Annotated in this window: 105 protein-coding genes, 4 tRNA genes, 1 pseudogene and 1 riboswitch (1 of these 111 running past the window's edge); of the genes and pseudogenes, 53 read left to right on the top strand and 57 right to left on the bottom strand. The window is 67.7% G+C overall.

What is annotated here, in order from left to right:
• The 5 genes in view from P3L18_RS13545 to P3L18_RS13565 are tightly spaced (at most 22 nt apart) and all read right to left on the bottom strand, a layout consistent with a single transcriptional unit that may run on beyond the window.
• Nucleotides 1-32, bottom strand: the 5' end (the start) of a protein-coding gene (locus P3L18_RS13545) for a LysR family transcriptional regulator (protein ID WP_276114413.1). The gene continues 859 nt to the left of window position 1, outside the view; 32 of the gene's 891 nt are visible here — the first part of the coding sequence; its start codon is at nt 30-32; its stop codon lies beyond the left edge, outside the window.
• 5 nt (nt 33-37) lie between these two features.
• Entirely contained in the window at nt 38-982 is a 945-nt protein-coding gene (locus P3L18_RS13550) for a LysR family transcriptional regulator (RefSeq protein WP_276114333.1), read from the bottom strand.
• A gap of 22 nt (nt 983-1,004) precedes the next feature.
• A complete protein-coding gene (locus P3L18_RS13555; RefSeq protein ID WP_276114335.1) occupies nt 1,005-2,423 on the bottom strand; it encodes a family 1 glycosylhydrolase in 1,419 nt (472 codons plus the stop codon).
• A gap of 8 nt (nt 2,424-2,431) precedes the next feature.
• Entirely contained in the window at nt 2,432-3,193 is a 762-nt protein-coding gene (locus P3L18_RS13560; protein WP_006368173.1) for a crotonase/enoyl-CoA hydratase family protein, read from the bottom strand.
• Complete coding sequence (locus P3L18_RS13565; protein WP_006368174.1) at nt 3,190-4,356, bottom strand: MBL fold metallo-hydrolase; 1,167 nt, start codon at nt 4,354-4,356, stop codon at nt 3,190-3,192. Before P3L18_RS13565 ends, P3L18_RS13560 begins: the two co-directional genes overlap by 4 nt.
• Nucleotides 4,357-4,478: 122 nt before the next feature.
• Here P3L18_RS13565 and P3L18_RS13570 point away from each other — a divergent pair, with 122 nt between their 5' ends.
• Nucleotides 4,479-5,690, top strand: a complete 1,212-nt coding sequence (locus P3L18_RS13570; RefSeq protein WP_079930750.1) for a CaiB/BaiF CoA-transferase family protein — start codon at nt 4,479-4,481, stop codon at nt 5,688-5,690.
• Nucleotides 5,691-5,699: 9 nt separating this feature from the next.
• Here the strand turns inward: P3L18_RS13570 and P3L18_RS13575 are convergent, their stop codons facing one another.
• Nucleotides 5,700-6,647 carry an alpha/beta hydrolase gene (locus P3L18_RS13575; protein WP_006368176.1) on the bottom strand — a complete coding sequence of 316 codons (948 nt, stop codon included), beginning with the start codon at nt 6,645-6,647 and terminating at the stop codon, nt 5,700-5,702.
• A gap of 65 nt (nt 6,648-6,712) precedes the next feature.
• Between P3L18_RS13575 and P3L18_RS13580 the strand changes: the two genes are divergently transcribed.
• Nucleotides 6,713-8,281, top strand: a complete 1,569-nt coding sequence (locus P3L18_RS13580; protein ID WP_276114414.1) for an MFS transporter — start codon at nt 6,713-6,715, stop codon at nt 8,279-8,281.
• 73 nt (nt 8,282-8,354) lie between these two features.
• Nucleotides 8,355-9,263, top strand: a complete 909-nt coding sequence (locus P3L18_RS13585) for an alpha/beta fold hydrolase (protein ID WP_276114336.1) — start codon at nt 8,355-8,357, stop codon at nt 9,261-9,263.
• 504 nt (nt 9,264-9,767) lie between these two features.
• Here the strand turns inward: P3L18_RS13585 and P3L18_RS13590 are convergent.
• The 3 genes from P3L18_RS13590 to ppk2 form a co-directional block, all read right to left on the bottom strand.
• Nucleotides 9,768-10,319, bottom strand: a complete 552-nt coding sequence (locus tag P3L18_RS13590; protein ID WP_079930747.1) for a YceI family protein — start codon at nt 10,317-10,319, stop codon at nt 9,768-9,770.
• A 148-nt stretch (nt 10,320-10,467) separates the two neighbouring features.
• Nucleotides 10,468-11,133 (bottom strand): CoA pyrophosphatase, encoded by a 666-nt coding sequence (locus P3L18_RS13595; RefSeq protein WP_276114337.1) that lies wholly within the window; start codon nt 11,131-11,133, stop codon nt 10,468-10,470.
• 57 nt (nt 11,134-11,190) lie between these two features.
• Nucleotides 11,191-12,042, bottom strand: a complete 852-nt coding sequence (gene ppk2, locus P3L18_RS13600) for a polyphosphate kinase 2 (protein WP_276114338.1) — start codon at nt 12,040-12,042, stop codon at nt 11,191-11,193.
• 122 nt (nt 12,043-12,164) lie between these two features.
• Here ppk2 and P3L18_RS13605 point away from each other — a divergent pair, with 122 nt between their 5' ends.
• Nucleotides 12,165-13,100: a cytochrome c oxidase assembly protein gene (locus P3L18_RS13605; protein ID WP_276114339.1), complete on the top strand. Its 936-nt coding sequence runs from the start codon at nt 12,165-12,167 to the stop codon at nt 13,098-13,100.
• 222 nt (nt 13,101-13,322) lie between these two features.
• Here the strand turns inward: P3L18_RS13605 and P3L18_RS13610 are convergent, their stop codons facing one another.
• From P3L18_RS13610 to P3L18_RS13630, 5 genes are all read right to left on the bottom strand, one after another.
• On the bottom strand, nt 13,323-14,996 hold the full coding sequence (locus P3L18_RS13610; RefSeq protein WP_276114415.1) for an HNH endonuclease signature motif containing protein: 1,674 nt from the start codon (nt 14,994-14,996) through the stop codon (nt 13,323-13,325).
• Between the two features lie 113 nt (nt 14,997-15,109).
• Nucleotides 15,110-15,916 (bottom strand): hypothetical protein, encoded by an 807-nt coding sequence (locus tag P3L18_RS13615; RefSeq protein ID WP_079929036.1) that lies wholly within the window; start codon nt 15,914-15,916, stop codon nt 15,110-15,112.
• Between the two features lie 200 nt (nt 15,917-16,116).
• A tRNA-Phe gene (locus P3L18_RS13620) sits at nt 16,117-16,190 on the bottom strand.
• A gap of 29 nt (nt 16,191-16,219) precedes the next feature.
• A tRNA-Asp gene (locus tag P3L18_RS13625) sits at nt 16,220-16,296 on the bottom strand.
• A 34-nt stretch (nt 16,297-16,330) separates the two neighbouring features.
• Nucleotides 16,331-16,403: transfer RNA gene (locus P3L18_RS13630), tRNA-Glu, on the bottom strand.
• Nucleotides 16,404-16,583: 180 nt separating this feature from the next.
• On the opposite strand from P3L18_RS13630, the gene P3L18_RS13635 reads away from it, so the two are divergent.
• Nucleotides 16,584-16,656, top strand: a tRNA-Lys gene (locus P3L18_RS13635).
• 15 nt (nt 16,657-16,671) lie between these two features.
• Here the strand turns inward: P3L18_RS13635 and P3L18_RS13640 are convergent.
• Complete coding sequence (locus tag P3L18_RS13640) at nt 16,672-17,664, bottom strand: oxidoreductase (RefSeq protein WP_276114341.1); 993 nt, start codon at nt 17,662-17,664, stop codon at nt 16,672-16,674.
• 51 nt (nt 17,665-17,715) lie between these two features.
• Between P3L18_RS13640 and P3L18_RS13645 the strand changes: the two genes are divergently transcribed.
• The 5 genes from P3L18_RS13645 (at nt 17,716) to P3L18_RS13665 (ending at nt 23,936) form a co-directional block, all read left to right on the top strand.
• Nucleotides 17,716-18,132 carry a MerR family transcriptional regulator gene (locus P3L18_RS13645; RefSeq protein ID WP_014361300.1) on the top strand — a complete coding sequence of 139 codons (417 nt, stop codon included), beginning with the start codon at nt 17,716-17,718 and terminating at the stop codon, nt 18,130-18,132.
• Between the two features lie 309 nt (nt 18,133-18,441).
• Nucleotides 18,442-19,770 carry a lipase family protein gene (locus P3L18_RS13650; protein ID WP_276114342.1) on the top strand — a complete coding sequence of 443 codons (1,329 nt, stop codon included), beginning with the start codon at nt 18,442-18,444 and terminating at the stop codon, nt 19,768-19,770.
• Nucleotides 19,767-21,095 carry a hypothetical protein gene (locus tag P3L18_RS13655; RefSeq protein WP_276114343.1) on the top strand — a complete coding sequence of 443 codons (1,329 nt, stop codon included), beginning with the start codon at nt 19,767-19,769 and terminating at the stop codon, nt 21,093-21,095. The genes P3L18_RS13650 and P3L18_RS13655 overlap by 4 nt, the downstream gene beginning before the upstream one ends.
• 205 nt (nt 21,096-21,300) lie before the next feature.
• Nucleotides 21,301-22,941: an adenylate/guanylate cyclase domain-containing protein gene (locus tag P3L18_RS13660; protein ID WP_006367741.1), complete on the top strand. Its 1,641-nt coding sequence runs from the start codon at nt 21,301-21,303 to the stop codon at nt 22,939-22,941.
• Nucleotides 22,942-23,060: 119 nt separating this feature from the next.
• Nucleotides 23,061-23,936 (top strand): oxidoreductase, encoded by an 876-nt coding sequence (locus P3L18_RS13665; protein WP_014361296.1) that lies wholly within the window; start codon nt 23,061-23,063, stop codon nt 23,934-23,936.
• A gap of 12 nt (nt 23,937-23,948) precedes the next feature.
• Here the strand turns inward: P3L18_RS13665 and P3L18_RS13670 are convergent, their stop codons facing one another.
• Nucleotides 23,949-24,587: an alpha-ketoglutarate-dependent dioxygenase AlkB gene (locus tag P3L18_RS13670; RefSeq protein WP_079929041.1), complete on the bottom strand. Its 639-nt coding sequence runs from the start codon at nt 24,585-24,587 to the stop codon at nt 23,949-23,951.
• Nucleotides 24,588-24,760: 173 nt separating this feature from the next.
• Here P3L18_RS13670 and P3L18_RS13675 point away from each other — a divergent pair, with 173 nt between their 5' ends.
• The 3 genes and pseudogenes from P3L18_RS13675 (at nt 24,761) to P3L18_RS13685 (ending at nt 28,454) form a co-directional block, all read left to right on the top strand.
• Nucleotides 24,761-26,989: an MMPL family transporter gene (locus P3L18_RS13675; protein ID WP_276114344.1), complete on the top strand. Its 2,229-nt coding sequence runs from the start codon at nt 24,761-24,763 to the stop codon at nt 26,987-26,989.
• Nucleotides 26,990-27,026: 37 nt separating this feature from the next.
• Entirely contained in the window at nt 27,027-27,617 is a 591-nt protein-coding gene (locus P3L18_RS13680) for a TetR family transcriptional regulator (RefSeq protein WP_014361293.1), read from the top strand.
• A gap of 25 nt (nt 27,618-27,642) precedes the next feature.
• Nucleotides 27,643-28,454, top strand: a pseudogene (locus tag P3L18_RS13685) (mycofactocin-coupled SDR family oxidoreductase).
• On the opposite strand, the gene P3L18_RS13690 reads toward P3L18_RS13685, so the two are convergent.
• Nucleotides 28,448-29,056 carry a helix-turn-helix domain-containing protein gene (locus P3L18_RS13690; protein WP_014361291.1) on the bottom strand — a complete coding sequence of 203 codons (609 nt, stop codon included), beginning with the start codon at nt 29,054-29,056 and terminating at the stop codon, nt 28,448-28,450. The pseudogene P3L18_RS13685 and the gene P3L18_RS13690 overlap by 7 nt on opposite strands.
• 93 nt (nt 29,057-29,149) lie before the next feature.
• Between P3L18_RS13690 and P3L18_RS13695 the strand changes: the two genes are divergently transcribed.
• Together P3L18_RS13695 and P3L18_RS13700 are read left to right on the top strand one after the other, a co-directional pair.
• On the top strand, nt 29,150-29,533 hold the full coding sequence (locus tag P3L18_RS13695) for a DUF1304 domain-containing protein (protein WP_079929043.1): 384 nt from the start codon (nt 29,150-29,152) through the stop codon (nt 29,531-29,533).
• Nucleotides 29,534-29,597: 64 nt separating this feature from the next.
• Nucleotides 29,598-30,611 carry an NADP-dependent oxidoreductase gene (locus tag P3L18_RS13700; RefSeq protein ID WP_276114345.1) on the top strand — a complete coding sequence of 338 codons (1,014 nt, stop codon included), beginning with the start codon at nt 29,598-29,600 and terminating at the stop codon, nt 30,609-30,611.
• Here P3L18_RS13700 and P3L18_RS13705 read toward each other — a convergent pair whose 3' ends face one another.
• Nucleotides 30,612-31,766 (bottom strand): pyridoxal phosphate-dependent aminotransferase, encoded by a 1,155-nt coding sequence (locus P3L18_RS13705; protein ID WP_276114346.1) that lies wholly within the window; start codon nt 31,764-31,766, stop codon nt 30,612-30,614. It abuts the gene before it with no gap.
• Nucleotides 31,767-31,913: 147 nt separating this feature from the next.
• Between P3L18_RS13705 and P3L18_RS13710 the strand changes: the two genes are divergently transcribed.
• On the top strand, nt 31,914-32,483 hold the full coding sequence (locus tag P3L18_RS13710; RefSeq protein ID WP_276114347.1) for a pyridine nucleotide-disulfide oxidoreductase: 570 nt from the start codon (nt 31,914-31,916) through the stop codon (nt 32,481-32,483).
• A 160-nt stretch (nt 32,484-32,643) separates the two neighbouring features.
• A complete protein-coding gene (locus P3L18_RS13715) occupies nt 32,644-34,425 on the top strand; it encodes a serine/threonine-protein kinase (protein WP_276114348.1) in 1,782 nt (593 codons plus the stop codon).
• A gap of 3 nt (nt 34,426-34,428) precedes the next feature.
• Here P3L18_RS13715 and P3L18_RS13720 read toward each other — a convergent pair whose 3' ends face one another.
• Nucleotides 34,429-36,096: a DNA repair helicase XPB gene (locus P3L18_RS13720; RefSeq protein ID WP_346348431.1), complete on the bottom strand. Its 1,668-nt coding sequence runs from the start codon at nt 36,094-36,096 to the stop codon at nt 34,429-34,431.
• Between the two features lie 386 nt (nt 36,097-36,482).
• Between P3L18_RS13720 and P3L18_RS13725 the strand changes: the two genes are divergently transcribed.
• Nucleotides 36,483-37,991 (top strand): MFS transporter, encoded by a 1,509-nt coding sequence (locus P3L18_RS13725; RefSeq protein WP_014361285.1) that lies wholly within the window; start codon nt 36,483-36,485, stop codon nt 37,989-37,991.
• Nucleotides 37,992-38,013: 22 nt separating this feature from the next.
• Here P3L18_RS13725 and P3L18_RS13730 read toward each other — a convergent pair whose 3' ends face one another.
• Together P3L18_RS13730 and P3L18_RS13735 are read right to left on the bottom strand one after the other, a co-directional pair.
• Entirely contained in the window at nt 38,014-40,341 is a 2,328-nt protein-coding gene (locus P3L18_RS13730) for a helicase-associated domain-containing protein (RefSeq protein ID WP_014361284.1), read from the bottom strand.
• A 37-nt stretch (nt 40,342-40,378) separates the two neighbouring features.
• Nucleotides 40,379-42,862 (bottom strand): protein kinase, encoded by a 2,484-nt coding sequence (locus P3L18_RS13735; RefSeq protein ID WP_276114350.1) that lies wholly within the window; start codon nt 42,860-42,862, stop codon nt 40,379-40,381.
• A gap of 181 nt (nt 42,863-43,043) precedes the next feature.
• Between P3L18_RS13735 and P3L18_RS13740 the strand changes: the two genes are divergently transcribed.
• The 4 genes from P3L18_RS13740 to P3L18_RS13755 are packed head-to-tail and all read left to right on the top strand — an operon-like array spanning nt 43,044 to nt 44,775.
• On the top strand, nt 43,044-43,247 hold the full coding sequence (locus P3L18_RS13740) for a hypothetical protein (RefSeq protein ID WP_014361282.1): 204 nt from the start codon (nt 43,044-43,046) through the stop codon (nt 43,245-43,247).
• A 13-nt stretch (nt 43,248-43,260) separates the two neighbouring features.
• Nucleotides 43,261-43,797, top strand: coding sequence for a cyclic pyranopterin monophosphate synthase MoaC (moaC, locus tag P3L18_RS13745; protein WP_276114351.1), 537 nt, complete (start codon nt 43,261-43,263; stop codon nt 43,795-43,797).
• Nucleotides 43,794-44,273 carry a molybdenum cofactor synthesis domain-containing protein gene (locus tag P3L18_RS13750; protein ID WP_006367761.1) on the top strand — a complete coding sequence of 160 codons (480 nt, stop codon included), beginning with the start codon at nt 43,794-43,796 and terminating at the stop codon, nt 44,271-44,273. The genes moaC and P3L18_RS13750 overlap by 4 nt, the downstream gene beginning before the upstream one ends.
• A 52-nt stretch (nt 44,274-44,325) precedes the next feature.
• Nucleotides 44,326-44,775: a molybdenum cofactor biosynthesis protein MoaE gene (locus tag P3L18_RS13755; protein ID WP_020170208.1), complete on the top strand. Its 450-nt coding sequence runs from the start codon at nt 44,326-44,328 to the stop codon at nt 44,773-44,775.
• Between the two features lie 133 nt (nt 44,776-44,908).
• Here the strand turns inward: P3L18_RS13755 and P3L18_RS13760 are convergent, their stop codons facing one another.
• The 5 genes from P3L18_RS13760 to P3L18_RS13780 form a co-directional block, all read right to left on the bottom strand.
• Nucleotides 44,909-45,520 (bottom strand): transglycosylase family protein, encoded by a 612-nt coding sequence (locus P3L18_RS13760; protein WP_014361278.1) that lies wholly within the window; start codon nt 45,518-45,520, stop codon nt 44,909-44,911.
• 7 nt (nt 45,521-45,527) lie between these two features.
• A riboswitch (cyclic di-AMP (ydaO/yuaA leader) is annotated at nt 45,528-45,702 on the bottom strand.
• A gap of 261 nt (nt 45,703-45,963) precedes the next feature.
• Nucleotides 45,964-46,212, bottom strand: a complete 249-nt coding sequence (locus tag P3L18_RS13765; protein WP_020170210.1) for a MoaD/ThiS family protein — start codon at nt 46,210-46,212, stop codon at nt 45,964-45,966.
• A gap of 4 nt (nt 46,213-46,216) precedes the next feature.
• On the bottom strand, nt 46,217-47,332 hold the full coding sequence (gene moaA / locus P3L18_RS13770) for a GTP 3',8-cyclase MoaA (protein ID WP_079929057.1): 1,116 nt from the start codon (nt 47,330-47,332) through the stop codon (nt 46,217-46,219).
• Nucleotides 47,329-47,907 carry a flavin reductase family protein gene (locus tag P3L18_RS13775; RefSeq protein ID WP_020170212.1) on the bottom strand — a complete coding sequence of 193 codons (579 nt, stop codon included), beginning with the start codon at nt 47,905-47,907 and terminating at the stop codon, nt 47,329-47,331. Before P3L18_RS13775 ends, moaA begins: the two co-directional genes overlap by 4 nt.
• 31 nt (nt 47,908-47,938) lie before the next feature.
• On the bottom strand, nt 47,939-48,160 hold the full coding sequence (locus tag P3L18_RS13780; protein ID WP_035726884.1) for a hypothetical protein: 222 nt from the start codon (nt 48,158-48,160) through the stop codon (nt 47,939-47,941).
• Nucleotides 48,161-48,470: 310 nt separating this feature from the next.
• Between P3L18_RS13780 and P3L18_RS13785 the strand changes: the two genes are divergently transcribed.
• The gene (locus P3L18_RS13785; protein WP_006367768.1) at nt 48,471-48,884 is read left to right on the top strand and encodes a cold-shock protein; all 414 of its coding nucleotides are present in this window, start codon (nt 48,471-48,473) and stop codon (nt 48,882-48,884) included.
• A gap of 22 nt (nt 48,885-48,906) precedes the next feature.
• Here the strand turns inward: P3L18_RS13785 and P3L18_RS13790 are convergent, their stop codons facing one another.
• Nucleotides 48,907-49,434 carry a DUF2771 family protein gene (locus P3L18_RS13790; protein WP_006367769.1) on the bottom strand — a complete coding sequence of 176 codons (528 nt, stop codon included), beginning with the start codon at nt 49,432-49,434 and terminating at the stop codon, nt 48,907-48,909.
• Between the two features lie 3 nt (nt 49,435-49,437).
• Nucleotides 49,438-51,432 (bottom strand): MFS transporter, encoded by a 1,995-nt coding sequence (locus P3L18_RS13795; protein ID WP_276114352.1) that lies wholly within the window; start codon nt 51,430-51,432, stop codon nt 49,438-49,440.
• A 119-nt stretch (nt 51,433-51,551) separates the two neighbouring features.
• Between P3L18_RS13795 and P3L18_RS13800 the strand changes: the two genes are divergently transcribed.
• Nucleotides 51,552-52,394, top strand: coding sequence for a DUF3027 domain-containing protein (locus tag P3L18_RS13800; RefSeq protein ID WP_079929060.1), 843 nt, complete (start codon nt 51,552-51,554; stop codon nt 52,392-52,394).
• A gap of 27 nt (nt 52,395-52,421) precedes the next feature.
• Nucleotides 52,422-55,235, top strand: coding sequence for a hypothetical protein (locus P3L18_RS13805; RefSeq protein ID WP_276114353.1), 2,814 nt, complete (start codon nt 52,422-52,424; stop codon nt 55,233-55,235).
• 21 nt (nt 55,236-55,256) lie between these two features.
• On the opposite strand, the gene P3L18_RS13810 is transcribed toward P3L18_RS13805, so the two are convergent.
• Nucleotides 55,257-55,865 (bottom strand): TetR/AcrR family transcriptional regulator, encoded by a 609-nt coding sequence (locus tag P3L18_RS13810; protein WP_006367773.1) that lies wholly within the window; start codon nt 55,863-55,865, stop codon nt 55,257-55,259.
• A 107-nt stretch (nt 55,866-55,972) separates the two neighbouring features.
• Here P3L18_RS13810 and P3L18_RS13815 point away from each other — a divergent pair, with 107 nt between their 5' ends.
• Complete coding sequence (locus P3L18_RS13815) at nt 55,973-57,115, top strand: acyl-CoA dehydrogenase family protein (protein WP_276114354.1); 1,143 nt, start codon at nt 55,973-55,975, stop codon at nt 57,113-57,115.
• Between the two features lie 368 nt (nt 57,116-57,483).
• Here the strand turns inward: P3L18_RS13815 and P3L18_RS13820 are convergent, their stop codons facing one another.
• A complete protein-coding gene (locus tag P3L18_RS13820) occupies nt 57,484-58,773 on the bottom strand; it encodes an HNH endonuclease signature motif containing protein (RefSeq protein WP_276114355.1) in 1,290 nt (429 codons plus the stop codon).
• 575 nt (nt 58,774-59,348) lie between these two features.
• Between P3L18_RS13820 and P3L18_RS13825 the strand changes: the two genes are divergently transcribed.
• From P3L18_RS13825 to P3L18_RS13845, 5 genes are all read left to right on the top strand, one after another.
• Nucleotides 59,349-59,927, top strand: a complete 579-nt coding sequence (locus P3L18_RS13825) for a phosphatase PAP2 family protein (RefSeq protein WP_079929063.1) — start codon at nt 59,349-59,351, stop codon at nt 59,925-59,927.
• 46 nt (nt 59,928-59,973) lie between these two features.
• Nucleotides 59,974-62,502: a PQQ-binding-like beta-propeller repeat protein gene (locus tag P3L18_RS13830; RefSeq protein WP_276114356.1), complete on the top strand. Its 2,529-nt coding sequence runs from the start codon at nt 59,974-59,976 to the stop codon at nt 62,500-62,502.
• A gap of 3 nt (nt 62,503-62,505) precedes the next feature.
• On the top strand, nt 62,506-63,639 hold the full coding sequence (locus P3L18_RS13835; protein WP_276114357.1) for an FAD-dependent monooxygenase: 1,134 nt from the start codon (nt 62,506-62,508) through the stop codon (nt 63,637-63,639).
• Nucleotides 63,640-63,720: 81 nt separating this feature from the next.
• Nucleotides 63,721-64,413: a hypothetical protein gene (locus tag P3L18_RS13840; RefSeq protein ID WP_276114358.1), complete on the top strand. Its 693-nt coding sequence runs from the start codon at nt 63,721-63,723 to the stop codon at nt 64,411-64,413.
• Nucleotides 64,414-64,487: 74 nt separating this feature from the next.
• On the top strand, nt 64,488-65,561 hold the full coding sequence (locus P3L18_RS13845; protein WP_276114359.1) for a phosphotransferase family protein: 1,074 nt from the start codon (nt 64,488-64,490) through the stop codon (nt 65,559-65,561).
• 8 nt (nt 65,562-65,569) lie between these two features.
• Here P3L18_RS13845 and P3L18_RS13850 read toward each other — a convergent pair whose 3' ends face one another.
• The 7 genes from P3L18_RS13850 to P3L18_RS13880 all read right to left on the bottom strand — a co-directional run bounded on the left by P3L18_RS13850 (nt 65,570) and on the right by P3L18_RS13880 (nt 73,074).
• A complete protein-coding gene (locus P3L18_RS13850) occupies nt 65,570-66,247 on the bottom strand; it encodes a TetR family transcriptional regulator (protein ID WP_079929066.1) in 678 nt (225 codons plus the stop codon).
• 68 nt (nt 66,248-66,315) lie between these two features.
• Nucleotides 66,316-67,461 carry an acyl-CoA dehydrogenase family protein gene (locus P3L18_RS13855; RefSeq protein WP_276114360.1) on the bottom strand — a complete coding sequence of 382 codons (1,146 nt, stop codon included), beginning with the start codon at nt 67,459-67,461 and terminating at the stop codon, nt 66,316-66,318.
• 11 nt (nt 67,462-67,472) lie between these two features.
• A complete protein-coding gene (locus tag P3L18_RS13860) occupies nt 67,473-68,681 on the bottom strand; it encodes an acyl-CoA dehydrogenase family protein (RefSeq protein ID WP_276114361.1) in 1,209 nt (402 codons plus the stop codon).
• A complete protein-coding gene (locus tag P3L18_RS13865; RefSeq protein ID WP_276114362.1) occupies nt 68,678-70,408 on the bottom strand; it encodes an AMP-binding protein in 1,731 nt (576 codons plus the stop codon). The genes P3L18_RS13860 and P3L18_RS13865 overlap by 4 nt, the downstream gene beginning before the upstream one ends.
• A gap of 29 nt (nt 70,409-70,437) precedes the next feature.
• Nucleotides 70,438-71,187, bottom strand: a complete 750-nt coding sequence (locus P3L18_RS13870) for an SDR family oxidoreductase (RefSeq protein WP_276114364.1) — start codon at nt 71,185-71,187, stop codon at nt 70,438-70,440.
• Nucleotides 71,188-71,238: 51 nt separating this feature from the next.
• Nucleotides 71,239-72,033 (bottom strand): enoyl-CoA hydratase-related protein, encoded by a 795-nt coding sequence (locus P3L18_RS13875; RefSeq protein ID WP_276114366.1) that lies wholly within the window; start codon nt 72,031-72,033, stop codon nt 71,239-71,241.
• Nucleotides 72,034-72,189: 156 nt separating this feature from the next.
• Entirely contained in the window at nt 72,190-73,074 is an 885-nt protein-coding gene (locus tag P3L18_RS13880; protein ID WP_020170227.1) for an alpha/beta hydrolase, read from the bottom strand.
• Nucleotides 73,075-73,120: 46 nt separating this feature from the next.
• On the opposite strand from P3L18_RS13880, the gene P3L18_RS13885 reads away from it, so the two are divergent.
• Nucleotides 73,121-73,696, top strand: a complete 576-nt coding sequence (locus P3L18_RS13885) for a TetR/AcrR family transcriptional regulator (RefSeq protein ID WP_253193889.1) — start codon at nt 73,121-73,123, stop codon at nt 73,694-73,696.
• Nucleotides 73,697-73,725: 29 nt separating this feature from the next.
• Here P3L18_RS13885 and P3L18_RS13890 read toward each other — a convergent pair whose 3' ends face one another.
• Nucleotides 73,726-73,974 (bottom strand): DUF2530 domain-containing protein, encoded by a 249-nt coding sequence (locus tag P3L18_RS13890; protein ID WP_006368207.1) that lies wholly within the window; start codon nt 73,972-73,974, stop codon nt 73,726-73,728.
• A gap of 23 nt (nt 73,975-73,997) precedes the next feature.
• On the opposite strand from P3L18_RS13890, the gene P3L18_RS13895 reads away from it, so the two are divergent.
• Together P3L18_RS13895 and P3L18_RS13900 are read left to right on the top strand one after the other, a co-directional pair.
• Nucleotides 73,998-75,545, top strand: a complete 1,548-nt coding sequence (locus P3L18_RS13895; RefSeq protein ID WP_006368208.1) for an NCS2 family permease — start codon at nt 73,998-74,000, stop codon at nt 75,543-75,545.
• A gap of 263 nt (nt 75,546-75,808) precedes the next feature.
• Entirely contained in the window at nt 75,809-76,249 is a 441-nt protein-coding gene (locus P3L18_RS13900) for a MarR family transcriptional regulator (RefSeq protein WP_006368209.1), read from the top strand.
• Nucleotides 76,250-76,300: 51 nt separating this feature from the next.
• Here P3L18_RS13900 and P3L18_RS13905 read toward each other — a convergent pair whose 3' ends face one another.
• Nucleotides 76,301-77,542, bottom strand: coding sequence for a GNAT family N-acetyltransferase (locus P3L18_RS13905; protein WP_006368210.1), 1,242 nt, complete (start codon nt 77,540-77,542; stop codon nt 76,301-76,303).
• A 182-nt stretch (nt 77,543-77,724) separates the two neighbouring features.
• Here P3L18_RS13905 and P3L18_RS13910 point away from each other — a divergent pair, with 182 nt between their 5' ends.
• Nucleotides 77,725-78,576 (top strand): RNA methyltransferase, encoded by an 852-nt coding sequence (locus tag P3L18_RS13910; RefSeq protein ID WP_079929082.1) that lies wholly within the window; start codon nt 77,725-77,727, stop codon nt 78,574-78,576.
• Complete coding sequence (locus P3L18_RS13915) at nt 78,573-78,959, top strand: DUF2537 domain-containing protein (RefSeq protein WP_020170231.1); 387 nt, start codon at nt 78,573-78,575, stop codon at nt 78,957-78,959. The genes P3L18_RS13910 and P3L18_RS13915 overlap by 4 nt, the downstream gene beginning before the upstream one ends.
• Before the next feature lie 32 nt (nt 78,960-78,991).
• On the opposite strand, the gene P3L18_RS13920 is transcribed toward P3L18_RS13915, so the two are convergent.
• From P3L18_RS13920 to serC, 5 genes are all read right to left on the bottom strand, one after another.
• Complete coding sequence (locus P3L18_RS13920) at nt 78,992-79,777, bottom strand: hypothetical protein (protein ID WP_006368214.1); 786 nt, start codon at nt 79,775-79,777, stop codon at nt 78,992-78,994.
• 8 nt (nt 79,778-79,785) lie between these two features.
• Nucleotides 79,786-80,841: a septation protein SepH gene (sepH, locus tag P3L18_RS13925; RefSeq protein WP_014361256.1), complete on the bottom strand. Its 1,056-nt coding sequence runs from the start codon at nt 80,839-80,841 to the stop codon at nt 79,786-79,788.
• 199 nt (nt 80,842-81,040) lie between these two features.
• Complete coding sequence (locus tag P3L18_RS13930) at nt 81,041-81,319, bottom strand: hypothetical protein (protein WP_276114368.1); 279 nt, start codon at nt 81,317-81,319, stop codon at nt 81,041-81,043.
• Nucleotides 81,265-81,807 carry a class I SAM-dependent methyltransferase gene (locus P3L18_RS13935; protein ID WP_276114369.1) on the bottom strand — a complete coding sequence of 181 codons (543 nt, stop codon included), beginning with the start codon at nt 81,805-81,807 and terminating at the stop codon, nt 81,265-81,267. Before P3L18_RS13935 ends, P3L18_RS13930 begins: the two co-directional genes overlap by 55 nt.
• Nucleotides 81,808-81,830: 23 nt before the next feature.
• Nucleotides 81,831-82,973: a phosphoserine transaminase gene (serC, locus tag P3L18_RS13940; RefSeq protein WP_006368219.1), complete on the bottom strand. Its 1,143-nt coding sequence runs from the start codon at nt 82,971-82,973 to the stop codon at nt 81,831-81,833.
• A gap of 114 nt (nt 82,974-83,087) precedes the next feature.
• On the opposite strand from serC, the gene P3L18_RS13945 reads away from it, so the two are divergent.
• The 3 genes from P3L18_RS13945 to P3L18_RS13955 are packed head-to-tail and all read left to right on the top strand — an operon-like array spanning nt 83,088 to nt 86,292.
• Entirely contained in the window at nt 83,088-83,774 is a 687-nt protein-coding gene (locus P3L18_RS13945; RefSeq protein ID WP_006368220.1) for a TetR family transcriptional regulator, read from the top strand.
• The gene (locus tag P3L18_RS13950) at nt 83,771-84,709 is read left to right on the top strand and encodes an ABC transporter ATP-binding protein (RefSeq protein ID WP_276114370.1); all 939 of its coding nucleotides are present in this window, start codon (nt 83,771-83,773) and stop codon (nt 84,707-84,709) included. The genes P3L18_RS13945 and P3L18_RS13950 overlap by 4 nt, the downstream gene beginning before the upstream one ends.
• Nucleotides 84,706-86,292 (top strand): ABC transporter permease, encoded by a 1,587-nt coding sequence (locus tag P3L18_RS13955; RefSeq protein WP_276114371.1) that lies wholly within the window; start codon nt 84,706-84,708, stop codon nt 86,290-86,292. Before P3L18_RS13950 ends, P3L18_RS13955 begins: the two co-directional genes overlap by 4 nt.
• 20 nt (nt 86,293-86,312) lie before the next feature.
• Here P3L18_RS13955 and P3L18_RS13960 read toward each other — a convergent pair whose 3' ends face one another.
• Nucleotides 86,313-86,558 (bottom strand): hypothetical protein, encoded by a 246-nt coding sequence (locus P3L18_RS13960; protein WP_006368223.1) that lies wholly within the window; start codon nt 86,556-86,558, stop codon nt 86,313-86,315.
• Nucleotides 86,559-86,719: 161 nt separating this feature from the next.
• Here P3L18_RS13960 and P3L18_RS13965 point away from each other — a divergent pair, with 161 nt between their 5' ends.
• Entirely contained in the window at nt 86,720-89,461 is a 2,742-nt protein-coding gene (locus P3L18_RS13965; RefSeq protein WP_276114372.1) for a LuxR C-terminal-related transcriptional regulator, read from the top strand.
• Here the strand turns inward: P3L18_RS13965 and P3L18_RS13970 are convergent.
• From P3L18_RS13970 to P3L18_RS13980, 3 genes are all read right to left on the bottom strand, one after another.
• Nucleotides 89,442-90,059, bottom strand: coding sequence for a hypothetical protein (locus P3L18_RS13970; protein ID WP_276114373.1), 618 nt, complete (start codon nt 90,057-90,059; stop codon nt 89,442-89,444). The genes P3L18_RS13965 and P3L18_RS13970 overlap by 20 nt on opposite strands.
• 33 nt (nt 90,060-90,092) lie before the next feature.
• A complete protein-coding gene (locus P3L18_RS13975; protein ID WP_276114374.1) occupies nt 90,093-91,553 on the bottom strand; it encodes a pentapeptide repeat-containing protein in 1,461 nt (486 codons plus the stop codon).
• 134 nt (nt 91,554-91,687) lie between these two features.
• Complete coding sequence (locus P3L18_RS13980) at nt 91,688-92,815, bottom strand: citrate synthase 2 (protein ID WP_006368225.1); 1,128 nt, start codon at nt 92,813-92,815, stop codon at nt 91,688-91,690.
• A 214-nt stretch (nt 92,816-93,029) separates the two neighbouring features.
• On the opposite strand from P3L18_RS13980, the gene pdxH reads away from it, so the two are divergent.
• The 5 genes from pdxH to P3L18_RS14005 all read left to right on the top strand — a co-directional run bounded on the left by pdxH (nt 93,030) and on the right by P3L18_RS14005 (nt 98,835).
• Nucleotides 93,030-93,725 (top strand): pyridoxamine 5'-phosphate oxidase, encoded by a 696-nt coding sequence (pdxH, locus tag P3L18_RS13985; RefSeq protein WP_172398756.1) that lies wholly within the window; start codon nt 93,030-93,032, stop codon nt 93,723-93,725.
• Nucleotides 93,722-94,351, top strand: a complete 630-nt coding sequence (locus P3L18_RS13990; protein WP_276114375.1) for a PadR family transcriptional regulator — start codon at nt 93,722-93,724, stop codon at nt 94,349-94,351. Before pdxH ends, P3L18_RS13990 begins: the two co-directional genes overlap by 4 nt.
• 9 nt (nt 94,352-94,360) lie before the next feature.
• Nucleotides 94,361-95,629: an MFS transporter gene (locus P3L18_RS13995; protein WP_020170243.1), complete on the top strand. Its 1,269-nt coding sequence runs from the start codon at nt 94,361-94,363 to the stop codon at nt 95,627-95,629.
• A 46-nt stretch (nt 95,630-95,675) separates the two neighbouring features.
• Nucleotides 95,676-96,761 carry a 2-oxoglutarate and iron-dependent oxygenase domain-containing protein gene (locus P3L18_RS14000; protein WP_020170244.1) on the top strand — a complete coding sequence of 362 codons (1,086 nt, stop codon included), beginning with the start codon at nt 95,676-95,678 and terminating at the stop codon, nt 96,759-96,761.
• 466 nt (nt 96,762-97,227) lie between these two features.
• The gene (locus P3L18_RS14005) at nt 97,228-98,835 is read left to right on the top strand and encodes an HNH endonuclease signature motif containing protein (RefSeq protein WP_276114376.1); all 1,608 of its coding nucleotides are present in this window, start codon (nt 97,228-97,230) and stop codon (nt 98,833-98,835) included.
• A gap of 143 nt (nt 98,836-98,978) precedes the next feature.
• Here P3L18_RS14005 and P3L18_RS14010 read toward each other — a convergent pair whose 3' ends face one another.
• Nucleotides 98,979-99,977 (bottom strand): oxygenase MpaB family protein, encoded by a 999-nt coding sequence (locus P3L18_RS14010; RefSeq protein WP_079929084.1) that lies wholly within the window; start codon nt 99,975-99,977, stop codon nt 98,979-98,981.
• A 190-nt stretch (nt 99,978-100,167) separates the two neighbouring features.
• On the opposite strand from P3L18_RS14010, the gene P3L18_RS14015 reads away from it, so the two are divergent.
• Nucleotides 100,168-100,644, top strand: a complete 477-nt coding sequence (locus P3L18_RS14015; RefSeq protein ID WP_276114377.1) for a hypothetical protein — start codon at nt 100,168-100,170, stop codon at nt 100,642-100,644.
• Nucleotides 100,645-100,668: 24 nt separating this feature from the next.
• Here P3L18_RS14015 and P3L18_RS14020 read toward each other — a convergent pair whose 3' ends face one another.
• Together P3L18_RS14020 and P3L18_RS14025 are read right to left on the bottom strand one after the other, a co-directional pair.
• Nucleotides 100,669-101,541: a biotin-dependent carboxyltransferase family protein gene (locus P3L18_RS14020; RefSeq protein WP_079929086.1), complete on the bottom strand. Its 873-nt coding sequence runs from the start codon at nt 101,539-101,541 to the stop codon at nt 100,669-100,671.
• A complete protein-coding gene (locus P3L18_RS14025; RefSeq protein ID WP_079929087.1) occupies nt 101,538-102,203 on the bottom strand; it encodes a carboxyltransferase domain-containing protein in 666 nt (221 codons plus the stop codon). Before P3L18_RS14025 ends, P3L18_RS14020 begins: the two co-directional genes overlap by 4 nt.
• Before the next feature lie 135 nt (nt 102,204-102,338).
• Here P3L18_RS14025 and P3L18_RS14030 point away from each other — a divergent pair, with 135 nt between their 5' ends.
• From P3L18_RS14030 to P3L18_RS14045, 4 genes are all read left to right on the top strand, one after another.
• A complete protein-coding gene (locus P3L18_RS14030; RefSeq protein ID WP_079929097.1) occupies nt 102,339-103,283 on the top strand; it encodes a carbohydrate kinase in 945 nt (314 codons plus the stop codon).
• Between the two features lie 67 nt (nt 103,284-103,350).
• Nucleotides 103,351-104,673, top strand: a complete 1,323-nt coding sequence (locus P3L18_RS14035) for a citrate synthase (RefSeq protein WP_079929088.1) — start codon at nt 103,351-103,353, stop codon at nt 104,671-104,673.
• 82 nt (nt 104,674-104,755) lie between these two features.
• On the top strand, nt 104,756-105,124 hold the full coding sequence (locus tag P3L18_RS14040; RefSeq protein ID WP_006368237.1) for an FKBP-type peptidyl-prolyl cis-trans isomerase: 369 nt from the start codon (nt 104,756-104,758) through the stop codon (nt 105,122-105,124).
• Between the two features lie 78 nt (nt 105,125-105,202).
• The gene (locus tag P3L18_RS14045; protein ID WP_276114378.1) at nt 105,203-106,492 is read left to right on the top strand and encodes a deoxyribodipyrimidine photo-lyase; all 1,290 of its coding nucleotides are present in this window, start codon (nt 105,203-105,205) and stop codon (nt 106,490-106,492) included.
• Here P3L18_RS14045 and P3L18_RS14050 read toward each other — a convergent pair.
• Entirely contained in the window at nt 106,444-107,502 is a 1,059-nt protein-coding gene (locus P3L18_RS14050; protein ID WP_276114379.1) for an AsnC family transcriptional regulator, read from the bottom strand. The genes P3L18_RS14045 and P3L18_RS14050 overlap by 49 nt on opposite strands.
• A 66-nt stretch (nt 107,503-107,568) precedes the next feature.
• Here P3L18_RS14050 and P3L18_RS14055 point away from each other — a divergent pair, with 66 nt between their 5' ends.
• Nucleotides 107,569-109,008, top strand: coding sequence for an MFS transporter (locus P3L18_RS14055; protein WP_276114380.1), 1,440 nt, complete (start codon nt 107,569-107,571; stop codon nt 109,006-109,008).
• A gap of 18 nt (nt 109,009-109,026) precedes the next feature.
• Here P3L18_RS14055 and P3L18_RS14060 read toward each other — a convergent pair whose 3' ends face one another.
• From P3L18_RS14060 to P3L18_RS14075, 4 genes are read right to left on the bottom strand one after another with little or no spacing between them, the layout of a single operon-like run.
• Complete coding sequence (locus tag P3L18_RS14060; RefSeq protein ID WP_276114381.1) at nt 109,027-110,253, bottom strand: ABC transporter permease; 1,227 nt, start codon at nt 110,251-110,253, stop codon at nt 109,027-109,029.
• A complete protein-coding gene (locus tag P3L18_RS14065) occupies nt 110,250-111,146 on the bottom strand; it encodes an ATP-binding cassette domain-containing protein (RefSeq protein WP_079929093.1) in 897 nt (298 codons plus the stop codon). Before P3L18_RS14065 ends, P3L18_RS14060 begins: the two co-directional genes overlap by 4 nt.
• Complete coding sequence (locus P3L18_RS14070) at nt 111,143-111,745, bottom strand: hypothetical protein (protein WP_014361231.1); 603 nt, start codon at nt 111,743-111,745, stop codon at nt 111,143-111,145. Before P3L18_RS14070 ends, P3L18_RS14065 begins: the two co-directional genes overlap by 4 nt.
• On the bottom strand, nt 111,745-112,029 hold the full coding sequence (locus P3L18_RS14075) for a helix-turn-helix transcriptional regulator (RefSeq protein ID WP_006368244.1): 285 nt from the start codon (nt 112,027-112,029) through the stop codon (nt 111,745-111,747). The genes P3L18_RS14070 and P3L18_RS14075 overlap by 1 nt, the downstream gene beginning before the upstream one ends.
• Before the next feature lie 206 nt (nt 112,030-112,235).
• Here P3L18_RS14075 and P3L18_RS14080 point away from each other — a divergent pair, with 206 nt between their 5' ends.
• A complete protein-coding gene (locus P3L18_RS14080; RefSeq protein WP_276114382.1) occupies nt 112,236-112,691 on the top strand; it encodes a hypothetical protein in 456 nt (151 codons plus the stop codon).
• Here the strand turns inward: P3L18_RS14080 and P3L18_RS14085 are convergent, their stop codons facing one another.
• On the bottom strand, nt 112,692-113,846 hold the full coding sequence (locus tag P3L18_RS14085) for an NAD(P)-binding domain-containing protein (RefSeq protein ID WP_276114383.1): 1,155 nt from the start codon (nt 113,844-113,846) through the stop codon (nt 112,692-112,694). It abuts the gene before it with no gap.
• A gap of 77 nt (nt 113,847-113,923) precedes the next feature.
• On the opposite strand from P3L18_RS14085, the gene P3L18_RS14090 reads away from it, so the two are divergent.
• Complete coding sequence (locus tag P3L18_RS14090) at nt 113,924-114,655, top strand: enoyl-CoA hydratase (protein WP_035727110.1); 732 nt, start codon at nt 113,924-113,926, stop codon at nt 114,653-114,655.
• Nucleotides 114,656-114,712: the final 57 nt, after the last annotated feature.

Consider the following 114,712-nt stretch of genomic DNA (forward strand, 5'->3'; position numbering starts at 1 on the left):
GCGAGGAAGTACTCGAGCTGGCGCAATTCCATCGAACTCACCGCGCTCCGTCGTGGGGAATGGTGGCATCCTCGGGCACGACGTCGGCCGGTGGCGCGGGCGTCCCGCTGATCCGGCGCGCCACCGCGACGAAGGCGACCGCGGCCGGCGAGGGCTGTCCCGACCGCATCACCAGTCCGTAATTGCGCAGCAGTGGGGGCGCCATGCCGACGATTTCGGCGCCGCTGAACTGCTCGGCGGCGACCGGACGCGGGACCACGCTCACGCCGACGCCGCGGTCGACGAGATCCCAGATGGCCGACGAATGGGCACAGTCGACGACCACATTGCGGGCGTCGTCGGCGATGACGTCGGCAAGCAGGGTCGCGGTCGCCTGATCGGACAGGTTGACCAGCAGCGGTAGATCGCGCACCGCCGCGCGGGGCACCGTGCCCGTCTCGGTGACCACACCGTCGCCGAGGAGTCCCGGTGGCGCGGCCAGCACGAGTTCCTGTGCGCCGAGGGGGATCGATACGAGAGACGCGTGGTCGGCATCGGAATCGATCACCCCGATCTCGGCGTCACCGCGCCGCAACGCGGCGAGCACCCCGGAGGGGCCGTCGGCGGCGTGGACGCGCACGACCACGGCGTCGTGTCGCTCCCGGAAGGCCCGCACCATCGTGACCAGCGGGTCGATGGCGAAGGCGGCATCGGTGACGATGTCGACGCGTCCGGAGCGCAGTTCACGGACGGCGGCCACCTTCAGTTTTGCGCGCTCGACGTCGGCGAGGATGCGGCGCGCGGCGACCTCGACGCGCCGGCCTGCGTCGGTGAGTTCGAGTCGTCGACCACCGCGGTCGAACAGGGTGACCCCGAGACGGCGTTCGAGCGTGCGGATGGCCTGAGAGAGCGAGGGCTGGGAGATGTAGAGGGCATGCGCCGCCTTGGTGATCCCGCCGTGGTCGATGACCGCGACGAAGTAGGTGGCGAGATGCAGGTCCACTGCCACAGCCTAGCCGCGGCGTTCAGAGCTGGGCCCGCGGCCCGTCGACGCGGGAGGGCATGGTCCACGATTGGGGGATGCGGGCGAACGAGCCGACCGCCGGGGCCATCACCGGTCGGTAGTTGGCCGCGGGCCCCGCACCCGCGGTCAGCTCACGGTAGGCGTCCACTCCGCTCGTCGGATGACGCGTGAGGCCCGGATCGCGCAGTACGTCGACCCGGTACAGACCGAATCTCGGTGTGTAGCTGCCCCATTCGTAATTGTCGGTGATCGACCAGTGGTTGTAGCCGACGATCGGCAGTCCGTCGCCGCGCGCACGTTGGAGCCAGAAGAGACTGTCGCGCAGGAAATCCGCCCGGGTGTACCCGTCGGCGCGGGGTGTTCCGTCGGACAGCGGCATGCCGTTCTCGACGATGTAGAGCGGTGTGCCGGGGAAGGCCTGCGCGTAGTGATGGCACGCCTGGTAGATGTCGTCGGGCTGCGGGCGGACCGCCGCGAAATCGCCACCCGCCGCAGCGATCGTGGTGAGATTGTTCAGCGCTGCACCGTAGTAGTAATCGATGCCGACGAAGTCGAGGGTGTCGAGGACCCGATTCATGAACAACGCATCGGTGACCGGCGTGACGGCGGGCAGGAAGGCCTCGTTGACCGCAACGCGCGCTTGCGGATTCGCATCATGTGCGGCCGCGTGGGCGATCCGGTGGGCCTGTGCGACGCGGTCGAGGAACCGCGGCATGTCGGCGTCGGTGAGGGCGCCGATCTCCTTCTCGTGGCCGTAGAAGACCAAGGGCTCGTTGATGCTGATCCACATCGAACACTGCTCGGCGTAGCGAGCGGTGATCATGCGCGCATACCGCTCGAAGTCGCCGAGTGTTCGGGGGCCGAGGAAGCCGCCCTGATCGGCCACCCACCCCGGATACACGTAGTGCACCAGCGTGATCATCGGGCTCATGCCCAGCGACCGTATCCCGGCGACGAGGTCGTCGTAGTAGGCCAGTGCCGCCGCGCTGAACCGGCCGCGTTGCGGTTCGACGCGCGCCCACTCGATGCCGAAGCGAAAGGTGTTGAGCCCCATGCCCGCGGCGAGGTGCAGATCGGACCGGTAGCGGTGCCGGAAGTCGACGGAGTTGCGTACCGGGTCGACCCGTCCGGTCCGCGCCGCACGGTCGGTGTAGCGCCGCCAATTGGAGTCCGGGCTGAAGCCCTCGGTCTGGAAACCCGAGGTGGCCGCCCCGAAATGGAAGCCGTCGGTCCAGCCGGGCACGCGTGGGGCGTGCACGAATGGTGCGGTACCCGGCGCGGCGGAGGCCGACGCAGCACGCAGGCCCGACGCACCCAGCCCGACTCCCGCTGCGACCGCGGTGGTGGCGCCGAGCAGACCGCGTCGGGAGATCGCCGACGGTTGCGCGGCGTGGGCCTCGGGGTGGGGAGGTCGGCTCATACCGAGGGTCAGCGGCCGGTCCAGAGGGGCGCCCGCTTCTCGGCGAACGCGCGAGCACCTTCTTGGGCGTCGTCGGAGGCGAAGATCGGGTCGAGCACCTCGCGTTGGGCGGTGATGAGATCGGGGTCGGTGTAGCGGATCGCCATGCCCACAACCTGTTTGGTGGCGCGGACCGCGAGCGGCCCGTTCGCGGCGATCCGGGCGCCGAGTTCCCGCGCACCGTCGAGTGCGCCGCCGGTCGGGGTGAGGACGTTGACGAGACCGAACTCGTGGGCACGCTGGGCGGTGATGGGGTCGCCGGTCAGCGCGATCTCCATCGCGAGTTGGTAGGGGAGGATCTTGGGCAGCCGCAGCAGTCCGCCGGCTGCGGCGGCGAGGCCCCGCTTCACCTCGGGCAGACCGAATTTCGCGTCCTCTGCGGCGACGATCAGATCGGCCGACAGGGCCAGTTCGCAGCCGCCGGCGAGCGCCCAGCCCTCGACCGCGGCGATCAGCGGCTTGCTCGGCGGCTTCTCGGTGACCCCACCGAATCCGCGACCGGGCACACTCGGTACCTCACCGCGGGTGAACGCCTTGAGATCCATTCCGGCGCAGAAAGTTCCGCCGGCACCGGTGAGGATGCCGACGGTGATGTCGTCCCGGGTCTCGAACTCGTCGATCGCCGCCGCGATGAGGGTCGCGACCTCGGCGTTGACCGCGTTACGGGCCTCCGGGCGGTCGATGGTGATGACGGCGACGCCGTCGGCGAATTCGGTGGTGACCGGGCTCATCTGCCGGTGTCCTCTCGATCGGTGGGGGTGGTGACATACCAGTGCACGGGTTCGGTGCCCGACCGGGCGATGATCCCGCGTTCTTCCAGAACCAGAAGGTGGGCGTTGGTCTCGCGCAGGGCCATTCGGCTCAGCGGCAGGGACAGCTGCTCGAACGGCCGGGACCAGGTGACCGATCGGGTGATGTCCCACGCGGTCGACCCGGGCACATCGGCGATGGCCTCGGTGATCTCGGTGAGTCGTTCCTCGTGGTGGGAGAGCAGATGCGTGACGCGGCCGGCGAGACCGCGGAACCGGTACTCGTGCGACGGCAGCGCCTCGAGGTCGCCGAGGTGCTCGGTGTTGGCCAGCGAGGTCAGGTAATCGGCGAGCGGACTGGCGTTCTGGAAGGAATTGGTGGACACGTTCGGACTGATCCGGGGCAGCAGATGATCACCGGTGAAGATGATCCCGGCGTCGTCGTCGGCGAAGCACAGGTGTCCCGCCGTGTGTCCCGGCGTCCAGATTGCGCGCAGATTCCATCCCGGGATGTCCAGGGGCGCATCGCCGACGAGTTCGACGTCCATCGTGCGGCCCTGTGGTAGCCGCACGATCTCACGGATTCCGGCGTCGATGACGTCGGTCGGGGCACCGAGCTCACGCAGATCGACCTGTGCGTCGGCGAGCTCCTGCGCGAGTTGCGCCTCGTCGCGGTGATACAGGAACCGGGCGTCGTTGCGGTGCATGCCCAATCGCGGGTCGGCGTGCTCGAGGACCCGGGGGACGAGACCGAAATGGTCGGGGTGCAGGTGGGTGATGAACACGTCGGTGATGTCGGACAGGTCATGGCCCGTGGCATGGATGCCGGCGACCAGCGTGTCCCACGATTCGTCGGTGTTCCAGCCGGTGTCGATCAGGGCGAGACCGCCGGCGGAGGTGACCAGTGCGTACACCAGGATGTAGCGCAACGGATTGCCGGGCATCGGTACCGGGATCGAGAACACGCCGGGCCGAACCTCTTCGACCGGCGGCAACACCTTCTCGGCCCACGCCTGCCGCTGCCGGTGTCCGGTGACCACGACGCCGGTGCTCGTGACGACCTCGTCGGTGGTGACGGCCCCCGGTCCGACCGCACCCGAGGCGGCCGTATCCGTGGTCGGTGGGCCCGCCGATCGAGTGCTCATCAGTCCATACGATCACGCGGGACGCGGCCGGGCAAACACCTCTCGGCTCACGCATCGTGAGGTAAACCCTATGTGTCCCAGATTCGCTCGCGGCATTGACACGGTGACCGCGGCGGGCAAGGGTGGCCGACGTGGCCTTTGCGCAGACCCCCGACGACTCCGTCGACCCCGTGCCCGACACACCAGACGACTCGCTTCCCCTGGCCGGCCTGACCGTGGTGGCCCTCGAGCAGGCCGTCGCCGCGCCGCTGGCCACGCGGCATCTCGCCGACCTCGGGGCGCGGGTGATCAAGATCGAGCGGGTCGGTGAGGGCGACTTCGCCCGACACTACGACGCCGAGGTCGAGGGACTCGCCTCGCATTTCGTGTGGCTCAACCGGGGCAAGGAGTCCTTCGCGGTCGACCTCAAGCAGGAGCGCGGCGCAGCGCAGGTGCGCGCGCTCATCGACCGCGCCGATGTGTTCCTGCAGAACCTCGCCCCCGGGGCCGCCGCCCGGCTGGGATTCGACGCGCAGCGCCTGCGTGCCGAGCACCGCGAGCTGATCGTGGTGAACATGAGCGGCTACGGCCCCGCCGGGCCGATGCGTGACCGCAAGGCCTACGACATGCTCGTGCAGGCCGAAGCCGGCCTGATCTCGGTCACCGGCACCGCCGAGCACCCCGCCAAGACCGGGGTCCCCACCTCCGACATCGCCGCGGGCATGTACGCACTCACCTCGATCCTGTCGGCCCTGGTGCGTCGCGGTATCACCGGTGCGGGCGCCACGATCGAGGTGTCGATGTTCGATGCGACCGTCGAATGGATGGGCCATCCGATGTACATCGCGATGCACGCGGGGCGGCAGATTCCGCGATGCGGCGTCGGACACGCGGCCATCGTCCCCTACGACGCGTATCCGACGCGTGACGGCGAGATCCTCATCGGCGTCCAGAACGACCGCGGGTGGCGTGCACTCGCCCAGGTGCTGGGCCGACCGGAACTCGGCGACGACCCGCGCTACGCCACCAACATCGAAAGAGTCGCTCGCCGTGCCGAAGTCGACGACCTCGTCGCGGCCCGGACCGCGACCTTCGACACCGCCGAACTCGACGAACGCCTTGCGGCGGCCGGGATTCCGGCTGCGCAGATCCGCGACGTCGCCGGCGTGGTGGACCATCCGCAGCTCTCGGCACGTGAGCGGTGGCGCATGGTCGACACCGAGATCGGCCCGATCCGGGCGTTGTTGCCGCCCTTCACCTTCGACGACGTCGAGATGCGGATGGGCCCGGTGCCCGCGCTCGGCGAGCACACCGAGGCGATCCTCGCGGAGTTGGGCGAGTCGACCACCGGGTGAGCCGGCGGATCAGGGCTCGATCAGTGGTCCGGCGGGCATCATCGGGGTGCGTTCGGCGTCGTCCCACACCGAGAGCAGCTCGGCGAGGATCTGCGTCGACATCCCCAGTGCGCTGAGGTGGCTTTCGCCGGGCAACTCGAAGAGCTTGGCGTCGGGTAGCAGCGAGACCATGTGTATGCCATGGGAATACGGGATGATGTGGTCGTGGTCGCCATGCCACCAGCGCACCGGCGTGGTGACGTCGCCGACGCGGAATCCCCAATCCTGGGCGAAGGCGACGACGTCGGCGAACGGTGCCTCCATGCGACGGCTGCCGCCGTGCAGCAGGTCGTCGAGGAACATCGCCCGGAACTCGGGGCGGGCGAGCAACTCTCGGTCGGCGCGAGGCGAGAACCGGCCGTAGAGGCGGATCGCCGGATTCGCGATGGGCGCAGCCACCCCGAGCGCCGAACTGAGGATCTTGCCCAGGGGTGCACCGGCGACCCGGACGGCCGGGGCCAGCAGCGAACCCAGGGCCATCGCGCCGCCGCCGATGGCGTCGGGGCCCACGGTGGGTGCGACTCCGCCGACGATCCCGGCCACCATGACGCGATCGGGCAGCGCGTGTGCGGTCGCCAATGCGTACGGTCCGCCGCCGGACATGCCGATCACCGCGAACCGGTCGATGCCGAGAGCCTCCAGAACCGGCTCGAGGTCGCCGGGGAATTCCGCCACACATCGGTACCGGTGGGCGGTGGAACTGCCGACGCCGGGGCGGTCGAGCCCGATGAGCCGGATGTCGTGCTCGGCGGCGTAGGCGCGGGCCTCGGTCGGAATCTGGCGGCGTGCGCCGGGCGTGCCGTGCAACCAGATGACGGCGCGGCCGGTCGCCGACCCGAACTCGGCGAACCCGATCCGGCGTCGTCCCCCCTCCACCGCCACCGAGCCCTCGATCTTCGGTCGGTCGATCCCCATCATGTGACCAGGATCGCACTGTGAGTCGGTACGGTGGGCGTCGGGTCGGCGACAGAGCGGGGGTGGCGATGGCCTCGGGTATGGCGCCGTTGCGGAATCGGGTGTTCCGCAATCTGTTCATCGCCCAGATGGTGTCCAACATCGGGCTGTGGATGCAGACTGTCGGTGCTCAGTGGTTCCTCGTCGACCAGCACGCCGGGCCGACGGTGATCTCGCTCGTCCAGACCGCGAGTCTCCTCCCGACCCTGCTGTTGTCGCTGGTCGCCGGAGTGCTCGCCGACGTGCTGAACCGCAAGTGGCTGCTGGTGGTGATGAGTGCGTACGCGACCGTCGTTGCCGGGGTCATGGCCGTCCTGGCGGTATTCGACCTGCTCGACCCGGGCATGCTGCTGGTCCTGACGTTCTTGCTGGGTGCGGGCTCGGCGTTGTCGGCGCCGGCGTTCCAGGCGGTCAATCCGGAGATCGTGCCGCGTGAGCAGATCGCCGACGCCGCATCCCTGGGCAGCATGTCGATCAATGTCGCGCGGTCCGTCGGACCGGCTCTGGCCGGCGTGCTGTTCACCGTCGGCGGCGCCGGCGTGGTCTTCGCGATCAACGCGGTCTCCTACCTGGCCGTCGTCGTCGCGCTGCTGAGATGGCGGCGGCCGGCCGATACCTCGGTGATGGAGCCCGAACATCTGGGTACGTCGATGGTGGTGGGGTTGCGTTACGTCGCCGCGGCACCGATCGTGCGTCGGATTCTGGTGCGCTCGGCGTTGTTCGCGTTCCTGGCGTCGGCGCTGTGGGCGTTGCTCCCGCTGGTCGTCAGCGACTCCTTCCATCTCGGGTCCACCGGCTACGGTGTGGTCCTCGGTGTCCTCGGGTGTGGCGCCATCCTCGGCGTACTGGGACTGCCCTGGATGCGTGATCATCTGTCGCCCAACGTGATCCTTGCCTCGTCGGCAGTTGTCTTCGCGGCCGGTACCGCTGCGGCCGCGCTCGGGTCCACGGCGGTCGCGTTGATCGTGTTGGTCCCGACCGGGGTCGCGTGGATCGCCACGCTGTCGACGCTGAACGCCGAGATCCAATTGACCCTGCCTGCGTGGGTGCGTGCCCGGGGGATGGCCGCCTATCTCCTGGTGTTCATGGGGTCACAGGGAATCGGATCGCTGGTGTGGGGTGCGCTGGGCGGACTGCTGACGGTGCGATGGGCGTTGCTCATCGCGGCGCTCGCGCTGATCCTGGCGGCGCTGGCCGTGGGGGTGCTGCCGATTCACGCCGAGACCGGCACCCCCGATCGGACGTTGTCGACCGCCTGGCCGGAGCCCATGCTGGTTTTCGAGCCGGCCCCCGACGACGGTCCGGTGCGGGTGGTCGCCACCTACCGGGTCGACGCCGAACACCACGACGAGTTCGTCGACGCGATGGCGGGTGTGGCACTGTCCCGGCGCCGCACGGGTGCACGAAACTGGCATCTGTATCGCAACGGCGAGGATTCCGACAACTACGTCGAGCAGTTCGTCGTCGGCTCGTGGTCGGAGTATCAGCGCCAGCGCACCGAGCGCTGGACCGAATACGACCACCAGCGGGTGTCGGACGCGCTGGCCCTGACCGTCGACGGACGCTCCCACCAGGAGCACCTGTTCACCCTGCGCTGAGTGTGTGGCGGGTACCCGGTTGCGGCCGTCGACGCACAGCCGAATCGGAGGAATCTCGCGTAACGTCGTAGCGGTGAGTGCTGCAGTTCTGGATCGGATCTCCCGAGGTCTGTCGCTTCCCGGCCCGTCCTATCTGCCGGTGCGTGACCTGCCGAGCGGGACGATGGTGGAATTGCCCGGGCGCGGTAGCACTTTCGTCACCGACTCCGGCCCGGCCGACGCGCCGGCGATCATCCTGCAGCATTCGGTGATGACCACCGGACTGCTGTGCTGGTATCCGGTGATCCCCGAACTCAATCAGCGCTATCGGGTCATCACCCTCGATCATCGTTGGCATGGCCGCGGCATCCGGTCGGGCACCTTCGACCTGCTCGACTGCGCCGATGACGTCGTCGCACTCGCCGACGTCCTCGGGGTCGGTCGGTTCGTGACCGCGGGTTTCTCGATGGGCGGTGGCATCTCGCAACTCGTGTGGCGTCGCCATCACGAGCGGGTCGCGGGGTTGGTCCTGTGCTCGACCGGGCCGTATTTCAGCACCCGTGATCCGCACCTGCGGGAGCAGGCCAACAAGACCGGGCGACTGCTCAAACCCGTCTATCGCATCATCCCCCGGCCGTCGGACGCGACGTTGGACAAGCCCACCTCGCACACCGCCCTGTGGGGTATGCGTCAGTTCCTCTCGACTCCGTTGTCGCACACCGGTGACTTCGGGGAAGGGCTGGGGCGCTTCGACTCTCGGGACTGGCTTGCCGAGATCGACGTGCCGACGTCGGTGGTGGTCTCGGTCCGGGACAAGGTCGTCGAACCCGAACGTCAGCAGTTGCTCGTCGACGGTATCCCGGGAGCCCGACGTTTCGACGTCGACGGCGGCCACGCGTGCTGTGTGCTCGGCGCGGACAAGTTCGTGCCGGAGTTCCTCGACGCCGTCGACGCGGTGGTTCGTGCGGGGGACCCGGACTCCCCGCGCATCGTCGTGCCCTGACGTAGCGCCTTCTCGCACGCGGCGCGGTGGGGTTGAGAGGCTGTCATTGCACAGATGTGCTGTGGCGGTGCACGCGGCAACGGTGTGAACAGGGCCACGCCCCAATCGGATACGTGATCTCGCCGTCGCAGGTCTTCCGTTCTCCGCCGATCTGAGAGAACATGTGTACACCGAAATCCGTCGAGAACTGCAGACGGTCCGTCATTTCCCTGTGGAGGCCGATCATGATCGCACTCGTCGTAGTCCTGCTCGCGCTGGTTGCCCTCGGCATGCTGTGCAACCGGCCAGGCCTGAATTTCTATGCCCGAGAACTGGGTTCGTCGGGGCGCTACCGCGAGCGCTGACGCCCACCCGTCACGTGTGGCGAGATCACGTCGCCGGCGCATCACGTATCCGGCAGTACGACAACGGGACCGATACCACACACGGGGTTTGCGGTATCGGTCCCGGTCTACGCTGACCCGTCGATCGATCGGGTCAGCGTGATCCCTGTGAGAAGGGGGTTCAGGCGCCCTGGCCGGCCTCGATCTCCAGAGTGATGGTGACCTTGTCGCCGACGACGACGCCGCCACCCTCGAGCGGCATCTCGATATCGATGCCGAAGTCCTTGCGGTTCAACACGGTGGTGGCCTCGAAGCCGGCCACCGGGCCGTTACCCATACCCGGGTTGACGCCGTTGAACTCGAGCTTGAGATCGACCGGCTTGGTCACGCCGTGCAGGGTGAAGTCGCCGGTGAGCACGTAGTCGTCACCGTCGGGGCGCACCGCGGTCGAGGTGAAGGTGGCCTTCGGGTAGGTCTCGGCGTCGAAGAAGTCGGCGGACTTGATGTGGCCGTCGCGCTGCTCGTTGCCGGTGGTGATCGAGGTGACGTCGATCTCGGCCTGCACCGACGGCGTTCCGTCCTCGGCGACGGTGATGGTGCCGCTGAAGGTGTCGAACTTGCCGCGAACCTTGCTCACCATGAGGTGCTTGACGGAGAAGCCGACGGTCGAGTGGACGGGATCGATGGTCCAGGTGCCTGCGGCGATCGGCGCGGTGACGGTGGGGGTGCTCATGGGATGCTCCTTGTTCCGGGGTGTCCGGGGGTCGATGACTGTCGTATCGATGACCGGTGAGGTCGCTGGGTCGTTCCGGCCCATTACCGAGTATAACCGGACCGCGGTCCGATTTCATTCCCGAATGCCGAAGTTTTTTCGCGCGCTTCTATGACCAGGCGAAAACCGGCTGCTCGTACTCGTCGACACGGGTGTCCCGGCCGCGCAGCGCGACCTCGGCGAACTGATAGAGCACCGCGGCGGTCGGCGCGTGCACCAGCGCCGTCCGTCCACTCGGTGAGTGGTCGTCGGGATCGCGGTGCAGCCCCGGAATCGGCATCTGGATGACCGGTCGCGTCGACTCCGGGATGGTGATGAACCGGGGCGTGACGAGGAGGTCGTCGAGCGGGATGAAGAACCACACCGAGACCTCGGCGGGGTTGGGTGACGGTTCGGGGGCGTGCGGCGCCCAGCACACGACGGGAGTGATCACGTACCCGGACCTGGTCGGATAGTCGTCGAGTATGCCGACGACGTCATCGGGGGACAGGGCCACGCCCATCTCCTCGTGCAGCTCACGCAGCGCTGCGGTGGTCTGATCCTCGCCGGGATCGAGCCGGCCGCCGGGTAGTGCGAACTGGGCGGCGTGGCGGCGCATACTCATCGGTCGGCGCAGGAGCCAGATGCCCTGCTCGCGCTCGTTGGTGTCGGCGTTGCTGCTGTCGCGGTCGACGACGACGATCGCCACGGCCGCGGCCTTGCCCGGCGTCGTGGCGGCTCGCCGGTCGAAGGCCGACAGCCGGTTGTTCAGGAGCTCACGCTCGACCCACGTCACCTTCTCAGTTGACCACGTGCGCGGATCGGTGCCGACGAGTGGCGTCGCGGCGAGAGGTCAATACAGCGTGGGGATGCGCCGAAGCGGCAGGTCGGGTCCCTCGTAACCGGTCGCCTTCCGCTTGGGCAGTTCCACGTCGGGGCGGTCGAGCGGGGTGTAGGGAACCTGTTCGAGGATGTGGCGGATGACGTTGAGGCGCCCGCGTTTCTTGTCGTCGGTCTTCGCGACGTACCAGGGCGCCCAGCCGGTGTCGGTGAAGCGGAACATGTCGTCGCGCGCACGGGTGTAGTCGTCCCAGTGCGTGTATGACTTGAGGTCCATCGGCGACAGCTTCCAGTACTTGCGCGGATCGTCGATGCGGCTCTGGAGCCGCAGTGTCTGCTGGTCCTCGCTGACCTCGAGCCAATACTTGAGCAGGATGACCCCGGAGGCGACGATCGCTCGCTCGTACTCGGGCGCCTCGGTGAGGAACTGTTTTGTCTGCTCCTCGGTGCAGAAACCCATGACCCGCTCGACGCCGGCGCGGTTGTACCAGCTGCGATCGAAGATGACGACCTCGCCCGCGGCAGGTAGATGCGGGACGTAGCGCTGGATGTACATCTGCGATTTCTCGCGTTCGGTGGGTGCGGGCAGTGCAACGACCCGGAAGACCCGTGGGCTGACCCGCTCGGTGATCGACTTGATCACGCCGCCCTTGCCTGCGGTGTCACGGCCCTCGAAGACGATGCACACCTTGGCGCCGGTGCTGCGCACCCATTCCTGCATGGCCACGAGTTCGGCGTGCAGGGGTTTGACGAGCGTGCGGAATTCCTTGTTCTTCATGGGCTCGGTCGTCATTGGCTCGGTCTTCACGTGCTCGTCGTGACCGTCGTGGTTCGAGGAGTGCTTCTTGTGCTTCTTCTTGCCCATGCTCGGCCTCCTCGACGGTGCCCGCCCGGAGGGCACTGATCTGCCCAGACTAGGTGACTGCGGTGTCCGTTTGGCCTTTACGAGTCGATTAACGAGTCGTCGCGGGTGCATACTCGCGGGTTGTGGCCGATGCCCTCGCTCCCTTGACGCTGCACACGGTGGTGTCGTCGTGGCGAGTCGATGTGCCCACATCTGTTGTCGTGGTGTTGATCGCGGTGGCCTATGTCGTGGCCGTGCGCAGGTCGACGTTGCCATGGCGGCGGGCGGTTCCGTTCCTGGTCGGCGTGACGGTGTGGCTGATCAGCGCGTGCGGGTTTGTCGGCGTGTACTCCGACACCCTGTTCTGGGTGCGAGCGCTGCAGATTGTGCTGGTGCTGATGGTGGTGCCGTTCTGCCTCGCGCTCGGGATGCCGGTGACGGTTGCCCGCGAGTCGTGGTCTGCGGCACGCAGAGTGATCGATCGTTGCCTCCGAACGCGGGCGGCGCGGGTGATCGCGTCACCGGCGGTGACCTCGGCCGGCGTCATCGTGACGCCGTGGCTGATCTATCTCACCGGGTGGTATCCGGCGATGTTGCGATCCGACGCCGTCGACACCGTGACCCGACTGTTGCTCGTGCTCTGCGGCTTCGGATACTTCTACGCGCGGTTGCAGATCGACCCGGTGCCACGGCGCTATCCGCAATCCCTGTCATTGCTCGCCACCCTTGGCGAGACTCTCGGCGACGGCATCCTGGGCGTGGTGATGTGGCAGGGCGGACTCCTCGCCGCCTCGTATTACGAAGCGCTGCACCGCACGTGGGGGCCGTCGCTGCGGACCGATCAAACCATCGGGGCCGGTGTGTTCTGGGTGCTCGGCGACGTCATCGGTCTGCCGTTCCTCCTCGTGCTCTTCGACCGATTCCGCACCGATGAGAGTCGGCGCGCCGAGATCGCCGACGCCGAACTCGATGCGGCCGAACGCGAGTCCACCCGATCGACGGCAGCGGAGACCGAGTCCGACCAACCGTCGGGACTGTGGTGGGAGAACAACCCGGAGTTACGCGAGCGCTTCCGCTGAGCCGGTGGGCGCCAATTTTCGGTGGTCGAGCAGCCCGGCGGATCTTTCGTCCCGGTGGTCGAGGTGCCGAGGAGCGCTTTCATCCCGGTGGTCGAGGTGCCGAGGAGCGTTAGCGACGAGCCGTTCTTTCGCTGGTCGAGGTGCCGAGGAGCGTTAGCGACGAGCCTCGAGACCTGTTGCACCGCTGCTGGTTCCGACCCCGAACGGAAGTGCGCCCCGGGCCTAGAGTCCGCGGTCACCGAGTAGTTGGGCGAGTTGGGTTTCGATCGGCGAGTCCGGGCTGGGGTCGGGGGTGAGGATCTCAACGAGGTCGTAGTATCCGTGTCCGATCGGGACTCGGCTGCGGCGGATTCGGTCGGTGGGCGCCAGCAAGCTCCGGTCGTCGCGCTCGGCGAGATCGGTATCGGCACTGGCAGCGGCCCCACTTGGTGGTGGGTCGGGTGGTGGGTGCAGTTCCGCCCGGATGCGGGCCAGCGCGTCGGCATAGGTGGTGCCGACGTCGGGGAGTGCGTTGGTGCGTTTCGGGTTCGGTGTCGCTGCCCCGACGGGCGTGTTTTTGCGCCACCAGCATCGTCCTGCCCACGGCCCGTCGCGGTAGATCCCGGTGGTGTACTGTCCGGGGCCGTCGCCGACCATGCGGTTGTGTTTGCCGCAGGCGGGGGCGAGGTCACCGATGTTGGTGAGCCCACCTTTCGCGTGGTCTGTGGTGGCGTGATGGATTTCGACGTGCGCGGCGGGTTGGGTGCATCCGGGAAACGAGCAGTACTCACCGCCGTCTTTGGCGAACAGGGCGATCCGCTGGCCTTGACTCGCCAACCGCGCCCGACCCAAATACAGGGGCAGGCGGGTGTGGTCGTCGAACACCGCCAACCACGGCTGGCTGTGAGAAGCCAACGCGATCACATCCCGGATTGGGAGGAGGGTGCCGGTCGCGGTGACGCCCATCCCGGTCTGCGCAATCAACTCCGACAGCGACGCTTTGATGATCAGATGCGGTGGCAGCCCGCGATGCGACTGCGGGCCGAGACCGACATCCAGTCCGGCGCGCAGGACCGCCTCCAACGCGTCATGGTTGCGTTGGACCTGGTCGCGGTGATCGCGGGCTGCCGCGGCAGTCAACGCGTCGGGGTCGGCGTCTTCGCGACTGCCGGTGGGGGAATCGGGGTCGGCGGGGTTGTTCATTCCGGGGGCCGCCCACATCGCCAACACGGCTTCGAGGTGCGCGGTCAGGGTCGGGGTCATCTGCCCCGACAACCCGCTCATTTTCTGGGCGTCTTGGCGGCCGATGCGGATCTGCCGGCGGCGTTGCCGATCCGCATCGTCGGTCAGGTCGCCGTCGGGGTCGAGGTGCGCCAACACCCGTGCCCCCAAGATCCGGAGGTCGGAGGGGGTGTGGGTGCGGGCGTAGCGGGCCATCGTCTCCTCGGCCGACATTTTCTCGTCGAACGGCACTGCCGCCGGGATACGGTCGAGGACGTCGATCACCACCGCCGCATGCGACGAGCCGGCCGCACCGGAGGCCATCGCCTCGGCGAGTGCCGGATATTTGGGGGCGGCAACCTCACCGGTAAAGGTGTGGAACGTGGCGGTCGCTTTCAGTTGCTTCCACCGCCGCCACGGTTCCGAGATCCGCAACAGGCCGATCATGGCGTCGGTGATCGACCCGAACCCGTACTCGCGGGCCAGATGGCGGTCGGAGAATTCGACGATCTGCCGATCCCCTTGGACCGTGATGCGGGTGATCAACCGTTCGGTGGACTGAGCGACCGCGACCAGGTCATCGTTGGACAGCCCGGTCAAATCATCGGTGGCCAACTCGTCCATCAGCGTGTGGGCGAGGGCGATTTTCTGGGTGGTCGACAACCCCGACACGTCGGGTAACGCGGTGTCGACCATCATTTCCCACCCCCCCGGCGCTAGCGAACACGTGTTTGTGTGTTGTTGTGTTCGAGTGTATGCCGGGTTTGTCGGGTTGGCAAGAGGTTGTCGAAAGTTTTTTCGGATGGATTTCAGCACGGCGACGATCGGTGTGGCGCGGTGACCGGAATCGTCAGATCCCACTTCTGGAGTGCGGGCTCTACGTAGGCGATCGTGTTGTCGCGGTCGGCGGGGCCATCGTGCAGGATGCCCACCGCGCACACGCTCTGGTCGGGGTTCACGACGAACACCGCTGATCCCGAGTCGCCGACGACGGCATACCCACCCCAGTGGAGGCTTCGCGTGTTGGCGTCGAGTAGTGGCCCGCACGTCAGGCCCGCGCGTGCGCCGGCCATGCAGACCGGTGTTCCCCGAGGCAGTGTGGCCGCTTCCCGGGGTGTCACGACGCCGGCGATCGGGTGACCGTCGATGGTGGTGACCCATTGTGCTGCAGTCGCAGTCGGCGGTAGGAACGCGGCCGCGGCGTCGAGCATGGTGCCGTCGGCCATGGTGTCGTCCTCGTGTAGTTCGTAGGGGCTGAGGGGTAGGCGGCCCGTTTCGGACGAATCGGTGTAGAGCCACGTGGGGTGGCCCAAGCCGCTTACGCAGTGCCCGGCCGTCAGGTCGCCGCTGCTGCCCGTCGACGAGGTGACCGGCCAGCCGAGGGTGCATTGCGACGCCGGACCGGATGCCGTCGCGTCGACGATCGTGACGCCCGGCCGATACGTGTGGTCGGTCGTCGGGGTGAAGGGGACCGGATGTCCGCCGTCGCTGTCGGGCAACGTGACGAATCGGGTGGTGACCGGCCGTGGGTCGGATGTGGCTGCCGCCCCACCGCATGCGGCGACAAACAAGAAGGGCAGCAACGCCGCCGGAATTGCCCACCGCAGCCGGGTCATACGCGGCAGAGTAGCGATCCTGGCTGTGTGTTTCCTGCCGACGCGATCGGGTGCCACCGGCAACCTTGGACGAAAAGTGATTTCGGCACAACATGATTCGTCGTGGCGGACACTGTCGGACACGCGGAGATTGCATGGAGTTCATGCTCGCTCTGCACCCGGAAACAAAGAAAACCACCTTCGAGAGGTGGTTTTCCAGGTGGCCAGGGCCGGGATCGAACCGGCGACCTTCCGCTTTTCAGGCGGACGCTCGTACCAACTGAGCTACCTGGCCGGAAGGTTCGGTACGAACACCGAGACCTTTGGCGACCCTGACGGGACTCGAACCCGCGACCTCCGCCGTGACAGGGCGGCGCGCTAACCAACTGCGCCACAGGGCCTTGTTCAGTTATCTGTTCACCGAGGCGAACAGCGTACCCCCTACGGGATTCGAACCCGCGCTACCGCCTTGAAAGGGCGGCGTCCTAGGCCGCTAGACGAAGGGGGCCGGTTTCCGTTCGGGAGGGCTCCGTTGGGAGCCGACTCAGATTAGGACACCGCGCGCGGAAAACACAAATCGCCACGTCAAAGGCGTTTTCTTGGGTTCGACACGCGAAGCGGACACCGCCTGTCCGCGACCTGTTCGGCGCGAGGTAAACTCGCTTCCGCCCTCGGCGCCGAGGGTAACGCCCCTATAGCTCAGTTGGTAGAGCTACGGACTTTTAATCCGCAGGTCGTAGGTTCGAGCCCTACTGGGGGCACCGCAAACCGCCTGGTCACGGGCGGTTTTGTTGTCTCCGGAGTGGGTTGACATCGCATGCGGTGATCGCCGCGGTCAGTGTCCACAACCGCTCGGCAGCGACGGGATCGACGGCATAGGGCTGGACCCCTCCGTCGTCCATCTCGCCGTCGGGTTCGGCGGGTGCGGCCACCGTGCAATCCTCGAGATACAGTCCGCCGCGATCGTCGAGTGCGGCGGAGGTGGCCGCCCACAATCCGGTCGCGGCTCCCTGGGAGGGTGTCTTGAAGTCGTGGCCCACGACGTTGCCGGACGCGTCGGTCCAGCCCAGTGTTGTTTGTTCGGCAGAGGACAACTCGCGCTGCAAACCGGTGATGATCTTGCCCGGGTGCACGGCAAAGGCGCGGACGCCCTCGCCGCGGCCGATCTCGTCAAGAGCAACAGCGAAAAGTACGTTGGCTGTTTTGGATTGGCCGTACGAGACCCACTTGTCGTAGCCGGCGCGCAGATGTAGGTCGTGCCAACGGATGTCGGACAGATGGTGGCCTGCCGAGGAGTAGGCGACCACCCGTGCACCACGCCTGGCGAGTAGTGGGTAGAGGCGGGTCAGCATCATGAAGTGTCCGAAGTGGTTGACCGCCAACTGATAATCCCACCCCGGTCCAACTGGCCGACGCGGGGTCGCCATCACGCCCGCACAGGCGACGACGAGGTCGATCGAGTCCAGCTCGGCGAGAAGGTGGTCTGCCGCTTGGGAAACCCGGTGCAGATCTCCGAGGTCGACGTCGTCGAGGACTGTGACGCGTGGGAGGTGGTCGAGCATCGAGCGTGCGATTCGTCCCCGTCGCGCCGGGACGATGACGTGGGCGCCCGCAGCGGCCAATGCGTTGGTGGTCTCCAAGCCGAGTCCGGAGTAGCCGCCGGTGACGAGTGCGGTTCGTCCGTGCAGATCGATGCCGCTCATCACCTCCGATGTGGTGCTCGCAGTATTGAATCCGGTCGAGAGAGGGTACTGGTGGACGATGCTCATGACCCGAACCTAGAAGCTAGAGTTCTCTCTAGGTCAAGAGCTGGAGGCGCGATGGTCGACGATGCGGAGGCGTCATATTCGATCGGCGAGGTTGCCGACGCGGTCGGCATGAGCGTCCACGCACTGCGGTTCTACGAGCGCGAGGATCTGCTCATCGGTCCGATCGAGCGAACATCCGGTGGACGGCGCCGCTACCGCGAGGTCGACATCGACTGGTTACGCATCTGCACCCGCCTGCGTGAGTCCGGCATGCCCCTGGCAGATCTCCGGCGCTTCGCCGCGCTCGTGCGCGAAGGTTCGGGCAACGAAGCCGAACGGCTGGAGATTCTCGAGGGACAGCGACGCCGGGTCGACAGGCAGATCCACGCCCTGCGGGATGCCCGCGACATCATCGACTGGAAGGCCGACGTGTATCGGGAGCACCTGCGCACCGGAGACGCAGTCGGTCTCTGGGACCCGACCACTTGAGTTCTGGCGTCCGAGAAGAGTTCGTTGAGACGAATGTGAGTGTGCGTCTCATCACGTTCGACGTCTCCGAGTATGAGCAAATCTGACAAGAAATCACCCTGAACAGGCTATTTGCAGCGAATCGGCAAGCCGGCGCCGATTGCACCTCAGATTACTCTCAGGTAAGTTCGCGCCACCGCTTTGGCGGCGGGTCACGCCCGCAGCGATGTGGGGGATTCGGTGAGCGAGAAGGGGTGGGCCCGCATGCGGTCACGTGCCGGGGTGTCGAGAAGTGCCAGTAGGGGAAGGGCAGATGGAATCGTCGGTCTCGTGGTCCTCGTGCTCGTGGTGTGGTTCCAGATCCCGGGTGTTGCCGCGGCCGACGAGCCGCCGACCTACTCGGGTGCGGTGCCGCTGACCCCGCCGGTACTCGGGACGATCTTCGGCGGCTATGTGCTCGGCACCTTCCGCGACGGACGCCTCGCGACCGGGCAGGAAGACTTCGAAGGTCTGGCCGCCGACGATCCCTTCTACGTCGAGCCGTCGATCTCGCAGGACGTCAAGCCCGGAACCCTGTTGAAGGCCAAGCGTTTCGACGTGTTGTTCGCCGGGGTCAAGCCTGCGCACGTGGCCGCCTACAAGATCATGTATGTCACCGAGAACGTTCGGGGACGCAAGGTGATCTCGACCGGCGTCGTCATGATCCCCGAGGACGGCAAGCCCAACGGTTCGCGTTCGGTGGTCGCCTACCAGGAGGCCAACGATTCGGTCGGTGCGAAATGCCATCCGTCGACCCAGTGGAGCGGTGGCGCGCTCGGCGAGGCGTCGGCGTGGTCGGCGCTCGGGCCGCTGGCACTGATGTTTCAGCGCGGACTCGCCGTGGTGATCTCCGATATCGGCAACGACGCCGATCCGTCACCGCACGGCGTCTTCGCCGGAAAGTTCGCAGGCCACGCGTTACTCGACGGTGTCCGTGCGGCATATCGGGTCGGCCCGGCCGCGCTGAATCCGCGCAATCCGGTGGGGATCTTCGGCGTCGCCGGAGGCGGGGTCGGCGCCGGCTTCGCCGCCGAGAACGTCGCCCGCTACGCACCCGAGATCAATCTCAAGGCAACGATGCTCGAGGGTATGGCGGTCGACCAGAAGAACTTCATCAGATTCGCCGACGGTCGGCTCGGCACCGGATTCGTCTTTGCCACGCTGCTCGGACTGGAGGCGCAGTACCCCGAGATGGCGTTGGACGCGAAACTGAACCCGGCCGGCCGCGCACTCGCCGATGTCTACCGGAAGTCCTGTCAGATGGCGTATTTCGGTATGCCGCCGCTGGTCCCGCTGAAGACCCTGTTCACCAGCGGGCAAGCCCCCGCCGACATCCCCGAGTTCGCGCATGTCTACCGCGACAACACCCTCGGCCACGGGGATCGCCCGCGCGGCAAGGTGCTGGTCTCGGCCTGCAACGCCGACAACTCATTCATGTCCCTGATCCCCGCCGCCGACTCCAAGAACCTGGTGACCCGCTACGTGCGGCAGGGCGCCGACGCCCAGTACTACGGAATGAACTGCGGCATGGACGTTTTCGTCACCAACATCTACAAGTGGGGTACCGAGCTGTTCGGCATGCACACCGTCGACTGGCTGGCCACGGAATTGAACTCATGAACGCCGAAGCCACGAACGCCGAACCCACGGAGATCGACTGCATGCAAAGGGTCGAGCACCCGAAGAGGGCGGGATTCCCGCTGCGCCGACTGATCCTGCTCCTCGTGCTGGCCTGCACAGTGGCCGGGTCCGCGGTGGTGGCCGGACCTGCCCGCGCCGCTGTCCTCGACCCGTATCTCGATCTGCCGCTGACCAATCGGTACGCCGACCATTACGGCGGAGGCGTCAACCGCGCGCTGCCCACCGATCTCGGCAGGCTCGCCGAGTTGGTCGCCGAGGCCCGTGCGTCCGGTCTCGATGCCCACCGCTATGCGGCTCTGCTGTTCCAGTATCGCTTGGTGCAGGCGACCACTGAGGCCGGAATCGACTTGACCGGTTGGGATCCCGCCAAGGGATTCGCGGCCACTCGCGCCGACATGATCAAGTCCTATCGCTACTACGAGAACTTCCAGATCGCCCATCGGAACCTGCAATGGGCCGGTATGGCCGGACTGGTCGGTGCCGACTTCGGCGGCGGTATCGCCGATGTCGTGCTCGCCGGTGACATCTATGCGATCCGTGGACTGCAACCGCTCGCCGCGCGGATCATCGAGACGGCGACCTCGGTCGCCGGCCCGGGGTTGATCGGTGTGTTCCCCAAGGGTTTACAGACCTTGGCCTACCATGCCGACAAGATCACCCCCGCCGACCTGACCTGGTTCGCCGAGCGGGTACTGGTGATGCAGAAGGCCATCTTCACCGACCTCATGCCCCAGCACGTTGCGTTCGTCCGCGACGGACTGCGTGGCATCGACGAGTTCCGCCGAGCCGGGATCATCGACGACGCCGTCGCCACCGCGTGGCAGGGCATCGCCTCCGGGGATCCCGACCGGGTGGCCGCGGGCAATGCGACCCTGCTGCATCGTGAGCAGTTCGACGTCGTCGGTTGGCAATTCGACGACGTACGCAACTACCGCAAGGCCGACGGGGTCGGCGCGGCACTGACCTACGCAATGACCCTGGTCGGGTCTCCGTCGGTGGCCGGCGTACCCGCGCTGCGCGACTTCATTCCGTTCGTCCACACAACCCGCCTCGCCAACGGGAAGACGCTGACCATCACGACACCGATCGCGAACTGGGACTGGTCGGTGTTCGATCAGCGCTGGCGCTACGTGACCACCGAACTGCTGCCGCGCTATCGCGACCTGGTGGACCACCGTTTCGCCGACCTCGTCGCGACGATGCGTGTCCCGTACGACACCCAATTCGAAAGCCACCGGCCGATCTTCAACATCTACAAGATCCTTTCCGATGCGGCGGCGCACACAGTGGTGACCGTTCGCTGAGACGCGCGCAAGCCCGGCCGATGGCGCCGACCACGCGGATGTGATCCACGCCATTGGGTAATCTCTGAGGTGACATCGACTTCAGGGAAGGCCCATGACCTCATCACCGAGTTCCGGGGTGGGAGCGTCATTGGCGCAAGGCCGGCACCCACGCCGAAGCACCGCGACCCGATGGAGCCGGGCACGGCGGCGTTACGCCCTCCTCGTGTGGGGCGCGGTCGGTGAGCCGGGGGCGACCGAATGGGCGCAACTCGGTACCGCCGGGCGTCGCCGGTTGGCGACACGCGCCCTCGCCATTTCCTCGACCGCCATCGTCGGCAGCAACGCACTAATCGGTTTCGAGACCTTCCTCCTGGTGCAACTGTCGTACAACGGGGGACTGCTGACGGTCGACGAGACCCTGCGCGCGCCCAACTTTCCCGGCATCGTCACCGCCATCGTGGTGTGCATCGTCGTCAATCTGGTCCTCGGGGTTCTCACGCTGCGCCCGCAATTCCGCTGGTTCATCTCCGGCGACCCCGCTGATCATGCGCGTCGTGTTGCGGTGCAACGAATTCCGGCATTCCAGGTGCTCAGCACGTCGATCGCGTGGGCGGCGTCGGTGCTCAGCTACATCGCCATGTCCGCCGAAACCCTCACCGTCGAAACGGTGTTCGGCGTGGCGGTGGCGTTCGCGCTGGCCGGCATGTCGAGCGCGTGTCTGACGTATCTGTTCGCCGAACGCGCTTCTCGGCCACTGATGATGGTGGCGCTCGCCTCCGACCCGACCTCGCGCGTCGTGCACGGTGTGCGGGGCCGGATGTTCGCGGTGTGGGCGGTCAGTTCGGCTGTGCCGATGGTCGGTCTGATCATCCTCAACGTCGGGCGCAGACTGCACATGCTTCCGCCGGTGGCCGCCGACATCGACTGGGCGAGTGTGGTTCTCGCGCTCGTCGGACTCGCTGCCGGCGCCCGCATCATCGTCCTCGTCGGCCAGTCCCTGATCGATCCGCTCACCGAACTACGCGACGCGGTGGAGAAGGTCCATGCCGGCGACCTCGACGCCCACGTCGACGTGTACGACTCCTCCGAACTAGGGGTGCTGCAGCAGGGATTCAACGAGATGGTCACCGGCCTCGACGAGCGCGAACGCATGCGGGAACTGTTCGCCCGCCACGTCGGCGACACCGTCGCCGAACTCGCAATCGAGAGAGGGATGGGTCTGCACGGCACCAACGCCGAGGTCGGGGTGTTGCTCGTCGACATCGTCGGCTCCACCACCATCGCGCAGGAACGCCGCCCACAGGACACCGCGGCGCTGCTCAACGAATTCTTCGAGATCGTCGCGCAGGTCGTCGACGACCACCGGGGATTCGTGAACAAATTCGAGGGCGATGCCGCGCTCGCGGTGTTCGGGGCGCCGGTGGCGATCGACGATCCCGCCGGTGCGGCGTTGGCCGCGGCCCGGGACCTCGCGCGCGGCCTGAGCGAGGCCCTCGACGTCCGCTGGGGGATCGGGGTCTCCTTCGGCACCGCCTTCGCCGGGAACATCGGCGCCGAACGGCGATACGAGTACACGGTGATCGGCGACCCGGTCAACGAATGCGCACGCCTGTCGGAGATGGCCAAGACCAGTCGGGTGCCGGTGCTCGGGAGCGGGGCGGCCATCGCCGGCGCCGACGACGCCGAGGCGCAACACTGGACGATGCTGGGTAAACGCGTCGTGCGCGGACGCACCGAGGCCACCGAGATCTACGGCCCAATCGATCTCGTTCCCGAGAGCGCCCCCACGGTGGGCGACGTGATCTCCGGACTGTTGCGCCCGGTGAAATGGCTGGGGTCGGCCGGACTGATGCGCCTGCGGTAGCGGCAAACGCCCGCGGTGACACACCGCTCTTCTCCGCCTCTCGGCCCGCTCTCCTTCGCATCTCGGCGATGTCGTGGCAGGGTGAGAGGGAGCACACCGCAGCGACAAAGGGGCATTCCATGAGTGGTTGGTCGACGCACGACATCCCGGATCAAACGGGCCGGACCTTCATCGTGACCGGGGCCAACTCCGGACTCGGTGCCGAGACCACCAAGGCGCTGGTCGGTGCGGGCGCGGAGGTCATCATGGCCTGCCGCAACACCGCCAAGGCCGACGACGTGGCCCGCGGCCTCGGCGACCGGGCGCGGGTGGCCGCGCTCGACCTCGCGGACCTCGCGTCGGTCCGGGCCTTCGCCGACGGGGTCGGCAGCATCGACGTCCTCATCAACAACGCCGGCGTGATGGCGCTGCCGTTGCGGCGCACCGCCGACGGCTTCGAGATGCAGATGGGCACCAACCATCTGGGCCACTTCGCGCTCACCGGTCTGCTCCTGCCCAAGATCGGTGACCGCGTGGTGACGTTGTCGTCGGGGTTGCACCAACTCGGCCGCATCGATCTCGCCGACCTCGATTGGCGCAACCGCCGCTACCGGCGCTGGCGGGCCTACGGTGACTCGAAGATGGCCAACCTGATGTTCGGCATGGACCTCGCCGACCGCTTCGACGCCGCGGACGGCGACGGTCGGCTCTCGCTGATCGCCCACCCCGGGTACGCGGCCACCGAACTGCAGGGCCACACCGAGTCGCTGATGGATTCGGCGATGAAGATCGGCAACCTGTTCGCGCAATCGGCCGCCGACGGCGCGCTGCCCACGCTGTACGCCGCGACCGCACCGGACGTCGTCAACGGCACCTTCTACGGGCCGAGCCACTTCTTCGGCATGCGCGGCGCGCCCGGGGTCTCGGCCTTCAGCGGCCGCGCCAACGACCGAGCGATCCGTGACGGACTGTGGGCGGAGTCGGAGAAGCTCACCGGCGTCTCCTACCCGATCTAGGGTCGGCGAGCCTCACCACACACCCGGCGGACGGAATTGCACACTGATGCGGGCTCCGACGCCGGGGCATTTCGGCACGGCGTGTTCCCACGTCCGCTGACAACTGCCACCCATCACGAGTAGGTCGCCCGAGCCCAGGACGAACCGCAGCGACGGACCACCGCCCCTGGGGCGCAACGCCAGCGGTCGCGGAGCTCCGAGTGACAGGATCGCCACCATGGTGTCGTGGGTGGCGCCGCGACCGAATCGGTCGCCGTGCCAGGCCACCGAGTCGGAACCGTCGCGATACAGACACAGGCCCGCCGTGGCGAAGCCCTCGGGCAATTCCTCGCGGTAGTGCGCACTCAAATCCGAACGTGCTTGCGCCAGAAGGGGATCGGGCAGGCGATGGTGTGCCTGATAGGTGGCGATCAGTCGCGGGACGTCGACGACACGGTCGTACATGCGCCGTCGCTCCGCACGCCAGGCCGCACCGTCGTACAGGGCGTCGAAGAGGGCGGGGGAATCGGCGATCCAACCTGGCCGCAGATCGACCCAGGCGCCGTCGGACAATTCGCGGCGGGTCACCGAGGTCCCCAGCGCGCCGAGGCTCGGCGCGGCTCCGGCGGTCCCCGTGAGGTCGAAGAGCGAACCCTGCATGCCGACGGTCATGAGCCCACACTAGCGCGCATCGAATGCATGTTCTAGTGTTCCGGAACACAGCGCAGGCTGGTGGCGCAGCACGGAAAAGCGGAGTACACAGTATCAAGTGTTAGTCACTCACACTTTTGGGTGACGCGCCGCTGTATCGACGACCCGTCCGCATCGACGTCCAGGGGATTGCCATGGCCTCACTGCTCTTCCGGCTCGGCCGGTTCTCGTTTCGGCACAAATGGTGGGTGATCGCGACCTGGCTGCTCGCCCTCGTCGTCGTGGCCGGCCTCGTCGGCGCGCTCAAACCCAAGTTCGCGCAGGACTTCGATCTGCCCGGCACCGACTCGGGTACCGCGACCAGCCAGTTGCAGCAGTACTTCCCGAAGGTCATGGAGCAGCAGTCCCGTGGTTCGGCGACGGTGGTGGTGTACGCCGACAACGGACTCGAGGCGCACGCCGACCAGCTCAACGCGCTGGCCGCCGATCTGCAGAAGCTGCCCGACGTCGCCGACGCCAAGAACGTCGTCAGCCCGCTCGTCGCCGCCAAGGCGCAACAGGCGGTGGCCGCGAAGGTCCTCGGCGACAACGGCCATGTCGGTCTGATCAGCGTCGGGGTCACCACGAATGTGCAGGACCTGTCGGTCGATCAGAAACAGCAACTCCTCGACGTTCTCGCCAAACACCGCGGCGACGGACTACAGGTCGAGGCCACCGGTTCGCTCGTCCAGGTCATGGAACAGGGCGGCAAGGCCGAGTTGATCGGTTTCGCGGTCGCGTTCGTGGTGATGATCGTCGCGTTCGGTGCGCTGATCGCGGCCTTCATCCCGCTGGTCACCGGCATCGTCGGTGTCGCGCTGACGATGATGCTGGTGACCCTGAGCGCCAAGTTCATGACGGTGAACCAGACCGCGACGGGCATCGTCACGATGCTCGGTATCGCCGTGTCGATCGACTACGCGCTGTTCATCGTGTCGCGCTATCGCAGCGAGGTGAAACGTGGCGGTAGTCGCGCCGACGCCGCCGGTCGCGCGGTTGGCACCGCCGGAACCGCGGTGGTCTTCGCGGGCCTGACGGTGGTCATCGCGGTGGTGGCGCTGACCGTCGTGGGTATCCCGCTGATCACCCAGATGGGCGCGGGCGCGGCAGTGGCCGTGGTCATCGCGGTGATCGCGGCGCTCACCCTGATCCCGGCGTTGCTCGGGGCGGTCGGCCGCTTCGTCTTCACCCCGCGTATCCCCGGCATCCGTTACGCCGAGAAGTCCGAGACCGCCGACACCAACGGCGTTCGCTTCGGTCGGACGGTGGTCAAACGGCCGCTGCCGTTCATCATCGTCGGCCTGGCGATCCTCGTCCTGGCCGCGATCCCGGTCGGCAAGCTGGAACTCGGCATGGACCTGTCCAACTCCGACGAGGCACGCGCATCGGCGTTGCTGCAGAAGGGATTCGGCGAGGGAGTCAACGGCCAGCTGTTGGTGATCGTGCACGACGCCGACGGCAACGTCGCACCGGCCGCCGAGCAGGCCGTCGCACACATCAAGACCTTGTCCGACGTCGCCAACCCCGCGACGCTGATCTGGACCGGCAACGGCACCGGGGCGAACCCGAACACCGGCGCCTCGACCGCACTGATCATGGTGACCCCGGAGAGCGCGCCGTCGGCACAGGCCACCCACGACCTGATGGAGAAGATCCGCGACTGGGGTCCGACCATCACCAAGGGCGGCGTCGAGATGCACGTCGGCGGTCAGACCGCGATCATGTCGGACCTGTCGGCGAAGCTCGACAAGGCACTCATCCCGTATCTGGTGGTCGTGGTCGGACTCGCGTTCCTCATCATGATCGGCGTCTTCCGTTCGATCTGGGTTCCGTTGGTCGGGACGATCGGCTTCATCTTCTCGGTGCTCGCGACCTTCGGTGTGACCGTGGCGATCTTCCAGGAGGGGTACCTCGGGATCATCACCGACACCCGGCCCACCCTGTCGTTCCTGCCGATCTTCCTGATCGGCGTGGTCTTCGGTCTCGCAATGGATTATCAAGTGTTCCTGGTGACTCGAATGCGCGAGGAGTACATCCACGGCATGAGTGCCAAGGACGCCATCATCGCCGGCTACCGGCACGGTGCGCGCGTGGTGAGTTCGGCCGCGGTCATCATGATCAGCGTCTTCGCCTCGTTCATGCTCGCGCCCGACACCACGTCCAAGATGCTCGGATTCGCCCTGGCCATCGCGGTCTTCTTCGACGCCTTCATCATTCGCATGACGGTGGTGCCCGCGGTGATCGCGATGCTGGGTGATCGGGCGTGGGGGCTGCCGCGCTGGCTCGACAAGCTGGTCTTCGATTTCGACATCGAGGGCGGTGCGGTCCGTGACCGCGGACTGTCGGGCGAGAAGGAAGCCGTCGTCGCGTCGGCGCCGAGCTGACGGTGCATCCCACAATAAAAAAAGCTCGATGACGGGTGTGTCGCATCGTCCGGCCGGGCTGCGTGAACAGAACAAGGTGCGCACCCGGTCGGCCATCCGGGAGGCCGCGATGCGGCTGTTCGCCCGACATGGCTACGCGCAGACCACCGTCGAGCAGATCGCACGCGAGGCGGAGGTCTCCCACACCACCTTCTTCCGGTACTTCGCGTCCAAGGAGCAGGTGGTCATCGGCGACGATCTCGAGGACGCGCGCGTCGCGGCGATGAACGAGATCCCGCCGGGTCTCGGGCATTTCGATCTGCTGCGCACGATGGTCCGTGCGCAGTACCGCATCGCGACCGCCGATCCGTGGGCGTCGAGTGCGGAGCGGATGCGCCTGATCCAGTCCGAGCCGGCCCTGCGGATGGCCAATCAGATCGAGGCCGACGCCGCGATCATCCGTGCCCGCGAGTACTTCGCCGACTATCTCGGTGTGCCGCAGGACGACACGCATCTGCACGTCTTCATTGCGGCGACCGCCGGGGTGATGTTCCACATCGCCGAGCAGGTCGACGATCCGCGCGACGATCGCGTGCTCGCCTCTCTGCTCGAGGCGATCGATCTGATGGAGCAAGGGCTGCCGATGTGACGCCCCGGGAGAAGGAGAGAACGACATGACACGACTCGAGGGCAAGGTCGCCTTCATCACCGGTGTGGCGCGCGGACAGGGCCGCGCCCACGCCGTGCGCCTGGCACGTGAGGGCGCCGGGATCATCGGCGTCGACCTCGCGGGACCGCTGCCCGGCGTGCCCTACTATTCCGCGACCCCCGACGACCTCGCCGAGACCGCGCGACTTGTCGAGGAACAGGGCGGCACAGCCGTTCTCACCCAATGTGATGTGCGTGACGCCGATGGGCTGACCGCGGCGGTCGCGGCCGGCGTCGAGAGGTTCGGCGGCCTCGACATCGTGGTGGCCAATGCCGGGATCTGTATTCCCCAGACCTACGACGAGATCACCGCGGAGAGCTCCGCGACACCATCGACATCAACGTGATCGGGGTCTGGAACACGGTCCGGGCCACCGTGGATCCGCTGATCGCGCGTGGCGGTGGATCGGTGATCATCACCAGCACGTATGCGGGGAAGAAGGCGCAGCCCTTCATGATCCACTACACCACCGGCAAGCACGCCCCGGTCGGGATGACCCGTGGTCTCGCCGCCGAGCTCGGCGCCCACAACATCCGTGTGAACTCCGTGCACCCCGGTGCGGTGAACACCCCGATGGGGTCGGGCAGCATGCGCGAACGCATCGAACAGACCAATGAGGCCAACCCGCGGCTCGCCGGGATGGGCATGGTGTTTCTCAACCAGTACGTCGCCGAGGCCGACGAGATCGCCAACGTGGTCGCCTTCCTCGCGTCCGACGAGTCGGCGTTCATCACCGCCGAGCACATCTCGATCGACGGTGGTGCGCAGCACTACTGAGCTGTGCGCTCGCTGCGCGCCTGCGCCCGCAGCGCCTCGGCGGCGGCGTCGAGGGTCGCCCGCGCGGCGTCGGGATCGATCCGGCTCAACGACAACGCGGCGATGTCGGCGGCGACGGTGAGCCGGGTCAGTTGCCGCCGCACCCTCGCGTTGGCCCGGGGGAGCAGGGCGTCGACCCCGTGGCCGATCGCGTCGGTGAGCTCGCGGTGATAACCGGCGATCACCTCGTGCACCGCGGTATCCGAGCCGATCGGAGCCGCGGCGCTGACCAGCAGTAGACAGCCTTGCGGTGCATCGGGATTCGACGCCAGTGTGCCGATCGCGGCGCTCAGTGCGGTCAGGAAGTCCAGGATCGCCTCGGGTGCCACCGGGTCGGTGGTGAGCGGCTGCAGGCGCGGACGGACCACGGTGTCGAGGTAGTCCTCGACGGCGGCATCGAAGAGGCCCCGCATGTTGCCGTGGGCGTGGTAGATACTCGATCGGCCCACACCGGTGGCCTGTTCGACGTCGGCGACCGAGACGGCGTCGAAGCCGCGCCGCCAGAACAGATCGCGTGCCTGGCGGATCAGCTGCTGGGGGTCGTATCCGGCGGGGCGTCCCATGTGAACTCCGGTGATCGAGGGTTGACAAATTGTGCAACGATCATTCTAGTATAGTTCTGGAACGAACAGTGCACAATTGTGGAGGAGTACCCGATGGCCGTCGCCATGATCGTCGTCGCAGCCCTGGCCGCGGCGTTGCACGTCTACATCTTCGTGCTCGAATCCCTTCTCTGGACCCACCCGCGCACCCGCGCGACTTTCGGCACCAGCGCGCAGGAGGCGCAGGCCACCCGCGAGATGGCGTTCAACCAGGGGTTCTACAACCTCTTCCTGGCGATCATCGTCGTCATCGGCGTGGCCTGCTGGTTCGCCGACCATGCTGTCGGCGCTGCACTGATCGGCGCCGGTGCCGGCTCGATGCTGGCCGCGGGGCTGGTGCTGCTCGTCTCCTCGCCCGACAAGGCCCGCGCCGCCCTCACCCAGCTCGCGTTTCCCCTGATCGCCCTCGTGCTGCTCGGCGTGACACTCGCGCTGTGAGCCTCGTTCGGACTCCACACCCCGACATACACACCCCGACATCCACACCTTCAAGGAGAATTCGATGACCACCTCGACCAGCACCCAGATCCAACTCGTGAACCGGCCGGTGGGCTGGCCCACCCCCGATGACTTCCGCACGGTCGCCGTGGACCTTGCCGACCTCGCTCCGGGGGAGGTCCGCGTCGCCAACGAGTTCGTCTCCGTCGACCCGTACATGCGCGGGCGGATGATCGACACCCGCAGCTACGTCCCACCATTCGCCCTGGGGGAGACCATGACCGGCGGTGCGGTCGGCCGGGTCGTCGCGTCAAAGGCCGACGATCTGCCCGTCGGCACCCTCGTGCTGCATCAGCTCGGTTGGCGTGACGTCGCCCAGGCGCCGGCCGCCGAGTTCACCGCGGTGCCCGAACCGCCCACCGGCTCAGCGACATCGGTGTACCTCGGCGTTCTCGGCCTCACCGGGATGACGGCCTACGTGGGACTCACCGCGGTCGCGGGGCTGAAAGACGGTGACATCGTGTTCATCTCGGGAGCCGCGGGCGCCGTCGGAAGTGTGGCCGGGCAGATCGCACGTCTGCTCGGTGCCGCCTCGGTCATCGGTTCGGCGGGCGGGCCGGCCAAGGTGGACCTGCTCACCTCCCGCTACGGCTTCGATGCCGCCCTCGACTACAAGGCGGCACCGGTGCGAAAGCAGTTGCGGGAGCTGGCAACAGACGGAATCGACGTCTACTTCGACAACGTCGGCGGCGATCATCTCGAGGCTGCGCTCGACGTCTTCAACAACGGCGGCCGCGCCGCGCTGTGCGGGGCCATCTCCTCCTACAACGAGACGCAGGCACAGCCCGGGCCGCGCAACATGAGCAACATCATCACCCGGGGCCTGACCCTGCGCGGCTTCACCCTGCCGTCGTACATGGGCCTCGCCCGCGAGTTCAACGAGAAGATGGCGGCATGGCTGTCCGACGGGAAGATCGTCCACGACGAGACCGTGGTTGACGGCATCGACCACGCGGTGGACGCCTTCCTCGGCATGATGCGCGGGGAGAACGTCGGAAAGATGTTGGTGCGTATCTGATCACAGCCGCCGGAGCCGCTGCGCGGCCTCGGCGATCACCTCGTCACGCTTGGAAAAGGCGAAGCGCACCATGTGCCGCCACGGCTCCTTGTCGTCGGCGAAGACGCTGACCGGTACCGCCGCCACCCCGATCCGCTCCGGCAGGGTCCGGCAGAACGCCTCGCCGTCGGTGATTCCGAGCGGGCGCGGGTCGGCGCACACGAAATAGGTTGCCTCGCTGCGGTGCACCTCGAATCCGGCGTCGGACAGCGCCGCCGACAACAGGTCTCGCTTGGCCTGCAGGGCGTTCGCGCTGCGGGTCACCCAGTCCATCTCCGACTCGAGTGCGTGGGCCACGGCGGGCTGGAACGGGCCCGATCCGACGTAGGTCATGAATTGCTTGGCCGCGCGGGCCGCGGCGACGAGTTCGGCCGGGCCGGACAGCCAGCCGACCTTCCAGCCGGTGCAGTTGAAGGTCTTGGCGGCGCTGGAGATCCGGAGGGTCCGCTCGCGCATGCCGGGCAGCGTGGCCAGCGGGGTGTGCGTGCGTCCGTCGAACACCAGGTGCTCGTACACCTCGTCGGTGACCGCGACGACGTCGTGTTCGAGACACAGCCGCGCGATCTCGGCGAGGTCGTCGTCGTGCAGGACGGTGCCGGTCGGATTGTGCGGGGAGTTGACCAGGACCAGCGCGGTCCGCGGAGTGAACGCCGCGGCGAGCGCATCGCGATCGAGGCGGAAGCCGTCGCCGTCGGGACGCAGCGGCACGGTGCGCCGTACCCCGCCGGCCATCGCGACGGTCGCGGCGTAGGAGTCGTAGTAGGGCTCGACCATGATCACCTCGGCGCCCGGCTCGGTGAGCCCGACGATCGCTCCCGCGATCGCCTCCGTCGCGCCGACGGTGATCAGCACCTCCGAGTCGGGGTCGTAGTCGAGACCGTAGTACGCCCGCTGGTGTTCGGCGACGGCACGGCGCAGCCGCGGTACGCCGATTCCCGGCGGGTACTGGTTGGCGCCGCCATTGATCGCCGCGCACGCGGCGGCCAGCATCGAGGTCGGGCCGTCGGTGTCGGGGAACCCCTGGCCGAGGTTCACCGCGTCGTGGGTGACGGCCAGGGCCGACATCTCGGCGAAGATCGTGGCGGTGAACGGGCGCAGGCGGGTGACGGTGGCCATGGTCTCAGGCTGTCACATCGGCTCCGGTGACCGCTCCGGACCAAGTTCTTCGGTGGTCGCCGCTTCCATGCCGACACCAAGGAGGGTGCAAGCGGGTCGGTCGATGCTTGCGGCACCAACCGCAGACCCCGAGAGGACACCCCCCCCATGAACACCACATTCGATCACCAGCCGGTCATCGAGCCGCTCGCCCGGCCCGGTCGACGTCTGGCCTGGCGTGCCGCCGTCGTCGCCGGGTGTCTCGGATTCGCGCTGGTCGCCGCGTGCGACGTCAGTCTCGGCTCCGACGCGATCGACGATCCCGACGACATCGGCGTCGGCGAATGTCTGGCGCTCGGCCCCGACGACGATCCCGGCAAGGTCGCCGCGTCGGCGGCGTCGTGCGAGGACTCCGACGGTCTCACCTTCTACGTGGCCCGGCAGGTCGCGGACGGCGCCGAGTGCGACGCCGCCAACACCTCGACGCTCACCTTCGGTGCCGACCGCGAGAGTCTCTGTCTGACACCGAACTTTGCCACCGGCAAGTGCTACCGGATACCGATCGGCGGCGACCTCGCCGATTATCGCGAGGTCGATTGCGGTGAACCGGCGCAGGACCGGACCATTGTCGCGCGTGCCGTGCAGCGCGGGGACGAGACGATCACCTGCGCAGACGAGGACACGACCTGGTCGTTTCGCGCGCCGAAATCCATCGGGTACTGCCTACGGGAGGTGTGAGTGCGCGGTCGGTCGAGCAGCCGATCGGAGGACACCCGAACACCCGACACCGACGTCGTCGGCGTGGCGCAGCCGGTAATGTGACCAGGGCTGACCGTCCGGCGCGAGCCGTGTGGAGGGCGCGTATCCGCTTCCGTCGTGCCGAGGAGGGCTGTCGAGGGTGGTCTACCAACCGGGTGACTCGTTCGCCGGCTACACGATCACGAGACTGATCGGGCGTGGCGGGATGGGCGAGGTCTACCTGGCCCGGCATCCCAGCCTGCCGCGCAACGAGGCGGTCAAGATCCTGCCGTCCGATCTCAGCCGCGACCCGATGTTCCGGCAGCGATTCATGCGCGAGGCCGAACTCGCGTCGAGCATCGTGCATCCGAACATCGTGACCATCTACAACTCCGGCGAGTACGAGGGACATCTGTGGCTCGCCATGGAGTACATCGACGGTGTCGACGGCGGGGAGTTGTTGCGGCGCAGCCCCCGCGGGCTCAATCCCATGCTGGTGTCGGCGATCGCCACCGCGGTGGCGGCAGCCCTCGACGCCGCACATGCGCGCGGGCTACTGCACCGCGACGTCAAACCCGCCAACATCCTGATCGCCGAGAACGATTCCGCCGACGGCGGTGACACCGCCAGGCCGCCGCGGGTTCTGCTCGCCGACTTCGGGATCGCCAAATCGACCGGCGATGTCAGCAATCTGACCTCGGCCAACATGTTTCTCGGCACGGTGGCCTATGTGGCACCCGAACAGTTGCTGGGTGCCGAGGTCGACGGTCAGGCCGACCAGTACTCGCTGGCGGCCACCCTGTTCCAATTCCTGTGCGGCAGGCCGCCATTCGAGGGGACGAGTCAGGCCAACGTGATCGCCGCGCACCTGAGCAGCGCCCCGCCCGCGGTGTCGTCGTTGCGGCCGGGCACTTCTGCGGCCCTCGACGAGGTCATGCACCGCGCGTTGGCCAAGACACCGGGCGACCGGTTCGGCTCGTGCGGCGAACTCGCCGAACAACTCGGGCGTGCCCTGCGTGCCTCGCCCACCCGGGTCGGGACCCCGGTACCGGGGCCGACGGAGGTGATCCGGACCGCACGCCCGACGGTGTCGACACCACCCGTGGCACCGTCGACACCACCGGTGTACCCGCCGCCGGTGCCCCAACCGCCGGTGTCCCCGTATGCGCCGCCGCCGCAGTACTTTCCGCAGTCCGCACCCTCGGGTGCATTCCCGGGCCAACCGAACCAGCCCGGCCAGCCGAGTCAACCCGGCCAGCCGAGTCACCCAGGTTTCACCGGTGGCTATCCGATGCCGCCTGCGCGACGTTCGCGCGGAACGGTGACGATCGTTCTGGTTTCGCTCGTGGCTCTGGTGGTCGTGATCATCGCCGGGGTGGTGGTGGCCAACCTGATCTCCGGCTCGTCCTCCGACACGACCGCGCGATCATCGGGCAGCGCGTCGACGACCGGTGCCGCGCCCGGGACGACGACGCCCTACACCCGGCCGCCGGTGACCGAGGCACCCACCACCGTCACCAGCGCGAGTCAGATCACCGTGGGCAACTGCGTGCAGATCGGCCGAGACCGCGATGCGCAGGGCAATGTGTCGACGTCGAAGGTCGACTGCGCCACTCCGGCGATGACCTTCTATGCGGCCGGTTTCATCGCCGATTCCGCCGACTGCCCCAACGACCACAACGCCAGCCTGACCTTCGGTGACTCGGGTGACAAACTCTGTCTCACACCGAATTTCGTGCCGCAGGAGTGCTACCAGATCCCGAGTTCGGGCGGCTCGCTATCGGACTATCACGATGTGGCGTGCGGGTCGGCCGCCGCCGCGGGCACCGTCGCCTTCCGCGTCACCAACCGTTCCACGAGCGCGCTGACCTGCGCGAGCGGCGAGGTGCGGTGGACCTTCGAGCAGCCCCTGTCGCTGGGTTACTGCCTGGCGCAGGTGTAGGCCTCAGCCCGCCGATTCCTCACCGATGGTGGGCCCGAGGAGGTCGTCGGCGTCGGTGATCCGGTAGGCGTAGCCCTGCTCAGCGAGGAAGCGCTGCCGGTGGGCGGCGTAGTCGGCGTCGAGGGTGTCGCGGGAGACCACCGAATAGAAGTGTGCTTGTCCGCCATCGGATTTCGGTCGCAGTAGGCGTCCGAGGCGCTGCGCCTCTTCCTGTCGGGAGCCGAAGGTGCCCGACACCTGCACGGCCACCGACGCCTCGGGCAGATCGATCGAGAAGTTGGCGACCTTGGACACCACGAGGGTCTGCAACTCGCCTGACCGGAAGCGATCGAACAGGGCTTCGCGCTCCTTGTTCTTGGTCGACCCCTGGATCACCGGGGCATCGAGTTCGCGGCCGAGTTCCTCGAGCTGGTCGATGTAGGCGCCGATGACCAGCGTCTGAGAGTCGCTGTGACGCGCCAGGATCGACCGCACGACGTTGACCTTGGTGTGTGCCGTCGAGCAGAGCTTGTACTTCGCCTCGTTCTCGGCGACGGCGTACTGCAGACGTTCCTCGTCGGTGAGGGTCACCCGCACCTCGATGCACTCGGCGGGCGCGATCCAGCCCTGGGCCTCGATGTCCTTCCACGGCGCGTCGTAGCGCTTGGGGCCGATGAGGGAGAACACGTCGCCCTCGCGGCCGTCCTCGCGAACCAGGGTGGCGGTGAGGCCGAGTCGTCGGCGGGACTGCAGGTCGGCGGTCATCCGGAAGACCGGCGCCGGGAGCAGGTGCACCTCGTCGTAGATGATCAGACCCCAGTCGCGGGAGTCGAAGAGATCGAGATTCTTATACTCGCCCTTGGACTTTCGTGTCATCACCTGATAGGTGGCGATGGTGACCGGGCGAATCTCCTTGCGCTCACCCGAATATTCGCCGATCTCGTCCTCGGTCAGGGTGGTGCGGGCGACCAGCTCCCGTTTCCACTGACGGCCCGCAACGGTGTTGGTGACCAGGATCAGCGTGGTGGCACCGGCCTTGGCCATCGCGGCCGCGCCGACCATCGTCTTGCCCGCACCGCACGGCAGCACCACGACGCCCGAGCCGCCCGCCCAGAACGAGTCGGCGGCCATCTCCTGGTAGTCGCGCAGATGCCAGTCGCCCTGGTCGAGGCCGATCGGGTGCGCCTCGCCGTCGACGTAACCCGCGAGGTCCTCGGCCGGCCAGCCGACCTTGAGCAGGATCTGCTTGAGTCGTCCTCGCTCGGACGGGTGCACGACGACGGTGTCGTCGTCGATGCGGGCGCCGAGCATCGGGGCGACCTTCTTGTTGCGGAGGATCTCCTCGAGCACCGCGCGGTCGAGGCTCACCAGCGTCAGTCCGTGGACGGGACTCTTGACCAGCTGGAGGCGGCCGAACCGACCCATGGTGTCGACGATGTCCATCAGCAGCGGCTGCGGCACCGCGTAGCGCGAGTAGGTGACCAGCGCGTCGACCACCTGCTCGGCGTCGTGGCCCGCCGCGCGCGCGTTCCACAGCGCCAGCGGGGTCACCCGGTAGGTGTGCACGTGTTCGGGTGCGCGTTCGAGCTCGGCAAACGGGGCGATCGCTGCGCGAGCAGACGCCGCGTCGGGGTGATCGACCTCGAGCAGCAGCGTCTTGTCGGATTGCACGATCAGGGGTCCATCGGTCACCCGATCCATTGTCCAGGTGTCTGCACGTCGCGTCGAATCCCGATCGCGCCCTCCCCACTCGCGACGGCGCCCTCCCCGCCCGCGACGGCGCTCTTCACCACGCCGACGGCGCCTCGTCGAGCGCTGTCGGGACTGAGCTGAGCGCTGTCGGCGCTGTGGCGAGCGCCGTGGGCCAAACAGTGGGCGCTGTCGGCGCCGACATGGCCGATATGCCCGAAATCGGGTGAGTCCCGAAACGTCCGGAATCAAAAGGAGTTTCGCTGTCGTGGCGGACGGCGTACGCTATCCGGAGTACGGTCCTCCGGATATTGGTCCGTGGATCACCACACCAGGTCGGTGCATCGCGCCGACGCGTCCACCGCACGTCGACAAGAGCGAGTTCTCGAATGTCCTCACCTGTTTCGCCCTCCGCCGAACCCGATCCCCGGCGGTGGAAGGCCCTCGTCTTCATCTGTCTGGCCCAGCTGATGGTGGTCCTCGACGGCACCGTCGTCCAGATCGCCCTGCCCGACGCCAAGGTCGACCTCGGTATCAGTGACGCCAACCAGCAGTGGGTCATCACCGCCTACGCGCTGGCCTTCGGTGGTCTGCTCCTGTTCGGCGGTCGCATCGCCGACCTGTGGGGCCGTCGGCGCGCGCTGATGATCGGTCTCGTCGGATTCGCCTTCGCCTCCGCGCTGGGCGGGGCGGCGGTCAACCAGGGCATGCTGTTCGGCGCGCGGGCCTTGCAGGGTGCGTTCGGTGCGCTGCTCGCCCCGGCCGCGTTGTCGCTGCTGACGGTGATGTTCACCGCGCCCAAGGAACGCGCCCGCGCCTTCGGTGTCTTCGGTGCGATCGCCGGTGGTGGCGCCGCGGTCGGCCTGCTGCTCGGTGGTCTGCTCACCCAGACCCTCGACTGGCGCTGGACGATGTACATCAACGTGGTCTTCGCCGCCGTCGCGCTGTTCGGTGCGATCGTCGAGATCAAGGAGCCGCCGCGGGCCCACGACAATGCCACCCACCTCGACGTCCTCGGCGTCGTCCTGGGCGGCGGGGGACTGGCCCTGGTCGTGTACGGATTCAGTCGTGCGGCCGAGGAGGGCTGGGGCGACACCGGGACCGTCATCTGCCTGATTGCCGCGGTGGTACTGCTCGCCGCGTTCGTCGGATGGCAGGCGCGCTACCGACATCCGTTGCTGCCCTTGCGGGTTGTCGCCGACCGCGCGCGCGGTGGAGCCTATCTGAGCGTCGCGATGTCGGTGATCGCGATGTTCGGCTCCTTCCTCTTCCTGACGCTCTACATGCAAGTGGTGCACCACTATTCGCCGCTGAGTGCCGGAGTTGCCTTCTTGCCCATGGTCGGTGGCATGCTGGTCGGCTCCACCCAGATCGCGGCGCGGCTCATCACCCGGGTGCCGCCGCGGTTCCTGCTGGTACCGGGCGCGCTCATCGCGGCCTGCGGAATGCTTCTGCTGAGCCAGATCTCGGCCGACTCCACCCGGTACTGGAGCGTGATCTTCCCGGCTCTGTTCCTGCTCGGCTGCGGGATGGGCACGGTGTTCATGACCTCGATGAATCTCGCCACCTACGGCGTCGAGCCACGCGACGCCGGTGTGGCGTCGGCGATGGTCAACACCTCACAGCAGGTCGGCGGCGCCATCGGTACGGCCCTGCTGAACACGATCGCCGCCACCGCGACGGCCTCCTACATCACCGGCCACATGGCCTCGGTGCACGGACCGGCCGACGCGAAGGTATTGCAGGCACAGGCCATGGTTCACGGTCAGAGCATCGGATTCTATGTCGCCGCAGCCATTCTCGCGGGTGTGGCGCTGGTGGCCGGGCTCCTGATCAACGTCCGGCGGCCGATCGGCGACGCACACGAGTCCGAGCCGGTCGCGGTGGCCGCGGGCTGACCCGGGCGCTGATCGGCGCCGGTCAGCCGTCGAGCAGTTCGACGCTGGTGATGCGATGCAGCGAGAACCGCTGTTCGTCGTCGGTGCCGTCCTCGATCCCGATGAGCTGACCGGCGCCGAGGGTCTGCGGGGACACCACGTGTCGTGACGCGCTGCCATGCGCGTCGACGTAGCCGACGCGCAGTTTCCGGTTGGCGCGCAACGCCAATCGGATCAGCGCGGTCGTCGGCTCGCCACCCCCGGTGGCCCGCACCGACGCCGAGGCCGGCCCGGCTGCCGGGGTGGCGACCGCGGCACGATCACCCGAGCGCACCCGGCCGACGACGGCGGCGATCTGATCGGGGCCGAGCGCCGCGCGACGTGGCGCCGCGGCCGGATGCCGCCGCGCGCGATTGGTGGCGACTCGGCTTCCGCGGTCACGCATGTCGACGAGCTCACCCGCCGAATCCTCACCGGCCGGAGCGAATCCGGCGGCACGCAGAACGTCGAGCACATCACGGATCTCACTGGGCGACACCGCAACCGTGGGTGCCAGCGCCCGGAGCGCCAGACGCTCGGTGGCATCACTGCGCAACACCGCCGCCAGGGTCGCGGCGTCCTCGCACCGGATGAACGACGAGGCGATCCCGACCCGGAGCGCACCGTGTCGGCGCGCCACGTCCTCGATCAGGTAGGTCAGCGACTGCGGCACCGGTGTGCGGGAATGCGTGGTGAACATGGTGATCAGTTCACTGCTGGACCGGCCGGCATCGAGCGCACGGCGCACACTGTCCTCGCTGATCCGGTACACCGATGCGGCGCCGCCGGATTCGAGGTCGGCCACCAGCTCCACCTGTTCGGCGAGTTCGGCGGTCATCGGTCCGGGCACGGTGATCGTCAGATCGGCCTGGGTGAGGAAATGATCGACCGGCGCCGGCAGCGCCTTGCGCATGGCGGCGAGCACCGCCGAATCGTCGTCGGCGGGATCGGCGTCGAGCACCGCCCGCCCGACCGTGGTCAACGCGTGATGCCCGACGACGCCGACCGCGCGCGCCTCGTCGAGCGTCGCACCGACCACCCGCGAGGTGAGACGACGCATCTGGTGCGGGTGATCCCAGCCGAGGGTGGCCACGAGCCCGGCGACCGACACCGGTGTCGCCGGCGCCGTCCGCCGCAGCGCGGTGAGGATGGTGCGACGCACGGTCGGGGCGTGGGAGTCGTAGATCTCGGCCGAGAGCGCCGGGATCGTGGTGCCGTCGCGGTCCGGCTCGCCGACCTGCCAGGCGTTGCGCGGCATCGTCAGCCAGGCCTCGAGCAGGGTGTGCCACTGGCGTTCCGGAGGCTGGTGCAGCCAGGTGTCCGACGTCGTCGTCGGGGCGAAGGCGTGCTCGCCGGTGTCGCCGGCCGGTGGGGGATCGGGAAATCCGGAGTCGATCAATCGTGCGTGACCGAGGAGCTCGACGATCAGTGCGAGCCGGGGCTGATCGAGGCCGGTGGTCTTGCTCAGGCGGCGTAACTCCCGCACGCCGAGGGCCCCCGACCGCAGGATCGCCGCCGGCGCCGACCCCAGTGCGCGGAGCACCGTGGTGGCGTGCCGGATCAGTTCCAGCGCCTCGCCACCACCTGCGGCGTCGATGTCGCGGGCCGAGAACCGGCGCGGCGCCGAGGAGTCGTCGGGTACCGGACGCGCGAGGGTGTCGGTGCGCAGGGCCGGTTCACCCCGCAGCAACTGCCCGGATTGTGCAGGGAGCTCGACGGTCTGGTGATCGATCCGTGCGAGCAGACCGTCGGCGATCAGGCGTGCGACCGGCGATTGCGGGTCGGCGTCGGGTGCCGCGTCGCGGCTGCGACCCAGCGCCGGGCCCCGGGAGAGCGCCGCGAGTAGTTCGCGCTGCCGCTCGTCGAGGGCGTCGAGACGCGACCGCAGGTCCTCGGGTGTCACGTGTGCGAGCGGGCCCGTCAGGTGCAGCCCGCGCCACGGCAGCGCCGAAGTCGCATTACCGGCGACGTGCAGGGCGTCGTCGGGGCCCCAGATCAGGGCGAGCCGACGCAGATGGGCGATGCGCTCGAGGATGTCGTCGTGCCCGGCGCGATCGGACAGCGCGTCGAGCACCGACGACGCCGACACCGTCGCCGCAGCCGGTGGGCCCGCGGAGATGATCACCTCGAGCACGGCGATGTCGAGCAGGTCGAGACGCTCGCCCGCCAGCGCGACCGACGCCGCGGAGAGCGCACGTTGCGCGAGAACGCGGCTGCCCTGCGGGGGCGGGGAGGCGAGGTCGGGACGCAGTGCGAACAGATCCGCCAATTGATCGTCGGTGCGCGAGATCAGGTCGCCGGCAAGCCCGTCGGCCCGATCATCGGAACTCATTCGGCCGATTCTACCGAGCGCGCCACGCGACCCCTTCTCACGCGGGCAGGTTTAGCAGCGCCGGGGTCGACACTTCCTTGTCGTCGCCGCTGTCGCCGTTGCCGACCTGGCCCGCGGAGTTGCGGCCCCAACAGTAGATCGAGGTCTCGTTGACGACCGCGCAGGTCGTGCCCAGCACGGTCTCGACGGCGGAGACGGTTCCCGACAGGGCGGTGATCTGGGTCGGCGAGGTGGTCGCCGACCCGGAGCCGATGCCGAGTTGCTGTCCCTCGTTGTCTCCCCAGCAGAACAACTTGCCCTGCGACACCGCGCAGGTCGAACCCCAACCGGTGTTGATCTGGGTGACCCCGGTCAGCCCGACGACCGGCGTCGGGGTGTGCTGGGCGTTCTTGGTGCCGTCGCCGATCTGGCCGTACCGGTTGTCGCCCCAGCAGTAGGCCTTGCCCGACGCCGACGCGCACACGGTGATGTATTGGTTCGGGTCATTGGTGACGCCATAGGTGCCGACCGAGATGGAGTCGGCGTCGGTGACGGCGACCTTCTGCGGGGTGTTGGCCCGCGTGGTGGCCCCGGTGCCGAGTTGGCCGCTGTCGTTGTTGCCCCAACAGTAGACGGCGTCGGCGATGGCGCAGGTGGTGCCCTGTGCGGTGGCGACGCCGGTGACGGTGCCGCTCAGTCCGGTCACCTCGGTGGGGGTTGAGGTCTTGTCGGTGACCGAGTCCACGCCGACCTGCCCGTCGTCGTTGTTGCCCCAGCAGTACAGCTTGCCGCCCGCGATGGCGCAGGTGCTGCCGAAACCGGTGGCGATCGCCGTCACCGTGCCGGACAGCCCGGTCACCGGTGTCGGCGTCTGGGCGTCGGAGGTGGTGCCGGTGCCGAGCTGGCCGTAGCCGTTGTCGCCCCAGCAGTAGGCCTGACCTCCCGAGACCGCGCACGTGCTGGTCTTGAAGTCCTTGTCGGTGTCGACGTACCCACCCAACGAGACCGCGGTCACGGTGGGAAGATCGACCTTGACCGGGGTGGGCGACGCGGTGGTGCCGCCGTTGGCGAGCTGATTGTCGTAATTGGCTCCCCAGCAATACAACTGCTTGGCCGAGATGCCGCAGCTGGAGTTGCCGTAGACAGCGAGCACCGTGGGATGTCCACTGGCCGTTGGCTGGTCGTCATCACCGCGGAAAGCGCCTGCGGCGAAGGCGATGCCGAGTCCGACGACGAGCAGGACGACCACGGCGGCGGCCGCCAGGGAGACGATCAGGCCGGTGCGCTTCTTCTTCGGGGCCGCCGGTGTGGAGAGCGGATAGCCGCCACCGATGAGGTGCGGCGGCGTTCCCGGCGGAAACGTCGGGGGTATGCCGCCGGCCGCTGCGGGCGCGCCGAACGGTGCCGATTGATACGGCGAATTCGGTTGCGAGGGTGGGTTGTTGGCGACCGTCGGGCCAGCCGGCGCGTAGCCGCCGGGCATCGCGGACGGTATCTGGCCGGGGTAGGACGGATTCTGGTTGGGTACCGAGGGGTTTGGATGCGAGGGATTCGGATGCGACGGCGGCGGCGTCGCATAGGACGGCGGCGGCGTCGGCTGCGACGGTGGCACCGTCGGCTGGGAGTACGGGCGGTTCGCCCCGACGAAAGGTCCTGCCGCCGGGTTCGACTGGTGCGATGGCGGTGTGGGGTTGCCCCGCCCCTCGAATGCTTGACCCCGGCCCTCGAATGCCTGACGCAGCGCCGTCGAGAACGACCGGCAGTCGGGGTAGCGGTCGGCGGGATTCTTCGACAGTGCCTTCGCGATCACCGGATCGAGGGTGCCGAGATCGGGGCGTAGCGAGCTGATCGGTGGGATCTGTTTGGTCAGATGCGCCATGACCAGTGCCGAAGGCGTGGTGGTGGTGAACGGGGCCTGCCCGGTCAGGAGCTGGAAGACGGTGCACGCCAACGAATACTGATCCGAGGAGGCTGATGCGTCGTGACCCTCGATCACCTCGGGGGCACAGTAGGCCAGCGTGCCGATGAAGGCACTCGTCGCGGTCAGTGACGTCGAGTTGACGAGTTTGGCGATGCCGAAGTCCAGCACGGTGACCCGGGCGATCTGACCGTGTTCGTCCCGGCTGACGAAGATGTTGGCCGGTTTGACGTCACGGTGGATGATGTTGCGCCGGTGGGCGTAGTCGAGGGCGTCGGCGACACGGGTGGTCACCTCGATCACGTCCGACGGGGAGATCGCGCCGTGGGTGAGGTCGGCGCCCTCGAGGTAGTTCATGGTGAACCACGGGGTGCCGTCGGTGTTGATGCCGTACTGGTGGATCGAGATGATGCTGGGGTGATCGAGCGCCGCGGTGGTGCGCGCCTCGTTGGTGAAGCGCCGCTGGAAATCGGGGTCGTGCGCACCGGCCAGCGAGATGACCTTCAGGGCCTCCCGCCGCAGCAACTGCGGGTTCTCGACGAGGTACACCTCACCCATCCCGCCCGAACCCAGCAGGGACACCACCTTGTAGCCGGCGACCTGCGAACCTGGACTCAGAGGCACGATTCTTCCTTCGATCGGGGGTGGACCGCTGGCCTGTGACCTTACCCAACGTGCTCTGAGATCGGCCTTCGTATCATTCGAACGATGGGCCCACGACGCGGACGTCGGTGATGAGACGACGCGGGCGTCGGGGACCAAACGGTGAGCGCACCGCGTGCCGCGGAGCACGCCGTGGCACAATATGCGCGTGGCTGAGAGCAATTCGAAGAAGCACTACGTGGACAACGGCTGGCCGAAGGCCTCCGACGGCGACGGTCCCGAGCACGCGGTCTCGGAGTTCGCGGCCGCGCTGCCCGGCGCGTTGTCGCCGTTCGGCGAGGTGGAGTTCCCGCTGCCGGCCGACGAGGTCAACTACATCAACCCCAAGACGGTCATCAACCGCTGAGCGCGGTGACCGAGTGAGTGCGGTGCCCGATCCGCAGTCGTCTGCCCGGTTCTCCCACGTCGACGACTCGGGTACGGCCCGCATGGTCGATGTGGGGGACAAGTCGGTCACCCAGCGCCGCGCCGTTGCCGGCGGCACATTTCGCACCAGCACCACCGTCATCGACCTGCTGACCTCGTCGTCATTGCCGAAGGGTGACGTCCTCGCCACCGCGCGGATCGCCGGGATCATGGCGGCCAAACGCACCGATTCGCTCATTCCTCTCTGCCATCAGCTTGCGCTGTCGTCGGTCGACGTCGACTTCACGATCGGCACCGATCACATCGACGTGACGGCTGCGGTCACCACCGCGGGCCGGACCGGCGTGGAGATGGAAGCACTGACCGCGGTGGCGGTGGCCGGACTCACGCTGCACGACATGGTCAAGGCCGTCGACCGTCACGCACGCATGGACGGAATCCGGCTCCTCGAGAAGTCCGGCGGACGGTCCGGTGACTGGCACCGAGGAGACGAGCGCGGGCCACACGCGGACCTCGGGATGCAACCATGAGCACGCAGCGCATCGCGCGGATCGTCGTCGCCTCCACCCGGGCCTCCCGTGGTGCCTATCCCGATCGCACGGGCCCGATCATCGCCGAGTGGCTCACCGACCACGGGTTCACCGTCGACGAGCTCGACGTCGTCGCCGACGGCCCACCGGTGGGTGATGCGATCCGGGCCGCGATCTACGCCGACGTCGACCTCGTCCTCACCACCGGCGGGACCGGGCTCGCACCGACCGACCGGACCCCCGAACAGACGCGACTGCTGCTCGACATCGAGATCCCCGGTCTCGCCGACGCCATCCGCACCGCGGGTCTGCCGCAGGTGCCGACCGCGGTCCTCTCCCGTGGCACCGCCGGGGTCGCCGGCACGACGCTGGTGGTCAATCTGCCCGGCTCGACCGGCGGTGTGCGCGACGGCCTTTCGGTCCTCGCCACCGTCCTCGACCACGCTCTCGACCAAATCCGCGGCGGCGATCACTGATGAACTCGTGTCACCGATTGAATGGTTGTCACCGTTTGAATGGTTGTCACCGATGACCGCCGGCAACCCGGTGGTGGTCGTGCACACGGCGGTGAGCGTCGACCCGATCGCACTCGCCGACCACGAGGCCCGCGTCGTCGCGGCTGCCGATGGACATGCCGGCGCGGTCGTCGGGTTCGTCGGCGCGGTCCGCGACCACGACGGCGGCCGCACGGTGACGAGTCTGTCGTATTCGGCGCACCCGGACGCCCCGCGCGTGCTCACCGAGGTGGTCACCGAGATCTGTGCGGCCGCCGACGGCGTCCGGGCGGTCGCGGTCTCCCATCGGGTGGGTGACCTGTCGGTCGGCGACGTCGCCTTCGTCGTCGCCGTGGCCGCCGATCACCGCGCCGAGGCGTTCGCGTTGTGCGCGCGACTCGTCGACGAGGTCAAGGCGCGCATACCGGTGTGGAAACACCAGTTCTTCGGCGACGGAACCGACGAGTGGGTCGGGTCGGCCTGATCACGGGCATCACCTGATACAGGTCACCACCTGACACCGGCCACAACCGACACACCCCCCGACAATTGGAAAAGGGCCCCGCACGGCGTCGAGCAACGTGCGGGGCCCTTCGTCAGGGCTGAACCGATCGGGTTCAGGGGAGCGGGACGAGTCCCTTGTTCTCGTTGAACAGGCGCAGCTGATCCGGGGTGAGCTGGTAGCCGCTGTCCTTGGCGGCCTTGAGCAGGTTCTGCACCTCGGGGCTGACGCCGGCCTGGCTGACCTGATCGATCGCCTGGTCGGTGCTGGTGGCGTTCGGGGTGTTCGCGAGACCCTTGGCGGGCGCCTGGGGCGCATCCGGACGCGGGGTGTCGGCCGGGGCGGTCCGCGGGGTGGCCCCCGACAACCCGGTGCCGCAGACCGGCCATGCGCCCTTGCCCTGGGTGGCCAGGACTCGCTCGGCGACGGTGATCTGCTGCTCCTTGGAGGCCTGGTCGGCGCTCGGCGCGAACTGGGTGCCACCGTTGGCGGCCCACGTGCTCGGGCTGAACTGGAGTCCACCCTGGTAGCCGTTGCCGGTGTTGATGGCCCAGTTGCCACCGGACTCGCACTGGGCGACCTGATCCCACTCGGAATCGGAGGCGGCATGTGCCGAGCCGGTGCCCAGCAGGGCCGCGCCGCCGCCGAGAACGGCTCCGGTCAGCGCGATCTTCGCGAAGGTCTTGGTTGCGGTGGTGGTCGACGGCTTGCGGTGACGTCCGGACATAAGTCGAATAACCTCTCTCCACGCGCCTGCGAGGTCAGCTGTCGGGTTCGAGCGAGAGGTGCTCGGTCACAATCGCCGTGCGGCGACCGGACTTAACCCCAAGGGCGTCTGTCGACGTCCGTTCTTCCTTGCGGAAAAGGGTGGGTCCCCCGTCCTCGTTCCAAGATGTGTGCTCGTCATTCCACCGGAGGAACGAGGCTCGGCGCGACCGGTGGAAATCTTGGTGTGTTGTTTGCTGTGCTGTGACCTTCTGTGAAGGACGCTTCGTACAGTACGACGTCTGAGAGCGGGAATCACCCCGTCCTGACAACCCATTTTCGGCGTGCCGGTGGGTCTTTGGGCCCTGTTTCGGTGTCCGTGCAGTTCACGGGCGTGACGCCCGGTTCGTGTCCATCTCGTTATTGACTCGTTATGTGATCAAGCTCACAAGTGAGCCGGGTGTGTCAACCCCCGGCGAACGGGGGGAGAACGTCGATCGTGTGCGTCGGACCGAGGCGCCGCGTGCGGTCGCACAGCGCGATCTCGTCGCGCAGATACGAACACCGCTCCAACACCCGCGCCAACTCCGGATTATCGGCTGCCAGAATGTGTTCGAGCTCACCGAGAGTGATGTCCTCGGCGATGTCGCGCACGTCGGATTCGGTCTTCGCGGCCGCGGAGGCGGCGGCGAAATAACGGATCGTCACACGCATCCGCTCAGCCCCCGATCGCCGACATCGGACGGTCCGGCTGCCGGAATCCCGCGGTGTTGACCGCGTGCCCGGCGCGCTTGGCCCAGGTGTTCTCCCGCCACAATTGCGCGATCCGACGATCGACGTCGAGCTCGTCGTCACCACCGCCCCGCAGCACGGGCATCAGCGAGGTCTCGGCGTCGGCGAACAAGCAGTTGCGCAGCGCCCCGTCCGCGGTCAGCCGGGTCCGGTCACAGTCACCGCAGAACGGGCGCGTCACCGACGCGATCACGCCGACGCGGGCAGGTACTCCACGGGCGTCGGTGTGGCCATCGACGAGGAAGGTCTCCGCAGGCGCACCTCCACGCGGCACGGTGTCGGGACGCAACCGGAGATGCGCCGACAGCACGTCGAGGATTTCCGTCGCGGTGACCATCCGCGACCGATCCCACCGATGTCCGGCGTCGAGCGGCATCTGCTCGATGATCCGCAGCTGATATCCGGCGTCCAGGCAGAACCGGGCGAGGTCGACCAGTCCGGCCAGGTCCCGACGATCGGGGACGACCGCGTTCACCTTGATCGGATACAACCCCGCGCGACGGGCGGCGTCGAGGCCGGCGAGGACGTCGGGCAGCCGATCACGTCGGGTGATCTCGGCGAACCGGGCGGGATCGACGGTGTCCAGCGAGACATTGATGCGCGTCAGCCCGGCCTCGACGAGACCGGCGGCACGGCGCCTCAACCCGAGGCCGTTGGTCGTCATCGCGATCTCCGGGCGCTGCGGCAGCGAGGTGACGGCAGCGATGATGTCCTCGAGGTCGCGGCGCAGCAGCGGCTCGCCTCCGGTGAACCGGACGGTGCGGATGCCGAGGTCGGCGACGGCTATCCGCAGCACCCGGATGAACTCGGCGGTGGTCATCACCGACTCGGTCGGCAACCAGTCGAGGCCCTCGGCGGGCATGCAGTAGTCGCAGCGCAGATTGCAGCGGTCGGTCACCGACACCCGCAGATCGGTGGCCACCCGGCCGAAGGTGTCGCGCAGCGGCCCGGACGTGGGTGCGGTCGACGCCCCGGACCGCGCCTCGTCCGCCGCGTGCCGTAGCACCGACGGCAGCGGCAGGCCGAGATCGACGACGGTCATCGGCGCGCGGGATCGTCGTCGGGAATCCGTGCCTGTAGAGCACGAAAGGTGCTGGCGTGGAACACGAGTGGCTCGACATCCGGGTCGGCGTCGAGACGCCGGATGCGCAGCAGCACCAGCAGGTGATCGCCGGCGGGGATCTCACTCTCGATCGTGCACGACAGGTGAGCGGCCGCACCCGGGATGAACAGGGCTCCGTCGTCGGAACCGAGCGGCTCGATACCGTCGAACCGTCGCGGTGCCGGACCGGCGAGCTGACGGCACAACTGTGCCTGGTCGTGGGCGAACACGCTGACACCGACGGTGCCGGCGTCACGCAACCGCGGCCACGTCGTCGAGGTGTTCTGCACGCACACGCTCACCAGCGGCGGATCCAGCGACACCGACGTGAACGCACTCGCGGCCATCCCGACCAGTTCCGGGCCGGTTGAGTCTGTGGGCTCGGAGGACTCCTGGGACTCGGGCGCGCCACGATGGCAGCAGACCGCGACCACGCCCGACGGAAAACAGCTGTACGCCCGCTTCAGCGCACCCTCGTCCGATGCCGGCGCGAGAGCGGCGTGGGTGGCGATCACCGAGGGTCGATCGACAGAAGCCGACACACGATCACCGGGCCCCGCGGCCCGACCGCAACGCGTAGACGACGCCCAGCAAGAAGCCCAGCGGGGCGCACATTGTCAACAGATACACCGCGGTCGGAGCGGTCTCGCCGTGATCGGCCACCGGGGTGACGAACAACGCGATGATCGCGAGCACCCCGATCACGAACACCACGCCGGCCACCTGCAGCAGTCGCGACGGGGACGACTCGCCGGCTCCCGGCGTCAGCGAGCGACGATCGCCGTGTGCCTTCGGCCCGCTCGCTTCGCTCCCGGCGCCGGCCACACCCGGCCCGCTCGCTTCGCTCCCGGCGCCGGCGCCGTGCTTCCTCTCCATGGTTTCCACGGTAGAGCACCCGGGGTGACGATGACGGTGTCGTGCCCGGTCAGCGCGCGGCTCACGCTGCCTCGAGAAACCGTTTTGCCCATTGGCTAGACTGGCATCACCAGGCGCCTTGCTCATTGTCGTGGGTCAGGGCGCCCTTTCATGTGGTGGATCGACCGCATGCAACAACGACGTTCGAGTGAAGGTGAGCACAGTGCCGAGCGGCAAGGTGAAGTGGTACGACGCCGAGAAGGGCTTCGGTTTTCTCGCACAAGAGGGCGGCGAGGACGTGTACGTGCGTTCGTCGGCGTTGCCCGACGGCGTCGAGGCGCTCAAGCCCGGCCAGCGGGTGGAGTTCGGGATGGCCGCGGGGCGTCGGGGCCCGCAGGCATTGACGGTCACCGTGCTCGAACCCGCGCCAAGCGTCACCAAGAACACCCGTGAAGCCGCGCGCAAAGAGGTCAAGCGGCACAGCCCCGACGAACTGCATGGCATGGTCGCCGACCTCATCACCCTTCTCGAGGGCAAGGTGCAGCCGGATCTGCGCAAGGGTCGCTACCCGGATCGTAAGACCGCACAACGCATTTCCGAGGTCGTGCGCGCCGTCGCCCGCGAGCTCGACAGCTAGGGCATGTCTCCCAAGCTCACCCTCACTTGGGCGGCGCGGTGTCGGCGGCGATCAGTCCGCGCGCGATGTCGGTCGACCCGTCCGGGTTGGTCGCCACCGCAGATGCCGCGGTGATCGTCACGCCGAGCAGCACCCGGTCCGGGCGCGACCGCAGGGCGACCGTGTAGGTGGTGTTCGACGCCTGCGGTGATTCTTCTTCCACCAGGCCCTGCGGGGTCCAGTAGAGGGTCGTGAGATTCCACGGAGCCTTGGCGACCGTCTCCGAGACCGACAGCAGCGCCGTCGAGTTCAGGGGGATCGGCACCCGCGGGGTCGTGCGCTGAGGCTGATCCCGCGGCGGGGTGCACTCGCGCACGAACACGTCACACCACCGCGCCGGCTGCACCGTGTGGAGGTCGCCGCCGACGGCGAGCTGGATGTACGCGTCATCCTTGTGCTCGCCGGTGTTGCCGGCCACCAGGATGCCGACACCTGCCGCGACGACGACCACGAACGCGACGGCCACTGCGGCGATGATCGCGATCGCCTTCTTCTCACCGGGGTTGACCACGCTCTAGTGATATCCCATCCGCTTGGTGGGTTGAGCACCCGGTCCGGAAGCATCGCGGGACGACGGACCCCGCGCCGGGCCTGCCGGTCGGTGCGGTCGGGTGGGCGCCGACGCCGGATCCGCCGGGCGGCCTCCCGGATGGCCGTCCGGGCGATCCGGACGGACCGCGGCATGTCTCTGCGTCGGATGGCTGTAGGCCGGTGTACCGAGATCGGCGAACGACATGGTCGGCTCGGCATGCTCGGGACGCTCACCACCGAGGCCGGGGACCAGGGAGCGTCCGCGGTCGGTGAGCACCGTCTGCGCGAGTCCGAGCCCCAGCAACACCGAGACGACGGTGAACCCCACCCACAGCGTCGTCGGCAACAGCACGCCGAGAGCGGCACCGAGTACCCAGCACAGCTGCAGCACCGTCTCCGATCGCCCGAACGCCGATGCCCGTGACTGCTCGGGCAGATCGTCCTGGATCGACGAATCGAGGCACACCTTGCCTATCGCGCTGGTGCCGGAGGCGACCAGCGCGGTCGCCGTCGCCAGCACGATGTTGCCGAACACCGCTGCCAGCACGGCCATCACGAAGCATGCGGCCGTCGAATACAGCACGATCTTCGACGGGTTGCGCAGCTCCAGACGTGTGCCGACCCCGTTGCCGATGGCGTTGCCCACACCTGCCGCGGCGCCGACCGCGCCGATGGTCGCGAGCTGCTTCCAATCGGAGTGCACGCCTTGCTGGGACTTGGCGTAGAAGGCGATGTAGAGCGTCAGGAAACCGGTGAGGATGCGGATGGTGCCGTTACCCCACAGCGCAGCGACCACCTTGCGCCCGAGGGGCTGACGCATTTTCGCGGCCAGCGCCTTGGCCCCGCCGCGCACGCCCGCCCGCCCCGGCGCCGCGGCTGCGTCGTGCGGGGCGTGATAGGTCAGCGTCGCCGGGATCTCACCCTCGGTGACCTCGACCCACGACGGGATGCGCATGCACAGATACGCACCGAATGCGGCGATGACCGCCAGCCAGAGCATCGCCCCGGGCAGATGCCACGGCAGCGCCTTGGCCAGCAACACCTCGAAGAGCCCGGCCACCGCGCCGCCGATGATCGTGCCGCCGACCAGGCCGAACATCGTCAGCCGGGAGTTCACCCGCGGCAGGTCGATCGTCGGGGGGACCACCCGCGGGGTGACCGCCGACTTGAGCACCCCGAACGACTTGGACAGCACCAGCAGCCCCAGCGCGCAGGGATAGAGCACCCACGGGTCGTAGTTGAGCTGATCGGCCACCGGATCCCAGCTGACGTTGGTCATGATCAGCAGGGCGAGAACCACGCGGGCGCCGAAGGTGGTGGCCATCGCGATCCGGCGACCCTGCTGCAGTCTGTCGAGCAACGGCCCGATCAACGGCGCGATGAGCGCGAACGGTGCGATGGTGAGCGCGAGATACAGCGCCACCGACACCTTGGACTGTCCGGTGGCAGCCGAGAAGAACAAGGTGTTGGCCAACGCGACCGCCATCGCCGCGTCGACGGCGAAGTTCACGATCACCGGCAAGGTCAGCGCGGTCAGCCCGGACTGATCGGCGCCGTCGGCGGTGGCGGCCTGGTGGATCTTGCCGAGCCCCTTCGCGGTCAACTGCCTGCTGCGCATCGCCGCCACCCGCGCGACCGTGATCTTCTTCGGCGCCTCCGGCGTCGGATCGGTCGGCAGGGCTTGCGTCCGATGGCCGCCCGATCCCGTCGCGTCATGGGGATCGGTCGGCGTGTCGTCGAGGGGCGGCAGGTGCGGATTGTGGGTCCGCGGCGGCAGATATGCCTCGCCGCGGTTCCCGCCCGGCGGATTGCCGTGCGACGGGATCCGCGTCGGGGTGGCTCGGCGGCGTGCGCCGTCGGCCGGATAATTCGCGGCCCCGGGGTGGTCGACAGGGTCGCGTCGGGTACGCGCGGCAGCCGCAGGGCCCGTGGTACCCGCGGGTGCAGCGGCGCTGTCCTTCGACTTCCGTCCGATCACGCGTCAATTGTTCCTCATCGGCCGACCGGCCCGCCGTATGTGTCGTTCGGAAGTGTCGCGCGCAGCCGCTGTGACCCGTGGTCCCCGGGTGAGGCACACTGGAGGGCGTGACTGGAGTAATGGACGGCCCGCGGTTGCTCGACGCCGTCGAGGTCGCCCGTGCCGCGCTCGTCGAGGACGGGCACGAGCCGGGTGCCCACCGTCAGGCGATCGCGGAAGGCGAATGGGCCGCAGCACACTACTTCGACGCCGATCTCACCGGATACCGCGGCTGGCAGTGGTGCGTGGTGGTTGCCGGCGCGCCCGGGACCGACGCTGTCACCGTCAGTGAGGTGGTCCTCCTGCCGGGCGAAGGTGCGCTGCTCGCGCCCGAATGGGTGCCGTGGAGTGAGCGCGTCGCGCCGGGCGATCTGACGGCAGGCGACATGCTCGCCGCCGACTCCGACGATCCGCGGCTCGTTCCCAACCACGTGGACAGCTCGAGCGCCCTGCTCTCCGAGACTGCCGTGCCGGAGGTCGCCGACGACTACCCGGCCGACGACGTCGAGGCCTCGGCGCCCGACCCCGAGGACCTGGCCGAGGTGGCCGGCGCACTCGGACTCGGGCGGAAGCGGTTGCTCAGCCGAGAGGGCCGTGACGCGGCCGCGCAGCGCTGGTACGACGGCGAGCACGGTCCCGGCGCAGAGATGGCGGTTGCGTCCCCTTTTCCGTGCTGCACCTGCGGTTTCTACATCCCGCTGTCGGGTGGGTTGCGGGTGGCTTTCGGCGCGTGCGCCAACGAGTATTCCGCCGACGGCCAGGTGGTCTCGGCCGAATACGGATGCGGGGCGCACTCCGACGTCGTCGCCCCGAGCGGTGAGGGATCACCGGCGTACGACGCCTTCGACGACGGTGTTCTCGAGATCGTTGCGGTAGGTGCCGGTGCTGCGGGCGCCGACGGCGAGCCGAACGCTCGGGCTTGACGCCCGGAGTTGCCTGACCCCGACCCGGTGCACACTGACCCCTTCGGTACCGCCGACCTCGCTGCGGCGACGCTGTCGGCGTGGCGGGAGTCACCGACACGTCTGGCCGAAGACGTTGCCGCCGAAGATGATCTGGCCAGTGTCGGCTACCGCGACCGCCTGTTCGTCGAACTCGTCACCAACGCTGCCGATGCGGCCCGGCTCGGAGGGGTGGACGGCGAGGTCGCGATCTGGTCGGATGCCGACGGCCTGCACATCGCCAATACCGGTGCGCCACTGACCGAAGCGGGAGTGCGGTCGCTGCTGGCGCTGCGCGTCTCGGCCAAACAGCCCGATGACACCGGTGGCGTCGTCGGCCGGTTCGGGGTGGGATTCAGTGCCACCGCCGCCGTCGCCCACACCGTCGAGATCCGCTCGACGAGCGGGACGATCTGTTTCGATCGTGCACGTGCCGCTGCGGCGGTTGCCGACGCGGGAATCGTTGGCGTAGCGCGTGTTCCGCTCCTGCGGCTGGCCTGGCCGGGCGAAGGGGTCCCGCGCGCGGGTTTCGCGACCGAGATCGTCCTCGGCCTGGCTGGGGGACTCGACCCGCAAGCGATCCTCGACGCGGCCGAGGCGCAGGCCCCTGATCTACTCCTGGCGCTGACCGCGCTCCGGCTGATCACCGTGGAGGACACCGCTTTCGAGATCGACCGGACCGAGCTCGTCAACGACGAATTGTCCTCCGGTTCACGCGCTCGTCGGCTCACGGTGACCGTCACGAGCCGGGGAGATCGGCGGAGTCGGGCATTCACCGAGATCGAGCACGGGCCGTCGCGATGGCTACGCGCCGACGACGGTCGGCCGGTGAGCGCGGGATCGGACGCGCCGGTTGCCGATGTGCTCTGGGCGCCGACACCGACCGACATCGAACTGTCGTTGCCGTGCCGGCTCATCGCCCGTCTCCCGCTCACCCATGATCGTCGCCACGTGCACCCCGATGCCGACATCGCCTCAGCCGCAGCGGGTTACGTGGACGTGCTGCGCCTTGCCGAGCCCGTCGACGGGGTGGCTCTGGTTCCCCGCGCGCACCGCGCGCGGGGCGGCGACGATGCCCGGTTGATCGACGCGGTGCTCCACGAACTGCGTAGCACTGCATGGCTCCCCGGCATCGCAGGGGCGCCGGTGGTGCCGGACCGTGCGTCGGTGCTGATCGGGCTCGGTCCCGACCTCGCGGAGGTGCTCGGCGAGCTGTTCACCGATCTCGTCCATCCGGATCTGTCTCTCGCACATCAACTCCCGGTACTCGAATCGCTCGACGTCACCCGGATCGGCTTGGCGTCGCTGGCCGAGCGGCTGACCGGTGTGGAACGCGACCCTGCTTGGTGGGGGCGGTTGTACGCAGCGCTCGCACCGTTGGTGTCGACGGCCCTCGACGCCGAAGAGCTTGCCGCCCTGCCCATCCCGCGTTCGGATGGTCGGATGAACATCGGTGCGCGTGGATTGTTCACCGCGCACGCCGTGCAGACGCCCCTGCGCTGGATTCGCACCGTCGCGGCCGAGGCCGACCATCCCCTCCTGGAACGACTGGGCGTGCAACGGCTTTCGATCACCGATGCACTCGCCGATCCGGCACTGCGCATGCTCGTCGAGGAGGCCGCCGACCTCGTCGAGGACGGTGCGGGTGAGGAGGTCGACGCCACCGGTCTGGCCGAGGAGGTGCTCGCGCTCCTCGGTGCCGACAGCGAAGCCGTTGTGCCCGAATGGCTGTCGCGGCTTCCGCTGCCTGCCGACGACGGTGACTTGCGTAGTGCCGACGAGTTGCTCCTCGTCGATTCGCCGTTGGCCGCGGTGCTCGTCGAGGACCATCCCTTCGGTCTGCTCGACGGTGACGTCGCCGAGCGACATGGTGCGCACGTGCTTCGCCGGCTCGGGGTGGGGTGGTCGTTCGCGGTGATCGTCGACGACCTTCCGACGGGGCCCGACCATGATCTTCCCGACGAGGAGCAGTGGTGGGAGACCTTGCCGGATGCCCCGGAACGTCTGTGCGCCATCCGCGATCTCGACCTCGTCGCCCCCGATCGGTGGGAGCAGGCCCTGACGTTGATCGTCGAGGATGAGCAGGCGGCACGAGCGCTCGACGATCGCGAGGGGTACACCGCCTGGTGGTTGCGTCATTTCGCCGAGGTCGACGGTTTACTTCTCGGTGAATACCGTGCGCCGTCGGATCACTCGCTCGTCGGTGTGCTCGATCCGCTGGTGCATCCCCACGCGGACGCGCTGGCCCCTGCGCTCGCAGCGCTACCCCCCGAATCCGCCACGGAGGCATCGTTGTTGCTGGCCAGGCTGGGCGATCGAGGTAGATCGATCTCCCCCGGGGTCACTCGCGCGATCTACTCCGCGGTGGTCGAGGTCTGCCGGTCGGGGAGGATCGACTGGTCGGAAATCGACGCACCCGACGCCGTGCGGGTCGCCTCGGGTACCGCCGTGCCCACCGATGGCCATCGCGTTCCCGTCGTCCTCGATGACCCGTGGTGGGCACAGGCCGTCGATCCCGTTACCCTCGTGATCGGTCCCGACAGTCCCGAGGGCGCAACGCTTCTGGCCGACATCCTGGATCTCCCGCAGGTGTCGGAGGAGTTCACCGCCGAACCGGTCGGTGCGGGGGAGTACACGACGGCCGACGACACCGCAGCGGTGTTGTTCACCGCCGAAACCGGAAGGCCGGTACCGGGCGAGGTTCGTGTGTATGACGACCTGCGGATGGCATTGTCGCGCAAGGGTGGTGGCGCATCGAGTGAGGTTCGGGTGCGGTGGTGGGTCGACAGCCGGGGCGTCACGTATCTGTCCCGCCGGCGTTGATGGCGGCCTCGACGCCGACCGTCAGCGTCGTTGGGCGTCGATGCCGGTGGTGAGGATCGCGGCGAGCTGCCGGTAGGCTGCGGCGTCGTCGAGGCCCGTGGTCGCCGAGACCTCCCGTCGCTGGATGCGGCTCATCATCGTCGCGGCGACGTCGGCAGCGAACGCGGCGTTGACATCCCGGAACTCGCCGTCGCGAACTCCGGCGTCGATCAGCTCCCGCACCCGGCGAGCGGCTGCGGCGGTGTTCTGTTCGTACAGGTCGCGGGTCGGGCCGAAGGCGTGGAGGTCGGTCATGAACACCTCGGAGGCCGGGGAGAGTTCCTCGCCGACGGCGATGAGGTAATCGATGACCGCCTCGCGTGCCGACGTCGCCGCCGCGACCCGCGCCTCGACGTGCTCGGTGGCGACCCGGAAGAAATGCGTCACCGTCTTGGTGACCAGTTGCTCCTTGCTGTCGGCGAGGGTGTAGATCGTCGTTTTGGAGCAGCGCAATCTGCCGGCGAGGTCGGCGACAGACAGATGTGCGAAACCTTCGGCGAGGAGCAGAGCGAGGAGGTCGTCGAACAGCGCTGCGCGTCTCCGGGTGCCGAAGTCGGTGACGCCCGGACTTGCATTCGCCCCGCGGGTCATGATCGCTCCTCACTGCTGGGTCGCCGGACTGCTGTGGCCTTCCGGCGTCGAGAATAGTACTGTGAAGCGTACCTGAGTACTGTCTCTAGCCCGGAAAGGCTCGCCACATGGCTGTTGATCGTCTGCTCCCCAATGATGAGGCGCGCGACCTGATCGCCCTGACCCGCGATATCGCCGACAAGCGTCTGGCGCCGATCGCCGACGCGCACGAGAAGGCCGAGACGTATCCCGACGGGCTCTTCGCCGAGCTCGGGGAAGCGGGACTCCTCGGGCTGCCGTATCCGGTCGATTGGGATGGCGGAGGCCAACCGTACGAGGTCTACCTCCAGGTGCTGGAGGAACTCGCGGCGCGGTGGGCGGCAGTGGCTGTGGCGACCAGCGTGCACGGCCTGGCGTGTCACCCGCTCTTCAATTTCGGCACCGAAGAGCAGAAACAACGTTGGCTTCCGGACTTGTTGAACGGCAAGCTCATCGGCGCCTACAGCCTGTCAGAGCCGCAGGCCGGCTCCGACGCGGCGGCACTGAATTGCCGAGCCAAGGCTGCGGACGACGGCTATCACGTGACCGGGACCAAGGCGTGGATCACCCATGGCGGCATCGCCGACGTCTACAACTTGTTCGCGCGCACCGGTGAGGGGTCGAAGGGGATCTCCTGCTTCTTGGTTGCGCGAGACACCGACGGCCTCACCTTCGGCAAGCCCGAGGAGAAGATGGGACTGCACGCCGTCCCGACCACTGCCGCCACCTACGACGACGCTGTCGTCGACGCGGACCGGCTGATCGGCGCCGAGGGCCAGGGACTGCCGATTGCCTTCTCCGCGCTGGATTCCGGACGATTGGGAATCGCAGCCTGTGCCACCGGATTGGCGCAGTCGGCGCTCGACGCTGCGGTCGAGTACGCACAGGAGCGAACCACCTTCGGCCGCAAGATCATCGACCACCAGGGCTTGGGTTTCTTCCTCGCCGACATGGCCGCCGCCGTCGACTCGGCACGCGCAACCTACCTCGACGCCGCTCGCCGACGGGACGCCGGACAGCCCTATTCACGTGCGGCCGCCACGGCCAAGCTCATCGCGACCGACGCCGCGATGAAGGTCACCACGGACGCGGTACAGGTCCTCGGCGGCAACGGTTACACCCGTGACTTCCGGGTGGAGCGCTACATGCGCGAAGCCAAGATCACCCAGATCTTCGAGGGCACCAACCAGATTCAGCGGCTCGTGATCAGCCGCGCACTCGCTGCAGGCTGACACCCCGTTCCTTCTCGGAGAGGTTTTCCGGGCCGCGGTGATTCGAATCCAGCTCTGGTGCAGGTGGTCTCGAGGCTCGCCGCACGCGGCTCACACCTCGACCATCGGGGGATGGCGATGCATCGAAGGATGCTTAGCCCTTCCCACCCGGCGACCCTTCCCACCCGGCGACCCTTCCCATCCCGGTGGTCGAGGTGCCGAGGAGCGTTAGCGACGAGCCTCGAGACCTGTTGTGCCGACAGGTTTCCGGGCCGCGGTGGCACGCGCACCTCGACCATCGGGTGGGATTATCGCTATGGAGTTCTCAAACAACAGATGCGGTCCCGGCCAGGCCGGGTGCAGGGAATCAGGTAGTGGGACAGCGCAGGTCAGGCTGCGGTGTCGTCGAGTCGCATGGTGCGTCGGTGATACGACGGCACCGGCCGGCGTTTCGGATCCACGCTGGCGGGTGGGATCAACCAGGGGTGTCGGTCGAAGCCCATGATGATGTCCCATCCGTGGTGGTGCACATCATCATGACAACTGCTGCAGAGGAGGCAGCCGTTGTCGAGGTCGGTGGGACCACCATCGGCCCAATGCTTGAGGTGGTGTCCTTGGCAGCGTCCGGCGTGTGCACCGCACTTTATACACCCGCGATCCCGCACCAACAACGCTTTCCGTTGCCCGGGGGTGAAGAAGCGCTTCGCCTCGCCAACACTGAGCGGTACCCCGTTGGGATCGAGCATGATCTTGGTGATCGTGGTATCACACGACAGCAGTTTCGCGGTGGCTTCGGTGATGGCTCCCATGTTCTGCAAATCGCCGCCGAGCGCCGGGTTGTCCGCCGACCAGGTCCACAACAGTCCGTTGGTCGGTTTCGCCGAGAAGGTGGTGTCCGCCAAACCTTGTGCCGCCAACTCCACGATCGTTTCGAACGCGGCCGCGCAGATTTGTTCGGGTGTCCGGGGATCGGGGGAGCCGTCGGGTTGAGGCTTGGGCGCCGACAAGGTTTCCATCAGAGTTCTGGTTTTCTCACCGGCGACGATGTCGAGGTTCGCCGAGATCTCCAGCCGTCCGTCGTCGGTGATGCGGTCGGTGTAGGAGTTGATCTTCTTGTCCTCGGCGGCCGGTAACCCGCCCGGTGTCTCCGCGGCGAGCTCGTTACCCAACTGCCTCGCGTAGGTGGTGATCTCGGCGGGGGTGAAGCCGGCGAAGTAGTGCGACAAGAGTTTCCGCAGAAACTCGCAGCGTTGGACGGTGTCCAAAGGCTCGGGGCATCGGGTGTCGATGTGCGCCAGACCGCGGACGACGGCATCGACGTGTTCGGAGGAGATGGACCCGTCCGCTGCGTGCGCCAACAACAGGTCGACATCGGTGGTGGTGGCAACCCGCACATACCGACCCGCGACGGCTGGCGCGAAACCCATGCTGATCAACAACTCTCGCAGCCGGGTGGTCTTGTGATCGGCCACGCCCAGCCGATCCATCTCGCCGGTGAGGGTGGTGGCGTGGTGATCAACCAGGTTGCGCAACAACAGGACTTGTTTCATCGCACCGAAAGCTTGTGGCCCGGTCATCTCCGGATTCCATTGCAGGTCGCTGAGTCGGGCGACGATGGCGGCGAAGATCGCCTCGGCATCAACGGTTTCCGCGTCAAGAGTTGCGGCGGTGTCGATCATGAACCCCTCCCCAGTGGCTGATCGGTGTGATAGGTCCAGTCTACAGGAAAGTATGTTCGATGCAAGGGGTATTTCCGATCAATTGTGCTTGTGGACAACGTGTTTCGACGTCAATTTTCTGTCGGTGGGATGTGGTAGGGGGTGTGTTTTTCGCTTGTCTTGCTGTCGATGTGGTTGGGGGGCTTGTTGTCTCGCCGGGTCTGGAGGCTCGCCGCACGCGGCTCGCACCTCGACCATCGAGGGGGAACAGTTCTCGACCATCGAGGGAATGGTGCTCGAGCATCGGCGGAGAGGGGCGCTCGACCGTCGGGGGAGGGGTGCTCGACCGTCGGGAGAGGGCGCCTGGACTGTCAGGCGTGATGAGTTCGCGGCTCCACTGTGCAGACGCGGCTGGTGCAGCAGGGGCGTCTGCAAATTCGGCTCGCGTTCAGATCGTGCGACGGTGGATGTGGTTGGGAGTCTTGTTGTCTCGCCAGGTCTCGAGGCCCGGCGCACGCGGCTCGCACCTCGACCATCGAGGGGAGGGTTCGCGATCATCCGGAGGAACCGTGACAACCGATCAGTAAGGTGGCGTCATGACGGCCAAGCTTGCCTTCGAACGGCTTCGGATAGACGACGATGTCACCAACTGGATGGTCGAGGGCAGGTCGCAGCCGTGGATCGGGGTGGCGCATGTCGTCACCTTCTTCGGAAACTCGCTGACGATGACGGCCATCTGCACGGTGGTGGTCGTCTGGCTGATGATTCGGCGCCACGTAGATGAGGCGGTGCTGCTGGCCGTCGGGTCATTGGTGGGCGCGGCGGTGATGGTGACGTTCAAACACGTTGTCGCGCGGAGTCGTCCGCCGGTCACCGACCGGCTGTTGCACATCGAGAGTTATTCGTTTCCGAGTGGGCACGCGATGATGTCGATGGTCGTCTACTGTCTGCTCGCCGTCGTCGCCTACCGCCTCAGTCCGTGGGTCCGGGGCCACCGGTGGGTGTTGCTCGCCGCGCCCGCGTTGTCGTTCGCGATCGGCGTGACCCGGGTGTACCTCGGCGTGCACTGGACCACCGATGTGCTCGCCGGCTGGGCGTGCGGCGCCTTGTGGGTACTGCTGTGCGTATGGGCCTCGACACGGGTCACGGTGCGCAGAAATGGTCCGATCGGATGACAGTCGACGCTGCAACGTCGGGGTCCAACTCGGCTTAACTGAAACGATGTCCGACTCGGATGAACTCGCCGGCGACAACGCCTCGGACGCGACGGAGTTCATCGCGCGTCCCGCGCCGCCCACGACGCTGGGCCCTCAGTCTCCGGTACCGCCACCGCCTCCACCGGTCACCGGGCCGCAGGCGGCGTATCAGCCGACCATGGCGCGACCGATGCCGCCGGCGGGCGCCGGATATTTCGGCCCGCCGTCGGGCCCGTATTCCGGACCACCTCCCGGGATGCCATCGGGGATGCCGCCCGGATATCCGAGCGGCAGATTCCCGGCCCGGCCTCCCGGCATGACGCCACCCCGTCGGCGCCGTGCGCTGCCGTGGATTCTGACCGCTGTCGCCCTCGTCTGCGTCGCCGGATTGGTTGCCGGTGGACTCGTCTGGTGGACCAGCCGCCACGACGACTCGAGCCACGCCGCCCCCCTCGACGGGCAACTCACCGGCACGTTCCCGACCGCGCCGACGGCGAAGTGGCAGGTCGGCGCCTCGCAACTGGGTGGCGAGCGGTTCGTCTCGCCCGACCCGAGCAGGGCCCAGTACCTTTCGCTCGGTGCGGTCCACGACGAGCACACGCTGGTGACCTTCGTCAGCGGCCCGTCCTCGTCGGGCCGCACGCTGGCCGGCGTCGACGCCGAGACCGGCAAGCACTGGACATCGTCGCGAACCGTGCAGGGCTGCTCGGACACGATCGTCAACGGCCGGATCGCTTGCTATGACCAGTCGACCATCACCTTCTTCGACACCTCGACCGGCTCCGTCGTTGCCACCGCCGACAACCCGTCGCCCGGGGCCTACGAGATCGCACTCAACACCGACGGCGCCTACCTGCGATCGTTCACCGATGGTGGATTGTCCATCATGAAGGTGGACAACAGCGCGCACGCGGTGTGGACCAAGTCCTACCCGCTCGGCGACAGCACCCCCGGCGGGGATGCGTCCAGCTTCACTGCCACGTCGTCGCTGGTGGCCAGCGGTCAGACCTCGGTGCTCGTCGTGTCGGCCGCCGACGGCCGAGAACTTCTCAACCGTGCCGGATACGCCGTCACCGAGCCGTTGGCCGATGGTTCCATCGCGGTCATCTCGGCCTCGGGTTCGGGAGGGCTGGCCACCAACGCGGGCCCCGTGGTCGTCGTACGACCCGACGGCACCACCGTCGAGATCCCCGGCTCGTCGGTGTCGGTGCCCACGGTGGCCTCGCCGAATCAGCGAGGCCACCTTCTCGTCGACGGTAGGTGGACCTCGGTGGCTGACAAGTCCAGTACTTGGACGACCGCGGTCGGCGGACCCGACTCGCCGTACGGCGCCACCACCGCTGTCCTCGCCGACGATCGCGAGGTGGTCATCGCGCAAGGTGAGGACCTGACCGTGGCCGATACCGCGACGGGGCAGACCCGCTGGACACAGAAGGTAGCCATTTCTTACACAACGGGTTTCCCGGTCACCGACGGACAGCGGTTGATCGCTGCCGACCCCACGGGTGGGATCACGGCGCTGGCGTTGGCCGACGGCAGCAACGACTGGTCGCTGCCCGTGTCCACCGTGGGCGGCGCCTCATCGGACTCGTCGCCGGCCGCGCAGACCTTCGCCGTCGGATCGACTCTGGTGACCTTGACGGGCACGACGATCACCGGCTTCGCACCCACCGGCGGCCCGGCGGGCCCGCCGGGCATCGCGCCGGCCCAGACGCGGACAGCCGCGGAGGGCACGGTCACCCACTGTGCGACCGCACCGACGTTCACGCCGCAGCAGTTCCGCACGACCCCGGCCGGCCTGGTCGCGACGATGAAGGTCGTCGCCACATGTGCCGACGGAGATGTCATGTCGGGCACCGGAACCCGCATCTCGATCGCGGATTCGGGATCGCTCGTCGCCTCCGGGCGATTCGACTTCTCCCGGGCGCCGGCCGCCATCCCGCCGAGCGACGTCGGCGAGGGCATCACCATGGAATTGACCTACCCGCCCGGCTCCTTCTATCGGACGCCCGACACCCTCGGCCAGGCCAACGGCACGGCCGCGGGAACGTTCACCGTGGACTGCGACCCCGGGCCCCAAACCACGACATCGCTACCGAAGCCGGAAGGCGGTTCGGCCGCGCCACCCCAGGTCTCCACGGGTCCGGAGCTGCCGCCGGGCGTCGACCTCGGTTCGACCACCGGTGATGCGCTTCGTAGACAGGCGAATTCGGATCGTACCTTCATCCTCTCCACTCTCAACAACCGGTGGGTGGCGCAACTGAGCTCCAAACGGCCCGGCCTGTTCGCCGACGGCAAGACCTGGGACAACCAGGCCATCCTCGACGAATTCCTGACACTGAGATTGCGGTTCAACGATGTTCGGCTGCTGTACTCCGACGAATGGAGTGTCTTCAGTCAGTCCGGCTGGTGGGTGACGGTGGCCGCGGCGACCTTCCCCGGGCCGGACCAGGCCAACGCATGGTGTGCGGCACAGGGATTCGACGGTGAACACTGCTTCGCCAAGCTCGTGTCGACCACGGCGCCGCCGGACGGGTCCACGCGCTACCGTTGAGCGATGCGGGTCATCGTGGTGGGTGCGGGCATCGGCGGTCTCGCGATCGCGGTGGGACTCCGGCAGGCCGGCGTCGACGTTCAACTCCTGGAGCGTGCCGACCGAGTGCGTGCGCACGGTTCCGGATTGTCGTTGTTCGGCAACGGGTTCCGTGCGCTCGACGCGATCGGGATCGGAGACCAGGTGCGCGCTGCCGCCGGTCCCGCGGGTGTGGTCAATCGATCCGGAACACGCAGGCCTGACGGCTCCTGGTTGACGCGGATGGCGTCGACCCATGATGTGCGGGTGATCGACCGCGCCGACCTGTATCGCATTCTGCTGGCCGCGGTCCCGGCCGGATCGATACGCGCGGGCGCGCGGGTCGTCGAGGTCGGCGACACCTCCGTGGTCCTCGACACCGGCGAGCACCTCAGTGCCGATGTGATCGTCGGCGCCGATGGCCTGCGGAGCGCGGTGCGCTCCAGCGCTTTCGACGACCCTGGAGTACGCGACAGCGGATACGGTGCGTGGCGCGCGATCACCACCCGACCGGTGGCGACCGACACCGCGGGTGAATCGGTCGGCCGCGGTGCGAGGTTCGGGATCGCCCCGCTCGCCGACGGCCGCGTGTACTGGTTCGCGTGCGTGTCGTCGCCACCCGGGTCGAGCCCGGCGGGCGACGCCGCCATGGAGGAGGTACGTCGCCGCTTCGGTCACTGGCACCAGCCGATCGAGGAGATCCTCGACGCCACGGATCCGGCATCGGTGTCGTATCTGCCGATCGAGGAGCTGGCGGCGCCCCTGGCCTCGTTCGTGTCGGGCCGGCGGGTGTTGATCGGGGATGCCGCGCACGCGATGACTCCCAACCTGGGCCAAGGCGCGAACCTGGCGATCGAGGGCGCGGCCACTCTCGCCACCCTCCTCATCGCCGCCGCGAAGCACAACAACGAGCTACCCGCCGTCCTCGCCCGCTACGACGCCCTGCGTCGACGGCGCACGCAACGGATTGCGCGCCAGGCCCGGGTACTCGGTGCGGTGATGCAGGCGAGTCATCCGGTCACCGCGACGCTGCGTGACCTGGCCATGCGGTCGGTTCCTGCCCGCGCGGTGGACTCCCGGGTCCGCGCGGTCACCAGCTGGTCCCCGCCGACAGCGTGACGCTCTTGACGTAACGCAGGTCACTTGTTTAGATTCATATTTCATATTTGATGTTGCGTGCGAGCCGTTCGGGGGGTCGGTGTGAGTGGTCTCGTGGTGGCGGGAATCGTGGTCGGGGCGGTTCTCGCCATCACCCTTCTCGGTGCGATCGGCCTCGTCATCGCCTACGGTCTCGCCACCCGACCCGACCGATTCGCGGTGCGGGAGGTGGCGCTTGGTGACGTCGACCGCTACATCGCGACGCGGGCGGCCTTCGCCATCAGCCTCGAATACACGACGCCGTTGTCGCGGCGTGAGGTGTGGGATCGGCTCGCCCATGCCCACTATCTGAGCTCGCTCCCGTTTCTTCGGGGGCCGATCTGGATCCACGCCGGTGCGTCGGAGGGGAACGCACCGGCGGGTCCGGTGGTCGGCGATTGGCGGACGATGTCGGGAACCTTCCTCTCGGTGGCCCAGCGCGCCACGGAGGTGATCGACGGCGAGCGGATCACCCTGACCGGCACCGGCGTCTCGGTTCCGTTGGCCATCAAGGACTTCGCGGAGCGATTCACCATCTCCGACGGCCCGCGACCGCGCACACTGACCGTGCGCTGGGAGATCGCCGGATCGCCACGATGGGTGGCCTTCTTGCCGTGGCGGTGGGGAGTACCTCTGGTCCGCCCGGTGCTCGCGTTCGTACTGCGGCACATCCTGCGGCTCAAGCCGTTTCGACGTCCACGCGACAATCGGGGCCCGGACGAGCACCAGAACAGCGGTACCGCCGTCCCGCACTGATCGAACCGCCCTCATCCGAGTGGCTGTGATGGTTACCCTCGACTGAGACGAGAACGACGAGGAGGGCCGGACAAGTGGGACTGCAGGTGGCGGGTGCGGGTGAGGTGCGTGCCGAGGACAGCTTCGACGTCGGCAAGGTCGCCGAATGGCTGCGGGAGCACGCGCAGGACACGACCGGACTCGACGCCGAGCCGCAGGTCCGTCAGTTCTCGGGCGGTGCCAGCAATCTCACCTACCTGCTGTCGTATCCGGGCCGGGACCTCATCCTGCGTCGCGCGCCGTCGGGCACCAAGGCCAAGGGCGCTCACGACATGGGCCGCGAGTACCGCATCCAGTCGCGGTTCGCGCCTGTCTTGCCCTATATCGCCCCGATGGTGGCCCACTGCGACGACCCCGACCTGATCGGCGCCGAGTTCTATGTGATGGGCCGTCTGGAAGGGATCATCGCCGGCCGGGACTGGCCGTCGGACGTGCCGTTGCCGCCGGAGTCGGCACGACGGTTGTGCCACAACTTCATCGACGTGCTGGCCGAGTTGCATTCGGTCGATCCGGGTGCCGCCGGACTCACCGATCTCGGTAAGGGATTCGGGTATGTGCAGCGTCAGGTCGATGGGTGGTCGGCACGATTCCGCAACGCCCGCACGCCCGACGTTCCCGACTACGAGTCGACGATGGTCTGGCTCGCGGAGAATGAGCCCGACGACGTCGCGAACTGCGTGATCCACAACGACTTCAAACTCGACAACGTCGTGCTGTCGGCCGACGACCCGACCCGGGTCATCGGCATCCTGGACTGGGAGATGGCCACCCTGGGAGACCCGCTGATGGATGTGGCGGGGTCGATGGCCTACTGGGTGCAGGCCGACGACGACGAGCAGGTCAAGGCGATGCGTCGGGTGCCGACCACGATGCCGGGAATGATCACCCGCGCCGAGTTCGTCGAGCGCTACTGTGCGGCAATGGGATTCGAGATGAATCCGGAGCGCTGGCGGTGGTATGAGGTGTTCGGGTTGTTCCGCTTCGCGGCGATGGCCCAGCAGATCTATTACCGCTATTACCACGGCCAGACCACCAACGAGATGTTCGCCCTGATCGGTCAGTCCGTGGGAATGGTCGAGAAGCGACTCGATGCCCTGATCGGCGGCTGACGGCGAGATCAGAGTCCGGCCAGGTACCGATCGAGATGGTCGTGGGCCACCAATGCGCGCAACGCGATCCGCAGCTGGGTGGTGACGTATCCGTCGAGGTCGAAGGCGGGCGCGAAATGCCAGTGCTTGAGCGCCCACCCGTGCGCCAGCATCATCAGGTCGAACACGACGAGATCGGCGTCGACGTCGTCATGCACCAACCCGGCGGCGATCGCGGCGGTGATGGCCCCGCGCATCGGCGCGGAGGTCTGCACCTCGAGCTGTTTGATCCGTTCGCGTCCGTCGGCGTCGAGGGTCCGGCTCTCGCGGTAGGTCAGGACCACCGCGTCACGGTTGGCGTCGACGATCGCGACGTACTCCCGGAACCCGGCCATCAACTGCTCGACCGGGTCGTCGCCGGCGAGTTCCATCGCCGGGGCGAGCTGATCGCGGAACTTCTCGAGGATGTCGACGATGGCCGCGAGGAGGATCTCCTCCTTGCCGCCGAAGTACTTGTAGAACAGGCCGACGCTGACGCCGGCCTCCTCGGCCAGCGCCTGCATCGACATCTGGTGGAACCCCGTGCGCTCCATCACCGCCACCGCGGCATCGAGCAGCTGGCGGCGACGCGAGGACACCCGCACCGCGCGGACCGCCTCCTCCACCGCGGTGTCGGTCGCCGACCGTGCCGCCGCCGTCTTGGCCACCGCAACCCTCCTCGTTCACAAGTGGTGAACTGGAGTTCACCACCACGCCGTCACCGTAGGGTAGTCGATCAGATGCCGAGGTCCTTGGCGATGATCGTCTTCATGATCTCGGTGGTGCCGCCGTAGATCGACTGGATGCGCGCGTCGAGAAATGCCTGTGAGACCGAGTATTCGCGCATGTAGCCGTACCCGCCGTGCAGTTGCAGGCACCGGTTGGCCGTGCGGAACTGCAACTCGGTGGCCCACCACTTGAGCTTGGCCGCGCGGGCCGCCGTCAGCTCGCCGGCGACGTGTTCGGCGAGGCAGTCGTCGAGATAGGTACGTGCGATGTCGAGTTCGGTGGCGATCTCGGCGAGCACGAACTGCGTGTTCTGGAAGGAGCTGATCGGCGAGCCGAATGCGGTGCGATCGGTGACGTAATCCATCGTCCGCGCGAAGGTCCCCTCCGCGGCGGCAACCGCGCCGACGGCGAGCGAGAGTCGCTCCTGAGGCAGATTGTGCACCAGCTGGTAGAAGCCGGCGCCCTCCGCACCCAGGCGGTTACGCACCGGAACCCGCATGTCGACGAACGAGAGCTCGCTGGTGTCCTGCGCATGCAGGCCGATCTTGTCGAGCTTGCGGCCCCGCTGGAAACCCTCGGTGTCGGCTTCGACCACCAGCAGGGTGAGTCCCTTGTGCTTCTCGGGCCCGGTGCGCACCGCGACGACGAACAGATCACCGTTGCGCCCGTTGGAGATGAAGGTCTTGGACCCGTTGACGACGTAGTGGTCGCCGTCGCGCACCGCGGTGGTGCGGATGCCGGTGAGGTCGCTGCCCGCACAGGGTTCGGTCATCGCGATGCCCAGGACGGTCTCCCCGGAGACGATGCCGGGCAACCAGCGCGCCTTCTGCTCGTCGTCGGCCATCTCGGTCAGATACGGCAGCACGACGTCGTTCTGCAGGGAGAAGGCGATGGCCTCGGCCGCCGCGCCGGTCCGGGCGGTCTCCTCGATGACGATGGCATGATAGCGGAAGTCGTCGACGCCGGGGCCGCCGAAGTCGTCGGGCACGCTGAAGCCGAGTAGTCCGTTCTTGCCCGCCTCGGTGAACAGGGTGCGATCCCAGAGCCCCGCCCGCTCCCATTCATCGTGGTGCGGGGTGATCTGCTCGGCGACGAACTTGGTGACGGTCTCGCGGAATTGCCTGTGTTCGATGTCGTGGGTCAGTGCGCTCATGTCGATTCCTCTCAGCGGAAGGCGTTCTGGCCGGTGAAGGCCTGACCGAGGACCAGCTGATGCATCTCGGGGGTGCCCTCGTAGGTCAGCACCGACTCCAGGTTCACCATGTGCCGGATGATCGGGTACTCCAGCGAGATCCCGTTGCCGCCCAGAATGGTTCGCGCGGTGCGACAGATCTTGATGGCCTCGCGCGTGTTGTTGAGCTTGCCGAAGCTGACCTGGTCGGGACGCAGACCCACCGAGTCCTTCAGTCGGCCCAGATGCTGGGCGAGCAGCTGGCCCTTCTGCAGTTCCAGGGCCATGTCGGCGATCTTGGCCTGCGTCAGTTGGAAACCGGCGATGGGTTTGCCGAATTGCGTTCGCTGCGTGGCATAGTCGACGGCCGCCTGCCATGCGGTCCGGGCGGCGCCGATCGAACCCCAGATGATGCCGTACCGCGCTTCGGTGAGGCTCGACAATGGGGCCTTGATGCCCTGCCCCTTGTGCAGATCGTCGTTGCCGGGCATCAGCGCCTCGGCCGGCAGACGCACGTTGTCCAGAACGATCTCGCCGGTCGTCGAGGCCCGCAGCGACAGTTTGTGCTTGATCTCCGGGGTGGACACGCCGGCGGTGTCGGTGGGCACGATGAAGCCGCGAACGCCCTCCTCGGTCCGGGCCCACACGACCGCCACATCGGCGATGGGGGAGTTGGTGATCCACATCTTGCGGCCGTCGAGAATCCAGTCGTCACCGTCGCGTCGGGCCCTGGTCTTCATCGATGCCGGGTCCGAGCCGGCGTCGGGTTCGGTCAGCCCGAAGCAGCCAACGGTGGTGCCCTCGGCCATCGACGGCAGCCACCGGTTCTTCTGCTCCTCGCTGCCGTTGTTGTAGATGGAGAACATCGCCAGCGAGCCCTGCACCGACACCATCGACCGGATGCCGGAGTCACAGGCCTCCAATTCGAGACTGGCCAGGCCGTAGTGCACCGATGATGCTCCGCCGCAGCCGTATCCGTCGAGGTGCATGCCGAGCACGCCGAGCTGACCGAATTGCTTGAACAGATCCCGCGCGATCGGGATCGAGCCCGCCTCGAACCAGTCGGCGATATGCGGGGTGACGTGCTCGGCGAGGAATCCGCGCACCGAATCACGCACGGCGAGTTCGTCGTCGGAGTAGCCGAGGTCGAGATTCAGCGGGTCGATCGCGGAGAACTTCGGGGTGGAGGTGGTGGCGCTCACGGGGTCGCTCCTTGTTCTTGGGCCTGGGGTTCTTGGGCGTCGGGTTCTTGGGGGCGGGGTGTGGGTTCGGGGGTGGCGAATTCTCCTGCGGCCATCTCCGATGCCGCCGAGGTGGTGGCCTTGTAGTGCAACTTCTTCCCGGTCGCCGACACCGGGAGTGCGTCGATGATCCGGTAGGCGCGCGGCCGTTTGAACTGCGAGAGCATCGGGTGGGTGCGACAGTAGGCGTCGAGTTCGTCGGCGGTCGGGTGGGCGCCCTCGGCGGGAACGACGTAGGCGACGACGAGTTGGCCCCAACGATCGTCGGGGACGCCGACGACGAGCGAATCGGCAACGGCCGGATGCCCGTTGAGCGCCTCCTCGACCTGCACCGGGTGCACGTTCTCGCCGCCGGAGATCAGCATGTCGTCCTTGCGACCGACGATCGTGACGAACTCGTCGGCGTCCCAGGTCGCCAGATCGCCGATGTGCAGCCAGCTGCCGTTGTACTTGGCCTTCTCCTGCTGCGGGGAATCGAAGTAGGCGGCAGCGCATTTGGGCGAGCGGATGATCACCTCACCGACCTCGACGCCGTCGCGGGCGACCACCTCGTCGGGGCTCGCGAGCCGGCCGTCGTCGTGGACCCGGACCACGCGCACGTCGTCGTCGATGCAGGCGCGCCCGGCCGTACCGGCGTGGGCGGGTAGATCGGTGGGACGCAGGAAGGTGTTCCAGAATCCCTCGGTGCTGCCGTATCCGTTGAACACGCGAGGCGTCAGGATCTCTTGATACCGCAGGGCCGCTTCGCGTTCCAGCGGTGCTCCCATGGTGACGATGCCGCGCAGGCTCGACAGGTCACGCGGGCGGGCCTGCTGCGCGGTGGCCAGCATCGCGAGGTTCGTCGGTGCGCCGATCAGGAAGGTGAGGCGGTGGCGTTCCACCCAGTCGAGGGTCGTCTCGGCATCGAAGGCGCGCATCGGTACCAGCGACGATCCCAGATAGAACGTCGGATTGGGGCCCGCACAATAGAGTCCGCCGCGATGGAACCACGGTGACATGTTGAGCGTGCGGTCCTCCGGCGTCAGAGGGAAGTGCATGATCACGTCGTGAGCGGAGAAGATCTCGATCGCGCTGTTCATCGGCACCGCCTTGGGCATGCCGGTGGTTCCCGAGGTGTAGAGCCGGGTGGTCTCGTCGAAGACGGTGCGAGTGACCCGTGGTGGCGCCGACTCGCGCGGGAGGTCGTCGAAGCGCAGTGATGTCGGGCCGTCGACGAGTGCGCCGGTACCCACGCCGATCAGGATTTCCGGCGTGTGGTGTGCCAGGGCGATCGCCGCGGTGACCATTGGCGTCAGGTCGGTGTCATAGACATACACCTTCGGGGTGCTGACGTCGAGGATGACCGCGGTCTCGCCGGCGGCGAGCCGGAAGTTGACCGGCGAGCCGACGGCGCCCGCGGCTTGGGTGGCGAGGTAGAGCTGGGCGAACTCCGGGCCGTTGAACAGTTGGTAGGCAACCACATCCCCGTCGACAACGCCGCGGTGCGCCAGCCCGGCGGCCAGTGCGTCGACGGCCGCCCCGAGTTGTGCATAGGTCCACTGTGTGTCGGTGACGGGGTCGATCATCGCGACCGCGCCGGCATATCGGGAGACGTTGCGGCGGAAGCCGTTCAGATAGGTGAATTCGTTCTCGAAGAACGAACGGTACTGATGTGCGTCGTAGACGTGGGGCGCGGTGCTGGTGCTCATGTCAGATCTTTCGGTGCTCGGTGAATTGCTCAGCCGGCCATGGTCAATCCGCCGCTGACGCTGATCACCTGGCCGGTGATGAACGACGCTGCGGGGGAGGCGAAGAACAGCACGGGCGCTGCGACCTCTTCGGGGCGCGCGAGCCGGCGGAACGGAATCGCCTTGATCAGTGCGGCTTTGAGTTTCTCGTCCTGTGCCTGGAACAGTGGGGTGTCGGTGGGTCCGGGGCAGACCGCGTTGACGGTGATCCGATGTCGGGCCATCTCGCGGGCGAGTGACTTGCTGAGCGCGATGACGCCGCCCTTGGCGCCGGCGTAGATGGATTCTCCGGAACTGCCGACGCGCCCGGCGTCGGACGCGAGGTTGATCACGCGCCCGCCCGCCCAGTCGTCCGACGCCGACGCCTCGACCATGCCGGGGAGGAAGGCGCTGGCCATGTGCACCGGTCCGAGATAGTTGATGGCCACCACCTTCTCGGCGAATTTCGGTGTGGCATTGAGGAATTGATCGGTGCGGTCCCAGCCCGCGGCATTGACGAGGATGTCCGGGACGCCGACTTCGGTGTTGACTTCCTCACGGAGAGCGTCGACCTGCGCGCGATCGGAGACGTCGACACTCATCGGCACGATGGCGGGGTTCTGCGCGGCGGTCTGTTTGGCGGCGTCGAGATTGAGGTCGGCGGCGACGACGGTCGTGCCCTGTTCGGCGAAAGCCAGTGCGATGGCCTTGCCGATACCCGAGGCGGCGCCGGTGACGACCGCGATGTTGGTGCTGCTCATGAGGTGTGTGTCCTTCGTGGGGAGTCGAGTGCGGGGGAGTCGGGGGTGGGCTCAGATGGCGGCGAATTTGTTGAATTCGGGCATGCGCTTCTCGGCGAATGCCGCGGCACCCTCGGCACCTTCTTCGGTGTGGTGGGTGAACAGATCCAGGGCGCTCATCGCCATGTTCGACAGTCCCGCCTGGTGGTCGGTGTCGGCGTTGAAGCTCTGCTTGAGGACCCGGATCGCGGTGGGTGACTTCTCGGCGATCTCGCCGGCAATCTTCTTGGCCTCGCCGAGGAGGTCGGCGGCCGGGACGACCCAATTGACCAGTCCCCAGCGCTCGGCGGTCTGCGCGTCGTACTGGCGGCACAGATACCAGATCTCGCGGGCCCGCTTCTCCCCGACGACGCGGGCGAGGAAGGCCGAGCCGAAGCCGGCGTCGAAGGAGCCGACCTTGGGACCGGACTGGCCGAAGCGTGCGGTGTCGGCGGCGATGGTCAGGTCGCACAGCACGTGCAGCACGTGGCCCCCGCCGATGGCGAGGCCGTTGACGGCGGCGATGACCGGCTTGGGGATGTCACGAATCGTCTTGTGCAGGTTGCCGATCTCGAACATCCCGCTCTCCGACGGACCGTAGTCGCCGGTCTCGGCGCGCTGCTTGACGTCACCACCGGTGCAGAACGCCTTGTCGCCCGCACCGGTGAGGATGACGGCCTGCACGGAGGAATCCGCCCAGGCGCGGCGGAAGGCGTTGATCATTTCCTCCACGGTCTTGGCGCGAAATGCGTTGTAGCGCTTCGGCCGGTTCATCGTGATGATTGCGGCCGGTCCCTCGACGGTGTACTCGATGTCCTCGTAGTTCATGGCGGATGCTCCTCGTCGAATCGTCGGTGGTGATCGGGTGATCACTGCTTCATGATGAATGAACGTACATTCACTGTTCGGAGCGTGTCAAGGGTCACATCGAAAAGAGATCGGTGGAGAGGAATCGATCACGCTGGATCGATCACGGGATGACGGTCAGTTCCCGGTGAGAAAGGAGCCGATCTCGTGACCCACGGTGACCGGGGCGTCGAGGGTCAGCAGGACCGCGGCATCGGCGATCTCGGCGTAGCGTGCACCGGGAATCAGTTCGGCGAGGCGGCGCCCGTGTGCCGGCGGCATGACGCGGTTGTCGGGGGACCAGAGCACGAGCGCGTGGCCGGTGAATCGCGCGAGCGCCTCGGTGTCGGCGATGAGTTCTCGCCGGTCGAAATGCGTTGCGGCATAAGAAGCCAGATCGGTTGCGATGCCGGGAGTCGTGAGCACCGGCTCGGTCCAGCGCCGCGCCAGCTCGTCGGAGATCGGCCGGCGCGTCATCTGGCCGAACACCATCGGGAGCCTGCGCAGGCGGCTGTTGCGGAGCTGGCGGGCGGCGAGGGTGAGGCCGCCGGGGAGTCGGGCCGCGATCGTCGCCATCTTGCCGGGCAGTCCCGGTGGGAAGTTCTCGAACGCCTCGCAGGGAAGAATCACCATCGCGCCGACGCGCTCGTCGCGCCCGGCGGCGGTGAGGAACAGTCCTCCGCCCCAGTCGGTGTGGACGAGGGTGACCTCGCGCAGGTCGAGGGCGTCGAGGAAGTCGGCGAGCAGGGCGACCATGCCCGGCATCGTCAGATCGGCGTCGCGGTTCATCGCGACGCGATGGGCGCCGAGTGGCAACACCGGCCGGATATAGCGAAAACCGTTGGGCAGGTGTGCCATCACCGGGTCCCACAGTGCCTCATCCATGAACAGTCCGTGCAGCAGGACGACGGGTGCGCCCGATCCCTCGTCGAGGTACTCGATGGTTCCGGCGGGGATCTCCACCCGACGCACGGACGGGGCGGTGGTGTTCACGGCATCTCCTCGACGATCGGTGTGGAGCAATTGCTCTAGAGTATTCACTCTAGAGCAATTGTTCTACGATGTGAAGATGCGGAATGACGAGCGGATCACCGTGGCGATGGGGGAGTCGCTTCGGCGCAACGGCTACGCGGGTTCGGCGATCAAGAAGGTCCTCGAATCGTCGGGAGCCCCGAACGGCTCGCTGTATCACCACTTTCCCGGCGGCAAACGTGACGTCGCGGCGTCGGCGCTGCGCCAGATGGGTGCTGCCTATCTGCAACTGGTCGGCGGATTGCTGGCGGTCGACGGCGCACTGCCCGACATCATCATGTCCGCCTTCGACGAGGCCGCCGATGACATCGAGCGGTCCGGGTGGATCAACATGTGCCCGGTCGGCACCGTGGCCGGTGAGGTCGCCGACGCCGAGCCGGCTCTCCGCGAGGTCGCGGCCGAGGTGTTCATATCGTGGATCGAGGCCGGCACCGCGCTGTTCGCGACCCGCGGAATGTCCGACGCCGATGCGCGCACCTTGGCGCTCGCGGTCATCGGCGCGCTGGAAGGTGCCTTCGTCCTCGCCCGGACCTTGCGATCGGGGGACCCGATTCGCGCGGCGGGACGATCGGCGGCAGCGTTGGCCTCGGGGCTGATCCGGGTGCCCGACTGACCGAGCTCGCGAGTCCGTCGAGTCGGTCTTCAGTCGAGTCCGCGCTGTGCGGTCTTCTCGCCGCGTCGCGATGCCCTGCGCTGGATCAGGAAGACCAGCGTCCCCAGCACGCCCACGCCGAGGCCGGTGAGGCAGACCGCGAGCGTTCGCCCCCCACCCCATCCGGACACGCCGACGACGATCGTGGCGATCAGCCACGCCAGCATCCCGACGATGATCACCGGCTCGGGCGCGCGCAGGGCACGGGGCAGTTCGGGCACGGTTGCTGCGTCGGACATGGGCTTCAGGGTAGCTTTCCGGTGTGTCCACCGATTCCTCGAGTCAGCCCCCGAAACCGACTCCCGCCCAGTCGACGGAATCCAGCGCCCGGTCGACGGAATCGGGCGCCCAATCGACGCAGGAGAGCGCCCGGTCGACGGGCGCGCTCGACCGTTTCTTCAAGATCTCCGAGCGCGGGTCGACGCTGGGTCGGGAGTTCCGCGGCGGCCTGGTCACCTTCTTCACGATGGCCTACATCGTCGTGCTCAATCCGATCATCATCGGCGGCATCCCCGGCGAGCCGCACAACGCCGACGTCCTCGGGCACGTGTTGCCGATCGCCCAGGTCGCCGCCGTCACCGCGCTCGTCGCCGGCGTCATGTCGATCATCTTCGGTCTCGTCGCCAACTATCCGTTCGCGATCGCCACCGGCCTCGGGATCAACAGCCTGCTCGCGGTGACCATCGCGCCGCAGATGACGTGGCCCGAGGCGATGGGTCTGGTCGTCATCGACGGCATCATCATCGTGTTGCTCGCGGTCACCGGGTTCCGTACCGCGGTGTTCAATGCCGTTCCGGCCGAACTGAAAGCGGCCATCGCCGCGGGTATCGGCGCGTTCATCGCGTTCGTCGGATTCGTCGACGCCGGCTTCGTCCGGCGCATCCCCGACGCCGCCGGGACGACGGTGCCGGTGCAACTGGGCAGCGGCAACTCGATCACCACCATCCCCACGCTCGTATTCGTACTCGGCGTACTGCTGATGGGCGTGCTGGTGGTCCGACGGGTCCCCGGCGGACTCCTCATCGGTATCGCGGTGACCGCGGTCGCCTCGCTCATCCTGGAGTCGGTGCTGCACCTCGGATCGGGTGCCACCAAGCCCGGCGGGTGGGGATTGTCGGTGCCCGAGATCCCGCACTCACTCGGCGGACTGCCGAATCTGAGCCTCGTCGGTGACGTCGACCTGTTCGGTGCCTTCACCCGCGTCGGTGTGCTCGCCGCATGTGTGCTCGTGTTCGCTCTGGTGCTGTCGAACTTCTTCGACGCGATGGGCACGATGACCGGCCTCGGCAAGGAGGCCGGGCTGACCGACGCCAAGGGCAATCTGCCCGGCATCGGACGGGCACTGGTGGTGGAGGGCACCGGTGCGATCGCCGGTGGTGTCGCGTCGTCGTCGTCGAACACCGTCTTCGTCGAATCGGCGTCGGGTATCGCCGAAGGTGCGCGGACCGGTCTGGCCAACATCGTCACCGGCGTGCTGTTCCTCGCGGCGATGTTCTTCACCCCGGTCTACGAGGTCATCCCGAGTGAGGCCGTCGCGCCGGCACTGGTGATCGTCGGCGGACTGATGATCGCGCAGGTGCGCAGCATCGACTTCACGAACTTCGCGATCGCGCTGCCGACCTTCCTGACGATCGTCACCATGCCGTTCACCTACTCGATCGCCAACGGCATCGGTGTCGGCTTCATCAGCTGGGTGGTGATGGCGACCGCGGCGGGCAAGGCGCGCACGGTGCATCCGTTGATGTGGCTGGTGGCCATCGTCTTCGTCGCCTACTTCGCGCGGCAGCCGATCTCCGACCTCCTCGGCTGAGGACACCACTCGTGCGCGTGCCTCGTCTCCGATCGGCTCGTACGACCCACGAAGAGTGGGGGAGGAGTGTTCTTCCCCTACTCTTTCATTCTTCCCCGCGAAATTTCTTGCGGAGGAAGGGATTGCTTGGGGAAGAAGCGGGGGGAGCACCACGCGGCCGTCGCGACGGCACTCGTGCACGCGTGAGGACATCTGTGGTCCGGAGGAGCGACATTCTCACCGCGATGCTGCGGAATTCCTGAGAAGAACATAATATTTGCGCCGTGGAGCTTGTTGTTGAGGGTGACGAACGGCTGGCCGGGTCGCTGTCGCTCGCGATCGTACGTATGGCCCGGCGGCTGCGACTGCGTCGCGACAACGAACTCGTGTCGTTGACGCAGCTCTCGGCGCTGAACACCCTCTATCACGAGGGGTCGATGTCGCCGGGTGCGCTCGCCGCGGCCGAACGCGTCAAACCGCCGTCGATGACGCGGGTCATCGCCTCGCTCGCCGACCTCGGCATGATCAAGCGTGAGGCGCACCCCACCGACGGTCGGCAGGCCATCGTGACCTTGGCGCCGGCCGGGGAGCGGGTCATCGCGAACGAGGTGGCCGCCCGCAAGGCGTGGCTCAACGACCGGCTCGAGGAGCTCTCCGACGAGGAACGCGCGACGCTGAGTGCGGCCGTGCCGATCCTCGAGCGGATCATCTCCGACGACAGCTGACCTCCGACCCGTCGGGCCGAGAGGAGGGTCGGGTCGGCGCGGGAGGTCGGGTCAGAAGAAGGTGCCGGCGAACGGTGCCCGGGTCGTCGCGAACGCCCGGTCCAGCGCGTCGAGCGTGGCCGGCGAATCGGTCCACAGTCGTCCCGCCGCGGCGAACTCGTGCGCGGAGATCCCGCCGAGGTAGAGGCTGGAGAGCACCGAGGTGTCCAGTCGCACGGTCGGTTGGGCCTCGCTGTGCACCACGACGGCGGCACCGTTGCGGACGGTGAGGGCAAAGGTTCCGCCGCGCCCGGCGAAGCGATCGCCCACCTCGAGGACCACGTCGAGATCGGCGTCGTATCGGCGCGCGCCGAGCGCGGCGGGCACGTCGAGGATGCGTAACCACATCTTGTCGACCAGGCCGGTCACCTCGACCGAGCGCAGGTTCAGCAGCTTGCGCGGAAGGGGGTCGTCGACCGGGATGGACGCGTGCAGGGTCGGGATGAGGTCGAGCGAGATCAACACCCGCCACAGATCGGTGTGGGCGTCCTCGGTGACCGCCACGACCTCCTCGATCTCGGCGTGTACCTCGCCGTCGGCGACGCCCTTGAACACCCGGTAGCTCGCGTACCCGTCGTCGTGCAGCAGGTAGTGCAACCCGCTCGCGGCCGGCGGGCGTTCGGAGTCGCGGTCGGCCAGGATCGGCGCCCACCACTGCTCGGTGCGGGCGAGGGCGCCCGGTCGGGTCGCGGTCCACCGGTGATGGATGTCGGCGACGGCGGCCGCCACCTCGTCGGGGTGGGCGAAGCGCACCGTCGCGTGGGACGGGTGCTCGGCCCGCATCCGAGCCGATGACCCGATGCGGATCGAATGCGCGAAGCACGCCGGCCCGAAGCCGAAGCGCTCGTAGATGGTGCCCTCCGATGCGGTGAGGATCGCAAAGGTCTGCCCTTCGTCGATCCACTGGCGGGTCAACTCGGTGAGCATCCGCCGCAGGATGCCGCGGCGACGATGAGTCGCGGCCACCGACACCCACGACAGTCCGGCTGCATCGGCGACGGCTCCGCCGGGCAAGGTCATCGACATCCGGTAGAACATCGACACCCCGACCAACGGCACCGACGACACATCGGTATCCCGGACGACGATGACGTCGGAATCGGAGACCTTGGCGCGCAGGTCATCTCGCTCGTCGTCGGGGATCGGGTTGCGCATCGCGAACGCCCGGGCGTCGGCGGCGATGATGTCGTCCCAGTCGTCGTCGGTGGCGCGGTTCAGGCTCAGATGGTCGATCGTGGCATCGGCACTGTTCACGACTCCACGTTGTCATACCGGACTCGTCGCCGGGCCCGTCGGGTTCGGATCGGCGAGTGTCCACGGTTGCCGCTTTGGCAGACTGACTGGTTGTGTCCGACGCGCCTTCCCCTCCCGTGCCCCCCAGCCCTGTCCACTCGAGTCCGGTCCACTCGGGTCCCGTGCCGGCCGGGAGACTGCCGGTGCGGGTGATCGACATCGACGATCCCGCCGACGAGCGGGTCGACGACTTCCGCGATCTCAATTCGGTCGACCGGCGTCCGGATCTACCCGCCCTGCCCGGCGGCCGGCGTGGCCGGGGTCTGGTCATCGCCGAGGGCGTCCTCGTCGCCCAACGGATGATCGCCTCCCGCTTCACCCCGCACGCCTTCCTCGGGGTTTCGCGGCGACTCGACGAACTTGCCGACGACGTGCGGGTGGTCGGGCCGGAGAACACCGACGCGGCCGTCCCGTTCTATCGGGCCACTGCCGAGGTGATGGCCGAGATCGTCGGGTTCCATCTCAATCGCGGGGTCCTGGGGGTGGCCCGCCGACCACCGGTCCGCCACGTCGATGAGGTGCTCGCCGGCGCGCGGACGGTGGCGATCCTCGAAGGCGTCAACGACCACGAGAACATCGGGTCGATCTTCCGTAATGCCGCGGGGCTCGGGGTCGACGCCGTCTTGTTCGGGTCGGGCTGTGCCGATCCGCTCTATCGGCGCAGTGTGCGGGTGTCGATGGGGCACGCCCTGTTGGTGCCGTCCGCGCAATTCGACGAGTGGCCCGCGGGACTCGACGACGTGCACCGGCATGGTTTCACCACGGTGTCGCTGACCCCGGACCCGCAGGCCGCGGTCCTGGCCGAGTCGGTGGACGCCGAGCGCGTCGCCTTCCTCGTCGGCGCCGAGGGCCCCGGACTGGCCAGGGCCACCATGCGTGCCACCCATGTGCAGGCACGGATCCCGATGAGTCGGGGCACCGACTCGCTCAATGTCGCCACCGCGGCGGCGATCGCCTTCTATGAGCGCGTCCGGTCGGGCACGATGGGGCAATGAGCGATTCGGGCGAGCGCACCGCCGACCGCACCCCCGCGTGGACGATGTACATCCCCGAGCCGCAGCGGGTGATCGCGGGATCGGCCGATGGTGCCGACCTCGAGCCATGGCGCCGCCACGAGCCGACGCCGTGGACACTCGGGCTGCTCGTCAGTGCGGTGGCTGTGGCCTTCTGCTCGCTGGTGACCGTCGGGGTCTACAGTCTGGCGGAGTCGCTGGCGCACGGCGTCGGTCTCGTCGCGATCTTCGTGCTGGCCCCGGCGACTGCGTGGACGTTGTGGGACTTCAGGTTTCGCCCGGTGTGGCGGTGGATCGTGTGGGGTGCGCTCACCGGGCTGCTCGCCGGGGTCGGTTCGGGTATCGCTCTGTTCGCCATGTCGTAGCGACAGCGAAAAACGTTGCGGTGACCGAGGTGTCAGGAGCCGCCGAAGCCGAAGTACCGGGCCAGCCGGCCGCGGCCGCGTTTCGGTTCACCGCCGCCCTGTTCGTCGGGCGTCGGCGGTGGTGTCGCCCGCGCACGTGACGCGGCGTGGTAGCGCTCGATGTCCTCGCTCGTCGGTTGGTAGTCCGCCGGATGAATGGCGAACGCGGTCACCGGGATTCGGGCCGGGTCGGAGTCGGTCGGCGCGAGGGGATGGGTGAAGCGGAAACCGAGCCAGGCCCGGTTGGATTCCTCGGCGAGTTGCTGCGGGTGAAAAGGCAGGGCCAGCGGGTCGGGGGCCACCCCGTCGGCGTAGCGCAGCGGATGTTCGCCGCCCCAGAACGGTCCTTCGAATCCGAAGGGCACGCCCTCGTCTTCGAAGTAGTCCACCGGTGTCGCCGAGAACGAGCGCCGTAGCTCCCCGTTCTCCCATCGGGCGAAGGCGCCGGTGCCGGTGGCCGGATCGGTGTAGAGCACCGTGGCTGCGGCACTGCGCTGGATCGACGCGATCGTCCGCGTGAGTGTGCTGGGCCGCTCGGTGGCGAACAGCGAGCACGACAACACGCTCAGCGGCCCGTAGAAACCGGCGTAGACGTGCGAATCCGTCGCACTCATCGCCGACGCGAGGTCGGTGTCGACCATCGGCAGTAGGACGCTGTCGCCGTAGATGGCCGACGCCAGGCGTCCGGCAGCGGTCACGTCGTTGGTGACTCCGTCACGGATCACTCGCGCAGGATCATCGGTATCGATGAACCAGAGTGTGACTGCGCGCGCCGACATCGTCCCCCTCAGCTGTTCGGATTGCTACGGACACCCAGCAGGACGTCCTCCCAGGCAGGTACCGGTGGTTTGCGTGACTTGCGCCGACGCTGCGCGGTGACCGGGGTCGGCGCGGGCGGTGCGTCGTCGGTGGTGTGCGCCGAATCGTCGGCGCTGTCGGTGTCGACGGCGTGGCTGTCGGCGTCCTCGGCCGTCGCGACGTCGTCGGAGGTCTCCGAGGGTTCGGTGCCGACCTCGACGTCGTCGCGGTGGCGCCCGTGCGGTTCGGTGCCGTGCGGGTCTGCGGAGTCGAAATCGAGTGCGTAGGTGCCGTGCTCGTCGAAGGGGGCATGCGCGGGATCGTGTCGGCTGCGTTGGGCACCGATGATCGAGTCGGCGTCGAGGGTGACCTGCTCGCGGCCCGCATCGTCGACGTCGACGACGGGCGCGGGAACCGGAGTGATGACCGGGGTCGCGACAGGTGTCAGGCGTCGGCGCGGCTCGATCAGTTCTGGGTGGGTCAGCTCCTCGGCGAGGTCGTCGAGCGGGTCGGCGGTTCCGCCGTGCGCACCGGGGTGATACCGCCAGTGCGCGCGATGCTCGGTGTGGCCGACCTGCCAGGCGATCTGCACCGCCCAGTAGCCGTCCTCGCCCTTCCAGGCGTCCCAGGCCGCCTCCGACGGATTCTGGCCGAACGCGACGAGCCCCTCGGTGACGACGTCGCCGAGGGTGAGTTCCGAGGGGCCGTCGTGACGCAGGGGATGAGCCAGCGCGGCGAGTTCGGCGGCCCGGCTGCGTTCGAGCAGTACCGGGTGGGCGAATCGTTCGATCTTGTCGGTGCTGACCCCGGCGATGGCGGCGACCTCGGCGACGGTGGCGCCGGCCCGGATGCGGGACTGGATCTCGCGTGGTCGCAGTGAGCTGGTCATCTCGATCTCGATCTGTCCCAGGCGGGACAGATCGCCGCGGGCGGCGGCACGGAGGCGTTCATCGGCGGCAATGGTGAACTTCTCACCCGACTCGACGTCTTGGCAGATGACTCGGGAGCCGCCGGCGTCGACGCCGACCACTCGAAGTTCACGCATCTGCTCCTCCTCCGGTTGACCACGAGTGCGGGCATTGTGGCCAGGTTAGACCACCGAACGTCGCGGATCGGGCCGGACACGCGGGCCGGAGTCGCCCGGCGGTACGGCGGAAACGCGCAGTTCAGCCCGACAGTGGCGGACGTGACCCATGCGTCGGATGGGACGTATGTGCTCCAGGGTAGCGTGTGGGCCCGCTCGGTCAGGCCGTCACCGGTGCTCGGCACACGAGTGCCACGGTGCTGTTGCGCACGCGTACCCCGTCGTTCCCGAGGAACTCGGTGAGACGGGAGCGCAATCGCGCCGCGGTGTCCGCATCGAGGGTGAGCTGGCGCGAGTACGTGAACGCCAGGTTCACGTAATCCTCGGTGCTCAGGTGGGTCTCGACGGCGAATCGATCGATGGTCGGCGTCAGTCCGGCGCTCGTCAGCAGTTCGTGCGCGCGGTCCTCGGCGCGTGATGCCTCCCGGGTGGTCGGCACCGCGTCCGCGCCGCACACCTCCCGGTAGATCTCGCGGATCCGTGCTTCTGAGGGCTCGATGGCCGCCGCGCGGTTCCACAGCAGGGCCAGGCGGCCGTCGGGGTTGAGCAGCGAAGGGATGCGGGCGAGTGCGACCTGTGGGTCGACCCAGTGGGCGAGCGGGCGAAGACCACCAGATCAAAGGTGCGTCCACGCGCATCCCATTCCTCGAAGGTCGCCTCCTCGACGACGATGCCCTTCGCGCGGGCCTTCTCGGCCATCAGTGGGTCGGGTTCGACGGCGAGCACGCTCGCGCCGGCCGCGGCCATCGGCGCCGAGACCATGCCCGTGCCTGCGCCGACGTCGAGCACCGACATGCCCGGGACAGGTAGGAGTCGCTCGATGACCTCGGGCGGGAACGGCGGACGGTAGCGGTCGTAGGCGTCGGCGACCGGACCGAAGGATTCGGCACGCCGGCGATCGAGATGACTGGGCTGGCTGGTGGTCACCTCATCGAGTATGCGCCCGCGGGCTACAGGCGCTCGACGATGTAGTCGATGCTCGCGGTGAGCTTGCTGACATCGTCAGGGTCGATTGCCGGAAACATCCCGATTCGCAACTGGTTTCGGCCCAACTTGCGGTACGGCTCGGTGTCGACGACGCCGTTGGCGCGCAGGGTCTTGGCGACGGCGGCCGCATCGATCTCGTCGTCGAAGTCGATGGTGCCGACGACCTGGCTACGCAGGGTTGGGTCGGTGACGAACGGCGTTGCGAATTCCGACTTCTCGGCCCAGGAGTACAGGCGCGAACTCGAATCGGCGGTACGTGAGACGCACCAGTCCAGGCCGCCGTTGCCGAGCATCCACTGGATCTGGTTGTCCAGCAACAGCAATGTCGACAGCGCCGGGGTGTTGTAGGTCTGGTTCTTGCGACTGTTGTCGACCGCGGTCGGCAGCGACAGGAACTCCGGGCACCAGCGGTCGGTGCCGGCGATCTGTTCGATCCGGGCGAGGGCCGCCGGGCTCATCGCGGCCAGCCAGATGCCGCCGTCGGCGGCGAAGCACTTCTGCGGGGCGAAGTAATAGACGTCGGTCGCGGCGATGTCGACGGGCAGTCCGCCGGCGCCGGAGGTCGCGTCGATGGCGATCAGCGCGTCGTCGGCGCCGTCGGGGCGGGAGACCGGCACCGCGACACCCGTGGAGGTCTCGTTGTGGGCCCAGCCGATCAGATCGACGCCACCGAAGTCGTCGGCCGTCAGCGCGGCCGGGTCGGGGGCGGTACCGGGATCGGTCGAGATCACCGCGGGGGAATCGAGGAACGGCGCCTTCTTGGCGACGGTGGCGAACTTCGACGAGAACTCACCGTAGGTCAGGTGCAGGGAGCGGCGCTTGATCAGGCCGAACGACGCGGCATCCCAGAAGGCGGTGGTGCCGCCGTTGGACAGCACGATCTCGTAGCCGTCGGGGAGGGCGAACAGTTGCGACAGTCCTTCGCGCACCGAGCCCACCACGTTCTTCACCGGGGCCTGACGATGGCTGGTGCCGATCACCGAGGCGCCGATGTCGACGAGGGATTGCAGCTGCTCCGGCCGCACCTTGGACGGTCCACAACCGAAACGCCCGTCGGCGGGCAGCAGGTCGGCGGGAAGGGTGATCGGGGTGGCGGCGTCGCTCATGGGCGCAATTCTAGGGCTGTGGCCCTCGCCACTGCGCCGCGGCCCGTCGTCCTGCGACGACGAGGCAGATGCGCACCCTTGACCGAAGCTGAACGCATGTTTAGCCTATTGAACATGCGTATAGCCGAGCGGGGTTCGGATTCGGTCGCCGGTGACGACCGGAACACCCGTGCGCGCCTGCGCGACACCGCGATCGAGATTTTCGCCCGCTCCGGCTTCGGGGCCTCGGTCCGCGCGATCGCCGAGGCCGCAGGAGTCAGTCCGGGTCTGGTGATCCACCACTTCGGGAGCAAGGACGCGTTACGGCGTGAATGTGATGCCCACGTGCTGCGCCAGACTCGTGAGGCGAACCGGGAGAGTCTCGAGAGATCGCCCGGCGCACCGGCTTTCGCGTCGATCCTGGCCCAGATGGACACGCTCGAAGACCAAGGGCCGCGCATGGTCTATCTCATTCGGAGTCTGCAGGCCGGGGGAGACATGGCGCGCGAACTGCTCGAACAGCTCGCTGCCGATGCCGAGGTCACCCTTCGGGCCGGTGTCGCCGACGGGACGATCAGACCCTCCCGGGACGAGCCGGCCCGAGCGCGTTACCTCCTCGCCCAGTCCCTCGGTGCGCTGCTGGTCGACCTCGTGATGAATCCGCCGGAGGACTGGTCGGATGCCGGTGCGATCCTGCGTTCGCACACCGACCGGGTGGTGATCCCGGCGACCGAACTCGCGGTCCACGGCGTCATGGCCGACGACTCACTGCTCGATGTGGTGCTGCGCTATCAGGACGACAAACCAGGAGGACGACGATGACCGACGCACATGAGGGCCGAGTGGGTTCACCCGGCCCGGTGATCGAGGTTGCCGGGCTGACAAAGCATTTCGGCTCGTTCCGTGTCCTCGACGGATTGGACCTGCGGGTGCGCCCCGGTGAGGTCGCGGGTTTCCTCGGACCCAATGGCGCCGGTAAGTCGACCACCATCCGGGTGCTGCTCGGACTCTATCGATATGACGGCGGCACGGTGCGCGTCTTCGGTGCCGACCCTCATGCCGACGCCGTCGCGATCCATTCGCGGCTGGCCTACGTACCCGGGGATGTGAACCTCTGGCCGCAGCTGACCGGCGGTCAATGTATCGATCTGCTGTTGTCGCTGCGGGGCATCCGGGCCGAATCCGCATCCCGCCGAGCCGAACTCATTGATCGTTTCGACCTCGACCCGACAAAGAAGGCCTCCACCTATTCCAAGGGCAACCGGCAGAAGGTGGCCCTGATCGCCGCGCTGGCCACCGACACGGAGTTGCTCATCCTCGACGAGCCCACGTCGGGACTCGATCCGCTGATGACCCATCAGTTCACCGAATGCGTACGGGAGTGTGCGACACAGGGATCGGCGGTGCTGATGTCGAGTCACATCCTCGCCGAGGTCGAACAGCTCTGCGACACCGTGACGATCATCCGTGACGGCCGCACCGTCCAGTCCGGCTCGCTGCGCGACTTGCGGCACCTACGACGCTCCCGGGTGACCGCGACCGTCGCCGGCGACTCCGCCGACCTGGCCTCGGTGACCGGTGTCCACGACTTCGAGCAGCGGGCCGAGGGCGAGGTCACCTTCACCGTCGATGACACCGGATTGGTCGCGGTGACAAGGGAGCTGGCAGACCGGGATGTGCGCACGCTCGCGGTGACCCCACCAAGCCTGGAGGAGTTGTTCCTGCATGCCTACGGTGAACGTCTGGAGGCCCGGTGATCACCGGCTACCGGCTGCTGTTCGGGCTGGCGCTGCGGCGCGAACGGATTCTGGCACCGGTCACGGTGGTCATCTTCGTGCTGGTGAATCTGGCGACCGCGGCCTCGATCGCCTCGGCCTATGGAACGCCGGAGAAGCGACGCTTGCTGGCGGCCGGTCCGGGGGCCAACGCCGCCTTCCGTTTCCTGCTCGGCGATACCGTGCACATCCAGTCCATCGCCTCGGCAACCGTCTGGCGCGCAGGTCTTTTCATGATCGCCGCGCTCGGCGTGTGCACGGTGTTGATGGTGGTGCGCCAGACCCGCCGGGAGGAGGAGCTCGGTCGTGCGGAACTGATCCGGTCCGGGGTGGTCGGGCCGCTCGCGCCGACCGCGGCGGCGGCCAGCGTCGCGTCGCTGTTCGGGATCGCGGTGGCGGCGCCGATGTCGTTGATGCTCTTCGGGTTCGGCGCGGATGCCGCGTCGGTCGGCATCGTCTTCGCCCAGTACGCCGGCACCGCGCTCGCCGCGGTCGGCGTCGGATTGCTGACCGCGCAGGTGGCGGCGACCGGGCACATCGGCAATCTCGTCGGCGCCTCGGTCGTCCTCGTTGGCTATCTGTTGCGCGGAATCCCGGACGCCACCGGCGACGTGGGGTGGTTGCGGTGGATCAGCCCGGTCGGCTGGGCGCAGGTGATGGACCCGTTCGGCGCCAACAACGCGTGGCCGCTGCTCGCGGACCTCGCGGTGCTGGCCGGTTGTGGTGCGGCGGCGGGCTGGGTGGCCGGCCATCGCGATCTCGGCGGCGGCCTCATCGCCCCGCGACCCGGCCCCGCGGGCACCGACCGGCTGCCGAACGTGGAGGCGATGGTCGCGCAGACCTCGACGCCGCTGCTTCGGTCATGGCTCGGTGGACTCGGTGTCTACGCACTCGTCATCGGCTTCATGGGACCGTCGGTCGACCAACTGGCACAAGGGAATCAGCTGGTCACCGACGTACTCTCGGCACGTCTGGGCGGCATCGGTCTGAGCACCGTGTTCGCGGTGACGATGACCTCGATCCTCGCCGTCGCGGCCGGCGCGTGGGCGGTCACCCTCGCCGAACGGATGCGCACCGAGGAGGCCTCGGGCCGCGCCGAAGCCGTGCTCGCGACCCCGACGGCGCGAGGTCGGTACTTCCTGGCCTACGCGCTCGTCGCCGGTGGCGGGCTGGTGGCGGCGATGGTCGTCACCGCGGTGTGCATCGTCGTCGGCAACGGCATCGCCGGCGGTGGTTGGGCAACGCCCGCCGCGCATCAGGCGCAGATCGCCGCGGTCCAGCTTCCGGCGATGTTCGTCATCGGCGCACTGGTGGTGGCGCTCTATGCGGTGGCGCCCGTGCTGGTGCACCTGGGGTGGCCGGTGGTGGTCGTCGCCCTGCTTCTCGGTCCGCTGTCGGGGATGTTCAACCTGCCGCAGTGGGTCGACGACCTGTCGCCGTTCACCCACGTCCCGCTCGTCCCGGTGGAGCCGATGCGATGGCTGCCGGTGGTGGTGATGCTGTGCGTCGCCGGCGGACTCGTGCTGGTCGGATGGATCTCGTTCCGACACCGCGACATCGGCTGAGCAGCGTCAGCTCGGCGAAGTCAGCCCGCGAGGCCCTTGGCGGTGCCGACGGCGATGTCCTTGGCCTCGATCGCCTTGTCCTTGACCTCGATGCCCAGACGCGCCACCACGGCGGCCTTGGCCGCGGGATCGAGCTCGTCGATCGTCTCCTCGATCTTCGCGGTGGCCGCGTCCACGAGGGTCTTCTCCCGCCGCAAGAACACCAGTAGCGCCACGATCAGCCCGAGGCCGACGATGATGAGAGCGATCTTCGCGTTCTTCGACACGTCGATGGGTCCTTTCGCTGGAGGTGGCCCGCGGCCGTCGCGGATCCCGTCCCCAGTCTGCCTCACGTGGTGAGGTGCGACGGAGAGTTGATACGGGAGTATGTTCGCGATGTCCGGTATGCGCGCCGGGCGCACCACGCGATCGAGGCCAGGGGCTCACTGTGCTGGAATGGAACGGCGTCGATCCGGGCCTGTTCACCTCGGTGCTCGATCGCGCCGAGGGCGGCGTGCCGACGGTTCTGGTGGTCGAGGGCGAACCCGGACTCGGCAAGACCAGCCTCCTGGCGGACCTGATCGCGCAAGCACGAAATTTTCGGGTCCTGACGGCCGACGGCGTGCAGAACGATCGCGCACCGTATGCGCTGCTGACCCAATGGGGAGTCGAACCGGGTCGAATGTTCGACGGTGGGCAATCCACGCCCCGGGTGGCTGCCCAAGGACTGCGTGACCGCCTCGATGCGTTGGCCGCCGCCGGACCGGTACTGCTGGTCGCCGACGACCTGCAGTGGGCTGACCCGGAGTCGGTCGATGCGCTGCTCTGGCTGTTGCGACGCACCGCCGGGGATCGGCTGCTGGTGGCGGTCGGCACGCGGCCGCCGGCGCCTGGGCAACACCCCGACTGGAAGCGGTGGATCGAGGGTCCCGGCGCAGCGGTGACGATCACGCTGACCGGTCTGACGCGCGGGCAGGTGGCCGAGATGGCACGTCGTCGGTGGCCGAGTATCTCCGACGAACTGGTGGGTCGGCTGCACGAACACACCGGCGGTAACCCGTTGTATCTGAAAACCCTTCTCGCCGAACACGAGCTGACCGATCTCTCGACTGCAGACGTGTTGCCGGCGCCGGCCGCGTTCGCCCGCACGATCGCCGCGCGGACTTCACGACTGTCCGACGCGGCCCTCGCCGTGCTGCGCGCGGCGAGCGTGTTGGGCTGGACGTGGTCGTCGCTGGCTCTGGTTTCGGCGGTCGCCGAGGTCGGCGAGCCGACCGGAGTCGTCGAGGAGTTGCGTGCGGCCGAGCTGGTAGATATTCGACGATTGGATGAACCACTGCAGGTGCGTCCGTCCCACGCGCTGATCCGTGCCGCGGTGTACCAGCAGACCCCGCTGACACAGCTGCGTGAGCTCCACCTGCGTGCGGCACCCCTCGTGACGTCTCGGGCGATGGCACTGCAGCACCGACGCGCGGCGGCCGCCCGGTACGACGACGGTCTCGCCGACGAGCTCGAGGCGTACGCGCATGAGCTGTACGGCCGGCGGTCGTTTCGGCAGGCTGCGCAGTACCTCCGCTGGGCCGCGGCGCTGACGGCCGATCCTGCGGTACACGAACGACGTTGGCTCGAATCGCTGTACAACGTGGTGTTGAATTACGACTTCGCGACCGTGCGCGCCGAACTCGACGCCATCCGGATGGCCGGCGACGCGATCTGGAGGGCCTTGGTCCTGGGTCGTTACGCAATCCAGGAAAGGCGGTACCGCGACGCCGTCGCCGAGCTCGAACCGATCACCGCCGAACCGATCACCTCTGGGCCGATTGCCGCTGGCTCGGGGCAGATCGACCGGGCGCGGCTGCGCTACCGCGCCGAGGTGCTGCTCGCTTGGGCTCGCGCGTGCCTGGGCCATCCGATCGACCTCATCGCCGACGGGATCGACCGCGCCGAGATGGTTCGGCCCGATGACACCGACGACGGGGCGATCCGCGGAATCGAGCTGGTCGTCGCCGGCCAGGTATCGATTCGTCGCTTCGGGATAACTGCCGTGCTCGCACAACTGTCCGGTCTTCCGGCAGCGCTGGCGGTGCCGTTGACGGCGACGGGCGCACTCGCTTTTCGGGGTTCACTGCGGGCGACGATGGGTCTGACGCGTGCGGCCTCCGACGACCTGACCGAGGCCACGCGCCGCATCGAGGACTCGACGGATGTCGGTGCCGGATCGTTTCACGCGCAGCTCGGATTCGTCCAGTGGCTGTCCGGTGATTGGGGTCGGGCTGCGCTGACCTCCCGCAAGGCCCTCGACCTCGCCGGCACCGTGGTACATCAGTTGACCGCGGCCATCGCGCCGCTGGTCGACAGTGGTGCGGGCCGGTTCGCCGAAGCCGATGACCTGATCGAGTCGGCCCGCGAGCTGCTGACCGAATCGCCATGGGAGCCGGCGTGCCTGCAGTTCGTGAACACGCTGCTGGTCCGCGCCCACGCCGGCGGTTCGGCCGCCGAGCAGGCCACGGCGCTCGCCGAATTGCGTGGCACCCCGTTCGAGATCACCGACACCTCCCGTGCCGGTCCGGCCCTGCTACTCACCTACATACCCGCCCTGATCTGGGCCAAGCGACTCGATGAAGCACATGCCGCGATCGGTCGACTCACCCGCGCCGAACCGGCCGCGGACTGGGCACCGGCAGTGGCCTCGTGGTTCCGCGGGCTGATCCACGAGGCCCGAGGTGAGGGACCGCAAGCGTTGACGGCGCTGACCGCGGCCGTCGCCATGGATCTCGCTCTCCCGCTGTACCGGGCGCATCTGCTGGCAGATCATGCACGGCTGGCCAGGCTGTTGGGGCAGCATCGCGAGGCCGGTGATTCGCTGCGGCAAGCGGAGTCCATCTACGACCGACTCGGCGCAGCGCCGTTCGTGGAACGCATTCGGGTGATCCTCTCCGAGCCCGCACCGCCGGTGCAGGCGCTCGCCGGCGGGGTCGTTCTGACCGACCGTGAGCACGACGTCCTGACGCTGTTGCTCAGCGGGATGAGCTATGCCCAGATCGCACGCGAGCTCTTCATCACGCAGAGCACCGTCGGCTATCACCTCGGCAACATCTACGGCAAGGCAGGCGTGAAATCGCGGCATGAGCTCAGCGACATGGCACGAGAGAATCCCCGGCTCTTCGGGATCACCGTCGCTCGGGCGTGACCGGTGCCGTCCGCCCGCCCGCGTGGGTGCTCAGCTCGCGAGTCTGCCTGACCGCGAACAGGATCAGGCCGATCGGCAGCACCCAGTTCAGGATGAGATCGACCGGTCGGAAACCCGGAACCGGTTGTGTCGCGGGATCGAGCAGACCGGCCAGCAGGTGACCTACGCCCATCACCGCGACCACACCGGCCCACATCGCGCTGATCTTGCGGTTGACCGAGCGGAACACCGGTGACGTCCAATACTCGCGGGGCACCGATTCCCGGGCGTACTGCTCGGTGAACGGCACGGTGAACACCGAACCGAGCATGATCGCCGCCAGGACGAGGGTGGCCGATCCGCGTCCGTAATCGGCGATCCAGTTGGTCGCCGGCGACCCGCCCGAGAAGCCGACGACCGCGAACGCGCCGAACGTCGCGACGCCGGTGACGTCGAGTACCTTCACGCCGGTCTCCTGCATGCTCTTGATCAGCAGGACCAGCGACACGGCGGCCGCGAGGAGGGCGGCGACGGCGGCGGCGTCGGCGCCTCGGCGATTGATGAGCACACTGAACAGCACCCACGGGATGAGACTTACGAACATCTTCTTGGAATCCATGACGAAACTCCTTCGTACAGTGCGGGTATGGGTTTACGGGCAGCCGGTTCTACTGGCGTTCTTGACCGTTCCGTCCGGCATGAAGGTGTTGCAGAAGGTGGCGCCGGCCATGTTCGCGGTGGTGAGATCAGCGCCGAGGAAGTTGGCTTCGGTGAGGTTGGCCCCGGTGAGGTTGGCCCCGGAGAGGTTGGCCCCGGTCAGGTTCGCTCCGGTGAACGAGCCCTGGCTCAGGTTGGCGCCGGTGAGGTTGGCTCCCCGCAGGTCGGCACCGGTGAACGAGGCGAGTCTGCCGTCGGCTCCGACGAAGGATGCGCCGACCAGGTCGGCACCGACGAGATTGGTGAGAGTCAATCCGGCGCGGTCGAACCTCGCGCCGTTCATGCTGGCGTTGACCGCTGCATTGCCACCGAGCTGGATCTGGCTGAAGTCGGCCTGATCGGCGTGACCGAAGGCGATGCTGCCCAGGTAGAAGTTGCTCCCGGACAGGTCGGCCTTGTCCAGCGTGGCGTAACCGAAGAATCCGCCCTGCAGATTGGCCTTGGTGAGATTCGCTCCGGGGCACTTGGTGAACGCCGCGATCGCGCACCCGTTGACCTTGCTGCCCGCACTCAATTGGGTTCCGTTGATCAGCGTGTTGACCGCGCCGTAGAAGGGGCTGCTCGCCGGCAGCGGGATGGGGTTACCGGTGGCGGCGGGCGGGGTCTGGCCCGGGCAGAGCCCCTTGTGGGGGTTCTTCACGCTGCCGTCCGGCATGAGCGTGTTGCAGTACGTCACGCCGGTGAGGTTGGCGCCGGTGAGATTCGAGCCGGTCAGGTCGCCGTTCGAGAGATTCACGTTCGTCAGGTTGGCGCCGGTCAGATCGTCACCGTTGAAATCGGTGTCGGACAGGTTGGCGCCGCTCAAATCGGCTTTGCTCAGGTTCGAGCCGACCACCGCACCGAAGTTCGCGTCGAGCCCGGCCAGATTCGCTCCGGGTAGGTACGAATTGTCGATGCTGCCGAGATGCAGCTTCGAGTTCTTCAGCGACAGCCCGGGCGCGTACATCTCGTTGAGTGACACCCCGGTCAGTGTCGTGTTACTCAGATCCGCATTGGCCATCGATGCGTAGGTGAATCCGGCGAACGCGACCGCAGCTCCGGACAGGTTGGCGCCGGTCAGGTCCGCGTAATGAAACGACGCTCCGCGCAGCACCGCGCCGCTCAGATCGGCGTTCGCACACGAGGTGCTCGGCTTCACGACGCAACCGTTCACGTCCTGGCCGTACTTGACGGTTGGCTGCGTTCCCTCGACCAGCAACGTGTAGTACGGATTGTCCGGCGGCACCATGATGGTGCCCCCGGGGACCGCCGGATTCGCCGGCCTGGGTGCGGAACTGCCTACGGCGGCTTGCGACGACCCTGCTTGCGAGGAGTTCTCGGCGGTGGAACACCCCGCCAGTGCGGTCAACGCCGTCGCGACGACCCCCACCGTGAGAAGGCGGAATTTCAGATTCATGACGGGCTCCGATCCAGATGTGACCTGCGAAAAGGTCCTTCATCTCGTTCTAGAGCCCGCCGCCCCCCGACACCCTGGTGACAATTGGCAGTCTTCGTCACCGAGCCGCCGGGCCGGCGTCGCGGATTGGTCGACTAGAGGCCGGGTTTGACCACGTCACCCCACCCTTCGACGTCCTCGGGGCGCCGCGGTGCGGCGCCGGTGTAGAGCGCGGCCGGGCGGACGAGTTTGCCGAGCTGCTTCTGTTCGAGGATGTGTGCGCACCAGCCCGCGGTCCGGCCGCAGGTGAACATGGCGGGCATCATGTGCGTGGGTACCTCGGCGTAGTCGAGGATGACCGCCGCCCAGAACTCGACGTTGGTCTCGATCGCGCGGTCCGGGCGGCGTTCGCGCAGTTCGGTGAGTGCGGCCTGCTCCAACGCCGCGGCCACCTCGTAGCGCGGCACCCCGAGCTGTTGGGCGGTGCGGCGCAGGACGCGGGCTCGCGGGTCCTCGGCGCGATAGACCCGGTGACCGAACCCCATCAGCTTTTCCTTGCGGTCGAGGATGCCCTTGACCAGCGCCCGCGCGTCCCCGGTGCGCTCGACCTCCTCGATCATCGGCAGCACCCGTGCCGGTGCGCCACCGTGCAGCGGCCCCGACATCGCGCCGATCGCCCCGGACAGCGCCGCTGCCACATCGGCTCCGGTACTGGCGATCACCCGGGCGGTGAACGTCGACGCGTTGAGTCCGTGTTCGGCCGCTCCGACCCAGTAGGCGTCGATCGCGGCGATGTGCTTCGGGTCCGGATCGCCCTTCCACCGGGTCATGAATCGTGCTGTGACGGTGTCACATTCGTCGATGATGCGCTGCGGCACGGCAGGTTGGTGAATGCCGCGGGCCGACTGCGCGACGTAGGACAGTGCCATCACCGACGCGCGCGCCAGGTTCGCGCGGGCGGTGGCGTCGTCGATGTCGAGCAGCGGCCGGTAGCCCCAGATGGGGGCGAGCATCGCCAGCGCGGCCTGCACGTCGACGCGGACGTCGCCGGTGTGGATGGGCAGCGGGAAGGGTTCCGCGGGTGGCAGACCGTCGCCGAACCGGCCGTCGACGAGCAGTGCCCACACGTCGGCGAAGGTGACCTTGTTCTCGACGAGATCCTCGATGTCGACACCGCGGTAGCGCAGGTTGCCGCCGTTCTTGTCCGGTTCGGCGATCTCGGTGGTGAAGGCGACGACGCCCTCGAGGCCGGGGACGAAGTCGTCGGGGATCTTGTTCGTCATGTCTGCGACCACCTTCTGTTCCGCACGGCGCTGTGCCGGGGATGCCGGGCTGGGGGCATCCTCTGTGTGCACTGTAGGACAGTCCGCAGAGGCCGTCATACCGGGGAGTAACCGCCCCGCCACGCTGGTCACGGCACTCGCCCGGAGTAGCGTCTGGACAGTGAGCGAATCCATCGACGGCGGGCCCCGACGACCCGGGATCGACCTGCCCAACATGCGTGTCGGGTACGGCGGCGGCATCCCGCCCAACGTCGGCGACGGAGATCGCGCGGCCGGGGCCGACGGGGTGCGCGACAACCTCGATCCGAGTTGGTTGCGCGGCGACCCACCGTGGCTCGACCTGTTCGAGGTGTGGCTGCACGAGGCCCTCGACGCGCGGATACCCGAGCCGAATGCGATGGTTCTCGGCACCGTCGACGCCCATGGGTTGCCGGCCACGCGGACCGTGCTGTGCAAGGGCGCCGACGCCGCCGGAATCGTGTTCTTCACCGGCTACGATTCCGACAAGGGCCGTGACCTGGACGCCAATCCCGTTGCGTCGGTGACCTTCCCGTGGATCGCACTGGAGCGCCAGGTGCACTTCCGGGGCGCGGTGGTCCGAGTGAGTCCCGAAGAGACGCAAGACTATTGGTACAAACGGCCGCGGGGGTCGCAGCTCTCGGCGCTCGCCTCCGAGCAGTCCCGTCCCATCGGTAGCCGGGCGGAGTTGGAGGCGAAGGCGGCCGACGTCGCTGCGCGGTGTGGCGGCATCGACGGAGACACCCCGGTCCCGGTGCCCCCGCAGTGGGGTGGGTATCGCCTGGAGCCGGCGTGCGTCGAATTCTGGCAGGGCCGCGCGAACCGGCTGCACAACCGGATACGTCTGACGATGGTCGACGGGGTCTGGGAAGTCCTGCGGCTGCAGCCGTGAGCCTGCGACACGCACTGCTGGCCCTGCTCAGCGCCGGGCCGGCGACCGGATACGACGCCGCGAAGCGGTTCAGCGGTTCGGTCGGGCACGTGTGGTCGGCGCCGGACTCGCAGATCTATCCCGAACTCAAGCGGATGCAAGGTGACGGACTCGTGGAGAGCAGCGCCGTCCGCTGGGGGCCGCGCAGTACCAAGACCCAGTACACGATCACCGACGCCGGACTCGAGGAACTGATCGACTGGGCGGGCAGAGCGCTGCCGTACTCGCCGCCGCGCGACACCCACCACCTACAGGCCGCCTATCTCGAATGGACCGATGCCGCGGGCGCGCGGCGATTCTTCGAGGATCACATCGCCCATCACACCGAGCAGCGGCAGTTGCTGCTCGCGGTGCACGCGGGAATCGTCGCGCGCACCGATCCGATGATCATGCGCAGGCTCTCGCGTTTTCCCGACTCCGATCACGAGCGGATCGTGGCCTTCAAGGCGCACACCTATGCCGGGATGATCGCCCGGAGCGAGGCGGAGATCGCCTGGGCACGCGAGGGTCTGGCGATGCTCGACACCCTGGCCGCCGACGGCGGAGTAGGCGGGGGAGCGGCCGGGGGCAATTCTTCGATCCCCTAAGCTGTTTCGGTGCGTCGTCTCCTGGCCGACACCCGGCCGCTGTCCAATCGATATTTCCGGAGACTGTGGTGGGCCAACATCGTCACGGTCATCGGCGCGCAGCTCACCGTGGTGGCGGTGCCTGCGCAGATCTACGAGATCACCGATAGCTCAGCCTATGTCGGACTCACCGGAGTTTTCGGTTTGGTCCCTTTGGTCGTATTCGGCCTCTGGGGCGGGGCGCTTGCCGACGTCATGGATCGCCGGCTCATCCTGGTCGTCACCACTTTCGGACTCATCGGCACCAGTGCGCTGTTCTGGCTGCAGTCGGCGATGGGCTGGAACAACGTCTGGATCATTCTGTCTCTCTTCACCGTTCAGCAGGCCTTCTTCGCGGTCAATCAGCCGACACGGACAGCGGTGCTCCCGCGGTTGCTGCCCGCGTCCGAACTGCCGGCGGCGCTGTCGCTGAACATGACGGTGATGCAGGCCGGCGCGATCGCCGGACCGCTCGTCGGCGGCGCGTTGATCCCGGTGCTGGGGTATTCGGTGCTGTACCTGATCGACACGATCTTCTTGTTCGCCACGCTGTGGGCGGTGATCCTGCTGCCTGCGCTGCGTCCGGAGAGCGAGCACGCGCCGAAGGTCGCGGGATTGCGGTCCGTGATCGACGGCCTGACCTATCTCGCCCGGCACAAGGTGCTGATGGCGTCCTTCCTCGTCGATCTGATCGCGATGATCTTCGGCATGCCACGGGCGCTGTTCCCGCAGATGGCGCACGAGAACTTCGGTGGTCCGTCCGGTGGCGGCCTCGCCTTTGCGCTGCTGTTCGTCGCGATCTCGGCGGGCGCCGTCGTCGGCGGGGTGTTCTCCGGGTGGGTCAGTCGTGTTCAGCGGCAGGGATTCGCGGTGATCATGTGCATCCTCATCTGGGGTGTGGCGATCGCGCTCTCGGGTGTGGCGGTGGGGTTCGCCGGCGGGTCGGCAATGCCGTGGCTGCCGGTCGTCCTGGTGCTGTTGATGATCGGCGGCGCCGCCGACATGGCCTCGGCGGCCTTCCGCCAGTCAATCCTGCTGGCCGCGGCCAACGACGAGGTGCGCGGGCGACTGCAGGGGGTGTTCATCGTCGTGGTTGCCGGTGGTCCGCGCATCGCCGACGTCGCGCACGGTTCGGCGGCAGCGGTCGTCGGCGTCGCGGCGACCACGGCCTTCGGCGGAGCGGCCGTGGTGGTGCTGACCATCGTTGCCGCACTGTTCATTCCGGCTTTCGTCCGCTACCGCGTCGGCCAACACGCCTGACCGCGGCAGCCGCGCTGATCAGCGAATCCTCTCGATCGGTGTCACCATGGTGGCCATGACTGCGACCGTCGACGAGTCCGTGGACTCCTTTCGCGTTCCGATCATCGACATCTCCGCCTACACCGACGGAGGTAGCGCCGCCGACCGCGCGGTGGTCGCGGCGCAGATCGATGACGCGGCGAGTTCGGTCGGATTCATGCAGATCGTCGGCCACCAGATCCCCTCCGCGGTGATCGAGGAGTTCACCGCCGTCATGGACGACTTCTTCGCGTTGCCGCTCGACGAGAAGAAGGCCTACCGGACGCCGCCGGAGATCAACCGTGGTTATGCACCCCCGAAATCCGAGTCGCTGTCGCTGAGTCTCGGCGTGGAATCGGCGGGGCGGATGAATGATTTCTTCGAGGCATTCAACGTGGGCGTCGAGGCGAAGCAGTATCCCGGACTCGAGCTGCCCGCCGATCACTACGCCGACAACACCTGGCCCGCGGTCAGTCATTTCCAGGCTGCGGTGTCGACGTATTTCGTCGAGGCCCGACGCGTCGCACACGTGCTGACGCGCATCTTCGCCGACGCACTCGACCTCCCGCCGGACTTCTTCGACGGCTACACCGACCATTCCCTCGACGTGCTGCGGATGAACAACTATGCGCTGCCGCCCGGCGAGATCGAACTCGACGGTGAACTGACCGGCATGGGTGAGCACACCGACTACGGCATCGTTACCGTGCTCTGGGCAGATCAGGTGCGCGGGTTACAGGTGCTCGACCACCACGGGGTGTGGCACGACGTCGCCCCGACCGACGGTGCGCTCCTCATCAACCTCGGTGACCTGATGGCGCGCTGGACCAACGAACGCTGGATGTCGACACTGCACCGCGTCAAGCCGCCCATCGTCGACGGCACCATCGAACGCCGCAGATCTGCCGCCTACTTCCACGACGGCAACATCGACGCCACCATCTCCACACTGCCCTCCTGCGTGGGTGCCGGCAGCCGCTACTCGCCGATCACCGTCGGCGAGCACATCGGTGCCAAACTCGCGGGTTCGCGTGCCGGACAAGCCAATCCGTACGCAAAGCGCGAGGCCGCCCGCGTGCAGCGCGCGATGCAGCGAGGCCTCGGCCAGCAGTAGCGTCCCGGGTAGACATCCTCTGCTCGATGGCCGTAGGCTTCCTTCCCTCCGCTGGTCCCCGCCCGGTGGTCGAGGTGCGAGCCGCGTGCGGCGAGCCTCGAGACCGCTTGTGCCGGTGCTGGTTCCAGCTCGGCGGGTGGTGCGGATACCTGTCGGCGAGCGGGGTCTCGAGGCCTCGTCGCTGGCGCTCCTCGGCACCTCGACCACCGGAAAGGATCCCCCGGTGGTCGAGGTGCGAGCCGCGTGCGGCGAGCCTCGAGACCCGGCGAGATGACAAGCATCGCAACCACATCCACTACCCACTCGACGCAACAGAGCGCCCGGTCGACGTAATTCGACGCCCGGTCGATGAGTAGCAATAGTTGTCCACAGATTTCTCCAGCCTGGCGATCATCGCGCCGGTTTTGTCGGTACCCCTTCGTACACTTGTTCTCATCACGTCCGATCGTGGGAGGGGAGGTACCTGGTGTTGACCACGTTGACGTTCACCGATCCGGATGCCGACGCTGCCGCGATCACGTCGATGTCGCGCGACGAGCTCACCGAGACCGGCCCTGAGTTGTTGCGCCAATCGCGTAAACACGAGGCCCGGACGGTCCTGGCAGCCGCTGCACTGGCGGAGCGGGTGTTTCGTGAGCATCTCGCCGGGCGGCCCGAGACCGGTGTGTGGGGTTCGGTGGTCGAGCATGCCGAGAGACTCGGCCGGGCCGAGGTGTCGTTGCAGTTCAAGGTCTCTCGCAGTAAGGCCGGGAGTTGGGTGGCGTTGGCGGAGCTGTTGGAGAAGTTCCCGTTGATCCGTGCCGCCTATCTGAACGGGGAACTTTCGACGAATCGGGCTTCGATCATGGTGCGCGCCGCCCAACGTGGCGGGGACATCGACGTGGACACCCACACCGACAGCGACAGCGACAGCGACAGCACCGACGGTGACGAGTCCGGGATGTCGTTTGAGGAGATCGTCCTGGATTATGGGTCCCGCGCCACCACCGATCCGGTGTTGTCGCAGCAGCTTGACGCCGCGTTGATTTCGATGAACCCCGACAGCGTGATTGAGGACAGCGACGCCATCACCGACCTGGTGGGGAACGTGACCATCACCCCCGATGTTGCGGGGCACTCCGCTCTGGATGCGGTTGTGCCGGCGCATTATGGGGTGTTTCTCACAACGCAGATCGAGGCGTTGATCGATGAACGCACTTGCCGCAAGGACCCGCGTCGCGTGGGGTCGCTGCGGGTGATCGCACTGGGTGAGATCACCGGTGTGCCGGGAGCGCACCTCGACTGCGAATGCGGACAAGATGACTGCCCAAAACGAGGAGGCGGCACCGACAGCAACGGGTCGGCCGAGACTCCCGCTGACGCCGAGGATGCGGCAGCGTGGGACGACCTGCTACCCGAACCCGCCGATGCCGACGCTCCCGCAGTCGAGTTGGTGGAGTTGGTCGAGCCGGTCGTCGAACCCGAGATCCCCGACCCCATGGATGAGCCGACCTGTGATGAGGTGCCGGTCGCGTTCGGGCGGGCCCTGGTGGTGCCCGGCGCACCCGTCCTGACGGTGTTGAAGGACCCGGACGGGATTCTCGTGCCCCGGTTGCAGGGATACGGGCCGATCGACCCCAGCTACGCCACCACCCTGTCCGAGGTGGCGAAAACCATCCATTACCCCGAATCCGCGCGTGCGGCTGGTCCGTTGATCCCGCAGATCTCCGACCGCGCGCAGGCACCGCCGGCGGATCCGACCGGACACGGTGGTCACACCGTGCCACCTCCTGGGGCATTGACCTATGCACCCAGCGCCACCTTGCGCGCTGAGGTGCTGGCCAACGATGCGTGGTGCCGATACCCCTACTGCGGGATGCCGTCACATCTGTGCGACCTCGACCACTGGCAACCCTTCAACCACACCGACCCCGAGGCGGGAGGCTGGACAGTACTCGGCGACCTGATCCCGCTGTGTCGGGCTGATCACCAACGCAAACACCTCGCGGAGTGGGTGCCGACGTTGTACACCGATCGGAGGGTGGAGTGGCGGAACCGGCGGACGGGGCAGGTGATTGTTACCTACCCGCGGTGACAGGGTTCCGCTGTGGGGTGGAACCAGCTGTGGTGCAAGAGGTCTCGAGGCTCCTCGCTTGCGCTCGTCGCACCTCGACCACCTGGAAAGAATGCCTCGACCACCAAGAAAAGGCACCTCGACCATCGGGAGAAGGGCGTCGGTCAGAGTGATGCGTGGACGTGCGTTGGATAGTCGGCGGTGCGGGCGGCATGCACGGGGCAGTAGTGGATCGGGTTGTCGCGCTCGGCTTCTGGCGGCAGGTTGCGGGCGGGCGTCTCCACCAGGGGTGCGGAGTGCGGCACGCGTCCGCGGACGCGGTCCCATGCATCACGGGGACGGGGATGCCGGAGATAGCGTTTCGGCGTCAGTTGGTGCATCACGAGGTTGATCACCCTGCCCAGCAGGCGGAATCGTCGTTCGTCGGCCTCGCTCCACGGCAGATTCATCATCTCTCGGATGGGCTCGTCGTAGAAGCCGGTGGTCAGCCACACGAAGAAGCGCGCGTTCCGCGGTGCGATGTGACGACGCCACAACCCCTCCGGGATGAACGACAGAAACGGTGGGGGTGGTAGCGAGCCGATGTCGAGGACGGTGCGTACCGACTCGTGATCGCGGAGTACATTGCGGCACATGTGGTCCCAGTACTCGAGGAAGTCCTCGTAGGTCTCGGGAACAGGTCGCATCGACACGCCGTACTGCGCGTACCAGACCTTGGACTCCTCGAACAACTGGCGTTTCTGGGCTTCGGTGAGCCAGGGTCCGAATCGCTCGCAGAGCCGAACGTTGCCGTACCAGAAGGTGGCGTGCGCCCAGTAGAAAACGTCGGGATCGAGTGCGTGATAACGTGATCCGTCCGGCATTGTGCCCTTGATGGTGCGGTGATAGTCGCGCACCTCATGGCCGGTCGCGGCCGCACCATCGGTGGCCACCGGATCGAAGACGACGCCGCTGATCGGATACAACGACCGCAGCAGACGCTGCCATCTCTCTCCGAAGAAGTCCGAGTGATCCCAGACGGCCTGCCCCAACTTGGGATGCATGTTCTGCATCGATCCCGCCCACAGGCCCTGGAACATGCCGGTCCACGTCCCCCAGATCTGCCAGGTCAACGAGTCCGGGCCAAGCACTGCGGTGTCGGGTGGGGACGCAACCTGGGTCATGAGACGAAAGACTAGAAGCGTCTCACGCCGGAGTCAAGGCTCCCCCGATCGGGGGAGGCATGGTTCCTCCGGTGAATCGGTGGTCAGGTGAAGAGGCGAACCGCTCATCGACGGCAGAGTCATGGGTGTCAGAAACACCACGGACCGCCGGCCACACACCCGGCGGGCCACGGACGCAAGGGAGACCCCCATGAACACGATCACCACAGCCCGCCGCTTCCGTAACCGCGCACTCATCGGTCTCGCCGGCCTCGGGGTCGGCACCGGACTGGTGCTGGGCGGAGCGGGTCTGGCCACCGCCGGTACCGTGCCGATCACCCAACCCGGTGAGCCGACCGTGGCCATGACGATCACCAACCACACCAACCGCACCGAGTTCCTGCAGGGCGCCACTCCCGGAGCGGGGCAGTGGGTGCAGTCCCCGCGGGCGCAGCTGGCTCCCGGCGCCACCGAGATCATCGTCTCCAACGCACCGCACAGCTCATCGGAGAACGTCATGGTCACCTACCGGATCGGCGCATTCGGCCCCAAGGCGGTCTACAACATCGAGAACGCCAGGGGTGCAGTCAATCTGAACGCCACCGGAACCACCAGCGGCAACTACTGGATCAACGCACACATCGACACCGGCTACCCGACCGTCAATGTCGGCTACGACCTGTGGTGACCGGTGCCGGTTGGTCGCCGGCACTTACCGAGAGCGGAAACGCACCCGGTTGCCGGCGACCAGCTGACCGACCCGCGCCAGTGCCCCGGCGGTGAGTACCGCCACCACCGGATAGCCACCGGTCACCGGATGATCGGCGAGAAACAGTACCGGCTGCCCATTGGGTGGGACCTGAACCGCTCCGTGGGCAACGCCTTCCGAGGCCAGTTCGCCGACATCGGCACGATGGTGCAACAACGGATGATCCGACTCGTCGGGCCGCACCAGCCGCACCCCGACCCGGTCGGCGTCGGCGCTCACCACCCACTCGCCGACCATCAGATCCCCGACCCGGTGCAGGTGCCCGGAACGCGGACCTGCGCTCACATCGAGTTCGGCGACCGGCGGTGGTGTTGCCTCGACCGGCGCATGCGTCACCGCAGGCCATGGCCCGCTCTCGATGCCGACCTCGAGCAGATCACCTGCCGACAACGGCGGCGGCCCAAGCCCCGACAACGTGTCGGTGGACCGCGAACCGAGGACCGCGCCGACGTCGATTCCGCCCCGCACCGCAACGTAATTGCGACAACCCCATGTCGGCGCCGACACGGCCAGTTCCGAGCCCGCGGTCACGGTGACGGTCGCACCGAGGCCGACCGGCACATCGTCGACGAGTACCTGCGCACCCGCCCCGGTCACCGCGATCAGCAGGCCGCGCAGCGCCCGAATCCGTATCCCGCCCAACGTCGCCTCGATGACGGCCGCTGATTCGCGGTTTCCGACAAGACGATTGGCGAGTGTCATCGACACCAGGTCGGCAGCACCCGACCGGGGGACGCCGAGATGGGCCAGCCCGGGCCGACCCAGATCCTGGATCGTAGCGAACGGGCCGGGGTGGATCACCTCGATCGCGCTCACCGTGATTCTCCGGCGTCACTGCGGGCGGCGTCGACGAATCGCACCAGCGTGCCCGGGGCCAGCAACGACGGCGGATTCGCTGTTTCGTCCCACAGGTGGATACCGGTGCGGCCCAAGAGATGCCATCCACCGGGGCTCGTCCGCGGATAGATCGCACTGTATCCGGCGGCGACGGCCACCGCGCCGGCGGGCACCCGGGTGCGCGGCTGCGCGCGCCGGCCGATCCGGAGGAGCGGGTTGTCGGCATCCTCGGGGACGAGGTAGCCGAATCCCGGTGCGAAACCCATGAACTGGACGCGCCACCTCGTCGCGGTGTGCGCGGCGACCACATCACCGACCCCGCACCCCAGGGTGGTGGCGACCGCGTCGAGATCGGCGCCGTCGTAATGCACTTCGATTGTCACCTCGTCGTCGGTGTCCGGCGTCGTGTCGTCGTCGGTGACCGCACCGCGCAACACCCGGTGGATGCCCAAGGAGTCCGCGCCGACGCCGAGCTCGAACTGGATGAGGACGGTCGATGCGCTGGGCACGATCTCGGTGACACCGATCAGGTCGCCCGCCTCGCTCGCCGCACGCAGTGCCCGCTGCGCCCGACGCACCGCGACCGGGTCGTCGCCGAAGTCGAGGAGCACCGCATCGCGTCCCGCGGGCAACTCGTTCATATCCGTCGAATCTACCCGCCCACTGCTGTTTTGGTCTCGTCGTCGTTTCGCCCATAGCCGACATCGACGCCACCGGCGATGGCAGACTGATGCCGTGAAGACGGGATGGACGTGCAAAGTCGTCGGGATCGGTCGATGAGGGAGATCGTCGTGTGCGGCGAGGCGCTGGTGGACGTGGTAGCCACAGCTCCACCAACTGTCGGTGGAGGGCAACTGCCGCCGCTGCAGCCGGCCCTGGGCGGGGGACCGTTCAACGTCGCGATCACCTTGGGGCGGCTGGGAAGTGCGGTCTCGTTCTGTTCGGCGGTGTCGACCGACGACTACGGCGAGGCCATCATGTCGGCGTTGCGGCACAGCGGCGTCGGCACCACCCTGGTCCAACGACGTTCCGAGCCCACCTCGCTGGCCCTGGCGACCATCGGCGCCGACGGCGCCGCCCACTACTCGTTCTACGTCGAGGGCACCGCCGACCGCCTCGTCGCCGACCCCGGGCCGTTCGCGCCGACGGTCGCGGCGCTCGGCTTCGGCACGCTGTCACTGGTTCTCGAGCCCGGTGCGAGCGTGTACGAGTCGACGATGCGTCGCTGCCACGAGGAGGGGCGGCTCGTGCTCTGCGACCCCAACATCCGGGCGGCCGTCATCGCCGACGCCGACGCCTACCGCGCCCGCTTCGCGTCGTGGATGAACGCCGTCGACGTGGTCAAGCTCTCCGACGAGGACGCCGAGTGGCTCGGACGCGGACCGAACGGTTCGCGTCCTGCCGACTGGCTCGAGGCCGGGGTCTGCGCGGTGCTCGTGACCGCGGGCGCCGACGGTATCGACGTCGTCACCGCGTCGGGTACGAGTCGTATCCCGGCGCCGCGGGTGACCGTTGCCGACACCATCGGCGCTGGTGACAGCATCATGGGCGCGATCCTCCACCAACTCGACCGTGCCGGTGCACTGTCGTCGGCCGCGGTGCGCGACCTCGACGACGAGCAGTGGCGCGAGGTGGCGCGGTTCGCCGTGAAGGTGGCGGGGATCACCGTCTCGCGTCCGGGGGCGGACCCTCCGTGGGCGAGCGAGCTCGGGGGAGACTAGGTTAGGTTCTCAAGAGCCCGTAATGGGCGAAGAGGAAAATCTCGCACCTGAGTAAAGGGGTCCACGAGTGTCCGCTGAAACAGTCCCGGCCGACGGCACAACCGATGCGGCTTCGGCAACATTCACTTATCCCGGTGGGCAACTCGAGCTCCCGATCCTGAAGGCCACCGAGGGCAGCGATTCGGTCGAACTGGGCAAGTTCCTGTCCGAGACCGGATTGACCACGTTCGACGGTGGTTTCGTCAACACCGCATCCACCAAGTCGTCGATCACCTACATCGACGGCGACGCGGGCATCCTGCGCTACCGCGGTATCCCGATCGACCAGCTGGCCGAGAAGTCGACCTTCATCGAGGTCAGCTACCTGCTGATCTACGGCGAGCTGCCGACCCCGACCGAGCTCGAGGAGTTCACCAACAAGATCCAGCGGCACACCCTGCTGCACGAGGATCTCAAGCGGTTCTTCGACGGATTCCCGCGCAACGCCCACCCGATGCCGGTGCTCTCCAGCGCCGTCAACGCGTTGTCGGCGTACTACCAGGATTCGTTGGACCCCAAGGATCCCGAGCAGGTCGAACTGTCGACGATCCGTTTGCTGGCCAAGCTGCCGACGATCGCGGCCTACGCCTACAAGAAGTCGGCGGGCCAGCCGTTCCTCTACCCGGACAACTCGCTGAGCCTGGTGGAGAACTTCCTGCGGATGACCTTCGGCTTCCCGGCCGAGCCGTACGAGGTCGATCCCGAGGTCGCCAAGGCCCTCGACATGCTGTTCATCCTGCACGCCGACCACGAGCAGAACTGCTCGACGTCGACGGTCCGGCTGGTCGGCTCGTCGCAGGCCAACCTGTTCACCTCGATCTCCGGCGGCATCAACGCCCTGTGGGGCCCGCTGCACGGTGGCGCCAACCAGGCCGTGCTCGAGATGCTCGAGGACATCAAGAACTCCGGCGGCGACACCCAGGCGTTCATGACCAAGGTCAAGAACAAGGAAGCCGGCGTGAAGCTGATGGGCTTCGGACACCGCGTGTACAAGAACTACGACCCGCGCGCGGCGATCGTGAAGAAGACCGCCGATCAGATCCTCACCTCCCTCGGCGTGCAGGACGACCTGCTCGACATCGCCAAGGGCCTCGAAGAGGTCGCGCTCAACGACGACTACTTCATCGAGCGCAAGCTCTACCCGAACGTCGACTTCTACACCGGCGTCATCTACCGCGCCATGGGCTTCCCGACCCGGATGTTCACCGTGCTGTTCGCACTCGGCCGGCTGCCCGGCTGGATCGCGCACTGGCGGGAGATGAACACCGATCCGACCGGCAAGATCGGGCGCCCGCGCCAGCTCTACACCGGTTACACCGAGCGCGACTACATCGCACGCGGGGATCGCTGAGGCGCTCGCCCACCCCGACGGGCACTCTCGTCCACGAGGGACCCGAGCCACCAGAGAACCGATGACTCAAAGGAGAGTCCCGATGACCAGTGCCGAAAAGCCAGAAGTCGAATTCCCGGAGGGCCCGGCCCCCGCCGAACTCGAGGTCGTCGATCTCGTCGAGGGTGACGGAGCGCAGGCCCAGCGCGGTGACGTCGTCGATGTCCACTACGTGGGAGTCGATTTCGAGTCGGGCGAGGAGTTCGACTCGTCGTGGGATCGCGGTCAGTCCGCGCACTTCCCGCTCGAGCGGCTGATCCCGGGCTGGCAAGAGGGAATCCCGGGAATGAAGGTCGGCGGCCGCCGGCGTCTGACCGTGCCGCCGAACCTGGCCTACGGTCCGCCCGGTGCAGGACACCGACTTTCGGGCCGCACCCTGGTGTTCGTCATCGATCTGCTGGGCGTGGGATAGATCTCCGCCGCCAAGCGCACCCGAGGCGGGTCGGCCGCGTCGACGTCGGAGACGCCGACCGGTACGGCTCTGCTGTGGTTGCGCCGTGATCTGCGTCTGGGTGATCTGCCGGCGCTCGCCGACGCGCTCGACGCCGCCGATCGCGTCCTGATCTGCTTCGTTCTCGACCCCCGGCTCGAGAAGTCCGCCGGCGACCGGCGTCTGGCGTTCCTCTTCGATTCGCTCCGCGAGCTCGATGAGCGCCTCGACGGTCGACTCCTTGTCGTGCGGGGTCGTCCCGACGAGGAGATCCCCCGGCTGGTCGAGGCCGTCGGTGCGTCGTCGGTGCATGTCTCCGAAGACTTCTCGCCGTTCGGCCGCCGTCGTGACGAGGCCGTGGTGGCGGCGCTCGACGACGCCGCCGATGTGTCGTGGGAGCCGGTCGGATCGCCGTACCTGGTGTCGCCCGGTCGCGTCACCAAGTCCGACGGCAGCCCCTACAAGGTCTTCACACCGTTCTTCCGGCAGTGGCGCGATCACGGGTGGCGCACACCCGCGTCGACGTCGGTCACCGCCGGTGATCTTCTCGACCCGTCCGACCTCACCCGCTCCGGTCGCATCCGAATCCCCAAGGCGCCCACGACGACCGACATCCCAGCCGGCGAGGCGGCCGCCCTGGCACGGTGGGGCGACTTCGTCGCCGAGGATCTCGCCGGTTACGACGACGACCGCAACCGGCCCGATCTCGATGTGACGAGCCGGATGTCGGCGTACCTGAAGTTCGGCAACATCCACCCGCGCACCCTGGCCGCCGACCTGACCGGCACCGGCAAGGGCGCGCAGGCGTACCTGCGCGAGTTGGCATTTCGTGACTTCTACGCCGACGTCCTCCATCATTGGCCGGAGTCGGCGTGGCACAACTGGAATCGCCAATTCGACGGCATCGACCTCGACACCGACGCCGCCGCCGACCGACGATTCGACGCGTGGAAGCAGGGGCGCACCGGTTTTCCGCTCGTCGATGCCGGCATGCGCCAGCTCGCACAGACCGGATTCATGCACAACCGCGTGCGGATGGTCACCGCGTCCTTCCTCGTCAAGGATCTACACCTGCCGTGGTGGTGGGGTGCGGGGTGGTTCCTCGATCAGCTTCTCGACGGCGACATGGCGTCCAACCAGCACGGCTGGCAGTGGGCGGCCGGCACGGGAACCGATGCGGCGCCGTACTTTCGGGTGTTCAACCCGGAGGCGCAAGCGAAGAAGTTCGACCCCGACGGCGCCTACGTCGCGCAGTGGGTGCCCGAGTACGGTACCGACGACTATCCGGAGCCGATCGTCGATCACAAGGCCGAACGGGAAGAGGCCCTGCGTCGGTTCGGCGAGATCTGAGGCGGCGCGAGTTTGTCGCCGTGCACGAGTGCGCCCGCATGTTTGACCCGGCGCAGCAGCGGGACGAGTTCGTAACCGGTGATCCCGTCCAGCCGTGCAAGGTCTTCGGTGACAAAGGAATAGAGGTCGTCGGGGCCTGCGCCGATCACATTCGCCGTCAGATTGGCCCGGCCGGTGACCGCGGCGGCAAACGGGATCCGGGTATCGGTACCCAACGCCTGCCCCACCGAGGCCAGTGATCGGGGCACAACCGTGAGCCATAACGCGTTGCTGCGCAACCCGATTGCCGCGGTTGCCAGGTCCACGTGGAAGTAGGCCACCCCGGAACCGATGAGACGCTCCACGCGACGAGTCACCTTCCCGGGCGTACTCCCCGCAGTGCGCGCCAGCGTCGAGTACGAGACCCGGCCGTCCCGGCCGAGCTCGTCGATCAGGAGGCGGTCGATGTCGTCGAGCTCCGCCCGAACACCTTTCGACGACACCACCGGTGGTGCGGTCGCTCGCAACGCCGCGGTCTGTGCGGACGTGAGGACATCGCTCCACGTGTCCTGATGCTCGCCCGCCCCGCCGATGTAGGTGTGCAGGATCTCGGCGGGTGCGACGTCGAGCACCGGCGCGGACCTCGGCAACATCTCGTGCAGCAGCTCGTGCGTCTCGACGTCGGCAGGGGCTCGGAGATTGAAGTCGACCTCCCAGCCTGCCCCGTAGATCGACACCCACGACACGTCGTCGCGTGCGGCGATCGCCCGTGCGATGGTGTCGGCGCCCTCCGGTCGGCAGCGCACGCGTACGAGCCAGTTGGCGCCGCCGTGTAGATCGGCGGTCATCGTGACCCGCAGGTATCCGTCGCGGCGCATCCGCCGGTAGCGTCGGGCCACCGTCTGCTCGGCCACATCGAGGATCTCGGCGAGTTCGGCGAAGGCCACCCGCGGCGAGATCTGCAGCGCCCGGGTGATCTGCGCATCCAGGGTGTCGAGGGTGGAGGATTCCAACGCTATCCGAGCACTCATGGGTGGAATCCTACGTCTGCTCGGACCGAGGGCGACGATGGTCGTTCGGGTCGCCAGACTTGGACCATGGCAAAGAAATGGTGGACGCTGGTCGTCGTCTGCGCGGCGACATTCATGTTGCTGCTCGACGTCACGATCGTCGTCGTCGCGCTCCCCGACATCGAACGCGCGCTCGGCGCGAGTTTCTCCCAGCTCCAATGGGTGACCGACGCCTACGCGCTGGCGCTGGCCTCGTTGCTGCTGACCTCCGGATCGATCTCCGACAAATTCGGCCGGCGCCGCATCTTCTCGATCGGCCTGGTCATCTTCACCCTCGGTTCGCTCCTGTGCGGGGTGGCGCAGGACCCGACGATGCTCATCGTGTCCCGGGCACTGCAGGGCATCGGCGGGGCGATGCTCTTCGCGACGTCGCTGGCGTTGCTGGCCGCGACCTTCCACGGCCGTGAACGTGGACTGGCCTTCGGCGCGTGGGGTGCGGTCACCGGTATCGCGACGGCTCTCGGACCGATCCTCGGCGGTGTGCTGACCACCGGTATCACCTGGCGGGCGATCTTCCTGGTGAACCTGCCCATCGGCATCGTCGCCCTGTACCTGACGCTGCGGATGGTCGACGAGTCCCGTTCGCCGCACGCGCGGCGCATCGACTGGCCGGGAGTACTCACCTTCACCGCGGGACTGCTCGTCGGCGTCTACGGACTCACCGAGGCGGGGCAGCGGTCGTGGACCGACGGCCTGGTGCTGGGGTGTTTCGCGGCGGCCGCGGTGCTCCTGGTGGCCTTCGTGATCGTCGAACTGCGCGTCGCGCAGCCGATGTTCGACCTGGGGTTGCTGCGCATCCCGACCTTCGGTGGTGGGCTGATCGCGGCCTTCACGATGAACGGGTCACTGTTCGCGATGCTGCTCTATCTTGTTCTCTACCTGCAGAATTCGCTCGGCTACTCGGCCCTGGAGACCGGTCTGCGCCTGCTGGTGATGTCGGGTTGCACGATGATCTTCGCGACGATCGCCGGCCGCCTGTCCGAGCACATGCCGGTGCGATGGCTGATCGGCCCCGGGCTGGTGCTGGTGGGCGGCGGACTGTTCTTGATGGCCGGGCTCGACACCGGCTCGTCGTGGACCCATCTGATCCCCGGGCTGGTCATCGCCGGTATCGGCAGCGGCCTGGTCAATCCGCCGCTGGCCGCCACCGCGGTCGGTGTGGTGCCGGTGCACCGGTCCGGGATGGCCTCGGGCATCAACACCACCTTCCGTCAGATCGGCATCGCGGTGGGTATCGCGGTGTACGGATCGCTGTTCAGCTCGCGGATGACCAGTTCGATGCACGACAACCCGGCCGGTGGCGTCCACGCCGCCTACGCCGACGGACTGAATCTGCTGTTCTGGGTCAGCGGCGTGGTCGCCGTGCTCGGTGGGGTGTGCGCACTCGTGATGATCCGGTCCAAGGACTTCGTGCCGCAAGGACCCGCGCCGGTCGCCGACGACGAACCGGAGCAGGTCCGGGCCTGAGTCACCGGGTCCTGACGTTCACCGGGTCATCGACAGGACCTCGGACCACTTGACCCGGCTGCCGGTCCGCAGGATCGACCGCTGGTAGATCCGCGCCGCGATCCAGGTGGCCACCGCGCAGGCCGCGATCATCAGGATCAGGGTGATGACGATCTGCATGGCATCGGTGTCACCGGTCGCGATCCGGATGGGTACCAGCACCGCGGAGAACGGCGGAATCCAGGTCAGCACTTGGATGAAAGTGGAGTCGAGGGCCTGGATTCCGAAGATCCCCGCGTACATCACCGCCATCGACAGCACGGTCAGCGGCATGATGGTCGACCCGAGTTCCTCCTGACGGGACACCAGCGCACCGGCGGCGGCGTACAGCGTGGCGAAGAAGACGAATCCGAGGAGAAACCAGATGAGGGTGGCCGCGAACATCCCGACCGCGGTGCCCGCGATGGTGAGCATTCCGGTTGCCGCACCGGCGATCAGGGCTGTCGCGCCGAGCACCACCACCTGACCGAGCGCGACGACGCCGATGCCGAGGATCTTGCCCCACATCAGGTGCAGCGGTTTGACGGTGGCCAGCAGCAGCTCGACGATGCGTGAGGTCTTCTCCTCGACGACGCCGACGGCGATCATGTTGCCGCCGAGCATGATCGCCATGATCAGCAACATCGCCCCGACGATGGCGATGATGATCCGCTGGCCGTTGTCGGGCTTGGCCGGCTGGGTTTGATCCTCGGCGATCGTGGCACGTGGCAGATCGGCCGCATCGACACCGCGTTGGGCCAGACCGGTGGCGAGGGTGGTCTGGGAGATCGATGAACGCAGCACACCCGAGAGCGTGTCGGAGAGTCCGTTTTTGCTGATCAATGTGAAGGACCCGGACGGTCCGACGACGATCGCGCCGTCGAGATCACCGCTGTCGACCTGGGAACGGGCCTGGGCCGGGGAGTCGACGGTCCGCACCGAGACGGGGGTGCCGGCGGCCTTGCCGACCTCGGTGACCGTCGTCGAGAGGGAGGTGTCGGCGCCGACGATGCCGACCTTGTCGGTGTCGGTGCCGCCGCCGCTGAACGCCTTCCAGACGATCAGCCCGATCACGATGACGAGCATCAGCGCGATGGTGCTCCACAGGAACGACTTGGTGCGGGCGCGGGTGGAGATCTCGCGTTCGGCGATGAGCCACACCGACGTCATCGCGCCGGCACCGCCGTCGGGTGCGGTCGGGGGCAGGGTCTGGGTTGGGGTGCTCATGCCGATACCACCTCTCGGAACATGTCGGTCAATGACGGTGTGGATCTGGTGAAGCGGTGTACCGGCCCGGTGTGCAGGGCCGCGGCGAGCACCTGCTGGTCATCGACGGAGTCGGGGTCGATGCTCAGCAGCGTGGTCGGTCCGTAGTCGGCGTCGAGAACCCCGGGAATACCGTCGGCCCAGGCGGTTCCGATGCCGGGGCCCTCGACCTCGAGGGTCACCCCGCCGCGGGCGCGCAGGCTCTCGACGCTGCCCAGCGCGCGCATCTGTCCCTTGACGACGATGCCCACGCGGTCGCACAGGCGCTGCACGAGGTCGAGTTGGTGTGAGGAGAAGATCACCGGGATGCCCTCGGCCGCTTTCTCTTTGAGGACGTCGCTCATGACGTCGACGGCGACCGGGTCGAGGCCGGAGAACGGCTCGTCGAGAACCAGGACCGCGGGGTCGGCGATGAGTGCGGCCGCCAGCTGGACGCGCTGCTGGTTGCCCAACGACAGATCGGCCACGTTGTCGCCGAAACGTGATGCCACGCCGAGACGTTCGGTCCAGCGGTGCGCCGACTCGTCGGCCTGGGCCGCCGACATCCCGTGCAGCCGGGCGAGGAAGCGCAACTGATCGCCGACCTTCATCTTGGGATAGAGTCCGCGCTCCTCGGGCATGTAGCCGATACGACGACGGGTGGGCAGGTCGATCGGGCGGTCGCCGAGTGCGACAGTGCCCGAGTCGGCGGCCAGTACGCCCAGGATGATCCGCATGGTCGTGGACTTGCCGGCGCCGTTGCTGCCGACGAAGCCGAAGATCTCCCCGGGTTGGACAGTGAAGGTCATGTCGTGCAGGGCGACGACGTCACCGTATTTCTTGTGTAGGCCGTCGATGATCAACGGGTCGCTCATCGGAGCTCTCCCTTCCAGGTGGACGATTCGGGTTCGGCATAGTCTTCGGGGTCGGAGTCGGCCATCCACCACGCGGTGAGCATCGACGGCAGCACTCCGGCGGCGAGTACCAGCGAGATCAGCAGAATGGCGACGCCGTAGATCGCCTGGCGGTCGATGTGGTCGGGGATCGACATCGCGATCAGGATGAAGTACGGGATGAACATCAGCGAGAAGAGCACGATGAAAGCGATCGAGCGCGCCGAATTACGTTGGGCGAGCTGGATTTCGTCGAGGGCGCTGACCGGTGCGTCGCCGACCGAGCCGGTGATGATGCGCAGGAGTCGCTGAGCGGTGATCGTGACGACCGCGCCGAGTATCCACGGCGGGAGGAACCAGATGTCGGAGAAGAACCCGATGACGGCACCCACGATCATCAGGGCGATGGCGAGCGCCTGGGCGACGACCACGCGCCGGTAGGCGCGGCGGTTGCGCCAGCGGGGCAGCCGATGCGCGTGGCGTGCGGTGAAACGGCGGTGACGCTCACCGCGCCACTCGTCATAGCGTCGCCACAGTTCGGGCTGTGCCTCTTCGGGGATGGCTGAATTCTGGTCGTACATCAGGCACCTGTCCCTTCGTTGGATCGGCGGGAGTACAGCTCGGCCGACATCGCGCCGAATTCGGTGCGACTGAACACCGCTTCGACGGGGAGCTCGAACACATCGCAGATGCGGAAGGCGAGGTCGAGGCTCGGATAGTGATCACCGCGTTCGAGAGCGCCGACGGTCTGCACGTTGATCCCGACGAGTGCCGCCAGTGCGGCCCGAGACATCCGACGCTCGGCGCGCAGGACGCCGATGCGGTTGAAGATCGGGAGCTTTTCTCCCCGTCTGACCGGACTCATAGAACCAAGTGTTGGGAAAACCCAACAATCTGTCAAGTCTGCATGCGGAACTGTCGTCCGTTCGTGTGCTCTTCCGCCGAAGGACCGCGGGTTCGGTCGCGCCCGTGACACGGTGAGGACGTTCGTGTCCCGAGGGGTGGGTGGTAACGAGTTCGGGGGAGAACAGAAGGCCTCCGATGGCCCGATCGATACCCGGTGCCGCCCGGGTGAGCGCCCCAGTCCTGGTCACCGCCGCCGTGGTGGTCGCGTCGTCCACGGTCGGTCTCGCACCGGCGCAGGCCGCGCCGGCCACGCGATTCTGCGCGATGATTTATGTGAACCCGAATCTCGCCGATCTGGGGCTACTGAGATCGACGAGCTCGGTCACGGTGGCCTCGGCGGGCTCGGGCACCGTGTCGCTGACGGTGACGACGCCGCCACCGCTGCTCGGATTCGATCAGCGCGTGCGCGTGTCGTGGACGAACACCGCCCCGGGCGGTGGTTCCGGCGACGCATCGTCCGGGTGGACCCGCATCGGCGCCTTCGGCGGATCAAGCACCATGGCGCGCATCGAGACAGGTTCGGGCCGAGTGGCTTTCGACGTCACCGTCGACACCCTCGGCGCCCTCGTGCGCTACACGAGCTCCGGCGCGTGCCGTGGTGAACTGTCGGTGAACGGCTGATCAGGAGGCGTCGAGCAGATCGACGATCACGCGTGCGGCCTCCCGGCCCGCCCGATTCGCGCCGATCGTCGACGCCGACGGTCCGTAGCCGAGCAATTGGATGCGGGGATCGGCGGCCACGGTCGTGGCGAGTCGGCCGGTCATGGTGATCCCGCCACCCGGCGCACGCAGGTGCAGGGGCGCGAGATGGTCCAGCGCACTGCGGAATCCGGTGTTCCAGAACAGGACGTCGACGTCGAGTTCGGTACCGTCCCCGAGATCGCCGCCCCTGAGATCGCCGACCCCGAGGTCACCGCTACCGCAATCCCAGCACACCCCGGTCTCGGTGATCCGGGTGAACATCGGTCGCCACCGCAGAATCCCGTCGCGCCGGGCCGCGGCGATGGCCGGCGTCAGTGACAGGCCCGTCACCGACACCACCGAGGTCGGCGGCAGGCCGGCACGCACCCGCTCCTCGACACGTGCGACCGCCGCCCGGCCCTCCTCGGGGGTGAAGGGTCCATCGCGGAAGTGCGGCTCGGTACGCGAACACCAGAACGTGGTGACCTCGGGGGCGTTGCGGGCGATCTCGATGAGGAGTTGGATCGCCGAGATCCCGGCGCCGACCACCAGGACGCGTTGTCCGGCGAACTCCTCGGGTCTGGTGTAGTCGTGGGTGTGCAACTGGCGTCCCCGGAAGTCGCCGATGCCCGGGATGTGCGGGATGAACGGCCGATCCCAGGTACCGGTGGCGTTGATCAGCGTCCGCGTCGTCACCTCGGTTTCCCGGCGTTCGCCGTGCTCGTCGGGCGCCACGATCGACGCCCGGAAGCCGTCACCGTCGCGGTGCACCGCGCGCACGTGGACCGGTCGCGCCACCGTCAGCCCGAACTTCTCCTCGTACCGACCGAAATAGTCGGGGACGGCGGTGGCCGCCGGGAACTGATCGCACTCGACGCCGAGCGCCTCGACGAGCCCGTATCCGGGCAGGTCGTGGACATGATTTGCGGCGGCGAGGGTCAGCGTCGGCCATCGGTACTGCCAGGCGCCGCCGGGGCTGGGTGAATGGTCGAGGAGCCGATACCGTCCGTGCAGCCCGAAGCGTTCCAAGAAGTAGGCCGCCGACAATCCCGCCTGCCCCCCGCCGATGACGAGGACATCGGTATCGGTGTGCATCCCGCCAGCCTGTCATGTCCATGTGAGCGGCATGTACCGGCCTCCGGTCGGCCACCGGCTCGGTAGGCTCTGCGTTCATGATTGCAACGAGTGCAGATGGTGCGGTGACGACAATCGAACTCGACCGCCCCGACAAGCGCAATGCTCTCAACGGAGAGGTGATCGAGGCTCTCGGCGCGGCCTTCACCGCCGCGGTCGATGCGGGTGCACGGGCGATCGTGCTGACCGGGCGTGGCAGTGCGTTCTCCGCCGGCGCCGACCTGTCGGGTCCGGTGTATGACCCCGGCTTCCTCGACCACCTCGTCGCCACGTTGCAGCAGATCGAGTCGACCCCGGTCCCGGTGATCGCCGCGGTCAACGGTGCGGCGCTCGGCGCCGGACTCCAGCTGACCATGGCCGCCGACCTGCGGGTCATGGCACCCGATGCGATCGCCGGCATCCCGGCCGCCAAAATCGGTGTCGCCGTGGATGAATGGACCATCCGCCGGTTGGTCTCACTCGTCGGCGCCGGGCAGGCCGCCGGGATGCTGATCGGCTGCGATCCACTCTCGGCCGATCGGGCCCACGACCTCGGATTCGCCAATCGCATCGGTGATCTGGCCGACGCCCAGCATTGGGCGGCGACCATCGCCGAACTGGCGCCGCTGACCCTGCAGCACTACAAACTCGTCCTCAACGGCGACGGCGCCCGGGACGTGGCACCGGAGGAACGTCATGCCGCGATGATGCGTGCCTGGCACAGCGACGATCTCGCCGAGGGCCGCGCCGCGCGCGCCGAGCGCCGAGCCCCACGCTTCTCCGGAAAGTAGTTCGGGCCCATCGGTTCGGTGCCTCCGGTGTTCGGATAGCCCGGTTTGCCGAGCGCG

The organism is Gordonia sp. N1V (assembly GCF_029269935.1).
GTDB lineage: Bacteria > Actinomycetota > Actinomycetes > Mycobacteriales > Mycobacteriaceae > Gordonia > Gordonia polyisoprenivorans.

Excerpts from the sequence above, each read along its gene's own strand:
- P3L18_RS14030 (WP_079929097.1), top strand. The coding sequence starts at position 102,339 with ATGAGGGAGATCGTCGTGTGCGGCGAGGCGCTGGTGGACGTGGTAGCC.
- P3L18_RS13890 (WP_006368207.1), bottom strand. The coding sequence starts at position 73,974 with ATGTCCGACGCAGCAACCGTGCCCGAACTGCCCCGTGCCCTGCGCGCG.
- P3L18_RS13870 (WP_276114364.1), bottom strand. The coding sequence starts at position 71,187 with ATGAGCAGCACCAACATCGCGGTCGTCACCGGCGCCGCCTCGGGTATC.
- P3L18_RS13915 (WP_020170231.1), top strand. The coding sequence starts at position 78,573 with ATGAGCGATTCGGGCGAGCGCACCGCCGACCGCACCCCCGCGTGGACG.
- P3L18_RS13655 (WP_276114343.1), top strand. The coding sequence starts at position 19,767 with ATGAACGCCGAAGCCACGAACGCCGAACCCACGGAGATCGACTGCATG.
- P3L18_RS13945 (WP_006368220.1), top strand. The coding sequence starts at position 83,088 with ATGCGTATAGCCGAGCGGGGTTCGGATTCGGTCGCCGGTGACGACCGG.
- P3L18_RS13690 (WP_014361291.1), bottom strand. The coding sequence starts at position 29,056 with ATGGGACGCCCCGCCGGATACGACCCCCAGCAGCTGATCCGCCAGGCA.
- P3L18_RS13730 (WP_014361284.1), bottom strand. The coding sequence starts at position 40,341 with ATGAGTTCCGATGATCGGGCCGACGGGCTTGCCGGCGACCTGATCTCG.
- P3L18_RS13800 (WP_079929060.1), top strand. The coding sequence starts at position 51,552 with ATGGACGGCCCGCGGTTGCTCGACGCCGTCGAGGTCGCCCGTGCCGCG.
- P3L18_RS13755 (WP_020170208.1), top strand. The coding sequence starts at position 44,326 with ATGACCGCCGGCAACCCGGTGGTGGTCGTGCACACGGCGGTGAGCGTC.
- P3L18_RS13695 (WP_079929043.1), top strand. The coding sequence starts at position 29,150 with ATGGCCGTCGCCATGATCGTCGTCGCAGCCCTGGCCGCGGCGTTGCAC.
- P3L18_RS14015 (WP_276114377.1), top strand. The coding sequence starts at position 100,168 with ATGAACACGATCACCACAGCCCGCCGCTTCCGTAACCGCGCACTCATC.
- P3L18_RS14075 (WP_006368244.1), bottom strand. The coding sequence starts at position 112,029 with ATGAGTCCGGTCAGACGGGGAGAAAAGCTCCCGATCTTCAACCGCATC.
- P3L18_RS13820 (WP_276114355.1), bottom strand. The coding sequence starts at position 58,773 with ATGATCGACACCGCCGCAACTCTTGACGCGGAAACCGTTGATGCCGAG.
- P3L18_RS13810 (WP_006367773.1), bottom strand. The coding sequence starts at position 55,865 with ATGACCCGCGGGGCGAATGCAAGTCCGGGCGTCACCGACTTCGGCACC.
- P3L18_RS13950 (WP_276114370.1), top strand. The coding sequence starts at position 83,771 with ATGACCGACGCACATGAGGGCCGAGTGGGTTCACCCGGCCCGGTGATC.
- P3L18_RS13980 (WP_006368225.1), bottom strand. The coding sequence starts at position 92,815 with ATGACGAACAAGATCCCCGACGACTTCGTCCCCGGCCTCGAGGGCGTC.
- P3L18_RS14050 (WP_276114379.1), bottom strand. The coding sequence starts at position 107,502 with ATGAGTGCTCGGATAGCGTTGGAATCCTCCACCCTCGACACCCTGGAT.
- P3L18_RS13610 (WP_276114415.1), bottom strand. The coding sequence starts at position 14,996 with ATGGTCGACACCGCGTTACCCGACGTGTCGGGGTTGTCGACCACCCAG.
- P3L18_RS13670 (WP_079929041.1), bottom strand. The coding sequence starts at position 24,587 with ATGACCGTCGGCATGCAGGGTTCGCTCTTCGACCTCACGGGGACCGCC.
- P3L18_RS13615 (WP_079929036.1), bottom strand. The coding sequence starts at position 15,916 with ATGACCCGGCTGCGGTGGGCAATTCCGGCGGCGTTGCTGCCCTTCTTG.
- P3L18_RS14040 (WP_006368237.1), top strand. The coding sequence starts at position 104,756 with ATGACCAGTGCCGAAAAGCCAGAAGTCGAATTCCCGGAGGGCCCGGCC.
- P3L18_RS13855 (WP_276114360.1), bottom strand. The coding sequence starts at position 67,461 with ATGAGCGCACTGACCCACGACATCGAACACAGGCAATTCCGCGAGACC.
- P3L18_RS13590 (WP_079930747.1), bottom strand. The coding sequence starts at position 10,319 with ATGAGCACCCCCACCGTCACCGCGCCGATCGCCGCAGGCACCTGGACC.
- P3L18_RS13665 (WP_014361296.1), top strand. The coding sequence starts at position 23,061 with ATGAGTGGTTGGTCGACGCACGACATCCCGGATCAAACGGGCCGGACC.
- P3L18_RS14060 (WP_276114381.1), bottom strand. The coding sequence starts at position 110,253 with ATGAGCACCCCAACCCAGACCCTGCCCCCGACCGCACCCGACGGCGGT.
- serC (WP_006368219.1), bottom strand. The coding sequence starts at position 82,973 with ATGAGCGACGCCGCCACCCCGATCACCCTTCCCGCCGACCTGCTGCCC.
- P3L18_RS13750 (WP_006367761.1), top strand. The coding sequence starts at position 43,794 with ATGAGCACGCAGCGCATCGCGCGGATCGTCGTCGCCTCCACCCGGGCC.
- P3L18_RS13865 (WP_276114362.1), bottom strand. The coding sequence starts at position 70,408 with ATGAGCACCAGCACCGCGCCCCACGTCTACGACGCACATCAGTACCGT.
- P3L18_RS13835 (WP_276114357.1), top strand. The coding sequence starts at position 62,506 with ATGCGGGTCATCGTGGTGGGTGCGGGCATCGGCGGTCTCGCGATCGCG.
- P3L18_RS13830 (WP_276114356.1), top strand. The coding sequence starts at position 59,974 with ATGTCCGACTCGGATGAACTCGCCGGCGACAACGCCTCGGACGCGACG.
- P3L18_RS13740 (WP_014361282.1), top strand. The coding sequence starts at position 43,044 with ATGCGCGTGGCTGAGAGCAATTCGAAGAAGCACTACGTGGACAACGGC.
- P3L18_RS14085 (WP_276114383.1), bottom strand. The coding sequence starts at position 113,846 with ATGCACACCGATACCGATGTCCTCGTCATCGGCGGGGGGCAGGCGGGA.
- P3L18_RS13725 (WP_014361285.1), top strand. The coding sequence starts at position 36,483 with ATGTCCTCACCTGTTTCGCCCTCCGCCGAACCCGATCCCCGGCGGTGG.
- P3L18_RS13705 (WP_276114346.1), bottom strand. The coding sequence starts at position 31,766 with ATGGCCACCGTCACCCGCCTGCGCCCGTTCACCGCCACGATCTTCGCC.
- P3L18_RS14070 (WP_014361231.1), bottom strand. The coding sequence starts at position 111,745 with ATGTACGACCAGAATTCAGCCATCCCCGAAGAGGCACAGCCCGAACTG.
- P3L18_RS13700 (WP_276114345.1), top strand. The coding sequence starts at position 29,598 with ATGACCACCTCGACCAGCACCCAGATCCAACTCGTGAACCGGCCGGTG.
- ppk2 (WP_276114338.1), bottom strand. The coding sequence starts at position 12,042 with ATGGGCAAGAAGAAGCACAAGAAGCACTCCTCGAACCACGACGGTCAC.
- P3L18_RS14000 (WP_020170244.1), top strand. The coding sequence starts at position 95,676 with ATGGTGGCCATGACTGCGACCGTCGACGAGTCCGTGGACTCCTTTCGC.
- P3L18_RS13975 (WP_276114374.1), bottom strand. The coding sequence starts at position 91,553 with ATGAATCTGAAATTCCGCCTTCTCACGGTGGGGGTCGTCGCGACGGCG.
- P3L18_RS14025 (WP_079929087.1), bottom strand. The coding sequence starts at position 102,203 with ATGAACGAGTTGCCCGCGGGACGCGATGCGGTGCTCCTCGACTTCGGC.
- P3L18_RS13815 (WP_276114354.1), top strand. The coding sequence starts at position 55,973 with ATGGCTGTTGATCGTCTGCTCCCCAATGATGAGGCGCGCGACCTGATC.
- P3L18_RS13710 (WP_276114347.1), top strand. The coding sequence starts at position 31,914 with ATGAACACCACATTCGATCACCAGCCGGTCATCGAGCCGCTCGCCCGG.
- moaA (WP_079929057.1), bottom strand. The coding sequence starts at position 47,332 with ATGACCGTCGTCGATCTCGGCCTGCCGCTGCCGTCGGTGCTACGGCAC.
- P3L18_RS13765 (WP_020170210.1), bottom strand. The coding sequence starts at position 46,212 with ATGCGTGTGACGATCCGTTATTTCGCCGCCGCCTCCGCGGCCGCGAAG.
- P3L18_RS13885 (WP_253193889.1), top strand. The coding sequence starts at position 73,121 with ATGCGGAATGACGAGCGGATCACCGTGGCGATGGGGGAGTCGCTTCGG.
- P3L18_RS13580 (WP_276114414.1), top strand. The coding sequence starts at position 6,713 with ATGGCCTCGGGTATGGCGCCGTTGCGGAATCGGGTGTTCCGCAATCTG.
- P3L18_RS13825 (WP_079929063.1), top strand. The coding sequence starts at position 59,349 with ATGACGGCCAAGCTTGCCTTCGAACGGCTTCGGATAGACGACGATGTC.
- P3L18_RS14055 (WP_276114380.1), top strand. The coding sequence starts at position 107,569 with ATGGCAAAGAAATGGTGGACGCTGGTCGTCGTCTGCGCGGCGACATTC.
- sepH (WP_014361256.1), bottom strand. The coding sequence starts at position 80,841 with ATGCGTGAACTTCGAGTGGTCGGCGTCGACGCCGGCGGCTCCCGAGTC.
- P3L18_RS13640 (WP_276114341.1), bottom strand. The coding sequence starts at position 17,664 with ATGAGCATCGTCCACCAGTACCCTCTCTCGACCGGATTCAATACTGCG.
- P3L18_RS13875 (WP_276114366.1), bottom strand. The coding sequence starts at position 72,033 with ATGAACTACGAGGACATCGAGTACACCGTCGAGGGACCGGCCGCAATC.
- P3L18_RS13920 (WP_006368214.1), bottom strand. The coding sequence starts at position 79,777 with ATGTCGGCGCGCGCAGTCACACTCTGGTTCATCGATACCGATGATCCT.
- P3L18_RS13575 (WP_006368176.1), bottom strand. The coding sequence starts at position 6,647 with ATGATGGGGATCGACCGACCGAAGATCGAGGGCTCGGTGGCGGTGGAG.
- P3L18_RS13970 (WP_276114373.1), bottom strand. The coding sequence starts at position 90,059 with ATGGATTCCAAGAAGATGTTCGTAAGTCTCATCCCGTGGGTGCTGTTC.
- P3L18_RS13555 (WP_276114335.1), bottom strand. The coding sequence starts at position 2,423 with ATGAGCCGACCTCCCCACCCCGAGGCCCACGCCGCGCAACCGTCGGCG.
- P3L18_RS14065 (WP_079929093.1), bottom strand. The coding sequence starts at position 111,146 with ATGAGCGACCCGTTGATCATCGACGGCCTACACAAGAAATACGGTGAC.
- P3L18_RS13565 (WP_006368174.1), bottom strand. The coding sequence starts at position 4,356 with ATGAGCACTCGATCGGCGGGCCCACCGACCACGGATACGGCCGCCTCG.
- P3L18_RS14090 (WP_035727110.1), top strand. The coding sequence starts at position 113,924 with ATGATTGCAACGAGTGCAGATGGTGCGGTGACGACAATCGAACTCGAC.
- P3L18_RS13560 (WP_006368173.1), bottom strand. The coding sequence starts at position 3,193 with ATGAGCCCGGTCACCACCGAATTCGCCGACGGCGTCGCCGTCATCACC.
- P3L18_RS13675 (WP_276114344.1), top strand. The coding sequence starts at position 24,761 with ATGGCCTCACTGCTCTTCCGGCTCGGCCGGTTCTCGTTTCGGCACAAA.
- pdxH (WP_172398756.1), top strand. The coding sequence starts at position 93,030 with ATGCGTGTCGGGTACGGCGGCGGCATCCCGCCCAACGTCGGCGACGGA.
- P3L18_RS14010 (WP_079929084.1), bottom strand. The coding sequence starts at position 99,977 with ATGACCCAGGTTGCGTCCCCACCCGACACCGCAGTGCTTGGCCCGGAC.
- P3L18_RS13645 (WP_014361300.1), top strand. The coding sequence starts at position 17,716 with ATGGTCGACGATGCGGAGGCGTCATATTCGATCGGCGAGGTTGCCGAC.
- P3L18_RS13760 (WP_014361278.1), bottom strand. The coding sequence starts at position 45,520 with ATGTCCGGACGTCACCGCAAGCCGTCGACCACCACCGCAACCAAGACC.